The sequence below is a fragment of the Autumnicola aciditolerans genome (assembly GCF_041679265.1).
Classification (GTDB): Bacteria; Bacteroidota; Bacteroidia; order Flavobacteriales; family Flavobacteriaceae; genus Autumnicola.
The window spans coordinates 115,344-230,686 of the sequence record NZ_JBGFSM010000006.1; the positions used below are offsets into that span (position 1 = coordinate 115,344).

Annotated in this window: 111 protein-coding genes and 1 pseudogene (1 of these 112 only partly in view); 29 read left to right on the forward strand and 83 right to left on the reverse strand. The window is 40.2% G+C overall.

What is annotated here, in order from left to right:
- The 3 genes from AB8M93_RS08005 to asnB all read right to left on the reverse strand — a co-directional run.
- A protein-coding gene (locus AB8M93_RS08005; protein WP_373057053.1) for a DUF6588 family protein crosses the window boundary here: on the reverse strand, positions 1-262 show its start. The gene continues 725 nt to the left of window position 1, outside the view; only the first 262 of its 987 coding nucleotides appear in the window; its start codon is at positions 260-262; its stop codon lies off the left edge, out of view.
- A gap of 118 nt (positions 263-380) precedes the next feature.
- Positions 381-2,321, reverse strand: a complete 1,941-nt coding sequence (gene gyrB, locus AB8M93_RS08010; RefSeq protein WP_373057054.1) for a DNA topoisomerase (ATP-hydrolyzing) subunit B — start codon at positions 2,319-2,321, stop codon at positions 381-383.
- Between the two features lie 183 nt (positions 2,322-2,504).
- Complete coding sequence (gene asnB, locus AB8M93_RS08015) at positions 2,505-4,124, reverse strand: asparagine synthase B (RefSeq protein ID WP_373057055.1); 1,620 nt, start codon at positions 4,122-4,124, stop codon at positions 2,505-2,507.
- 267 nt (positions 4,125-4,391) lie between these two features.
- Here asnB and AB8M93_RS08020 point away from each other — a divergent pair, with 267 nt between their 5' ends.
- Complete coding sequence (locus tag AB8M93_RS08020; protein ID WP_373057056.1) at positions 4,392-4,955, forward strand: DUF2911 domain-containing protein; 564 nt, start codon at positions 4,392-4,394, stop codon at positions 4,953-4,955.
- A 52-nt stretch (positions 4,956-5,007) separates the two neighbouring features.
- Here AB8M93_RS08020 and AB8M93_RS08025 read toward each other — a convergent pair whose 3' ends face one another.
- From AB8M93_RS08025 to AB8M93_RS08040, 4 genes and pseudogenes are all read right to left on the reverse strand, one after another.
- Positions 5,008-5,640, reverse strand: a complete 633-nt coding sequence (locus AB8M93_RS08025) for a 7-carboxy-7-deazaguanine synthase QueE (protein ID WP_373057057.1) — start codon at positions 5,638-5,640, stop codon at positions 5,008-5,010.
- Positions 5,641-5,803: 163 nt separating this feature from the next.
- Positions 5,804-7,195: a SusD/RagB family nutrient-binding outer membrane lipoprotein gene (locus AB8M93_RS08030; RefSeq protein ID WP_373057058.1), complete on the reverse strand. Its 1,392-nt coding sequence runs from the start codon at positions 7,193-7,195 to the stop codon at positions 5,804-5,806.
- An 11-nt stretch (positions 7,196-7,206) separates the two neighbouring features.
- Entirely contained in the window at positions 7,207-9,834 is a 2,628-nt protein-coding gene (locus tag AB8M93_RS08035; RefSeq protein WP_373057059.1) for a SusC/RagA family TonB-linked outer membrane protein, read from the reverse strand.
- A gap of 292 nt (positions 9,835-10,126) precedes the next feature.
- Positions 10,127-10,387 (reverse strand): annotated as a pseudogene (locus AB8M93_RS08040) (carboxypeptidase-like regulatory domain-containing protein); the annotation flags it as partial.
- Between the two features lie 172 nt (positions 10,388-10,559).
- On the opposite strand from AB8M93_RS08040, the gene AB8M93_RS08045 reads away from it, so the two are divergent.
- The 5 genes from AB8M93_RS08045 (at position 10,560) to AB8M93_RS08065 (ending at position 15,399) form a co-directional block, all read left to right on the forward strand.
- Positions 10,560-11,915 carry a D-alanyl-D-alanine carboxypeptidase/D-alanyl-D-alanine-endopeptidase gene (locus tag AB8M93_RS08045; protein WP_373057060.1) on the forward strand — a complete coding sequence of 452 codons (1,356 nt, stop codon included), beginning with the start codon at positions 10,560-10,562 and terminating at the stop codon, positions 11,913-11,915.
- 60 nt (positions 11,916-11,975) lie between these two features.
- On the forward strand, positions 11,976-13,025 hold the full coding sequence (locus tag AB8M93_RS08050) for a S66 peptidase family protein (RefSeq protein WP_373057061.1): 1,050 nt from the start codon (positions 11,976-11,978) through the stop codon (positions 13,023-13,025).
- 11 nt (positions 13,026-13,036) lie between these two features.
- Positions 13,037-14,557 (forward strand): helicase HerA-like domain-containing protein, encoded by a 1,521-nt coding sequence (locus AB8M93_RS08055; protein WP_373057062.1) that lies wholly within the window; start codon positions 13,037-13,039, stop codon positions 14,555-14,557.
- 6 nt (positions 14,558-14,563) lie between these two features.
- Complete coding sequence (locus AB8M93_RS08060) at positions 14,564-15,121, forward strand: hypothetical protein (protein WP_373057063.1); 558 nt, start codon at positions 14,564-14,566, stop codon at positions 15,119-15,121.
- An 80-nt stretch (positions 15,122-15,201) separates the two neighbouring features.
- A complete protein-coding gene (locus AB8M93_RS08065) occupies positions 15,202-15,399 on the forward strand; it encodes a hypothetical protein (RefSeq protein WP_373057064.1) in 198 nt (65 codons plus the stop codon).
- A gap of 70 nt (positions 15,400-15,469) precedes the next feature.
- Here the strand turns inward: AB8M93_RS08065 and ftsZ are convergent, their stop codons facing one another.
- The 13 genes from ftsZ to mraZ form a co-directional block, all read right to left on the reverse strand.
- Complete coding sequence (gene ftsZ, locus AB8M93_RS08070; RefSeq protein WP_373057065.1) at positions 15,470-17,464, reverse strand: cell division protein FtsZ; 1,995 nt, start codon at positions 17,462-17,464, stop codon at positions 15,470-15,472.
- Positions 17,465-17,490: 26 nt separating this feature from the next.
- Positions 17,491-18,846: a cell division protein FtsA gene (gene ftsA / locus AB8M93_RS08075; RefSeq protein ID WP_373057066.1), complete on the reverse strand. Its 1,356-nt coding sequence runs from the start codon at positions 18,844-18,846 to the stop codon at positions 17,491-17,493.
- A gap of 3 nt (positions 18,847-18,849) precedes the next feature.
- Positions 18,850-19,566: a cell division protein FtsQ/DivIB gene (locus tag AB8M93_RS08080; protein WP_373057067.1), complete on the reverse strand. Its 717-nt coding sequence runs from the start codon at positions 19,564-19,566 to the stop codon at positions 18,850-18,852.
- Complete coding sequence (gene murC, locus AB8M93_RS08085) at positions 19,563-20,909, reverse strand: UDP-N-acetylmuramate--L-alanine ligase (RefSeq protein WP_373057068.1); 1,347 nt, start codon at positions 20,907-20,909, stop codon at positions 19,563-19,565. Before murC ends, AB8M93_RS08080 begins: the two co-directional genes overlap by 4 nt.
- 148 nt (positions 20,910-21,057) lie before the next feature.
- The gene (gene murG, locus AB8M93_RS08090) at positions 21,058-22,152 is read right to left on the reverse strand and encodes an undecaprenyldiphospho-muramoylpentapeptide beta-N-acetylglucosaminyltransferase (RefSeq protein WP_373057069.1); all 1,095 of its coding nucleotides are present in this window, start codon (positions 22,150-22,152) and stop codon (positions 21,058-21,060) included.
- Positions 22,153-23,361 (reverse strand): FtsW/RodA/SpoVE family cell cycle protein, encoded by a 1,209-nt coding sequence (locus tag AB8M93_RS08095; protein WP_373057070.1) that lies wholly within the window; start codon positions 23,359-23,361, stop codon positions 22,153-22,155.
- A gap of 123 nt (positions 23,362-23,484) precedes the next feature.
- Entirely contained in the window at positions 23,485-24,822 is a 1,338-nt protein-coding gene (gene murD / locus AB8M93_RS08100; RefSeq protein WP_373057071.1) for a UDP-N-acetylmuramoyl-L-alanine--D-glutamate ligase, read from the reverse strand.
- Positions 24,823-24,824: 2 nt separating this feature from the next.
- Positions 24,825-26,057 (reverse strand): phospho-N-acetylmuramoyl-pentapeptide-transferase, encoded by a 1,233-nt coding sequence (gene mraY, locus AB8M93_RS08105; RefSeq protein ID WP_373057072.1) that lies wholly within the window; start codon positions 26,055-26,057, stop codon positions 24,825-24,827.
- A 38-nt stretch (positions 26,058-26,095) separates the two neighbouring features.
- On the reverse strand, positions 26,096-27,562 hold the full coding sequence (locus AB8M93_RS08110; protein ID WP_373057073.1) for a UDP-N-acetylmuramoyl-L-alanyl-D-glutamate--2,6-diaminopimelate ligase: 1,467 nt from the start codon (positions 27,560-27,562) through the stop codon (positions 26,096-26,098).
- Entirely contained in the window at positions 27,559-29,556 is a 1,998-nt protein-coding gene (locus tag AB8M93_RS08115; protein ID WP_373057074.1) for a penicillin-binding protein, read from the reverse strand. Before AB8M93_RS08115 ends, AB8M93_RS08110 begins: the two co-directional genes overlap by 4 nt.
- Positions 29,557-29,561: 5 nt before the next feature.
- Positions 29,562-29,879 carry an FtsL-like putative cell division protein gene (locus AB8M93_RS08120; RefSeq protein ID WP_373057075.1) on the reverse strand — a complete coding sequence of 106 codons (318 nt, stop codon included), beginning with the start codon at positions 29,877-29,879 and terminating at the stop codon, positions 29,562-29,564.
- Between the two features lie 40 nt (positions 29,880-29,919).
- On the reverse strand, positions 29,920-30,822 hold the full coding sequence (gene rsmH / locus AB8M93_RS08125; protein ID WP_373057185.1) for a 16S rRNA (cytosine(1402)-N(4))-methyltransferase RsmH: 903 nt from the start codon (positions 30,820-30,822) through the stop codon (positions 29,920-29,922).
- Positions 30,809-31,276, reverse strand: a complete 468-nt coding sequence (gene mraZ, locus AB8M93_RS08130; RefSeq protein ID WP_373057186.1) for a division/cell wall cluster transcriptional repressor MraZ — start codon at positions 31,274-31,276, stop codon at positions 30,809-30,811. Before mraZ ends, rsmH begins: the two co-directional genes overlap by 14 nt.
- A gap of 290 nt (positions 31,277-31,566) precedes the next feature.
- Here mraZ and AB8M93_RS08135 point away from each other — a divergent pair, with 290 nt between their 5' ends.
- A complete protein-coding gene (locus AB8M93_RS08135) occupies positions 31,567-32,331 on the forward strand; it encodes an alpha/beta fold hydrolase (protein ID WP_373057076.1) in 765 nt (254 codons plus the stop codon).
- A 21-nt stretch (positions 32,332-32,352) separates the two neighbouring features.
- Entirely contained in the window at positions 32,353-32,961 is a 609-nt protein-coding gene (yihA, locus tag AB8M93_RS08140; protein WP_373057077.1) for a ribosome biogenesis GTP-binding protein YihA/YsxC, read from the forward strand.
- Positions 32,962-32,965: 4 nt separating this feature from the next.
- Here the strand turns inward: yihA and AB8M93_RS08145 are convergent, their stop codons facing one another.
- The 3 genes from AB8M93_RS08145 to gldB are packed head-to-tail and all read right to left on the reverse strand — an operon-like array spanning position 32,966 to position 34,668.
- Positions 32,966-33,325: a GTPase gene (locus tag AB8M93_RS08145; RefSeq protein ID WP_373057078.1), complete on the reverse strand. Its 360-nt coding sequence runs from the start codon at positions 33,323-33,325 to the stop codon at positions 32,966-32,968.
- 5 nt (positions 33,326-33,330) lie between these two features.
- Complete coding sequence (gene gldC / locus AB8M93_RS08150; protein WP_373057079.1) at positions 33,331-33,669, reverse strand: gliding motility protein GldC; 339 nt, start codon at positions 33,667-33,669, stop codon at positions 33,331-33,333.
- A gap of 33 nt (positions 33,670-33,702) precedes the next feature.
- Positions 33,703-34,668, reverse strand: coding sequence for a gliding motility lipoprotein GldB (gldB, locus tag AB8M93_RS08155; RefSeq protein ID WP_489671757.1), 966 nt, complete (start codon positions 34,666-34,668; stop codon positions 33,703-33,705).
- A gap of 105 nt (positions 34,669-34,773) precedes the next feature.
- Here gldB and nadE point away from each other — a divergent pair, with 105 nt between their 5' ends.
- On the forward strand, positions 34,774-35,565 hold the full coding sequence (nadE, locus tag AB8M93_RS08160) for an NAD(+) synthase (protein WP_373057081.1): 792 nt from the start codon (positions 34,774-34,776) through the stop codon (positions 35,563-35,565).
- Positions 35,566-35,683: 118 nt separating this feature from the next.
- Positions 35,684-36,322, forward strand: coding sequence for a response regulator (locus AB8M93_RS08165; RefSeq protein ID WP_373057082.1), 639 nt, complete (start codon positions 35,684-35,686; stop codon positions 36,320-36,322).
- Here AB8M93_RS08165 and dnaG read toward each other — a convergent pair.
- The 4 genes from dnaG to AB8M93_RS08185 all read right to left on the reverse strand — a co-directional run bounded on the left by dnaG (position 36,315) and on the right by AB8M93_RS08185 (position 40,834).
- On the reverse strand, positions 36,315-38,279 hold the full coding sequence (gene dnaG, locus AB8M93_RS08170) for a DNA primase (protein WP_373057083.1): 1,965 nt from the start codon (positions 38,277-38,279) through the stop codon (positions 36,315-36,317). The genes AB8M93_RS08165 and dnaG overlap by 8 nt on opposite strands.
- A 94-nt stretch (positions 38,280-38,373) precedes the next feature.
- A complete protein-coding gene (locus tag AB8M93_RS08175; protein WP_373057084.1) occupies positions 38,374-39,435 on the reverse strand; it encodes a porin family protein in 1,062 nt (353 codons plus the stop codon).
- A gap of 81 nt (positions 39,436-39,516) precedes the next feature.
- Positions 39,517-40,284: a hypothetical protein gene (locus AB8M93_RS08180; protein WP_373057085.1), complete on the reverse strand. Its 768-nt coding sequence runs from the start codon at positions 40,282-40,284 to the stop codon at positions 39,517-39,519.
- Positions 40,271-40,834 (reverse strand): RNA polymerase sigma factor, encoded by a 564-nt coding sequence (locus AB8M93_RS08185; RefSeq protein ID WP_373057086.1) that lies wholly within the window; start codon positions 40,832-40,834, stop codon positions 40,271-40,273. The genes AB8M93_RS08180 and AB8M93_RS08185 overlap by 14 nt, the downstream gene beginning before the upstream one ends.
- A 194-nt stretch (positions 40,835-41,028) precedes the next feature.
- Here AB8M93_RS08185 and rluF point away from each other — a divergent pair, with 194 nt between their 5' ends.
- The 4 genes from rluF to AB8M93_RS08205 all read left to right on the forward strand — a co-directional run bounded on the left by rluF (position 41,029) and on the right by AB8M93_RS08205 (position 43,864).
- A complete protein-coding gene (rluF, locus tag AB8M93_RS08190) occupies positions 41,029-41,859 on the forward strand; it encodes a 23S rRNA pseudouridine(2604) synthase RluF (RefSeq protein ID WP_373057087.1) in 831 nt (276 codons plus the stop codon).
- 119 nt (positions 41,860-41,978) lie between these two features.
- The gene (locus AB8M93_RS08195) at positions 41,979-42,401 is read left to right on the forward strand and encodes a VOC family protein (protein ID WP_373057088.1); all 423 of its coding nucleotides are present in this window, start codon (positions 41,979-41,981) and stop codon (positions 42,399-42,401) included.
- A 24-nt stretch (positions 42,402-42,425) separates the two neighbouring features.
- A complete protein-coding gene (locus tag AB8M93_RS08200) occupies positions 42,426-43,445 on the forward strand; it encodes an AI-2E family transporter (RefSeq protein WP_373057089.1) in 1,020 nt (339 codons plus the stop codon).
- 23 nt (positions 43,446-43,468) lie between these two features.
- The gene (locus tag AB8M93_RS08205) at positions 43,469-43,864 is read left to right on the forward strand and encodes a YkvA family protein (protein WP_373057090.1); all 396 of its coding nucleotides are present in this window, start codon (positions 43,469-43,471) and stop codon (positions 43,862-43,864) included.
- A gap of 21 nt (positions 43,865-43,885) precedes the next feature.
- Here the strand turns inward: AB8M93_RS08205 and AB8M93_RS08210 are convergent, their stop codons facing one another.
- The 5 genes from AB8M93_RS08210 to argS all read right to left on the reverse strand — a co-directional run bounded on the left by AB8M93_RS08210 (position 43,886) and on the right by argS (position 50,199).
- On the reverse strand, positions 43,886-44,782 hold the full coding sequence (locus AB8M93_RS08210; RefSeq protein ID WP_373057091.1) for a bifunctional 5,10-methylenetetrahydrofolate dehydrogenase/5,10-methenyltetrahydrofolate cyclohydrolase: 897 nt from the start codon (positions 44,780-44,782) through the stop codon (positions 43,886-43,888).
- A 33-nt stretch (positions 44,783-44,815) separates the two neighbouring features.
- A complete protein-coding gene (locus AB8M93_RS08215; RefSeq protein ID WP_373057187.1) occupies positions 44,816-45,076 on the reverse strand; it encodes a four helix bundle protein in 261 nt (86 codons plus the stop codon).
- A gap of 141 nt (positions 45,077-45,217) precedes the next feature.
- Complete coding sequence (gene ffh / locus AB8M93_RS08220; RefSeq protein ID WP_373057092.1) at positions 45,218-46,546, reverse strand: signal recognition particle protein; 1,329 nt, start codon at positions 46,544-46,546, stop codon at positions 45,218-45,220.
- A gap of 255 nt (positions 46,547-46,801) precedes the next feature.
- Positions 46,802-48,049, reverse strand: coding sequence for a DEAD/DEAH box helicase (locus tag AB8M93_RS08225; protein WP_373057093.1), 1,248 nt, complete (start codon positions 48,047-48,049; stop codon positions 46,802-46,804).
- 371 nt (positions 48,050-48,420) lie between these two features.
- Positions 48,421-50,199 carry an arginine--tRNA ligase gene (argS, locus tag AB8M93_RS08230; RefSeq protein ID WP_373057094.1) on the reverse strand — a complete coding sequence of 593 codons (1,779 nt, stop codon included), beginning with the start codon at positions 50,197-50,199 and terminating at the stop codon, positions 48,421-48,423.
- A gap of 191 nt (positions 50,200-50,390) precedes the next feature.
- Here argS and AB8M93_RS08235 point away from each other — a divergent pair, with 191 nt between their 5' ends.
- Positions 50,391-50,816, forward strand: a complete 426-nt coding sequence (locus AB8M93_RS08235; protein WP_373057095.1) for a hypothetical protein — start codon at positions 50,391-50,393, stop codon at positions 50,814-50,816.
- 191 nt (positions 50,817-51,007) lie between these two features.
- Here AB8M93_RS08235 and AB8M93_RS08240 read toward each other — a convergent pair whose 3' ends face one another.
- Positions 51,008-51,211, reverse strand: coding sequence for an LPXTG cell wall anchor domain-containing protein (locus tag AB8M93_RS08240; RefSeq protein WP_373057096.1), 204 nt, complete (start codon positions 51,209-51,211; stop codon positions 51,008-51,010).
- Positions 51,212-51,282: 71 nt separating this feature from the next.
- Here AB8M93_RS08240 and AB8M93_RS08245 point away from each other — a divergent pair, with 71 nt between their 5' ends.
- The 5 genes from AB8M93_RS08245 to AB8M93_RS08265 all read left to right on the forward strand — a co-directional run bounded on the left by AB8M93_RS08245 (position 51,283) and on the right by AB8M93_RS08265 (position 59,725).
- Entirely contained in the window at positions 51,283-52,728 is a 1,446-nt protein-coding gene (locus tag AB8M93_RS08245) for an SDR family oxidoreductase (RefSeq protein WP_373057097.1), read from the forward strand.
- Between the two features lie 3 nt (positions 52,729-52,731).
- The gene (locus AB8M93_RS08250) at positions 52,732-54,222 is read left to right on the forward strand and encodes a BCCT family transporter (RefSeq protein WP_373057098.1); all 1,491 of its coding nucleotides are present in this window, start codon (positions 52,732-52,734) and stop codon (positions 54,220-54,222) included.
- 122 nt (positions 54,223-54,344) lie between these two features.
- Positions 54,345-55,601, forward strand: coding sequence for a glycoside hydrolase family 2 TIM barrel-domain containing protein (locus tag AB8M93_RS08255; protein WP_373057099.1), 1,257 nt, complete (start codon positions 54,345-54,347; stop codon positions 55,599-55,601).
- A 43-nt stretch (positions 55,602-55,644) separates the two neighbouring features.
- Positions 55,645-55,938: a hypothetical protein gene (locus AB8M93_RS08260; protein WP_373057100.1), complete on the forward strand. Its 294-nt coding sequence runs from the start codon at positions 55,645-55,647 to the stop codon at positions 55,936-55,938.
- Positions 55,925-59,725, forward strand: coding sequence for a glycosyltransferase (locus AB8M93_RS08265; RefSeq protein WP_373057101.1), 3,801 nt, complete (start codon positions 55,925-55,927; stop codon positions 59,723-59,725). Before AB8M93_RS08260 ends, AB8M93_RS08265 begins: the two co-directional genes overlap by 14 nt.
- On the opposite strand, the gene ctlX is transcribed toward AB8M93_RS08265, so the two are convergent.
- The 39 genes from ctlX to rpsL form a co-directional block, all read right to left on the reverse strand.
- A complete protein-coding gene (gene ctlX / locus AB8M93_RS08270) occupies positions 59,712-60,641 on the reverse strand; it encodes a citrulline utilization hydrolase CtlX (protein ID WP_373057102.1) in 930 nt (309 codons plus the stop codon). The genes AB8M93_RS08265 and ctlX overlap by 14 nt on opposite strands.
- A 175-nt stretch (positions 60,642-60,816) precedes the next feature.
- Positions 60,817-61,728 carry a dimethylarginine dimethylaminohydrolase family protein gene (locus AB8M93_RS08275; RefSeq protein ID WP_373057103.1) on the reverse strand — a complete coding sequence of 304 codons (912 nt, stop codon included), beginning with the start codon at positions 61,726-61,728 and terminating at the stop codon, positions 60,817-60,819.
- 77 nt (positions 61,729-61,805) lie between these two features.
- Positions 61,806-63,089 (reverse strand): citrate synthase, encoded by a 1,284-nt coding sequence (locus AB8M93_RS08280; protein WP_373057104.1) that lies wholly within the window; start codon positions 63,087-63,089, stop codon positions 61,806-61,808.
- A 125-nt stretch (positions 63,090-63,214) separates the two neighbouring features.
- A complete protein-coding gene (locus AB8M93_RS08285; RefSeq protein ID WP_373057105.1) occupies positions 63,215-64,765 on the reverse strand; it encodes a glycogen synthase in 1,551 nt (516 codons plus the stop codon).
- Between the two features lie 126 nt (positions 64,766-64,891).
- Positions 64,892-66,181 carry a phosphopyruvate hydratase gene (eno, locus tag AB8M93_RS08290; RefSeq protein ID WP_373057106.1) on the reverse strand — a complete coding sequence of 430 codons (1,290 nt, stop codon included), beginning with the start codon at positions 66,179-66,181 and terminating at the stop codon, positions 64,892-64,894.
- Positions 66,182-66,394: 213 nt separating this feature from the next.
- The gene (locus AB8M93_RS08295) at positions 66,395-66,922 is read right to left on the reverse strand and encodes a hypothetical protein (protein ID WP_373057107.1); all 528 of its coding nucleotides are present in this window, start codon (positions 66,920-66,922) and stop codon (positions 66,395-66,397) included.
- A 137-nt stretch (positions 66,923-67,059) separates the two neighbouring features.
- Entirely contained in the window at positions 67,060-68,172 is a 1,113-nt protein-coding gene (gene carA, locus AB8M93_RS08300) for a glutamine-hydrolyzing carbamoyl-phosphate synthase small subunit (RefSeq protein WP_373057108.1), read from the reverse strand.
- A gap of 142 nt (positions 68,173-68,314) precedes the next feature.
- Complete coding sequence (rplQ, locus tag AB8M93_RS08305) at positions 68,315-68,842, reverse strand: 50S ribosomal protein L17 (protein ID WP_373057109.1); 528 nt, start codon at positions 68,840-68,842, stop codon at positions 68,315-68,317.
- Between the two features lie 39 nt (positions 68,843-68,881).
- A complete protein-coding gene (locus AB8M93_RS08310; RefSeq protein WP_311534021.1) occupies positions 68,882-69,874 on the reverse strand; it encodes a DNA-directed RNA polymerase subunit alpha in 993 nt (330 codons plus the stop codon).
- A gap of 20 nt (positions 69,875-69,894) precedes the next feature.
- The gene (gene rpsD, locus AB8M93_RS08315; protein ID WP_373057110.1) at positions 69,895-70,500 is read right to left on the reverse strand and encodes a 30S ribosomal protein S4; all 606 of its coding nucleotides are present in this window, start codon (positions 70,498-70,500) and stop codon (positions 69,895-69,897) included.
- A gap of 91 nt (positions 70,501-70,591) precedes the next feature.
- Entirely contained in the window at positions 70,592-70,987 is a 396-nt protein-coding gene (rpsK, locus tag AB8M93_RS08320; protein ID WP_311534019.1) for a 30S ribosomal protein S11, read from the reverse strand.
- 8 nt (positions 70,988-70,995) lie between these two features.
- Positions 70,996-71,370, reverse strand: a complete 375-nt coding sequence (rpsM, locus tag AB8M93_RS08325) for a 30S ribosomal protein S13 (protein WP_373057111.1) — start codon at positions 71,368-71,370, stop codon at positions 70,996-70,998.
- A gap of 2 nt (positions 71,371-71,372) precedes the next feature.
- The gene (gene ykgO, locus AB8M93_RS08330) at positions 71,373-71,489 is read right to left on the reverse strand and encodes a type B 50S ribosomal protein L36 (RefSeq protein WP_010519235.1); all 117 of its coding nucleotides are present in this window, start codon (positions 71,487-71,489) and stop codon (positions 71,373-71,375) included.
- A 124-nt stretch (positions 71,490-71,613) separates the two neighbouring features.
- Positions 71,614-71,829 carry a translation initiation factor IF-1 gene (infA, locus tag AB8M93_RS08335; RefSeq protein ID WP_014031991.1) on the reverse strand — a complete coding sequence of 72 codons (216 nt, stop codon included), beginning with the start codon at positions 71,827-71,829 and terminating at the stop codon, positions 71,614-71,616.
- A 106-nt stretch (positions 71,830-71,935) separates the two neighbouring features.
- Entirely contained in the window at positions 71,936-73,273 is a 1,338-nt protein-coding gene (gene secY, locus AB8M93_RS08340) for a preprotein translocase subunit SecY (protein WP_373057112.1), read from the reverse strand.
- Between the two features lie 11 nt (positions 73,274-73,284).
- Complete coding sequence (rplO, locus tag AB8M93_RS08345; protein ID WP_373057113.1) at positions 73,285-73,737, reverse strand: 50S ribosomal protein L15; 453 nt, start codon at positions 73,735-73,737, stop codon at positions 73,285-73,287.
- 8 nt (positions 73,738-73,745) lie between these two features.
- On the reverse strand, positions 73,746-73,928 hold the full coding sequence (gene rpmD, locus AB8M93_RS08350) for a 50S ribosomal protein L30 (RefSeq protein WP_373057114.1): 183 nt from the start codon (positions 73,926-73,928) through the stop codon (positions 73,746-73,748).
- 13 nt (positions 73,929-73,941) lie between these two features.
- Positions 73,942-74,466: a 30S ribosomal protein S5 gene (gene rpsE / locus AB8M93_RS08355; protein ID WP_373057115.1), complete on the reverse strand. Its 525-nt coding sequence runs from the start codon at positions 74,464-74,466 to the stop codon at positions 73,942-73,944.
- A 6-nt stretch (positions 74,467-74,472) separates the two neighbouring features.
- The gene (rplR, locus tag AB8M93_RS08360) at positions 74,473-74,829 is read right to left on the reverse strand and encodes a 50S ribosomal protein L18 (RefSeq protein ID WP_373057116.1); all 357 of its coding nucleotides are present in this window, start codon (positions 74,827-74,829) and stop codon (positions 74,473-74,475) included.
- 12 nt (positions 74,830-74,841) lie between these two features.
- Positions 74,842-75,384: a 50S ribosomal protein L6 gene (rplF, locus tag AB8M93_RS08365; protein WP_373057117.1), complete on the reverse strand. Its 543-nt coding sequence runs from the start codon at positions 75,382-75,384 to the stop codon at positions 74,842-74,844.
- Between the two features lie 20 nt (positions 75,385-75,404).
- Entirely contained in the window at positions 75,405-75,803 is a 399-nt protein-coding gene (rpsH, locus tag AB8M93_RS08370) for a 30S ribosomal protein S8 (protein WP_373057118.1), read from the reverse strand.
- Positions 75,804-75,862: 59 nt separating this feature from the next.
- Positions 75,863-76,132, reverse strand: a complete 270-nt coding sequence (rpsN, locus tag AB8M93_RS08375) for a 30S ribosomal protein S14 (protein ID WP_373057119.1) — start codon at positions 76,130-76,132, stop codon at positions 75,863-75,865.
- A 2-nt stretch (positions 76,133-76,134) separates the two neighbouring features.
- Positions 76,135-76,686: a 50S ribosomal protein L5 gene (rplE, locus tag AB8M93_RS08380; RefSeq protein WP_311534009.1), complete on the reverse strand. Its 552-nt coding sequence runs from the start codon at positions 76,684-76,686 to the stop codon at positions 76,135-76,137.
- Between the two features lie 2 nt (positions 76,687-76,688).
- Entirely contained in the window at positions 76,689-77,000 is a 312-nt protein-coding gene (rplX, locus tag AB8M93_RS08385; protein WP_373057120.1) for a 50S ribosomal protein L24, read from the reverse strand.
- A gap of 12 nt (positions 77,001-77,012) precedes the next feature.
- Entirely contained in the window at positions 77,013-77,381 is a 369-nt protein-coding gene (gene rplN / locus AB8M93_RS08390) for a 50S ribosomal protein L14 (protein WP_081208845.1), read from the reverse strand.
- A 3-nt stretch (positions 77,382-77,384) separates the two neighbouring features.
- Positions 77,385-77,642 (reverse strand): 30S ribosomal protein S17, encoded by a 258-nt coding sequence (gene rpsQ / locus AB8M93_RS08395; protein WP_037319236.1) that lies wholly within the window; start codon positions 77,640-77,642, stop codon positions 77,385-77,387.
- A gap of 18 nt (positions 77,643-77,660) precedes the next feature.
- On the reverse strand, positions 77,661-77,852 hold the full coding sequence (rpmC, locus tag AB8M93_RS08400) for a 50S ribosomal protein L29 (RefSeq protein WP_156283750.1): 192 nt from the start codon (positions 77,850-77,852) through the stop codon (positions 77,661-77,663).
- An 11-nt stretch (positions 77,853-77,863) separates the two neighbouring features.
- Entirely contained in the window at positions 77,864-78,283 is a 420-nt protein-coding gene (rplP, locus tag AB8M93_RS08405; RefSeq protein ID WP_373057121.1) for a 50S ribosomal protein L16, read from the reverse strand.
- Between the two features lie 19 nt (positions 78,284-78,302).
- Positions 78,303-79,022 (reverse strand): 30S ribosomal protein S3, encoded by a 720-nt coding sequence (gene rpsC, locus AB8M93_RS08410; protein ID WP_373057122.1) that lies wholly within the window; start codon positions 79,020-79,022, stop codon positions 78,303-78,305.
- Positions 79,023-79,029: 7 nt separating this feature from the next.
- Entirely contained in the window at positions 79,030-79,437 is a 408-nt protein-coding gene (gene rplV / locus AB8M93_RS08415) for a 50S ribosomal protein L22 (RefSeq protein ID WP_373057123.1), read from the reverse strand.
- A gap of 8 nt (positions 79,438-79,445) precedes the next feature.
- Complete coding sequence (gene rpsS / locus AB8M93_RS08420) at positions 79,446-79,724, reverse strand: 30S ribosomal protein S19 (RefSeq protein ID WP_373057124.1); 279 nt, start codon at positions 79,722-79,724, stop codon at positions 79,446-79,448.
- A gap of 6 nt (positions 79,725-79,730) precedes the next feature.
- Positions 79,731-80,558: a 50S ribosomal protein L2 gene (gene rplB / locus AB8M93_RS08425; RefSeq protein WP_373057125.1), complete on the reverse strand. Its 828-nt coding sequence runs from the start codon at positions 80,556-80,558 to the stop codon at positions 79,731-79,733.
- A gap of 9 nt (positions 80,559-80,567) precedes the next feature.
- Positions 80,568-80,858 carry a 50S ribosomal protein L23 gene (rplW, locus tag AB8M93_RS08430; protein WP_373057126.1) on the reverse strand — a complete coding sequence of 97 codons (291 nt, stop codon included), beginning with the start codon at positions 80,856-80,858 and terminating at the stop codon, positions 80,568-80,570.
- A 5-nt stretch (positions 80,859-80,863) separates the two neighbouring features.
- Positions 80,864-81,493 carry a 50S ribosomal protein L4 gene (rplD, locus tag AB8M93_RS08435; protein WP_373057127.1) on the reverse strand — a complete coding sequence of 210 codons (630 nt, stop codon included), beginning with the start codon at positions 81,491-81,493 and terminating at the stop codon, positions 80,864-80,866.
- Positions 81,493-82,104: a 50S ribosomal protein L3 gene (gene rplC, locus AB8M93_RS08440; RefSeq protein WP_373057128.1), complete on the reverse strand. Its 612-nt coding sequence runs from the start codon at positions 82,102-82,104 to the stop codon at positions 81,493-81,495. Before rplC ends, rplD begins: the two co-directional genes overlap by 1 nt.
- Before the next feature lie 154 nt (positions 82,105-82,258).
- The gene (rpsJ, locus tag AB8M93_RS08445; protein ID WP_007094989.1) at positions 82,259-82,564 is read right to left on the reverse strand and encodes a 30S ribosomal protein S10; all 306 of its coding nucleotides are present in this window, start codon (positions 82,562-82,564) and stop codon (positions 82,259-82,261) included.
- 10 nt (positions 82,565-82,574) lie between these two features.
- On the reverse strand, positions 82,575-84,686 hold the full coding sequence (gene fusA, locus AB8M93_RS08450; protein ID WP_373057129.1) for an elongation factor G: 2,112 nt from the start codon (positions 84,684-84,686) through the stop codon (positions 82,575-82,577).
- A gap of 9 nt (positions 84,687-84,695) precedes the next feature.
- Complete coding sequence (gene rpsG, locus AB8M93_RS08455) at positions 84,696-85,172, reverse strand: 30S ribosomal protein S7 (RefSeq protein ID WP_373057130.1); 477 nt, start codon at positions 85,170-85,172, stop codon at positions 84,696-84,698.
- A 78-nt stretch (positions 85,173-85,250) separates the two neighbouring features.
- Complete coding sequence (gene rpsL / locus AB8M93_RS08460) at positions 85,251-85,625, reverse strand: 30S ribosomal protein S12 (protein ID WP_373057131.1); 375 nt, start codon at positions 85,623-85,625, stop codon at positions 85,251-85,253.
- 428 nt (positions 85,626-86,053) lie between these two features.
- On the opposite strand from rpsL, the gene AB8M93_RS08465 reads away from it, so the two are divergent.
- From AB8M93_RS08465 to rlmB, 4 genes are all read left to right on the forward strand, one after another.
- The gene (locus AB8M93_RS08465) at positions 86,054-89,326 is read left to right on the forward strand and encodes a SusC/RagA family TonB-linked outer membrane protein (RefSeq protein WP_373057132.1); all 3,273 of its coding nucleotides are present in this window, start codon (positions 86,054-86,056) and stop codon (positions 89,324-89,326) included.
- Positions 89,327-89,335: 9 nt separating this feature from the next.
- Positions 89,336-90,760: a SusD/RagB family nutrient-binding outer membrane lipoprotein gene (locus tag AB8M93_RS08470; protein WP_373057133.1), complete on the forward strand. Its 1,425-nt coding sequence runs from the start codon at positions 89,336-89,338 to the stop codon at positions 90,758-90,760.
- Positions 90,761-90,788: 28 nt separating this feature from the next.
- On the forward strand, positions 90,789-91,946 hold the full coding sequence (locus AB8M93_RS08475; protein ID WP_373057134.1) for a hypothetical protein: 1,158 nt from the start codon (positions 90,789-90,791) through the stop codon (positions 91,944-91,946).
- Between the two features lie 93 nt (positions 91,947-92,039).
- Positions 92,040-92,789 carry a 23S rRNA (guanosine(2251)-2'-O)-methyltransferase RlmB gene (rlmB, locus tag AB8M93_RS08480; RefSeq protein ID WP_373057135.1) on the forward strand — a complete coding sequence of 250 codons (750 nt, stop codon included), beginning with the start codon at positions 92,040-92,042 and terminating at the stop codon, positions 92,787-92,789.
- 41 nt (positions 92,790-92,830) lie between these two features.
- On the opposite strand, the gene AB8M93_RS08485 is transcribed toward rlmB, so the two are convergent.
- Positions 92,831-93,625 carry a rhomboid family intramembrane serine protease gene (locus AB8M93_RS08485; RefSeq protein WP_373057136.1) on the reverse strand — a complete coding sequence of 265 codons (795 nt, stop codon included), beginning with the start codon at positions 93,623-93,625 and terminating at the stop codon, positions 92,831-92,833.
- Between the two features lie 77 nt (positions 93,626-93,702).
- On the opposite strand from AB8M93_RS08485, the gene AB8M93_RS08490 reads away from it, so the two are divergent.
- Complete coding sequence (locus tag AB8M93_RS08490; protein ID WP_373057137.1) at positions 93,703-94,977, forward strand: replication-associated recombination protein A; 1,275 nt, start codon at positions 93,703-93,705, stop codon at positions 94,975-94,977.
- A gap of 71 nt (positions 94,978-95,048) precedes the next feature.
- Here AB8M93_RS08490 and AB8M93_RS08495 read toward each other — a convergent pair whose 3' ends face one another.
- The 8 genes from AB8M93_RS08495 to AB8M93_RS08530 all read right to left on the reverse strand — a co-directional run bounded on the left by AB8M93_RS08495 (position 95,049) and on the right by AB8M93_RS08530 (position 102,986).
- Positions 95,049-95,879, reverse strand: coding sequence for a hypothetical protein (locus AB8M93_RS08495; RefSeq protein ID WP_373057138.1), 831 nt, complete (start codon positions 95,877-95,879; stop codon positions 95,049-95,051).
- 51 nt (positions 95,880-95,930) lie between these two features.
- Complete coding sequence (locus tag AB8M93_RS08500; protein WP_373057139.1) at positions 95,931-97,352, reverse strand: DUF5723 family protein; 1,422 nt, start codon at positions 97,350-97,352, stop codon at positions 95,931-95,933.
- A gap of 2 nt (positions 97,353-97,354) precedes the next feature.
- The gene (locus tag AB8M93_RS08505; protein WP_373057140.1) at positions 97,355-97,906 is read right to left on the reverse strand and encodes a hypothetical protein; all 552 of its coding nucleotides are present in this window, start codon (positions 97,904-97,906) and stop codon (positions 97,355-97,357) included.
- A gap of 55 nt (positions 97,907-97,961) precedes the next feature.
- Entirely contained in the window at positions 97,962-98,651 is a 690-nt protein-coding gene (locus AB8M93_RS08510) for a YjjG family noncanonical pyrimidine nucleotidase (RefSeq protein WP_373057141.1), read from the reverse strand.
- Positions 98,638-99,927 (reverse strand): polysaccharide deacetylase family protein, encoded by a 1,290-nt coding sequence (locus AB8M93_RS08515; RefSeq protein ID WP_373057142.1) that lies wholly within the window; start codon positions 99,925-99,927, stop codon positions 98,638-98,640. Before AB8M93_RS08515 ends, AB8M93_RS08510 begins: the two co-directional genes overlap by 14 nt.
- 9 nt (positions 99,928-99,936) lie before the next feature.
- On the reverse strand, positions 99,937-100,635 hold the full coding sequence (gene radC, locus AB8M93_RS08520; protein WP_373057143.1) for a RadC family protein: 699 nt from the start codon (positions 100,633-100,635) through the stop codon (positions 99,937-99,939).
- A gap of 62 nt (positions 100,636-100,697) precedes the next feature.
- A complete protein-coding gene (locus AB8M93_RS08525; protein WP_373057144.1) occupies positions 100,698-102,053 on the reverse strand; it encodes a UDP-N-acetylmuramate--L-alanine ligase in 1,356 nt (451 codons plus the stop codon).
- 51 nt (positions 102,054-102,104) lie between these two features.
- Complete coding sequence (locus AB8M93_RS08530) at positions 102,105-102,986, reverse strand: tetratricopeptide repeat protein (RefSeq protein ID WP_373057145.1); 882 nt, start codon at positions 102,984-102,986, stop codon at positions 102,105-102,107.
- A 209-nt stretch (positions 102,987-103,195) separates the two neighbouring features.
- Here AB8M93_RS08530 and AB8M93_RS08535 point away from each other — a divergent pair, with 209 nt between their 5' ends.
- The 3 genes from AB8M93_RS08535 to AB8M93_RS08545 are packed head-to-tail and all read left to right on the forward strand — an operon-like array spanning position 103,196 to position 110,793.
- Positions 103,196-108,193 (forward strand): T9SS type B sorting domain-containing protein, encoded by a 4,998-nt coding sequence (locus AB8M93_RS08535; RefSeq protein WP_373057146.1) that lies wholly within the window; start codon positions 103,196-103,198, stop codon positions 108,191-108,193.
- 23 nt (positions 108,194-108,216) lie between these two features.
- Positions 108,217-109,158 (forward strand): PorP/SprF family type IX secretion system membrane protein, encoded by a 942-nt coding sequence (locus AB8M93_RS08540; RefSeq protein ID WP_373057147.1) that lies wholly within the window; start codon positions 108,217-108,219, stop codon positions 109,156-109,158.
- A gap of 12 nt (positions 109,159-109,170) precedes the next feature.
- Entirely contained in the window at positions 109,171-110,793 is a 1,623-nt protein-coding gene (locus AB8M93_RS08545) for an OmpA family protein (RefSeq protein WP_373057148.1), read from the forward strand.
- 194 nt (positions 110,794-110,987) lie between these two features.
- On the opposite strand, the gene AB8M93_RS08550 is transcribed toward AB8M93_RS08545, so the two are convergent.
- Positions 110,988-111,755: an XRE family transcriptional regulator gene (locus tag AB8M93_RS08550; protein WP_373057149.1), complete on the reverse strand. Its 768-nt coding sequence runs from the start codon at positions 111,753-111,755 to the stop codon at positions 110,988-110,990.
- A 150-nt stretch (positions 111,756-111,905) separates the two neighbouring features.
- Between AB8M93_RS08550 and AB8M93_RS08555 the strand changes: the two genes are divergently transcribed.
- Positions 111,906-112,382 carry a hypothetical protein gene (locus tag AB8M93_RS08555; RefSeq protein ID WP_373057150.1) on the forward strand — a complete coding sequence of 159 codons (477 nt, stop codon included), beginning with the start codon at positions 111,906-111,908 and terminating at the stop codon, positions 112,380-112,382.
- Between the two features lie 55 nt (positions 112,383-112,437).
- On the opposite strand, the gene AB8M93_RS08560 is transcribed toward AB8M93_RS08555, so the two are convergent.
- Complete coding sequence (locus AB8M93_RS08560; RefSeq protein ID WP_373057151.1) at positions 112,438-114,894, reverse strand: zinc-dependent metalloprotease; 2,457 nt, start codon at positions 114,892-114,894, stop codon at positions 112,438-112,440.
- Positions 114,895-115,343 lie beyond the last annotated feature (449 nt).

The window sequence follows — 115,343 nt, forward strand, 5'->3', positions numbered from 1 at the left end:
TGACCTCTTTTTTACTTGAAGGAACAAAAAGAGAATTGCCATGTACAGAAATATCTACCTGCCACTTATCCAGTGCAGCAGCAGAAGTAAACCATCCCGCAGTTCCCTGGTAAGCTGCACTTTCAGAAGCCGGACTGGCAAAAGCATCAGCAAGAAATAACATGTCCTCTATAAAAAGATCAACATCATTGCTTTCCTGAGCACTTACATAGCCAGAAAATAACAACGGAATTACAAAAAGAGTTTTACTAAATGTTTTCACAGTGATTGGGTTTAATGAGATAAAAATAAGAAAATAAAGAAGCAAGAAAATGTTTTTCAAAAAAAAACCCACAACTTAACGTGTGGGCTCTTTTTTGAAAGAATAGAATTGTTATTTGCTACGCATCAATATTGGCATATTTGGCATTCTTTTCAATAAATTCCCTTCTTGGAGGAACCTCATCTCCCATGAGCATGGAGAAGATTCTGTCGGCTTCACTGCTGTTATCTATAGTTACCTGTCTTAACTTACGGCGTCCAGGATCCATAGTGGTATCCCACAATTGTTCAGCATTCATTTCCCCAAGACCTTTATATCGCTGTATCTGCACACCACCGCTATAGCTTTGAGCGATTTCATCCCGTGCTTCTTCAGACCAGGCATACTGCTTTTTACTACCCTTTTTAACAAGGTATAAAGGTGGCGTGGCAATATAAATATGCCCCCCTTCAATAAGCTCTTTCATATACCTGAAGAAGAAGGTAAGGATAAGGGTTTCTATATGACTCCCATCCACATCGGCATCACACATGATTACAATTTTGTGATAGCGTAATTTGGATAGGTTAAGTGCCTTACTATCATCTTCAGTTCCAATGGTCACCCCAAGGGCGGTATAAATGTTCTTTATCTCCTCATTATCAAACACGCGGTGGCTCATGGCTTTTTCTACATTCAGGATTTTCCCTCTTAACGGCAGAATTGCCTGAAATTTACGATCTCTTCCCTGTTTGGCTGTACCACCTGCAGAATCTCCCTCTACCAGGAACACTTCACATTGTGCAGGATCCTGCTCGGAACAATCTGATAATTTTCCAGGCAAACCACCAATACTCATGGCAGTTTTACGCTGTACCATTTCTCTTGCCTTTTTAGCCGCATTACGGGCCTGGGCAGCAAGAATTACCTTCTGGACAATAGTTTTTGCATCATTAGGGTTTTCCTCAAGGTAATTTTCAAGCATTTCTGAAACCGCCTGGGAAACTGCTGAGGTCACCTCACGGTTACCCAACTTGGTTTTTGTCTGGCCCTCAAACTGAGGTTCTGCCACTTTTACCGAAATAATCGCAGTAAGACCTTCCCGGAAATCATCTCCGGTAATCTCGAATTTAAGCTTATCGAGCATTCCTGAAGCATCGGCATATTTTTTAAGAGTAGTGGTTAAACCTCTTCGGAAACCGGAAAGATGTGTCCCTCCCTCATGAGTATTAATATTGTTTACGTAGGAATGCAGGTTCTCATTAAAAGATGTATTATAAACCATGGCTACTTCCACCGGGATATCATTCTTCTCTCCTTCCATTGCAATTACTTCTGCAATGATAGGCTCACGGTTACCGTCTAAAAACCGCACAAATTCTTTAAGTCCATCCTCAGAATGAAAGGTTTCGGAGAGAAATTCTCCTTTTTCATCTGTGGTCCTTCTATCGGTAAGGCTTATGGTAAGCCCTTTATTAAGAAATGCAAGCTCTCTCATCCTGCTTGCCAGCGTATCATAATTATACTCTGTAGTTTGTTGAAAAATAGAAGGATCGGGCTTAAAGGTCACTATAGTACCGCTTAAATCTGTTTCCCCTACAGGCTTAACAGGGTAAAGGGGCTTCCCCAATTCATATTCCTGCTCCCATATTTGCCCGTCACGATACACTGTGGCTTTTAAAGACTGAGAAAGGGCATTCACGCAACTTACCCCAACCCCGTGAAGCCCCCCTGAAACCTTATAGGAATCTTTATCAAATTTACCTCCTGCACCAATTTTGGTCATTACCACCTCCAGGGCGGAAACGCCTTCTTTTTTATGAAGATCAATGGGAATACCTCTTCCGTTGTCTTCAGTAGTAACGGACTCATCTTCGTTAATGGTAACTTTAATGGTATCACAATGACCAGCCAGGGCTTCGTCTATGGAGTTATCTACTACCTCGTACACCAAATGATGCAGACCTCTTACGCCGGTATCACCAATATACATTGAAGGACGCATACGCACGTGCTCCATACCCTCGAGGGCCTGTATACTGTCTGCCGAGTAGAGTTTTTTCTTGGCTTCTTCGCTCATGTATTATGTAAATTAAATTCGTGTAATTTTGGTAACGGACAAATATAACAAAACCCGTCTTTTTACACTGATAGCGCGAAGATTAAAGCCCTGAAGTTATTAACAATTTATGAAAAAACCCGTAGTGCATCAGATCAAAAAATCCGGACACTACGGGTTGAACAAACCACACGAAACTTTTGCCTAAACTTTGGCTAATTCTTCAAGTTGTTTTTTAGCTGTTGAAGCTACGTGGGAAGTGTTTGCCCTTCCACTCGGATCTAAATCGGCCTGCCATTTTGGAACCCATTTTTTAACGGTTCTTGCGGCGCTTTCCTGAGGGAAATGACTGTGGAAAATTTCCCGGTAGAAATAAGCTTCTTTTGTTGTAGGGGTATTGAATGGATATTTGCTTTCTGCTGTTGCCATTTGCGTATCTGTTACCTGTGCTGAAGCATGAGCGATAAGCTCATCTATCCAACTATAACCCACACCATCGCTAAATTGTTCTTTCTGTCTCCAAAGCACCTCATCCGGAAGAAATGGACGCTCTGGGGTATCAAATGCCTTTCTTAGAATATATTTTTCAACACCATCATGAGAACCGGGCATTTTTGCCACAGGCTCTGTTTCTATTGCAGCTTTAAGGAAAGCCTTATCCAGGAATGGAACCCTTGCCTCAAGCCCATGTGCCATGGTAGATTTATCTGCCCTTAAACAATCTGCAGTTGCCAGCCTTTGCACCCTTCTTATGGTTTCCTTCTGAAATTCTTCAGCCGAAGGAGCATTTTTAAAATAAAGGTAACCTCCAAAGATCTCATCTGCCCCTTCGCCGGAAAGCACTACTTTTACACCCTTTTCAGTTATAGCTTTAGAAAGGAAATACATTGGAGTGCTTGCCCTGATAGAAGTGACATCATAAGTCTCCAGATGCCATACCAGTTTTTTAAGGATCTCTATACCTTCTTCTACTGTAAAATAAATTTCACTATGCTCGGTACCTAGAAATTCAGCAACTTTTCTGGCAGCAATAAGATCAGGAGCACTTTTATCAAGACCAATGGAAAAAGAATGTAATTTCTGGCCGGTGCCCTCCATAAGCCGTGCAGCAATAGAAGAGGTTAAAGAAGAATCAAGCCCTCCGCTTAACAACACTCCTAAAGGAACATCTGCCATTAAACGCTTTTTGGTGGCTTCAATAAGCGTTTCTCTTATTTTGGTAAGATCAAGTTTTTGTGTTCCCTTTTTATAATCAAACCAATCCGGGGTGTAATATTCCACAAAACCGGTTTGCGGAGTGTAGTAATGTCCCGGAGGAAATGCTGCAAAATTTGAACATTGATCTGCCAAAGCTTTCATTTCACTCGCGAACCATATGGCACCCTCATCATCTGTTCCATAATAGAGTGGTTTTACACCAATGGGATCACGTGCTACGATAAAATCCTTTCCATCCACAATTACAAATGAAAAGACACCATCCAGTTTATCCAGAAAATCGTAACCATATTCTTCATAAAGATGAACAATTACTTCTGAATCTCCCGTAGTCCTGAATTTATGATGTTTAAGTTCATTATCCCTTAGTGACTGATGATTATATATTTCGCCATTATGAATCATCCAGGCAGTAGAAGTTCCCTGGATGGGCTGTTTTCCTGTTTCCAAATCTACGATTGAAAGTCTTTCGTGACTCAGCACATAACCTTCTTCGGTTACATGCACATCACTTTCATCTGGCCCGCGGTGAGACATTCTCTTAGACAGGCTGCTTACTTTCTCTTTACTTAACCGTTCTCCGATTACTGCTAAAATTCCACACATGATGTTTGCTTTAATAATTTGATACAAATATGCATTCATGGTTACAGTAAATAAACACTATATCCATCAATGCTTTCATTTGAAAACAAAAATTTGTATATTTAAATTCTAAGAATAGCAAAGTGCTTATATCCTGAAGGATTTTTTGAGAGATGTAAAATTTTCAAATTTTAACAGCATCTAAATACTTTTTTAACATTGTATAGCTCCTTCTAAGGGTATCTTTAAAAAAAATTAAAACTATTAATATTATAAACCTTACAAATAATGAAAAAGATAGTAATAGCAGTAATTGGTCTTGTACTAACCGCAGGAATACCATCAGTAACTGCACAGAATGAAGACACAACAAGCCCTAATTTTGCCAAACTGGATGCCAGCCCCATGGATTTGGCGCTCTACCGCAATCAGGACAACGTGCCTTTGGCGAGAGTAATATACAGCAGGCCTCAGAAAAGGGAGCGGGAGATCTTTGGAAAACTGGTTCCTTACGGAGAAGTATGGCGTACCGGTGCGAACGAAGCCACAGAACTTACTCTTTATGAAGATATGAAAGTAGCAGGAGAAACCGTACCTAAAGGAACTTACACCTTATATACTATTCCTGAAGAAAAAGAATGGACTGTAATCTTAAATAAGAAAACACATACCTGGGGTGCCTATGAATATTCAAGCGAACAGGACCTTGTAAGAATTAATGTACCTGTAAGAAAAGCACCTAACAACATAGAAGCATTATCTATGGGTTTTGAGCAGGTAGAAGATGGGGCAAATCTCCTTATTGGGTGGGATGACAGCTACATTAAAGTTCCTTTTAAAGAAACTATGTAAAAAGAAGATTCAAGAAGACATTAGAAAAGCGCCTTTTAACGAGGCGCTTTTTTTATGGAATATTAAGATATTTATGCGTTTGCAGGGAAACCTTCCACTTAGGATTCTTCATCACATAATCTACAATTAACGGCATCATTTTTTCACGGTTACTCCACTCCGGCTGTAGGTAAAGAATACAATTTTCATTCACTTTTTCTGCCTGTTCTTCGGCAAATTTGAAATCGTGTTTATTAAAGATGATCACTTTAAGCTCGTGGGCTACTTCATAAATTTCTTCCGTAGGCAGTTTTATCTTTTTTGGAGACAGGCAAATCCAGTCCCAGGTGCCTGTTAATTTATAAGCGCCAGAAGTTTCAATATGAATATTGCAGCCCTTATTTTTTAAAGCTTCAGTTATTTTGGTCATGTCCCAGGTAAGCGGCTCCCCGCCGGTGATTACCACGGTTTTACTAAAGGAACTCGCCTTTTCCACAATTTCACCAATATGAGTGGGAGGATGAAGTTCTGCATTCCAGCTTTCCTTTACATCGCACCAGTGACAACCAACATCGCAACCGCCTATTCTTATAAAATAAGCTGCCGTTCCCTTATGGAATCCTTCTCCCTGGATGGTATAAAAATCTTCCATTAACGGAAGCATGATCCCCTCATCTACTAATTCCTGCGTCTCTTTTGTAATCATAGCGTGCAAAGATACAGAATCTCTTACTTTTAATTTTCTGTTTGCGAGAGATTAATAAGAGCTGTTAATCGAGAAAAGGATTTCGAAAAAAGTAGTGGACATATAAGTGCCTTATTATAGAAAACAAAGAAGCCGGCAAATTGCCGGCTCTGTATTGCTATCGCTAGTCAACATCCCACCAAACATGGCCGTAAATACTATCATCTCCCCCAAATTGCCTTTCAATGGCTTCTTCATAATTTGTTTCATTATTAAAAGATTCATTTTCGGGATAACTCAACCTGTTGGGAATTTCCCTGCCATTTGGCATTTCAAGGTCATTGGGATAACCTGTCCTCCTCCACTCGCTCCAGGCCTCATACCCAAACATGAATAAGTGTACCCAACGCTGATTTGAGATTTGTTCAATACCCATATCTGCATCAAAAGAAATATCATCCTGAGCCAGAAATTCATCAACTCCATCTTCACTACCAGTCCATTGCATAATGGAATTACGTATCGCTTCATTATAATTCATTTCTGCATCTTCGTTAATCCAACCTCTAAGAGAGGCTTCTGCTTTGGCAAAAAGAACCTGTGCATAAGTAGCCAGGTAAACCGGGGAATCCTGCGCATAGATTGCTGAACCCAGCAAAGAAAATTCTTCAGTTCCAATATTGTCTTCTTCTCCAAATTTTAAACCAATAAAGTCTCCACTGGCCCTTGCAGGATTTCCGTACACTTCCAGGCGGGGATCATTCACAGGTTTCATTTCTTCCACCAAATCTTCAGTTAGCGCCCACCACTCCCTGTTACTATCTACTACCTGATCATACCAATAGCTTTGATTATTCTCTTCAGCTAAATGCTGAAAAACCAGATTATCATCATTAGATTCAAAAACCCCATCATTTAAAGCGGCTGTAAATTCCTGTTGGGCCATAGCGGGATCTACTTCAGAAAGCCGAAGCGCCATAAAAAGACGTATTGTATTGGCAAATTTTCGCCATTTTTCCATCTTCCCGCTATATATAATTTCATTTTGAATATCGCCTGAAACCATCATGGCATTAGCTTCTTTTAATTCTGAAAACAAATCTGTATAAATGAATTCCTGTGTATCATAAGCAGGTGTAAGATTGTCCGATCCCTGTAGCGCCTGAGAATAGGGTATATCTCCCCAGCGGTCTGTTAAATTCCAGAAGAAATAGGCTTTTAGAATTTTTGCGACTGCAATTTGATTTGGCACAGGACCTTCCAAAGAGCTTATATCATCAGAAATAAGCACTGTTTGCAAATTCATTAATGGCCCCTGGTAATAACTATAGAAGCTGGTGCTTTCTTCAGGATATAAAGACTGCCCTACGTATTGTGTTTCTGCAAGGTACTGTGCCATAAACTCTCCCTTTGGTGATGATGCAAGCCCTGGCAGGTATAACTCGGCATTTGCAATAAGCTGGGTTCCTGAAGCCTGGCTGGGCAGATTAGGGTTTACATTAATATCATCTTCAAATTCGCTGCAGGAAAAAAACAGGCAGCACAGTAATAAGCTGTATAGATGTAAGTTTTTCATAGTTCTTTTCTTTAAAATACCAAGTTTAGATTTATGCCGAAAGAGCGAACGGTGGCAAGCTGGCCAGATTCATACCAGCTTATATTCTGGGCTCCTGTTGAAATTGAAGAAGGATCAATCCCATCTGGAGCTTCCTGCCAGATCATTGCAGGATTTCTTGCGATCAAGGCGATATTTGCAGATTTAAAAGGTAAGTTTTTTAATACCTCTGCATTAAAAGTGTAACCCAGCCTAATTTCACTCAGCTTAATATAAGAAGCGTCAAATAACCATTCTTCATAAATGCGCCGGCCAACCACATTCCTGTAATAAGAACGTGCATCTACATACGCCTCTACGGGTTCTCCCGTGGAAGCTGAAATACCGGTAACCCTCACACCACCGCCTTCTTCAACGGGATCACGAACATTATTCCCTCTGTCATTAATGGCAGCTGTGATAGGATCCTGGCCTGTTCTCACTCCTAACTGTTTAGATCTACTGAAAAACTGCCCTCCACCCTGGAAATCGATAAGTGCCGCAAGTGAAAAATTCCTGTAGGAGATAGTGTTCTGAAAGCCTCCTGTAAAATCCGGGAGTACGGTACCAAAATCGTGGGTGGCATCTGTGTACAACGGCATATTATCGTCACCCAGTAAAATCTCTCCTGTGGCCTCATCGCGCTGATAAGCTTGCCCAACCAGACTACCAAAAGGTTTTCCTTCATAAGAATTCAAATAGGTAGTCACACTGGAATAAGTACTGGAATCATAAGGATAAACATCTGAATCTGGTGACAGTTCTACAACCTCGCTTCGGTTTCTGCTAAAATTGAAAAGAACATCCCACCTAAATTCTTCATTATAAACCGGGCAACCGGTGAGGCTTATTTCAAAACCTTTATTCTGGATAAGCCCGGCATTAATTGTACTGGAGCCATAACCGCTAGCGCCCGATACATTCAAACTAATAATCTGGCTTTTATTCTTCTGAACGTAATAAGTAAAATCTACCCCAATCCTGTTTCCGAAGAATTGAAGATCTGTCCCCACTTCATAAGAATGGGCAAAAGATGGGTCTATAAAAGGGTTATTCAGGTTATCTGGAACATAAGAAGTGTTAACGCCATCATAAACATTACCAACCTCAAAAACCTGGTTAATCTGGTAAGGACTCAAATCTGAACCTGCCTTGGCATAACTTGCTCTTAATTTTGCAAAAGAAAGTGTTTCAGAATCAAAGAACTCACTAAAAACCACACTTCCACTTACAGATGGATACCAGTATGAATTGTTATCTTCAGGTAGTGCAGAAGAAACATCATTTCTAATAGACGCATCTAAAAAGTAAGTATCCTGGTAACCCAGGGAGAGCATCGCAAAAAAGCTCCTTAATTCCTTTTCTAATTTATAGGAAGTAACATCCGGCCTGTCTATAGATGCTGCGATGTTATAGAATCCAGGTGCGGTAAGCCCCCCTACCGTAGCCATAGACAAATAAGTATAATCCCTGTTATAAATGTTCCCGCCCAGAGTCCCATCCAGGGAGAAATCTTCAAATTTTTTGCTGTATCTTCCAATCAGTTCATAGTTCATTTCCTTATTTTGATATTTTCCTATAAAATAGCCCGGGGTATCTTTCCCCCCAAAAGCCGTTCTGTCATCAATATTCTGGGTATACATGTCTGAACGCAATGCCCCGGTAATCTCAATTTCCGGAGTAAGCTGGTATGCAAGGCTCACATCGCCAAAGAACCTGTCGCGATTATCTGTAGAATAATTTTCGTAGGCTTCAAAATATGGATTATTCCAGTACAGGGGTTCAAAATCATCAATTTCACCTGTTTCACTATTTGGTGTTTCCAGGTTCCAATGAAGAAAGGTCCCATCATCATACTGGTAATCCTTCAATCTTTCCATATCAAGATTTCTCTGGAACCATTGATTTACATAGGCAACCCCAAACTCTGAGCCCTGTTGTGGCCTTATGGCACTATTTCTTGCATAGTTGATGTTGGTGGAAACCCTAAGGTTCTCAAGGATATCAAGGCTGGCGTTCAAACTAATGTTGTTTCGGTTCAAATGCGTGTTTGGTTCCACTCCCTCAATACGTGTATCATTCAGGCTAAGCCGGTAAGTTGTATTTTCACTCCCCCCGGAAACACTTATTGTATTATTAAAATTCCAGCCGGTTTCATAATAATTTTCAATATTGTCTGGATGAGGGACAAAAGGCGTTAACTGCCCATAGGTTGGATCCTGCGGATAAAAACTAAAGACCTGGCGAACGGGAGTTCCATCCATTCTTGGGCCCCAGCTTTCATCATAGTTTAATTGCACATAAGGATCCCCGTTATCTAAAGTGGGAAATTCAAGGCTGGAACCGGCGCCATATAAATTTTGCTTCGGAAGAAAATTTCCCGCAATTTCAGCGGTTGCTGAAGAATTCAATTCCACCCGAATATCCTTCATTCCCCTTTTTCCTTTTTTGGTGGTGATCATAATCACCCCGTATTGCCCTCTTATTCCATACAAAGCTGAAGCTGTTGGGCCTTTTAAAACATTTATGGTCAATATCTGATGGATTAATATCCTGCCCAAGGTTTCCATAATCTGCACCAGCGCTTCCCGCAAAGTTGGAATTGGAAATAGGCGTACCATCTACCACTATTAAAGGTTCCCCTCCGCCGGTAATAGAATTTACACCACGTATTTTGATTTTTTGAGTGCCTCCCATACTGGCACCCGAAGAACCGGTAACCTGCACCCCGGCAACGCGGCCGGAAAGTGCTCCAATTACATTTTGATTATTGGTGATATTAATATCTTCACCCTCTACCTCCTGGGTGGAATAACCCAGGGATTTTTTATCCCTGGAAATATTCAGGGCAGTCACCACCACCTCATCAAGACTTTCCAGGTCTTCACCCATGCTTACATTGATAACCGCCTGGCCATTAACTGCGATTTCCCGGGTTTCAAAACCCACTGAGGAAAAGACAAGAACAGCATCTTCATCTACCTCAATAGAATAATTTCCGTCAAAATCGGTTACGGTTCCCTGGTTCGTTCCCTGCACCATGACGGTTACCCCAGGCAAGGCTAAATTATTTTCTGCAGAGGTCACCTGGCCGGAAACAACTCTTTCCTGGCCATACATGCCCGTGATTTGAAACAAAATCAAACAGAGCAATAACGTAATTTTGTTTTTCATTGATTAAAATTTTTTGATTGATTAGTAAACCTATATTTGTAAAAACCAGTTTTATATATTGTTAATTTTTTACAAATAATAAAGCAATATACTTAAAAATACATTATTAATTTAACTTTATATTGATGTATTGCGCGTGTAATCCTAAAATTTATCTTAATAATAATTTAAAATGAGAAATTTGTTATTTTTTCAGTTATGCGAAGTGATTTTCAGAAAAATGTTGTTTTCATTGTTTCTATTTCCAATGCTGGTTTTTTGTATTTCCTGTTCTTCAGTAAAGCGATTTAACCGGAACATTGAAAAAACATTTACTACAGATCCTGTTTTTGAAAATGGTTTTGCAGGATTTGCTTTATACGATCCTGTAAAGGAAGAATTTCTTTATACCCATAACGCCGGGAAATATTTTACCCCGGCTTCCAACACCAAACTTTTCACATTTTACACCGGCCTGAAGATCTTAGGAGATTCTGTTCCGGCCCTTCAGTATACTTATAAAGGAGACAGCCTTGTTTTTACCGGCACCGGCGACCCTTCTTTCTTAAACCCGAAATTGCCAGAATCCAACGTGCTTTCATTTTTAAGAAATTCAGGTAAAAAACTATATTATCTGCCCCCGGTTTATACGGAAAAATATTTAGGGCCGGGTTGGGCCTGGGACGACTATGATGCATATTATTCGGCTGAGAGGACGGTGTTTCCGGTGTATGGAAACCTTGTAAATTTTAAATTTGGTACAAGGGACACTCTTCCTCAAATTTATCCGGAAGCATTCCGTGATTCGTTATTCATTTTAAAAAGAATACCAAAAGATGACAATATTGGCCGTAGTATAGAAAGTAACAAATTTACATATCAAAACTTTCCAAGACCTGAAGAAGACGAACAAAATGTCCCGCTGAAATTTTCTTCAGCCTTACTCGTAAACCTTCTTAGCGACACCCTGCACAAGGAGGTGAAGATTTTAAAGGCAAAGCCACAACAACTTCAGCTAAACAAAACACTTTACAGCATTCCCGCAGATAGTATGTATAAACGCATGCTGGAAGTGAGCGATAATTTTATTGCTGAACAAATCCTGCTTATGGCAGCCCATAAAATTTCAGACACTTTAAAAACTAGAATCGCAATTGATTATATGAAGGAGCATTATTTAAAGGATTTACCAGATGAACCTATGTGGTACGACGGTTCCGGCCTTTCCCGCTATAATCTTTTTACTCCCCGCACTATGGTAAAACTGCTTGAAAAAATTCTTGCTGAAGTGCCGCAGGAAAAACTTTTCAGCATGATGGCTACGGGTGGTAAATCTGGTACGCTCGAAAATTATTATAAAGCTGAAGAACCCTACCTTTTTGCGAAAACCGGAACCTTAAGAAACAATCACAGCCTTAGCGGTTATATAAAAACCGATAGCGGCAGGGTGCTAATTTTTAGCTTTATGAACAGTAATTATACCGTGCCTAGCTCCAGCCTAAAACGCGAAATGGAAGAAATCATCCAGATTGTAAAAGAGAAATATTAGAAATTAATTCTGCAAAAAGGCTCTAAAATGCCTATTTTCGGGATACACGAAGCTTGTAAAATGAAAAGAAGAAATTTTCTACGCAATATTGGAACAGCAGGAATGGCTATTCCGCTTAGTTCTTTCAGCAGCAATTTTAACTTTCACATTTCAGAAGAAATCATCCGTCCGCAGGCGCTTAAAGAAGGGGATACCATTGGCATTATTAGCCCGGCCAGCGCTATTTTTGAATCTGAGCCTTACGATATTGCCCGGGAATCTTTTGAAGCGATGGGGTTAAAAGTAAAATTCGGGCAATTTACCAGGAGCAGGTATGGCCACCTGGCAGGAACCGATGAACAACGTGCTGCTGAACTTAATGCTATGTTTGCCGATAAATCTATAAATGCTATTATTGCGCTTAGGGGCGGTTCCGGCTCTGCCCGCATCCTGGATAAACTGGATTATAACCTGATCAAAAAGAACCCGAAAATTTTTATTGGCTATAGCGATATTACTGCTTTACACCTGGCAATTTTTGAAATGACCAGATTGATAACCTTCCACGCTCCAGTAGCGGTTTCTACATGGAATTCTTTTAGCGCCACCCATCTTAAGGATATTCTTTTTAACAAAGACATGCCGGTATTAATGAATCCTTCAGAGAAAGGAGATGAATTGGTGCAAACTCAAAACCGAATTCGTACAATTACTCCAGGAACAGTAAAAGGCAGGCTGCTGGGAGGAAACCTTTCCGTATTAACCGGAATTATGGGAAGCGAATATTTTCCGACAGACTGGAAAGGGAAAATTCTGTATATAGAAGATGTGGGCGAAAAGATTTATGCGGTAGACCGTATGATGTCCCAGTTGCGCCTGGGCGGTGTGCTGAAGCAAGTAAGCGGATTCGTTTTTGGAAAATGCACCGACTGTGATCCCGGCGGCAGCGGCTACGGCTCCCTCACCCTGGAAGAAGTGCTGGATTCGTATATAAAACCTCTGGATATCCCTGCGTTCACGGGCGCAATGATTGGCCATATTGATGATAACATGACCATTCCCAATGGTATTCATGCTGAAATTAATGCTGAAAAAGGTTCCATTAAATTACTACAGCCAGCTGTGGTATAAAACTATATCCAATGAAAAATGAAAAGGATTTTATTGCCCATATTGCTAAAGCTTATCATCCAAAAGGAGATTACATCTATTTAGGTGCAGGAATGTACAATGGAAAAACGCTTCCAGAAGCCGCAGTAAAAATTCCTTTAAAAACAATGAACCGGCATGGGCTTATAGCAGGTGCCACGGGAACAGGAAAAACCAAAACCCTCCAGATCCTTGCAGAAAACCTTTCAGAAAAAGGTGTTCCCGTGCTGTTAATGGATGTAAAGGGCGATCTTAGTGGGATTGCAAAAGCGTCTGATGGCGAGGAGTTTTTATATGAACGCCATAAAAAAATAGGATTCCCCTATAAACCCAATGCCAGCCCTGTTGAGTTCTTAAGTATTTCTGAACAGAACGGGGTTAAACTTCGTGCTACTATAAGTGAGTTTGGCCCGGTTTTGCTTTCCAGGATTTTAGATGTAACTCCCACCCAGGCAGGGATTATGTCAATAATTTTTAAATATTGTGACGACCACCAACTCCCCCTGCTCGACCTTAAAGATTTAAAGAAAGTTTTGCAATATGTTACAGATGAAGGCCGTGAGGAAATTGAAAAAGATTACGGCCGTATCTCTTCTGCTTCCACCGGCGCAATTTTACGTAAAATCATTGGCCTGGAACAGCAGGGCGCAGCGCGCTTCTTTGGGGAACGTTCTTTTGAAGTAAAGGATCTAACACGTAAGGATGAAAATGGCGAAGGCTATATTAACATTATAAGACTTACCGATATACAGGATAAGCCTGCTTTATTTTCTACTTTTATGCTAAGCCTGCTGGCCGAAATCTATACTACCTTTCCCGAAAAAGGAGATAGTGATAAGCCGGAACTCGTCATGTTCATTGATGAAGCCCACCTCATATTTGACGAAGCTTCAGAAGCTTTACAAAACCAGATTGAGAGTATCATTAAACTTATACGCTCTAAAGGTGTGGGAATTTATTTTGTAACCCAAAATCCTACAGATGTTCCTGCGGAAGTCTTAGGACAGTTAGGACTAAAGATCCAGCATGCGCTACGGGCCTTTACCGCAAAAGATCGGAAAGCGATCAAACTCACAGCAGAAAATTATCCGGAATCAGAATATTACGATACAAAAAATGAGATTACAGCGTTAGGTATTGGAGAGGCCCTGGTAACAGCACTGGATGAAAAAGGCAGGCCTTCACCTCTTGCGGCAACTATGTTGAGAGCTCCCATGAGTAGAATGGATATTCTCAGCCCTTCAGAATTAGAGGAAATTGCCAGCAATTCTGCATTAACAGCTAAATACAATGAAAGCATTGACAGGGAGAGCGCTTATGAACTTCTGAATAAAAAAATAGCAGAGGCAACCAGGGAACAGGCCGTGGAAAAAGCAAAAAAAGAACGTAAAAAAGTAAGCAAAACAACAACCCATAGAAGCTCCGGAAAAACCGAAGGAGCCATTATAAAAGTGTTAACCAGCGCCACATTTATACGAGGTGTAATGGGCGTTTTAAACAAATTATTGAAATAATCTGCAATGAAAAAAAACCTGCTACTTCTACTATTATCCGGAGCGATGTTGTTTTCATGTAATAATGATGAGCATGATCCTTACCTTATCACCACCACCCAGGTAGGAAAATTAAAAAGAGAAACACAGCTTAACCAGCTGGATTCCATTTTTAAGGAAGATTCCATTATTACCCAAACCAGCGGAGCAGAACAACTAAGGTCTACAGACGAGATTCGCATTTACGAAAAAGGAGGACAGCCACTATTGTACCTGGAACCACTTCAGGAATTCGATTCTACAAGCACCATTGGATATATAAGGATTATGGACCCTCGCTATGAAACTAAAGAAGGGCTTAGTGTGGGCAGCACTTTTAAAGATATAGTAACCCATTACAATATTTCCAGGATCGAGAATACCATGACCTCTGCCGTGGTTTTTCTGGATGATATTAATGCTTATGTAACCATAGATAAAAAGGAGCTACCTTCCAGCCTCAGGTATGATACCGAAACTAAAATAAGAGCCTCACAAATTCCCGATGATGCCCGGTTTAAATACTTTATGGTCTATTGGAATTAGGAATTCCCAAAAAATGTTAAGCTCTTTAAATGGTTAAAGAGGATTCGCTAACTTTATACAATAACCAATAATTTAATATAATGATTAAGATTATAGGATTAATTATGACTATTGGAGGCGCAATTGCTCTGGTTTTTGGCGTATTAGGAATTTTTGGCAGTATTGCCTTAATGTTTAGCCCCTGGGCACTTACCATTCTTGGAGTAATTTTCTTTTTTGCCGGAATTTCCCTTATTAAAAGAAGAAGCGATAATGAAGCAGTGAATACACAAAGATAAAGGTGAATTTGGCCAGTATAAAAAAGGTTCCGGGCAATCCGGAACCTTTTTTTTTAAATTAATACAGGTGTTAATCTACATTATCATGTAGAAAAGAATTATTTTTTCTGAACTGTAGGTCGTCATTATCATCTTTCCCTAGGCTGGTCCTGGAAAGTTTCCCTTCCCCGGGCTTGGTCTGGTCAAGGTCCACCCCCTGACGCTTATAAGCAGGCTGCTTTTCTATCTCGTCAATTTGAGCGGCATTACTCCGGAATTTATAATTGAACTCCTTCATTTTTGCACGCCGTTCTGCTGCACGCTCAATAAGCATTTCTGAAATAGGATTATTAAAAGGATCTTCATCATCTGTATGCTCCCGCTTTTCTGGCTGTGGAGCCACTGTTTTCTTTTCAAAAGCTATGGTTTCATCTTTAGGCTCTTCTTTTTTTACAGGTTTTGAATTTTCAAGTTTCTGCTCGAACTCCATATAATCATCCAGGCTGTAACGCTTCACGCCTTTTGCTGAATTCTCTGTTACCGGGATAATTTCTACAGGCTCATTTACTTCTATATTCCTGGTCTCCCGGCTACTTCTTTGATCTTCCTTATTATTTTCTTCAGGTTTAGCCTGCCGCGAAGCAGCCGGTTTCACCTCTTTATTTTCTTCATTTACAGGGAAGTCGAAAGTAAACATAATTTGATCTTCATTTTCTGAAGCTTCATCTTCAGTCTCCTTCATCTCTGACTGATGAGCTTCTTCAGAAGTATCATTAATAACAAAATCTTCAGGATCAATTTCTTCATAAACCACTTCCATTTTTTTTGCAAATGGTGGGGTATAAAGGTTATTTTCCTTTTTTACTTCCTTTTTTACTTCCTGTTTAGGAGCAATATTGCCAACCTCATCCACTTCTTCAGCTTCATCATCCAGAGTGTGAACAATTTTATTTTCTTTAGGCTCCTCAGGAGTTTCCGGCTTATCTTCTAACGCAGGTGAATAATAACCAGTTTTTTTAGTGGTTAGCTCATGCTCTGCTTTTTGTTCATCTTCCAGCGTATGGATGATCTTTTTTGCTTCGGTATTTACAATATCATCCTGCTGTTCCACATTAAAACCCGTAGCGATAATGGTAACAGAGATGGCATCGTCAAGTTCTTCATCTTCTCCCACTCCCATAATGATATTGGCACTATGCCCGGCTTCTGCCTGTATATGGTCATTAATTTCCCCAATTTCATCAATAGTAATTTCTTCTGAACCAGAGACGATAAGCAGCAATACATTTTGAGCACCAGTAATTTTATTGTCATTAAGCAATGGGGAATCCAATGCCTTCTTAATGGCATCATTCGCCCTGTCTGCCCCAGAAGCACTTGCAGAACCCATTATGGCAGTACCACTATTGCTTAAAACAGTTTTGGCATCACGAAGGTCAATATTCTGGGTATAGTGATGGGTAATCACCTCTGCAATACCTCTGGAAGCCGTTGCCAGCACTTCATCGGCCTTAGAGAAACCAGCTTTAAAGCCAAGGTTCCCATACACTTCGCGAAGTTTGTTATTATTAATTACAATAAGAGAATCTACATGAGACCGGAGTTTCTCCACCCCCAGTTGAGCCTGTTCATTCCGCATTTTCCCTTCAAACTGAAAAGGGATTGTACAGATACCCACCGTGAGAATTCCCATTTCCTTCGCCTGTTTGGCAATTACCGGGGCTGCTCCAGTACCGGTACCTCCGCCCATTCCAGCGGTGATAAACACCATTTTGGTATTTACATCCAGCATTTGCTTAATCTCGTCAAAACTCTCCACTGCAGCCTGCTCCCCTACACTGGGATTTGCGCCTGCACCAAGTCCTTCAGTAAGACTTACCCCCAGCTGGATCTTATTGGGAACGGGGCTGTTTTCCAATGCCTGGGCATCGGTATTACAAACCACAAAATCCACTCCCTTAATTCCTAACTGGAACATATGGTTAATGGCATTGCTACCACCTCCTCCTACGCCAATAACTTTTATAACGTTTGACTGATTTTTGGGTAAATCGAATGAAATGTCTCCAAACTCTGTACTGCTCATATATTCAATTTTACTGGTTGTATATTTTATTCTGCGTTATCTAAAAAATCTTTAAATTTCTCTGCCCACTTATCAAAAATGCTTTTCCTGGGCTGTTTTTCGCGGTGCCCAATGTTTTCACGGGAAGCAATTTCATCTTCCGGCTCATCAGAAAGTTCCTCCCCAGGCTCGTGGGCATCATCTTCTTTTTTTAGCACCACTTCTTCCTGAAAACGGCTTTTGCTTTGTTCCAGGCTATTCATTACCAATCCTACCGCTGTAGCATATACGGGGCTGGTGGTCTCGGTATCATTTGTACCGGCAAGGTGCTCGTTAGGATAACCAATCCTGGTATCCATCCCGGTAATATATTCTGCCAGTTGCTTAAGGTGCTTTAATTGTGCGCCCCCACCCGTTAACACCATTCCTGCAATTAATTTTTTCTTTTGCTCTTCATGGCCGTAATTCTTGATCTCCAGGTAAACCTGCTCAATAATTTCCACTACACGTGCATGGATAATTTTGGAAAGGTTTTTAAGCGTAATTTCTTTGGGTTCCCTTCCGCGCAAACCTGGAATGGAAACAATCTCATTATCCTTGTTTTCTCCCGGCCAGGCAGAGCCAAATTTAATCTTGAGCAATTCAGCTTGTTTTTCAATTATTGAGCAACCTTCCTTAATGTCTTCGGTAATTACATTTCCCCCAAAAGGAATCACCGCGGTATGCCTGATAATACCATCTTTAAAAATTGCCAGATCTGTGGTACCGCCACCTATATCGATTAAAGCAACGCCGGCCTCTTTCTCTTCCTGGCTTAAAACGGCATTTGCCGAAGCCAGAGGTTCCAGCGTAATGGCTGATAACTCAAGGCCGGCACTTTTTACACATCTGCCAATATTCCTGATGGAAGACACCTGGCCCACCACCACGTGAAAATTGGCTTCCAACCTGCCGCCATACATTCCAATTGGCTCTTTAATTTCAGCCTGCCCATCTACTTTAAATTCCTGCGGAAGCACATGTATAATTTCTTCTCCCGGAAGCATTACCAGTTTGTGCACCTGGTTGCAAAGGGTATGGATATCATCATTATCTATTACCTCTTCAGGGTTTGGCCTGGTGATATAGTCGCTATGTTGAAGGCTTCTTATATGCTGCCCCGCAATACCAACCACCACATCTTCGATTTTAAGTCCGGAATCTGCTTCAGCTTCCTGTATAGCCTGCTGGATAGACTGGATGGTTTGCGTGATGTTATTTACCACCCCACGATGCACACCCAGGCTTTTAGACTTGCCAATACCAACAATTTCCACTTTGCCGTATTCGTTCTTACGCCCAATCATGGCCACAATCTTGGTGGTTCCTATATCTAATCCTACTGCTATCTCCTTATGTTCCATAAATTACTTTTTAGTGCAAACAACCTGGTTTCCAAATTGCAAGTTCACTTTCCTGTAGGCATCTAACTTATTATCCTTAAAGGCTTTCTTATAAAAGGCTTTAAAGTTGTTGAACTTCAGTTCTATATTTTCAGCATCTCCAAAGTACACCGTGAAATCCAGTTTTCTCATTTGCAGATTGAACCGGCCTTGTTTTACCCGGGTAATCCCTGTTATATGCTGTGTTAAAAACTCATCATTCCTAATATACTGCAGGAGCGGATAGGCCTCTTTCACATTTCCCCCGTTAAATCCAAACAAAAGCGGCACCCGTGCCGAATAATAGTTGGAAAGCGGCATAAGCTCTCCATTCCTGTCCAGGTAAAAGGAAGCATTGCCCACTACCCTTCCTATGGGTTTTCGCTGACTTACGTTTGCCTCAAGTTTACCATCCAGAGTTACGTAAACTTCAGCATTTTCAATCATTTCATGCTTGTTCAAAAGCTCTTCAAGCCTATTCAAATCTAAAGTTTCTTTGCCTATGCCCGAGGAAGGCACTTTATTTTGTATCAACAATTTATTAACCGCTTCCTCAGTGACATACAGATTTTCAGTATCTGTAAATTTCACTTCCACCGTACTGATTTTACGTGACTTCTGCCTTTTTTCAGCAAAACCAAAAAGGAATACCACCAGGGCGATAAGCAAAATTGCTTTTATATATCCTAAGCCCGCCTTCATTGCAATGCGATTTTCACCTTTTCAACTTCCTCTCCAATGTCTCCTGCTCCCATCATTACAACCACTTCTGGATGCGTAGATTTTATTTTTGCCGAAAGATTATCTTTCTGAACCAGTTCTTTTTCTGGATTGCTTATTTTATCCAGCAGCCATGTAGAAGTAATCCCTTCTACCGGAAGTTCTCTGGCAGGATATATATCCAGCAGCATTACCGCATCAAATTTGGTAAGGCTTTCAGCAAATTCATCAGCAAAATCTTTTGTCCTGCTGAATAAATGCGGCTGAAAAACTGCAAGCACCTTTTTGCCTGAATGCATTTCTCTTACTGCCTGGTAAACCGCTGAAATTTCTGCAGGATGGTGCGCGTAATCGTCTATCAACACCAGGTTTTCAGAATTTATCTTATAGGAAAACCTGCGCTTTACCCCCTTAAAACTAGATAAAGCCCTGGCCAGGTGGTTCGTGGGGGAACCGTATTCAACAGCCATTGCCAGGGCTGTTATAGCATTTAGCAAATTGTGTTTGCCGGGGAGATAAAATTTTAGATTGCTTATGGTTTGCCGGGGAGTCTTTAAATCGAAATGATAGGCCCCGTTTTCTATTTTTACATTTACTGCAGAATAATCTGCATTATCCTCAATTCCTATGGTTAGTCCGTCCAGTGGCAAGCCGTTTTTAATTAACAGTTTACCGGTTGCAGGCACCAGCGCGGCGAAGCTTCTGAAGGATGCCTCCAGTTGTTCCTTTTCGCCATAAATGTCTAGATGGTCGGCGTCCATAGAAGTAATAGCGGCAATATTGGGCGATAATTGTAAAAACGAGCGATCAAACTCATCTGCTTCAGCAACTATCACTTCATCGCCCTGCATGATGAGATTGCTTTGAATGTCTTCACTTATTCCTCCCAGGAAAGCCGTTACTTTTGCCCCGGTTTCTTTAAGAAGATGAGCAAGAATGGCAGTTGTGGTGGTTTTACCATGAGTGCCGGCCACAGCCAGAGTTAGTTTGTTCCTGGTAACCAGCCCCAGCACTACTGCTCTTTTTTTAAGTTCATAACTCTCTTTTAGGAAGTAATTGTACTGCTCGTGGCCGCCGGGAATTGCCGGGGTATACACCACAAGCGTATTTTTATCTTCTAAAATAGGCTGCGGAATCTGCGTGATTTCGTCTTTATAAACAACAACAATTCCTTCTTCCTCCAGTTTTTTACTTAGCAGAGTTGAAGTTTTATCGTAGCCGGAAACATTTTTGCCCTTCGCGTGAAAATATCTCGCCAGCGCACTCATGCCTATCCCGCCAATGCCGATAAAATAAAAGTTTTGTATGTTATCTAATTCGTTCAAATCTTCTTTCTATTAAACCTGACAGGTTTTGGCAACCTTTCAGATTTGGTGTGATTCCTTTTTCAGACCTACAAGGTTTTGAAAACCTTGCAGGATTTCGGTTTATCAGACCCCATAGTTTTCAAAAACCTGTGAGGTCTTATCATGTTCATTTCCCTGCCAGTTTTTCCACCTCGTCTACAATTTTTGCGGTGGCATCTGGCAGGGCCATTTTTTTAATATTTTGACTCAGTTCTTTTTGTTTTACTTCGGAATTCACCAAACCAAAAAACTCTTCTTCAAAATTTTGTTCCAGCTGCTCCTCGGTAAGCGTGAGTGCCGCTTCATTTTTAGTTAGCGACATGGCATTTTTGGCCTGATGGTCTTCCGCCACATTTGGTGACGGAATAAACAGCACCGGCTTGCCAACCACGCATAATTCTGAAACGCTGCCCGCACCCGCCCTGCTAATTATAATATCTGCCGCGCCATAGGCCCAGTCCATCCTGTTCAAAAATTCGTACGTCTGAACCAGATCACTATTATATTTTTTATATTCATCGTAATAAAGCCTTCCGGTTTGCCAGATTAACTGAATATCTTCTTTTTCAAATTTTGGTACCCAGTTTTCAATGAGCTCATTTATTCTTCTTGCCCCTAGACTTCCGCCAAGAACCAACAGGGTTTTTTTCCTTTTATCCAGGTGGAAAAACCGCTGCGCCTCTTCACGTTTTTCATTCACCTTCAGCAAATCCAAACGAACAGGGTTACCGGTAATGACCGTCTTTTCTTTCGGAAAAAACCGGAACACTTCTTCATAAGCCGCACAAATTTTATCTGCCTGTTTAGCCAATATGCGGTTTGTAATTCCCGGATAAGAATTTTGTTCCTGGATAAGCGTGGGGATCTTTTGGGAAACCGCCACTCTTAACAAGGGGCCACTTGCAAAACCTCCTGTACCTATCACTACATCAGGCTGAAATTTTCTTATTATTTTCCGGCTTTTGCTAAGGCTGCTCATCAGCTTAAATGGAAACATCAGGTTTTTAAGGGATATCTTTCGCTGTAACCCGCTAATCCATAAACCTTCAATATCATATCCTGCCTGCGGCACCTTTTCCATTTCCATGCGATCCCTGGCGCCCACAAACAATACTTCAGCTTTTGGCTGCCTTCGTCGGATCTCATCGGCAATAGCTATGGCCGGGTAGATATGACCACCGGTTCCTCCTCCAGATAATATTATCTTTAAATTCTCCTTCACCTAAATTGCTTCACTTAAAATATCTAACGGATTCTCTTCATCATTTCCATGTTCATGAGCTTCCGCTTCTTTAATCTCTTCTCTTTTGGCACTTACACTTAAAATTATTCCCAGTGCCATACAGGTCATCCAAATAGAAGTTCCCCCACTGCTTATAAGAGGAAGGGTTTGCCCTGTTACCGGAAATAATTCCACCGCCACAGCCATATTTACCAGAGCCTGGAAAACAATGGGCATTCCCACACCCATCACCACCAGTTTCCCAAAAACGGTATTCGCCTTTGTTGCTACAATTACAATCCTAAAAAGCAGCAGGAGATAAGCAAACATTACTCCAAAAGCCCCAATTAATCCCATCTCTTCCACAATTATCGCGTAGATAAAATCTGAGGAAGATTGTGGCAGGAAGTTTCTTTGAACAGATTTTCCTATGCCTGTACCGGCAATTCCACCACGGGCAATGGCAATTTTAGCTTTTTCTATCTGGTAATCGGCTTCGGTATCTTCATCACTTGTAAAACTGTCTATCCTGCTGGCCCAGGTATCTACCCTGCTGGGCAGAACTCCAGGAAAAGCTTTTGCAGTAAGGATAAACATCGTCAACATTAAAAAGCCGGCGGCCATAATTGCAGCCAGATATTTCACGGGATAGCCGCCTATAAACATCAACACCAGCGTCATTGCAAAAATGATGGCCGCGGTAGAGAAATTTGCAGGTAAAATGAGTGCTAAAATTAAAAATACCGGCAACCATAAAGGCAAGATGGTTTCTTTAAAGGTCACTGTTTTCTCAGTAATTTTAGATAAGTATCTTGCTACATAGACCATTAATACCACAGCTGCCAGCGTAGAGGTTTGGAAGGTCACTCCAAGTACCGGGATTTGCACCCATCTGCTGGCGTACGCTCCTCCAATAATGGTTCCCTGTGCCACCGTATATACCAGCAGCACAATAATTACCGGTAAAAGCAGAATAGAGAGCCCTCTGAAATAATTGTAAGGCACGCGATGCACCGCAAAGAGCAGACAGAATCCCAGGAGCAAGTGGAAAAAATGCACCACCAGGTAATGGAAGGTCCCTCCATCTCCATGCAGGTAAGCAAGGTTGCTACTGGCACTATACACCGGCAGGAACGAAAAAATTGCCAATAATCCCGCGGTGGCCCAGATGACCTTGTCTCCTTTAAGATTTGAAAAAATACTGCTCATTCCTTATTTATTCTTCTTTTTCTTCAGACTTCGCAGGTTTTAAGACCTGCCAGTTCATTTTTGACTTTTTCAGACCTACAAGGTTTTGAAAACCTTGTAGGTACCGTCTGTGAGACCGATATTTTATAAATTTCTCACGGCTTCTTTAAACTGCCTTCCCCTGTCTTCATAGTTTTCGAACAAATCAAAACTCGCACAGGCGGGAGAGAGCAAAACAGTTTCGTTTTTTTCAGCAATTTTATAAGCGATCTTCACCGCCTCTTCCATAGACTGGGTTTCCACCATCACATCTACACAATTCCCAAAAGCGTTTATAATCTTGCCATTATCAACCCCAAGGCAGATGATGGCCTTCACCTTCTCATTGACCAAAGGCAGCAAATCGCTGTACACGTTGCCTTTATCCACCCCGCCAACAATCCACACCGTAGCGCTTTCCATACTTTCAAGAGCGTAATAAGTGGCATTTACATTAGTTGCCTTGGAATCATTAATGTAAAGCACATTATTGATCTTAAGCACTTTTTCAAGACGATGCTCCACTCCCTGAAAATTTTCCATACTTTCACGAATTGTTTGTTTCCTGATACGTAAAAGTTGCGCCACCGTAGCGGCCGCCATCGCGTTTTTAGTATTGTGCTTGCCCTGAAGGCTAAGATCTGTTGTTGGCATATTAAACGTTGTATTATTTATTTTTATAATTATTTGGTCATTTTCCAGATATGCGCCGTTTTCAAATTTCTTTTCTAATGAAAATGGCAGTTTTTGAGCTTTAATGGGATTCTTTTCTAACCAGCCTGCAATATTTTCATCATCGGCATCGTAGATAAAGTAATCGTCTTCCGTCTGGTTCATGGTAATCCTGAATTTGGAAGCTATATAGTTCTCCAGCTTGTATGCATACCGGTCCAGATGGTCTGGGGTGATGTTGGTTAAAACAGCAATTTTCGGCCTGAAATCCACAATACCATCCAATTGAAAACTGCTTAATTCCAGCACGTACCAGTCAAATTTTTTTTCAGCAACCTGTTTGGCAAAACTATCCCCCACATTGCCCGCCATTCCTGCGGAAATATTCCCGGCCTTCAGGATGTGGTAGGCAAATTTTGTAGTGGTGGTTTTCCCGTTGCTTCCTGTAATCCCAATTATTTCTGCGGAAGTAAATTCTGAAGCGAATTCAATTTCAGAAATCACCGGAAGGTTTCTCTCCTTCAGCTTTAAAACCAAAGGAGCGTTTTCCGGAATTCCGGGGCTTTTCATCACTACATCCGCATTTAAGATTTTCTCTTCAGAATGCTGCAATTCTTCCCATTTAATCTCAAGATGTTCAAGAACTTCTTTGTATTTATCTTTAATCTTCCCTTTATCGGAAAGAAAAATTTCAAAACCTTCTCTTTTGGCCAGAATCGCGGTACCCACACCGCTTTCTCCTCCTCCCAGGATTACAATTTTCTTCGCCATAATTACCTCAACTTCAGCGTTACCACCGTTACTATGGCAAGAAAAATTCCCACAATCCAGAACCTCACTACAATTTTACTTTCATGATGCCCCTTCTTCTGATAATGATGATGCAATGGCGACATCAGGAAAATCCTCCTGCCTTCTCCATACCTGCGTTTGGTAAATTTGAACCAGGACACCTGCATGACCACAGACAGGTTTTCCATCAGAAAAATTCCGCAGAGAATAGGAATCAGCAATTCCTTTCTGGTGGCAACCGCCAAAACAGCAATTATTCCACCTATAGTCAAACTTCCCGTATCTCCCATAAAAACCTGTGCGGGATAGGTGTTGTACCATAAAAACCCGACCAGTGCTCCTGCAAAAGCGGTGATATAAATGGTCATTTCGCCCGATTTTGGGATGTACATGATGTTGAGATAATCTGAAAAAATAATGTTACCCGAAACCCAGGCGAAAATTCCCAGCGTAAGCACAATTATTGCTGAAGAACCCGCGGCAAGTCCGTCTATCCCATCGGTTAAATTGGCACCGTTGGATACTGCCGTAACGATAAAAATTACAATCGGGATAAAAATGATCCAGGCATATTTTTCATAATCCTTATTAATCCAGGTGATAAGGCTGGCATAATCAAACTCGTTGTTTTTCACAAAAGGAATGGTGGTGGTGGTGCTTTTTTCTTCCGGGCCCATTTCACGTATATCTCCCACTTCACTTAATTCCCGGGCGGGAACTGCATTATTGGCTTCTTCCTTTACGGTGATGCCGGGGTGAAAATACATGGTGGCCCCAATAATTAACCCAAGCCCAACCTGTCCAACTACTTTAAAAATCCCCTTGAGTCCTTCTTTATCCTTTTTGAAAATTTTAATGTAATCGTCTATAAAGCCTATTGTCCCCATCCAGACAGTGGTGACCATAAGCATAATCACATAGATGTTTTCCAGCCTGGCAAACAGCAGCACCGGGATAAGTGTGGCAATTATAATAATAACCCCTCCCATTGTGGGTGTTCCTGCTTTTTCGCTCTGGCCTTTCAGGCCGAGTTCCCGCACGCTTTCCCCAACTTGCTTGGTAAGCAGGTAATTGATGATTTTTTTACCGTAAATGGTGGAAATAGCCAGAGACAGGATAATGGCCATTGCCGAGCGGAAGGAGAGATACTGAAACAACTGCGCCCCCGGCAGCTGGTATTCAGATTCTAAATATTGAAATAAATAGTATAACATGCGCTACTTATAAAATTTCCGCTGAAGGAATTACTTTTTTACCTGTTCTGTTCTTTCAAAAAATCATTAACGATCTTGAAATCATCAAAATCGAAACGCTCCCCGTTCACTTCCTGATAAGTTTCATGGCCTTTCCCGGCTATAAGGATAATATCATTTTTCCTGGCCAGCTGGCAGGCGGTTTTAATTGCCTGCCTGCGATTGGTGATGGACATGGTCTTTTTAAAATTTTGGGGCTCCACTCCGGCCTCTACCTCTTCAATAATTTTCTCAGGATCCTCTGTTCTTGGATTATCACTGGTAAAGATCACTTTAGTGCTTAATGCTGAAGCAATATGCCCCATCTTAGGGCGTTTGGTGGTATCCCTGTCTCCGCCACAGCCAACCACTGTAATTAATTCCTCATTTTTGGTGCGAATGGCGTTAATGGTTTCCAGCACATTTTTAAGCGCATCTGGGGTATGGGCATAATCCACAATGGCGGTAATTTTATCCCTGGGAGAAATCACGTACTGAAACCTGCCGTTTACGGAATTCAGCTCACTTATAATCTTCAGGCTTTCCAGGGTTTCCAAACCAAGCAGTTCTGAAGCGGCATAAATTGCCAGTACATTGTAGGCGTTAAAATTGCCAATTAACTTAGACCATACTTCCTGGTCGTTCACCTTCAGCAGTAAACCTGTGAACTGATTTTCCAGGATCTGGGCCTGATAGTCTGCATAAGATTTTAAGGCGTAAGTATATTTTTTCGCTTTGGTATTCTGAAGCATTACCGGGCCATTTTTATCATCTGCATTTACCAGGGCAAAAGCGGAAGCCGGTAATTCATCAAAAAAACGTTTTTTAACATCACGATATTCCGCGAAACTTTTATGATAATCCAGGTGATCGTGAGACAAGTTGGTAAATATTCCACCCGCAAATTCCAGGGCAGTGGTCCTGTGCTGTGCAATACCATGCGAACTCACTTCCATAAAGCAGAATTCCACCCCTTCATCATTCATTTGCTTTAAGTAAGAGTTAATGGTAATAGAATCTGGCGTAGTACGGATTGCTGAAAATTGCTTTTCTGCCACCATAACTTTTACGGTGGAAAGCAGGCCAACTTTAAAACCGGCTTTGGTAAAAAGATCATAAAGCAGCGTGGCAATGGTAGTTTTACCGTTGGTACCGGTTACTCCAACAAGCCTTAACTTTCCAGAAGGATCTCCGTAATAATTGGAAGCCATATAGGCCAGTGCCATTTTTGAATCCTCCACCTGAACATAGGTAACCCCGTTAACGATATCTTTTGGCAACTCCTCACAAACCACTACAAGGGCACCTTTATTTACGGCCATTTTAATATAATTGTGACCATCAGAAAGAGTGCCTCTAATAGCAATAAACGCATCGTTTAATTCCACTTTTCTGGAATCAAAATGCAGGTTATTAATGGCTACCCCGGTGTTTCCCACTACGGCTTCCATGCCCACGCGATACAAGATGTCTCTTAATATTATCAACTTAAATTCAGTTTTACTTTTAGTTCCTGATTTAATTTTAGTTCTCTTCCTGCCGCGACAGACTGAGACCTTACCTTACCTTTACCACTTAAATCCACCCGGAAACCCAGGTTTTCCAACAAGGATACTGCGTCCATGGCCGGCATACCTGTTACATCCGGCATCAAAATTTTCTCATTCTGAACTTTGCTGTAATATTTCTGAAAATCCTTTTCTACATTTTCATTTTTAATATCCAAGCCTTCCAATTCATCCATAATGGGAGTATCAGTATATATTTTTTGAGCAATACTCTTAAATACGGGGGCCGCCACTATATTCCCATAATACCCTTTACTCCGCTTTGGCTTATGGATGACCACTATACAGGAGTATTTTGGATGATCTGCCGGAAAATATCCAGCAAAAGAAGCTATATATCTTCCGGGTTCTATCCAGTATTCGGTCTGGCAGGTTCCTGTTTTTCCTGCCATAGAAAAATTAGGAGTATATATGTTAGCCGCGGTTCCACGCAAGACTACATTCTCCATCATCTTCCTTACTTTTTTTGCGGTTTGCGGAGAACAAACCTCAGGATTTATAATTTCCTTGTCCACCTTTACAATGGTTTTATCCCATTCCTTTACCTCTTTTACAAAATGAGGTTTTACCATCACCCCGTTATTGGCAACAGCATTGTAAAAAGTAAGGATCTGCAAGGGGGTTAGGGAAACTCCATAACCAAAAGCCATCCACGGCAAACTTAATCCGCTCCAGTTTTTATCATCAGGATGCGGAATTCTGGGCTGACCTTCCCCGTTAATATCCAGGCCAATTTTTTTGTTCAGCCCCATATCGTAAAGCCGGTCTACAAATTTTGCCGGATCATTTTTATACCCTTCAGTAATAAGTTTGGTAAAAGCGGTATTCGAAGAAAGTTCGAAAGCCCGTGCGGCGGTAATTTTCCCGTAGCCGCCATGGTGGGAATCCCTCACGGCACGGCCATAGAAGCGCACCACTCCATTTTCTGTATCCACAACCTGGGAAGTATCAATCACTTTATCTTCCAGAGCGGCCACCATTGCCATTAACTTAAAGGTAGAGCCCGGCTCATGGGATTCATAAACCGCGTAGTTTCTTTTTTCGAAATAATTTCCTTCTGAAGTGCGGCCAAGATTGGCCATTGCTTTTATATCCCCAGTAGCGGTCTCCATCACTACCACCGTACCATGATCGGCTTCAAAATACTGTAGCTGCTTCAATAAAGCGTGATGGGCAATGTCCTGAATATTTACATCTATGGTAGAAATTACATCGTAGCCATCTTTAGGCTCCACTTCGTTATTATCACTGATAGGCTTCCACTGGCCCTGGGAAATTTTCTGCTTTAATCGCCGCCCGTCTGTACCCCGAAGGTAATTTCCAAAAGCGCCCTCCAGGCCAACCCGGGTAAAATAGCCTTCTTCATCTTTACGCTCATAGCCAACCGTACGCTCTCCCATTTTTCCCAGCGGATGTTCCCTTACGGTCCTTTGCTCTACAATAAGGCCGCCCTTATATGCCCCAAGCTCGAACATTGGAAAACTTTTAAATTTTAAATAATCTGAATATCCAAGATTTTGAGCAATAAGAAGATAACGCTGATGATTTGCCCTGGCCGTACGCAGTTTCTGCGAATAATAGGAAGAGGACTTACCAAAATACCTTCCCAGTTCTTCTGAAAGCGGGCCTATGTTTTTTTCGAAATTCTTATCAGAAACAGTAACCGCATCAAACCTGATATCATATTTAGGAACTGATGTGGCCAGTAAGCTGCCGTTGGCATCATAAAGATTCCCACGGTTGGCCGGAATTTTAAAATTCCGATAAGTACGTTCCTCTGCCAGCTCCTTATAGTAATCGCCATCTACAAACTGAATATCCATCAACTTAAACCCCACAGCCATCGCAAAAAGGAAAAGACATCCCGCAACAAAGTAAAGTCGGTTTAATATGTTTTTTTCAGTAGTTGCCATTAAGCTTACTCCTTTATATTTACTTTAATCTTAAAAGGCGGCGTTTCTGAAGGTGCTATCCCAGTACCGCTTAACTGATTGATAATGGTAGATTCCATTTTAATTCTCATTAGTGCCGACCTCCGGTCTACAAACTCACTCCTTAATTCGCGCACTTCATTATTGAGGCGTGCAATTTGATGCACTTTGCGCTCTGCACTATGAGAACTCGCTATCATAATAATTGCGAGGAGGGTACAAAAAACGATAAAGCGCCAGTTGTTAACGGCATCGCTGTTAATAAGAAAATTTGCTTTTAGTATGTTATAAATTCCCTGCTTCATTCTTATAACATTTTAAATCAACAGCCTATTGGGGAGAAGGCTATTGATATAATTTTTCGGCAATCCGAAGTTTCGCGCTCCTGGCGCGGTTGTTTTCTGAAATTTCCTTTTTTGTAGGAATTATTAAACCTTCCACTTTTTTAAAAGGCACAGAAATGTTTCCGTAAAAATCTTTTTCAGGCTCACCTTCAAAAAGCCCGCTCCTTATATACCTTTTTACCAGGCGGTCTTCCAGGGAGTGGTACGAAATTAAACTCAGCCTTCCGCCGGCATTCAACATGTCTTCTGTTTGCAAAAGAAATTCCTTGAGTGCCTCTATTTCCTGGTTCACTTCTATACGAATTGCCTGATAGATCTGCGCCAGAATTTTATTTTCCTTTCCTTTAAAAAGGGCTGGCTTTAATAGATCATTAAGCTGCTCACTGCTTACAATTGGCCTTTTTTCCCGCTCTTCCACGATCATTCTTGCCAGTTTGGGAGCATTTTTTAAATCGGCATACTCAAAAAATAGCGCTTTCAACTGCTCTTCCTCATAAATATTTATTACCTCATAAGCACTTAATTTGCTATCCTGGTTCATCCTCATATCAAGCCTGGCGTCGAAACGGGTGGAAAAGCCACGTTCCGCTTTATTAAACTGATGAGACGAAACACCAAAATCTCCTAAAATCCCATCTACTTTTTTTATTCCGTAAAACCTTAAAAAGCGCTTCAGGAAGCGAAAGTTTTCGTTAATGAGCGTAAAGCGGCTGTCATCAATTTTATTTTCCAGCGCATCCTTATCCTGATCAAAAGCGTAGAGCTTCCCTTCCGGGCCCAGGTGTTTCAAAATTTCCCGGGAATGGCCGCCACCTCCAAAGGTCACATCCACATACACCCCCTCTGGCTTTATATTTAGCCCGCGCACACTCTCTTCAAGTAATACAGGATTATGATATTCCATCAAAATCGTCATTTCCCATTACTTCCTCCGCCAGATCTGCGAAATCATCTGAAGCGGCTTCAATGGCATTTTCATATTTTTCCTTATCCCAAATTTCCATGATGTTGATGGCAGAAGAAAGCACAATCTCCTTCTCTATTCCTGCAAACCCCACCAGGTCTTTTGGAATTAACAACCTCCCGTTAGTATCTACTTCTACGGTTTTAACGCCTGCGGTAAACCTGCGGATAAAGTCATTATTTTTCTTTTTAAAGCGGTTTAGCTTATTAATTTTCTGCATCATTTCATTCCATTGCTCCATGGGATACAATTCCAGGCAAGGCTGAAAAACCGCACGTTTTAAAACAAAACCATCCTGCAACATTGGGGCAAGTTGTTTTTTTAAGGCTGAAGGAACCATTAAACGGCCCTTCGCATCCACCTTGCATTCATATGTTCCAATAAGATTTACCACTCCAATGTTTGTAGATTCAAATATATTGAAAAAAAATCCACTTTTTACCACTTTATACCACTTTGTTAATAAGTTTTACCACCGTATTCACTTGAAAACCTTTTAAATAGCTGTATTTCCTTAGGTTTCAGAAGGTTGGTACAGGTGGGAAATTTTGGAGTAAAAAAAGGGAAAAGGTAGCCTTATTGCGGGAGGAAAGCTTTGTCCAAAAAGCCTTTGCCTTTAGTCAAAAATGATTATACTTGTATTGAATTCGCTATATTTGCGATTGCAAACTGCAAAGGGCATCAATGAAAAATCACTTAAAGCAAGAAGGAAAGTTCACATATCTGGAAGAAGGAGAAGGCACTCCAATAGTTATTTTACACGGCTTAATGGGCGGACTAAGTAATTTTGACGGAGTAGTGGAATATTTTCCTGCAAACGGGTATAAAGTGTTAATTCCCGAACTGCCCTTATACTCTATGTCCTTACTTAAAACCAGCGTGGCTACCTTCGCAAAATACTTAAAGGAGTTTATTGAAATGAAGGGGTTTAGGGAGGTGATTTTACTTGGAAATTCCCTTGGCGGCCATATTGCCCTTGTGGCCACCAAACTTTACCCTCAATTGGTAAAAGCTCTTGTAATCACAGGAAGTTCCGGCTTATATGAAAATGCCATGGGAGAAAGCTATCCCCGCCGCGGCGATTATGAGTTTATCAAGAAAAAAGCACAAAATGTTTTTTATGACCCTGAAGTAGCTACAAAAGAAATTGTGGATGAAGTTTATGAAACCGTGGGAGACCGCAATAAACTCGTAAAAACCCTGGCTATTGCCAAAAGCGCCATTCGTCACAATATGGCTAAAGATCTTCCTAAGATGCTTACTCCCACCTGCATTATCTGGGGCAAAAACGATAATGTAACTCCTCCTGAAGTCGCAGAGGATTTTGACCGTCTCCTGCCGGATTCTGATCTTTACTGGATAGATAAATGCGGCCATGCAGCTATGATGGAGCATCCGGAGCTTTTCAATGAATTACTGCATTGCTGGCTCAGGAAAAGAGATCTTTAATCCCTGTTAAACGCAAGAATTATGGAAATTAAAATTGCTGAATTTGTGGTTAGCAACAGCAGTGTTGACCAATGTCCAAAAACCCAACTTCCTGAATACGCTTTTATAGGCAGAAGTAACGTAGGCAAATCTTCCTTAATTAATATGCTCACCGGCAGAAAATCCCTGGCCAAGACCTCTTCAACCCCGGGAAAAACACAACTAATCAATCATTTCCTTATCAACCAAAACTGGCATTTGGTAGATTTGCCGGGTTATGGTTACGCCAAGGTTTCAAAATCTACCAAAAACACCTTTCAGAAATTTATAACAGCTTATTTTGAAAAACGGGAACAAATGCTTTGCGCTTTTGTGCTTATTGATTCCCGCCATAGTCCCCAGAAGATAGATAAGGAATTTATGCAGTGGCTGGGAGAGCATCAAATCCCATTTTGCATCATTTTCACCAAAGCCGATAAGCTAAAGCCGAAAGAATTGCAACGCAATCTTGAAGTTTATGAAGGGGAAATGCTGCAAACCTGGGTGGAAATGCCACAATACTTTGTGACTTCAGCAAACTCGGGACTGGGAAAAGATGAAGTACTGGATTATATAGAAGAAACAAATAAAGCGCTTGCCAAAAAACTTTAATCCCTTACATCCTTTCCCTTACTAATGCTATTAATTCTTTTTCTGAAGAAATTTGCGTTAATTCCTTTCCTGATATAAAGATTTCAAACCCGTTAGCTCCTTCTGTGAGAACTACAGGAAATTCAAATTTATGCCCGAATTTGGAAGCGTATTGTTTCTTAAATTCATCCACATGAAGAAATTCCATTTCGGCATCAGAAGTTTTACGAAATTTCTTCCAGGCTTTTTTCTCACCTAAAACCCCATGCGTGATTTTACACAGGCTGCAGTTATAGGTTTCAGGTTTAAAAATCTTATGAAGCGAATCAAGTATTCCATTTACAGCACCAGCCCTGGCATTGTAGACAAAAATGAGCTTTTGCAACAAGATTACTCCTTCTTAAGGTTCATTTTTTCAGCAAAATAGTCACAAAAGTCCTGCATGGTGGCAGTCATTTTTTCGTCCTGCGTGGCCCGGTTGAAAGTATGGCTCATAGCCACAAGCGTTTGGTGAAAAAATTTCTTCATCTCGTCTACAGGCATGTCCTTTGTCCAGAGGTCTATCCTCAATGTTTCCTGTGCTTTGCTATCCCACACAGAAAGCATCAGGGCTTTGGCCTGTTCGTTATACACGTTCCCGTCTTCCGCAGACCATGCGATCTCTTCGGGCACATGGTTTTCATCGGTTACCACTTCTATATTAATATTGGATTTCTTGTACTCGGCCATTTCAACTTTTTTTAATTATAATTTTTAAAATTATCAGGAGCGTTTTTGAGGTTTATAGTTTGCTTCATTAAAGATTTTTTCAGCACCGGCATTCAACATTTCCTGAACGCTCACCTCGTTTTTCTCCATGTATTGTTTTATGATCTGCCAGCCAATATACTGCCCCATCCTGTCTGGCGATTCGCTGTCCAGCAATAAAAAGAATTTTGAAAAAGGAGCAGGATATAGAAACCGGCTGTACAGTTCAGAATCGGTATCAAAAATTACTTCATTTTCAACAAAAAACCGCCATGCCTGTGCTTCATTATTCCTTGCCCATTCCAGCTCATCTTCAGTATAACCTATTATTTCTGCCTTGGGTTCTTCGGGTAGCCATATCTCTTTAAGGTACAATAACTTACCATAATATAACATGTGGGATAAAAACGTACGGGAAGCAGGCCCGGGAACAAAATTCTCTGCAATTGCATTGGCGGCATCCGGAAGTATTTGCTCTTTTTTAAAATTCTTTTTTAGGAATTCCTGCAGGCTGATGTAAAAATGGTGATTTTCTCCCAGATAAGTATCCAGGGAAATAAACAATTTATCACCGGTGTAAATTACCTTGTTTTTATAATCTACTTCTGAAGTCACCGTGTAAACATCAGGAGCCTTAAAAGCGGGAAAATAGTATTTTATATGCTGAAAAAGCTGGTAAAGCGCATCTGTTTCTTCTGAAAATTGAGGAAACACTTTAGCCACCTCATTATCTATCTCCTGTTGTATGGTATCAGAAAGTTTATTTACCCAAACACTATCAGGATATTGTGAAGGAAAGAAAAAGGGATATTCTGCTTTAAGGGCGTCAAGGTTTTGAGGCGTTGCCCTGGCAAATTCCTGATCAAATCTCACCAAATTAAATTCAACTTCAATATTTTCAATTTCCTTTTCTTTGTCAGATTTTTCCTCGCATGCAAAAAACGCAAAAACACACAGAATAAGAATAAATTTCCTCACCACTCCCCTTAATTATGAAGGCTTTAACGCGGGCCCCTTTTATAAATTACGTTTATATAGTAGATTTGTGGACAAAGGTATCATTTACAAATCAAATCACCCAACAATATGCAAACGGAAAAGGTATCAAATCATATAATAGAATGGCTAAAAGACTATGCCACAAAGGCCAATATGAAAGGTTTTGTAGTAGGGATAAGCGGCGGCATAGACTCTGCGGTAACCTCTACATTATGTGCTAAAACAGGCCTGCGGACCCTTTGTGTGGAGATGCCTATACACCAGAATCCAGATCATGTGAGCCGGGCACAAAAACATATTGAAGCTTTAAAGCATAATTTTGCCAATGTTACCAGTGTAAATGCAGATCTCACCTCTGTTTTTGAACAATTCCGGGAGGTGTTGCCAGACAGCCAGAACAGCCGGTTGCTGGACCTTAGCCTTGCCAACTCCCGGGCCCGGTTAAGAATGACCACCCTCTATTATTTTGCCGGACTGCATCTGTACCTGGTGGCAGGCACAGGAAATAAGGTAGAAGATTTTGGTGTGGGCTTTTACACTAAATATGGCGATGGCGGGGTAGATTTGAGTCCAATTGCCGATCTTCTTAAAAGCGAGGTTTACGAAATGGGGAGATACCTGCAGATTTCCGAAGATATTTTAAATGCACCTCCAAGTGATGGCCTTTTTGGGGACAGTCGTAGTGATGAGGAGCAATTAGGAGCTACTTATGACGAGCTGGAGTGGGCTATGAAAATGCAGGAAGAAGGAAAAACCAATGCCGATTTCTCCGGCAGGGAAGCCAAAGTTTCCAGGCTTTATGAAATCCTGAATACCAAGAATAGCCATAAAATGAAACCTATACCGGTATGTGAAATCCCACTTCATCTAAAGAAGTAATCCTTTCATCGAAAAGATATCATAGGTTACTGATTTATAAGCATTATCTATTATTTTTAGGTTAACATGTATCCAGAACATCCCCCGGTGTGATACATATCAATTTCAGCCTAAAATTATGTATAAAGTATTAGTTGCAGACCATCATCCAGTGATCAGCCGAGGGATTGGTTGTATCCTGAAAAATAATCCTGCGCTGGAAATTATTGGAAATATCACCAGTGGGGACGAATTATTTAAATTTCTGGAAAAAGGGGTTCCGGATGTGCTCATTATTGAACTAGATTTACCGCAGATAAACGGGATCAATGCACTTAGAAAAATTAAACAGGAATACCCGGGAACAAGGATGCTCATTTTTAGCACCCATCCTGAAGAAATGTATGCTTTAAGCACTATAAAAGCAGGAGCAGCAGGTTACATTTCAAAAACCACTGATCCTGAAACATTAGAAAAAGCAATCTACCAGGTAGCAAGGGGAGGGATTTACCTCAACAAAAAAATTACGGAACGGCTTAATTCGGGGATTTCACAAGGCAAAGGTCTTGTGGCTAAGTTCAAACGCCTTTCTACCCGGGAAACAGAGGTATTAAACCTGCTTTCTTCAGGGAAACGAAATAAAGATATTGCGGAAGCTCTGGATATCAACGAAAAAACAGTAAGCACTTATAAGACGCGGTTATTGAAAAAACTGAAAGTAGACAATGTGGCTGATCTTATCACTCAGTCCAGGCTACTACAGCTAAATATTACATAACGCGGTTAAGCTTGTTGGACAGGACTTTATTGAGGCTAAGATAATCCATCACATCCTGAAGTGTAGCGGAGTTATCTTCCTGTGCTTTTTCCTTTATTTTTTGCTTGAGTTCTTCAATTTTCTGAGAAACCAGGTGACGCCGGAGGTTTAGAATGGTTTCGCTTACCATCCTGGAAATCCCTTCTTTTTTATCTTTTACAAAAATATCATTACGTTCCCAGTTATGTAGGTAATACTGCTCCTCCTCCATTAGAATATCAGTAATTTCTGAAGCTTCTTCAGGCTGCACTTCATTAATAAAACTTTCTACGGCAAATTCTTCTTCACTGTTAAGTTTCTGGATTAATAGATTATAAATTTCCCTGAAATTAGGATTGGCAAAGGCAATTTCATCTTCCTGAAGATCAAGGAAAATCTTCTCAAAAACCTTTGCCTGCTGCTTTTCGGGTTCCAGGCTTAGTTCTCCCGTCTGGGTTTGCTTAAGCACAAGGTCTTCAAATTCTTCTTCCTGCTTCCCGTAGAGAAGCAAGAGACTTATAATTTTCTTCTCCAGCTCATAAAGCTCGTCTACTTTCACTTTAGGTGCCGCCCCTGCCTCTTCCCGCACCACGTCCATAGACTTTTTTTGCCGCTTTTTGTCCGTTGCCTTTCCATCACCTTTAGATTGTAACTGGGCGAGAGTGGTAAATAAAACATCTTCAGAAATGTCCATCAGGCGGGAACATTCCTGCACATATATTTCCTGCTGAATATTGTCTGGGATCTTCGCAATACTGCCAACCATATCCCGGATAACTTCCGCTTTTTTAACTGGGTCATTTTTCGCCTCATTTACCAGTAAAGAAGCTTTATAAGTAATAAAATCCCTGGAATTTTCGGCTAAAAAAAGCTTTAGTTCCTCTTCGTTATACTTTTTTGCAAAACTATCCGGATCTTCTCCTTCGGGGAAGGTACAAATCTTTACATTCATTCCCTGTTCCAGGATAAGGTCAATTCCGCGTAAAGAAGCACGGGTGCCGGCGGCATCTCCGTCAAAAAGAACGGTAATATTACGTGTAAGCCTGTTAATTAGCCGTATTTGTTCTGAAGTTAAAGCCGTTCCCGAAGAGGAAACCACGTTTTCTATCCCGGTTTGGTTAAACTGTATCACATCGGTATATCCTTCTACCAGGTAACAATTGTCCTCTTTGGCTATGGCCTGCTTGGCGTAATAGATCCCGTAAAGCACCTTGCTTTTATGATAGATCTCACTTTCTGGAGAGTTAAGATATTTTGCCGCTTTCTTATCGCTGGTAAGAATACGCCCCCCAAAACCCAGTATGCGGCCGCTCATGGAATGGATGGGAAACATCACGCGGCCTTTAAACCTGTCAAATTGTTTTTCTCCCTTTACAATACTAAGGCCGGTTTTTTCCAGGTAATCCAGTTTATAGCCATTGCCTAAAGCTTCTTTGGTAAAAGCATCCCACTCGTCCAGGCAATAGCCCAATTCAAACTTCTTAATAGTTTCTGCCGTAAAGCCGCGCTCTTTAAAATAACTCAGGCCAATGGCATTACCGGGATCGGTTTTATGTAGTGTTTTCTGAAAATATTTATTCGCAAATTCAGATACCAGATACATGCTTTCCTTTTTATCTGCCTGCTGCTTCTGCTCATCAGTCTGCTCGGTTTCCTCAATTTCTATCCCGTACTTTTTCGCAAGGTATTTAATGGCCTCAGGATAAGTGAAATGCTCATGCTCCATTAGGAAAGCGATAACATTCCCGCCTTTTCCGCTGGAAAAATCTTTCCAGATTTGTTTAACCGGCGAGACCATAAAGCTGGGCGTGCGTTCATCAGAAAATGGACTAAGGCCTTTGAGGTTGCTACCCGATTTTTTAAGCTGAACAAAATCTCCAATCACCTCCTCTACACGGGAAGTTTCAAACACATTGTCTATGGTGGTTTTGGAAATCATATTCTGGAAATAATTTCTGAAATGTAATAAAAATAAAAGGCTTCAAAAATATAAAATATTAATGAAGCCCGGCAAGTTTAAAATCTTAATTGAATTAATCAAGGTCAAAACGCAAGCCCAGAGAAACATTATTTAATTCCGGATTGGGATCTGAAAATATCGGGTTAAGGTCATATTTGGCATAAAGGGAAGTATTCCCAATACCTATGTAAGCACTTAGCCCGTATATAAAATCATTAGTATTGTAATCGTCTTTAAGCTTTTCCTTTCTATCATCCCCATTTAACTCATATTTCAGCTTTTGACGCTCTCCAATATTGAAGCCGGCATAGCCTCCAAGGCCAAGTTTAAACATCTTATCAGTAGAGAATTTCACTCCTCTGTACGATTCATATTTTTTTGAAGGGCCAAATTCAAAATGCACAGGAACAACCAAATTATCCATTCTAAATTTAGATTTCTTGAGGTCCTGCTCAAATTCAGCCAGGTAAGTTTCATCCTCATCCTCTACATAATACCGATTATCTGTAGGTTTTAGACCATTAAATTGAAAGGAGACCCCATACTTAAACCTAAGCCAGTTGCTTTTCTCAAAAACCCTGGTTTTCCAGGCCCAGCCAATTTCAAAAAACCTGCTTCCGCCAATTTTAAAATCAGAATCTTCGATGGACTGGCCTTCCATCAGCGCGTTGTTCAGGCCGGCGGCAACCACCAGTTCAGAAACCGTCCTGCTATAGTAGTGGTCGTCATCATTCTCATTGCTGTCCTCATCTTTATCTGACCCCCAGGTGAATGTCCAGGTTTTATGATTATTATCTTCTTCAAAAGCGGTATTTTCTTCGTTACGGGTTAGCAGTGAAATCTTATTATCAATAATGGCTATCCTGTTTTCAATATTTAAGGCATGCTTTTTTGCTGCTTCCTTTTTTAATTCTTCTGCCTCGTCCCAGCTAATTTCACCACTTTCTGCCTTTGAATTAATTTTTTCAACTTCCTTTTTTAAAGCAGCTTTTTCTTCAGTAACAATTTCCTCTTTCTGCTTTTCCAGGCGTTCAATTTTTTTTGAATTTTCTCCATCCAGTCCATTTGAAGATTGAGCGTCGCAAACTGCTAAATTGAAAATGCTAAATACTAGGTAAAAAATAATTGTTCTCATGATGTTTGGTTTTAAAATGAAGCATACATGCTTCTATTGATTAATGAATGACCCTTTTCCAGGGATGTGATGATTAAATTGTTAATTATTTCTGGTTGCAACTGCTGTTCTGGCCTTTATAACCCCGTCCTTCAGCATTTCAAAAACTTTTTGCCTGAAAGATTCGTCCACCTCTGCTTCTACATCTTCCAGTAAAGCATTTGCATCTACAAGGCCTGCCGAATATTCTGCTCTAGAATTGCGGCTTATCTCTTTTGCTGCCTCGGCCAGGAGGGCGTTTACTTCAGTATCGGTAATTTCTCCTTCTTCTGTTTCTGCGGAATTCACCTTTGCAATGACCTCTTCCAGTTTGCTTCTAAAAACAGCTTCTTCAGGTTTATGCTGATTTTCAGGATTAATCGAAACGGAATCTGCTGCTACACTCTCTTCTGCGGAATTTTCCTTTTCCGTTGCTGCTATCTCGCTCTCGCGACCTTCTGCAGGCCTTTGAAAAGCGGGAGCTTTTCCTGAATTTCTCCTCTCCTTAGGCTCCTCTTCAACCTCTTCTGAAGCGATACCAGTCTCGGGTGGTGTTGCTTCTTTAACTGAAGGAACAGCAGTTTTTTCTACCGGCTGCTCTACAATTTGCGGAGTAGTAACGGGATCTTTTGCTGTAAAAACAAAACCTGCAATTACTAATGCTGCCACTACAGCTGCCGCTACCCCAATCCACCATCTGGAGTTCCCGCCACTTTTGCCTTTGGTGGCATCTAATCGTGCTTCCAGTTTATTCCAGCCGGATTCTGAAGGTTTAATTTGCCTTTTTTCGAGCTGCTCTTTTATATGTTCTTCAAATTTAATTGGTGCCATTACCTGTTTCGTTTTGTGATTTTAGCTGCTCCTGCAACATCTTTCTCGCTTTAAATAATTGTGATTTTGAAGTGCCTTCAGAAATATTCAGCATATTGGCAATTTCGCTGTGTTTATATCCTTCTACGGCATACATTACAAAAACTACTTTATAACCTTCAGGAAGCTGATCTATCATCCGCTGAATATGGGCGACTTCGAATTCAGAGTTAATATTGTTCCCACTTTCAGAGAAATTTATCATTTCCTCCTGCTGAAATTCCATTTTCTTATTTGCCCTTAAAAAAGAAATCGCCTCCCTTACCATAATTTTTCTTATCCAGCCTTCAAAACTACCTTCCCCCCTAAAGGAACCGATATTTGTAAAAACCTTAAAAAAACCATTCAGCATCACTTCTTCCGCATGGTGAAGGTCCTTTATATATTGCCGGCACACACTTAACATTTTTGCCGAGTGAAGCTCATATAAACACTGCTGTGCCTCCCGGTTGTTTTTGGCCGCCCGCTTTATTAATTGCGCTTCGTTTTTAAAAAGTTGAATTACTTTCACCTGTTTCAGTTATTAAAAGGCCTTCTATTTACATAGACGGGCAAAAGTTACAAAAGGTTGCCTGACCCGATTATTTTTTACTGAATTTTCTTATTCTATTAATTTCAACCTGCAGGGTATGGTTTAAAAGTTGGCCGCGCCGCCCTGCTCCTGCAGATTTTAAAACTTGTATCTTTGCAGAAGAATTCCTTTTTATGTCTGAACAACATCTTACGCGTATAAATAAGTTTTTAAGTGAAGTGGGCTTCTGTTCCCGCCGGGAGGCAGATAAATTAATCGACCAGGGCCGGATTACCTTAAACGGAAAAGTTCCTGAAATGGGCACCAAAATTGCCCCGGGAGATGAAGTTCGCGTTGACGGGAAGCTGGTTTCAAAACAGGAACTAAAAGAGCCAAATATTTACCTTGCCTTTAACAAACCGGTTGGGATTGTATGCACTACCGATACCCGGGTGGAAAAAGACAATATTATTGATTATATCAATTACCCAAAACGGATATTTCCCATAGGACGCCTGGATAAACCCAGTGAAGGCCTTATTTTCCTTACCAATGATGGCGATATTGTGAATAAAATCCTGCGCGCCCGTAACAATCACGAAAAGGAATATATTGTTAGCGTGAATAAACCTGTTACCCCTGAATTTATTAAAAGAATGGGCTCCGGAATTCCAATTTTAAACACGATAACCCGCAAATGCGAGGTGGAACAGCTGGGGAAATATGAATTCAGGATTGTACTTACCCAGGGCCTCAACAGGCAAATCAGGAGGATGTGTGAATTTCTGGGCTACGAGGTAACTTCTCTTAAACGCATAAGGATCATGAATGTTAGCCTGGACATTCCCGTGGGAAAATGGCGGGATTTGACTGCTGAAGAACTAAAAACCATTAACCAAATGGTTGATGATTCTTTAAAAACAGAAGAAGCCTCTATGCTTCAGGATAAAACAAAAAACAATTCCTCTAAAGCTTCTGAAAAAAAGAATTTCAGAAAAAGAAGGCCGCGCAAAGGCAAATCTTAACACATTATTAGCTGCCGGGGAAGGCCGGATGTAAAGTTATCTCACTATTTTTAAAAAAATTGAAATTATTCTTATTTTCAGGGAAAGACTAGTTTCAATTTTATAAAAACAAGCCAACCATGAAGATACAACCTTTCCATCTTGCCATTCCTGTTTCTAACCTGGAGAAATGCCGTAAATTTTATAAAGAGACCCTGGGGTGCGGCGAAGGCAGAAGCAGTGACCACTGGGTAGATTTTAATTTTTTCGGCCACCAGCTGGTTATTCATTACAAACCTGCTGAAGAAACTGCTGCCGCACATTCCAATCCTGTAGATGGCAAAGATGTACCGATACCACATTTTGGGGTGGTGCTGCAATGGGAGGTGTTCCAGGAATTTTCAAAATTGCTTAAAGCCAAAGAAATCGATTTTGTAATTGAACCTTACATCCGCTTTAAAGGTCAGGCAGGAGAACAGGCTACCATGTTTTTTAAAGACCCTTGTGGAAACGCACTGGAATTTAAAGCATTTAAAAATATAGACCAGCTTTTTGCAACCTAACCACAACTAACCAATCCTGTTTATATGAACACCTTAAAACCGGCTCTGGTACGGCAAATATTCGTACTCCTGCTAATTTTATTCTTAACGGTTTTAATATTCAGGGAAATAGTACCATATCTCTCCGGAGTGTTGGGAGCCATCACCCTATATGCGCTTTTAATAAACTGGATGAGAAAATTACTGGCCCGGGGCTGGAAACCGCCTGTGGCAGCAGCCTTGCTAATGACTGGATCTTTTGTGGGCATACTTGTGCCAATTACCCTTATAGTCTTAATGCTCTCTTCTAAAATTGGCAAAGCCGTGGCAAATTCAGAAAGAGTGATAAGCGCGGTAAAAGAGCAAACCAATCATCTGGAAGAGTACGTTGGATATGATGTGAGCAGTACTATAGATACCTCCTCGGTTACCGGCTGGGTATCTTCTAATTTACAAAGCCTTGCAGGGGGGACTTTTGATGTTTTTATAGCTATTGGGATTATGTACTTTATGTTATATTACATGTTAATTAATCGCAATGCGCTTCGGGATTCCCTGATAACTTATATTCCTTTAGGCAAAGAGAACTTAACCATTATTGGCGATGAAAGCAATCAGCTGGTAAAATCCAACGCCCTGGGAATCCCGCTGGTAGCTCTTTGCCAGGGAATTATTGCGCTTATAGGGTTTTTAATAGTGGGAGTGCCAGATCCTTTTTTCTGGTTTGTAATTACTGCGGTGGGTTCTATGATCCCTTTTATTGGAACCGCCATAGGTATTCTGCCTGTAACCATCCTTCTGTTAGCCCAGGGGCAAAACTGGCAGGCCATTGCCATTCTTATCTATGGCTTTGTAGTTGTGGGAGCTACAGATAATATCATCAGGCTATACGTCCTGGAAAGGCTGGCCAGTGTTCACCCCTTAATCACCCTTTTTGGAGTGGTGGTGGGAGTACCTTTATTTGGATTTATAGGACTTATATTCGGGCCAATTCTAATCTCCCTTTTCCTCTTAATACTGAAGATTTACCGGAAAGAATACGGGAATTCCCATGACAGATTATAATTATTAACTTAAACAATACGATTATGTTCAAGAAGAAAATGAATGAAATTGATGAAGAATATGTAAAAAGCGGTGTTGCCCAGATTAAAGACGGAGATGTGGAAGTTGCCGCCAACAGTCAGAAAGAGGTTTCTGAAAAGATCCTGAATTCTGGCATGCTCAAAAAATATTCTGAAATTGTAAAGCTTATGTTCGGGATGCTCCAGGATTATCGAAAAGGAGTTTATAGTGGGGTGCCATGGTTTACCATTGCCGCAATTTCCTTTGCCGTACTTTATATCCTGAATCCTATGGATATTGTGCCAGACTTTATTCCCGGTTTGGGATATGTAGACGATTTTGCTGTTATGACCATAGGCCTCAGGTTTATAGAATCTGACCTGCATAAGTACCTTGACTGGAAACTGGCTGAAGAATAGAAATATTTTATAAAAAAGAAATCAGGCCTGTTCCTTTTTCATTGCCCTGTGACGCTCTCTGGCAAGCAGGGTATTTTTCAATAACATAGAGACCGTCATTGGGCCAACACCTCCGGGAACAGGAGTAATATAAGATGCGCGTTTGCTAACATTCTCAAAATCCACATCCCCTTTAATTATATAGCCACGTTTGGCATTTTCATCGGGCACCCGGGTAATGCCTACATCAATAATTACGGCATCGTCTTTTATCATTTCCCCCTTAAGGAAATTTGGAATTCCTACGGCAATAATAATGATATCTGCCTGAGAAGTTATTTGGGTAATATTCTTGGTAAACTCGTGGGTTAAGGTAACTGTTGAATTGCCGGGAAAACCGCTTCTACCCATCAAAATACTCATCGGCCTGCCCACAATATAGCTGCGCCCGATTACCACAGTATGTTTTCCTTTAGTAGGAATATCGTAACGTTCAAGCAGTTCTAAAATCCCGAAAGGAGTAGCGGGGATAAAAGAGGTCATATCAAACGCCATTTTTCCAAAGTTTGTGGGATGAAATCCATCCACATCTTTATCTGGGTCTACGGCTAAAAGAACTTTCTGGGTATCAATCTGCTTCGGCAAAGGCAGCTGAACAATGAACCCATCTATATCCTCATTCTGGTTGAGTTCTTCAATTTTATCAAGTAACTCCAGTTCGCTTATGGTAGAAGACATTCTGTAAAGCGAAGATTCAAATCCCACCTCTTTGCAGGACTTTACTTTACTGTTTACATACGTCATACTGGCGCCATCATTCCCTACAATAATTGCAGCCAAATGCGGCACTTTCTCTCCGCGCTTTTTAATTTTAGAAACTTCTTCAGCAATCTCCCTCTTTATATCGTTGCTGACTTTTTTTCCGTCCAGTATTGTCATAATCAGTTAGCAGTATTCAGTCCCAGTCTGCAGTCATTCTTTACTTACTCTAAACTTGACTGGATTGTTTATGATATAGTTTAGTAGCTTTCCAACTTCTAAACTTTTTTGGTTTAGTTCTTCTTTGGTATTTTTATTAATATACTCACAAGCATAAGCCAACTCTAACCAGCTTTGTGTTTCAGGATTTTCAGCATCACTATCACTTAATTTGCCTATAAAATGATTTGGATACCGCCGCTTTCGATAAGCTTCCGCAACATTTGTCCACAGCGAACGCGAACTTCTTCTGATCTGGTCTGTTAAAGAATATTTTTCTTCCTTTTGAAATTCTTTGTCAGATTAAAAATATCCATAGCAGGGCCAAAACTAATTTTCATAGACTTTTAAAGATCTAAAATCCATTAACTACTGCCTATTGCCCCGAACTGCTCACTACTTCATCCCCTTCATCATGTTCATCATCTGCCGGCCACCGCCACCCTGCATCATTTTCATCATTTTTCCCATCTGGTTAAATTGCTTTAACAGCTGGTTTACTTCCTGTACAGAAGTACCGGAACCTTTCCCAATTCTTTTCTTTCTGCTCGAATTAATGATTTTTGGGTTGCTCCTTTCTTCAGGTGTCATGGAATAAATAATCGCTTCGATTCCTTTAAAGGCGTCGTCATCAATATCTACATCTTTCAGCATTTTTCCCGCTCCGGGAATCATTCCGAGGAGATCCTTCATAGATCCCATTTTCTTTATCTGGTGAAGCTGATTCAGAAAATCGTCAAATCCAAACTTATTTTTGGCAATCTTCTTCTGAAGTTTTCTTGCTTCCTCTTCATCATACTGCTCCTGGGCACGTTCCACAAGGGAAACCACGTCCCCCATCCCTAAAATTCTATCTGCCATACGGGAAGGATAGAACACATCTATAGCCTCCATTTTCTCCCCTGTACCAATAAATTTTATGGGTTTATTTACAACAGATTTAATTGAAATGGCCGCACCCCCACGGGTATCACCATCGAGTTTTGTAAGGATTACCCCGTCAAAATTAAGGCGTTCATTAAAGGCTTTGGCTGTATTCACCGCATCCTGCCCGGTCATGGAATCTACCACGAACAGGGTTTCATGCGGCTCTATAGCCTGATGAATATTGGCAATTTCAGTCATCATGGCTTCATCTATAGCCAAACGACCGGCGGTATCTATAATTACCACATTATGCCCGTTTTGTTTCGCATGGGCAATAGCCGCTTTGGAAATAGCCACGGGATCCTGGTTTCCTTCTTCAGAATAAACCTCAACGCCAACCTGTTCTCCAACAACGTGCAACTGGTTAATCGCCGCCGGCCTGTAAACATCACAGGCAACCAAAAGCGGCTTTTTTGTTTTTTTATTTTTAAGATAATTGGCAAGCTTACCAGAAAAAGTGGTTTTACCACTTCCCTGTAAACCGGACATCAATATTACCGAAGGATTGCCGCTAAGGTTCACCCCGGCAGCTTCTCCCCCCATCAAATCTGTAAGCTCGTCTTTAACAAGCTTCACCATCATCTGGCCAGGCTTTAAAGCAGTAAGAACATTTTGTCCCAGCGCTTTTTCTTTAACCGTGTTGGTAAACTCTTTGGCAATTTTATAGTTAACATCGGCATCTACCAAAGCACGCCTTACCTCTTTAAGAGTTTCGGCAACGTTTATTTCGGTGATCTGGCCGTGACCTTTTAAAACATGAAAGGCATTATCTAACTTATCGCTTAAATTATCGAACATAATCTTGCTACGTTTTTAAGAATTGCAAAGATAGGGATTGGTTGATTAGTTACAAAGACGGTCAGAAAGAAAGATTTAGGTAGATTTAACTAGCAGCTCAAGAATTTGGTCGTGTGGAAGTTGCAGGCCTTTATGCAATATCTATAGTTGTTGTGGGTATCGCTTGTGTTACCAGCATGAACCACCCAGTGTCATGGTAACTTACATTACAACACCTAGCTCTACACGCTTAACTTTTCACTAACCGCATTTTACTTAGTTCCTCCTTCTGTTAAATCCGCTTCTGGTTTTTGACGAAGCACTTTTGCGACCGCCACCTCTATGCTGTGCCTTATTATCGGCTTTTTTTTGAAGTACTTCCTGAAGATTTTCAGTTGGTTCAAAACCATCCAGAATTTCTTTTTCCAATGATTCTCCCAATAACTTTTCAATACCTCTTACATGCTCATTCTCATCCACGCTCACCAACGAAATAGCCTGTCCGCTTGCCCCGGCCCGGCCTGTACGGCCAATGCGGTGAACATAATCTTCTGGTACATTTGGCAATTCATAATTAATTACATGGGGCAAAAGCGGAATATCCAGTCCGCGTGCAGCAATATCTGTAGCCACCAACACCCTCAGGTTTCCCTTTTTAAAACCCGCAAGCGCTTTTGTCCTGGCACCCTGGCTTTTATTTCCATGGATTGCCGCGGAAGTAATCCCGCTTTTTTCCAGCTTCTGGCTTAGCCGGTTTGCGCCATGTTTTGTCCTGGTAAAAACCAGTACCTGTTCCCAATTGCCATCTGAAATAAGCTTGGTGATTAAAGCTGTTTTTTTAGATTTATTGGTTTTATAAACCTTCTGGTCTACTTTCTCTGCCGCGGTGTTTTGCGGTGCGGCTTCTACCATTACCGGATGTTTTAAAAAGGTGTTTGCAAACTGCTTTATATCTTTTGAAAAAGTTGCTGAAAACAGCAAGTTCTGCCGTTGTGCCGGCATTAAAGCGAGAATTTTTTTAATATCCCGCAGGAATCCCATATCCAGCATCCTGTCTGCCTCATCCAAAACAAGAATTTCAATATTGGCAAGGGAAAATGCTTTTTGCTGATGTAAATCCAGCAGTCTTCCCGGGGTGGCCACAAGAATATCCACGCCCTGCCTTAAAGCCCTTATTTGGGGGGCAGCGTTTACGCCGCCAAAAATAACGTGAGACCTTAGATCCAGAAAAGAACTATAGTCCTTTACTTCTTCCATTACCTGCGCGGCGAGTTCTCTTGTAGGGGTTAAGATCAGTGCGCGGACCGGCCGTTTTCTTAAAGTTTCTCCTCCAGATAAAACTTGCAGCATTGGCAGTGCAAAAGCGGCAGTTTTACCTGTTCCCGTCTGAGCCGATGCCAAAATATCTTTTCCTTCTAATATAAATGGAATTGCCTTTTCCTGAATAGTTGAAGGCGTAGTGTGTCCTTTTTTGCTGATTGCTTTCAGCAGGGGTTCAGACAAACCCAATGATTTAAATGACATAAAAATTGTTTAAAAAATGACAATTATGTGCTATGTCATTTTTATATAAGCGGCAAAGGTACAGTTAATTCCCGAGGTAATCTATTTTTAACTTTTTTTGACTCCCTATCTGGCTATGGGTTATTATTTGCCGTAGACTGATTGTTCTTTTACAAAAAATTCCTGGATTCTTTTGTTACAAATCAACTTCAAAATAGCAACAAACCTGTATTTCTTGTCACAAATAACAAACAATTCTTTATGCTCTCCGCACTTCGCCATTTTCTCTACTCTTTCCTCTCTCCTCTAAAAAATCAAGTCTAAAAAATGGCAGTTTTGGCACAAGAGAATTGGCCCTCCAGGCCGTGTACCTTTAATTTTTTCCTTCAAAATCACATTCGCTCCGGCACCTGGATTCCCAACAGAGCGAAGGAAGATTTGATAACATTGCCCACCGCCTGTGATAATTGCACCCTGAAAATTTTCTGCTGAATTTCATCTGTTCCCAAAATGGTGATATTCTGGTAGAAAGAATTAAATTCTTTTACAAGCTCGTAAGTGTAATTGGCAATTAACGCAGGGCTATGATTTTCAGCCGCCAGCTGAACAGTTTCGGGGTATAGCTGAAGCTGCTTTATAAGTTCTTTTTCTTTTTCATGCAGCTCGTAGCCCGTAGGGATTTCTTTACTGTAATCAAAATCGGCTTTTCTAAGGATAGACTGTATCCTGGCGTAAGTATATTGAATAAACGGCCCGGTATTTCCCTGGAAATCCACAGATTCTTTGGGATCAAACAAAATCCTCTTTTTAGGATCCACCTTCAGAATATAATATTTCAAGGCACCCAGGCCAATTATACGATAAAGCTCTTCTTTTTCCTCTTCAGAATAACCATCTAATTTCCCTAATTCTTCTGAAATGGCACGGGCGGTTTCCTTCATTTCTTCAATAAGATCATCGGCATCTACCACTGTTCCTTCCCGGCTCTTCATTTTTCCGCTGGGCAAATCCACCATTCCGTAGCTTAAGTGATAGAGATAATCTGCCCAGTCAAAGCCCAGTTTTTTCAGGATTAGAAACAGCACTTTAAAATGATAATCCTGCTCATTGCCCACGGTGTAGACCATCCCGTTAATATCAAAATCCTTGACCCGCTGTATGGCAGTACCAATATCCTGGGTCATATAAACTGCGGTCCCGTCACTTCTAAGCACGATCTTTTCATCCAGGCCTTCCCCGGTAAGATCTATCCATACGCTGCCATCTTCTTTCTTAAAAAACACCCCTTTTTCAAGCCCCTGTGCCACCACATCTTTTCCTAAAAGATAAGTATTGCTTTCATAATAGTTCTTATCGAAATCTACGCCCAGCGCATCATAGGTTTTTTCGAAGCCATTGTACACCCACTGGTTCATTTTTTCCCAAAGGGCCACCACTTCTGGATCCCCGGCTTCCCATTTTAGCAACATCTGCTTGGCTTCCACTAGAATGGGCGCTTCGGCTTTCGCAGCTTCTTCAGAAAGCCCCTGCTCCTTCATCTCTGTAACCTGCTTTTTGTATTCCAGGTCAAATTTTACATAGTAATTACCCACCAGCTTATCACCTTTTATTCCGGCAGATTCCGGCGTTTCTCCATTCCCAAAGCGTTGCCAGGCCAGCATGGATTTGCAGATATGGATTCCGCGGTCATTGATAATTTGTGTTTTATAAACTTTATTTCCGGCGGCTTTAAGAATTTCAGAAACCGAATAACCTAAAAGATTATTCCTGATATGGCCTAGATGCAGTGGTTTATTGGTGTTGGGCGAAGAATACTCCACCATAATTCCCTGTGCATTGGAAGCTGGCGGAATAATTCCAAAATCTTCGTTGCTTTTTATGCTTCCGAAGAAATTTAAATAATAAGAATTGCTTAGCACGATATTTAGAAATCCCTGCACTACATTAAAATGGGAAACTTCAGCAACATTTTCCTGCAGATACTGACCAATTTCCTGCCCAAGCTTTGCCGGATTTGTTTTTACCTGACGCAGCATGGGAAAAGTAACCAGCGTAACATCCCCTTCAAAATCTTTGCGGGTGGGCTGAAATTCTACTTGATCTATCTCAACATCATGAATCTTTTTTACAGCTTCTTTTACATGTGTAGCAAGAATACTCTGAATTGCCATTTTTCCTAATTTATCAGGTTAAAGAGCTGCAAAGATAAGAGAAATTAGAAGTTTGCCCATGCTTTAAAGGCAAATAGGTATCTTAGGGAAGGTATTGCTGAATACCGCTTAAATTATGTAAGGACATTAATATTTTATCCTCTAAATATACAGGTAGCACCAAAAACTTCAATTCTAACAAACTAAAAAATATGCTGCAAAATATTTCTTATAACCGCCCGGCCATAAAAAGAAAGATTGATGCTGAAGTAGGCAAAACCTTCACCCTGCTGGAACGGATGAAACTAAACGGCACCGGCTCCCCCAAACTCCACATTACTGCAGCCAGTATTGATATTCATAATTTGCTGATTCTGGACAAATACACAAACACCTGCAATGTAGAAATGCGGCCTAACGGAATAATTGTGATGTTCCGGAGCATACTGGAAACCTATGCGCTTATTATTCCTTATCATAAACTTACGCTCTACAAAGGAAAAGCTGAGGAATATTCTATTTACCGGGACCATTACTTTATTAAAGTTAAGGCTGACAAAGCTTCAATTCACAAGTTTTTTAGAAAAGTAATTGATTATAAAGCAGATAACGCGCCTACTCAAATTGACGATCTTTAGCGGTGATTTTTTTCAGGAAAAGATGGAAGTTAGATAGCTGAGAAAGGGGAAACTGAAATTTTAAACTATTTTAATATCTACATATGCTTCCAACCTAAGGCTTAAAGCTAATACTTTGACAAAAATTTGAGATTCAACATTAAAAATAAACCTTGTATTATTGGGCAAAGAGTATAGGTATCCCACGCTGATTATCTTCTGCGGAACGCCAGCCCTGCAATAAGTGCTAATACCCCAAAGCCAATCATGGCGTAAGATTGGGTATTATCCTCATGCGCTTCTACTTTTAACGGACCTGCATTTATGGCAAATTCTGGTGTAATCACAGCATACAGGCCATAGGCTATAAGCCCCACACCAACAAGCAGCAGCACTATTTTCAGCACGTTATTCATTTTATAAAATTTTACTAATCAAAGGTGAAAGTACTAATTTAATTCCTATTTTATCCTCTAAACCTCTCCACATGCGAATACTGCTTACAGGTGCAAACGGCTATATTGGAATGCGCCTGCTCCCGGAACTTCTGGAGCAGGGGCATGAAGTGATTTGCGCGGTAAGAAATAAGAACCGTTTTTCTTCATCTAAAGAATTACGGGAACAGGTGGAACTTGTTGAGATCGATTTTCTTGAAGATAAAGAAGCCCCGGCAAAAATTAAACATATTGATGTTGCCTATTATTTAATTCATTCCATGTCTGCTTCCACCAAAGATTTTGATGAGCATGAGATGAAGGCCGCAAAGAATTTTAACCAGATGATGGCGGAAACAAGCGTAAATCAGGTAATTTACTTAAGTGGAATAATAAATGAAGAAAAACTCTCTAAACACCTGGCTTCCCGTAAAAAGGTAGAAGAAATTTTATATGAAGGAGACTTTCACACCACGGTTTTAAGAGCAGCCATAATAATAGGTTCCGGCAGCTCTTCTTTTGAAATCCTAAGGGATTTATGCGAGAAACTTCCGGTGATGATTACCCCGCAATGGGTAAGAACAAAATGCCAGCCCCTGGCAATAAGGGACGTAATCCAGTTCCTTACGGGAGTGATTGGAAGAAAAGAGTGCTATAACGAATCTTTTGATGTTGGAGGGCCGGATGTTTTAAGTTACCAGGAAATGATGGAGCAATACGCAAAGGTACGCGGGCTAAAATTATGGATATGGAGTGTGCCGGTAATGTCGCCAAACCTCTCTTCTTACTGGCTTTATTTTATTACATCAACATCCTATAAACTTGCCCGTAACCTTGTGGACAGTATGAAAGTTGAAGTGGTTACCAGGGATACGCGCCTCCAGGAATTGTTAGACATTAAGCCCCTGCACTATACTGAAGCCATAAAACTGGCTTTTTACAAGATTGAACAAAACCAGGTGGTCTCCAGCTGGAAAGATTCCCTTAGCAGCGGCCGCTTCAAAAAAGAACTCAACAAACATATACAGGTACCTAAATATGGCTGCCTAAGGGACGTCCAGAGCGCAAAAGTTGAAAATCCGGAAGAAGTCTTAGACCGCATATGGTCTATAGGTGGATTAAACGGCTGGTATTATGGCAACTGGTTGTGGAAATTTAGGGGTTACTTAGACAAGTTATTTGGCGGGGTTGGCCTGCGCAGAGGCAGGACCCATCCTCACATGCTGGCCAGCGGGGATTCGCTCGATTTCTGGCGGGTTTTGCTGGCAGACAGAGAAGAGAAACGCCTGTTGCTGTTCGCAGAAATGAAGGTTCCCGGAGAAGCATGGCTGGAATTTAAAATTGATGAAGAAAATGTACTACATCAAACCGCCACCTTCAGGCCTAAAGGCCTCTGGGGAAGATTGTACTGGTACTCTATGTATCCATTCCATTATTTTATTTTTGAAGGAATGCTGAATAAAATCGCTAAGGGAGAACCTCAAAAAAGCATCGCCTGATCTTTGAAAAACTTCAGAAAAAATATAGCTAAAAATCCTCTTTTTTACCTATCTACACTCATCCTCATTGTTTTTTCCCTCTTTATCTTTTTATTTACAGAACTTTTCTACGAATTAATTGAAGATGGATCTGTATGGGTCCGGGAAATTTTTGGGGGATTTTATCTCTGGCTGGGGCTAATTTGCGTACTCTTTCTTTTATTTATTGCATTTTCAAAATTTGGAAAAATACGATTGGGAAATTCTCCTCCGGAATTTAACCGTCTCTCCTGGATTGCCATGCTGTACAGTGCAGGAATGGGAGCGGGAATATTATTGCGTGCAGTCCAGGAGCCGGTATTCATGTACCTTAACCCTCCTATTGTGACCTCAAATTCCAACGAGGTAATTGCTCTGGAATATACTTTTTATCAATGGGGTTTTACTGCATGGGCTTTCTACGGGATTTTTGCCATTGTTATAGGTTATTCCATATTTGTGGAAAAAGAAGGCATCCGTTTAAGTTCCGGACTGGGAAGATTTAAGAAGATCCGTTTTCTTCCTGAAGCTACAGATTTACTAACCATTTTAACAACGGTTTTTGGGCTGGTAGCCGCTATAGGCCTTGGCACCACCCAAATTGAAGGAGGGATAAGTCACTTAACCGGCTCTTTACCCGGTTCCCTTGCTCCTGTAATGATAATGGTGTTTATAATATGCCTGCTGGCATTTCTTTCAGCATACGCTGGGGTACAAAAAGGAATCAGGGTCATATCCAACTGGAATATTTATATTACGCTATTCCTTATGTTGTTTGTACTGTTCCTGGGAGACCTGCAGGGAATTATCACCAATTTCCTGGAGGCGCTTTATTACTATATCCTGGAATTTATTCCTCTAAGCCTTGCCTGGGGAAGCTACGATCCCGGAAAACATTTTTTAACGGACTGGACTTACTATTATTGGGCGTTCTGGCTGGCATGGGCCCCCTTTACCGGTATTTTTATTGCAAGGATTTCCAAAGGAAGAAGTTTAAGAGAAATGATCCTGGGGGTGCTCCTAATTCCCTCTTTAGGTAGTTTTTTTTGGTTTAGTGTTTTTGGCACCTCTGCCTTTGATATTATTACAGAAATGCCTTCATATAATGGTGAATTTGGGAATGTGTTCACCTCTATGTTTATTTTCTTTTCCAACCTTCCTTTTTCGGGAATCACCAACGTTATAGTAGTCCTTTTACTTACCAGTTTTTTGGTTACTTCAGTAGATTCGGCAATTTTTGTATTGAGTATGTTCAGCGATAAAGGCAAAGAAGAGCCTAAAAAGAAATATCGGCTCATCTGGGCCGTCCTTATTTTTATTTTTTCAGAAGCAATTATTGTACTGGGCAATATAAGGCCTGAAAGTGATGTGCTCGCTGCCATGCAAAAATTCCTGATCATTAGCTCCCTTCCTTTTGCAATTTTTACGGCTGTAATTTTGATATTGACCCTTAGCAAATTTTTAAGAAATCGCTAACGCTTCTATCTTCAATTGTTTCTATCTTAGCACTTTCCCCCAAACATTTTTAACTAAATTTCTACTCTCTGGGCAGGCTTCAAAATACACTTATAGCATGGCTTTTATTTCTTGGCCTTCTAGTGGCGTGTAAGGATGATGATGAAAATTCTGAACACCCCCCTAATGTTTATATTCAGGAAACCGCAAAGGGTTATGAACTCATCAGAAATGGCAAACCATTTTTTATTAAAGGAGGGGCGGGAGCCGGTTTTCTAGAGCAGTTAAAAGACGCAGGTGGTAATACTATTAGAGTATATGATACCATTGGCCTGAAAGCGATTTTGGATCAAGCTGAGAATCTAGATCTGGCAGTTGTGGTAGATATCCCTTTACCCACATTTGAGGAAAATAAGAAGTACTGGAATGGGGATCTAAAAAAGGTAAAACAACGTATAAAAACTACTGTTTCAAGATATAAAGACCATCCTGCTTTGCTTTACTGGAACCTGGGAAATGAAATAGGATATCCTGAAGGATATAAAAATTCCCAATTTTTCAAAAAATTTAATGGAATAATAGAGGTTGTTCATAGCTATGATCCCAATCATCCGGTAAGCACGGCAATAGTTGCAGGAAGCAGAAAAACTATTTTAAGCATTTCTTTCCGAAGCCCCGAACTGGATTTTATATCTTTAAATGCCTTTGGAAGTCTTAGCGGGCTGGAACCAATGCTGCAATCCATTTCATTGCTATGGGATGGCCCTTATGTAATATCTGAATGGGGGCTCAACGGGCCATGGGAGGCAAAAAAGACTTCCTGGGGGGCACCCGTAGAACAAACCAGCACAAAGAAGGCAGAATTATTAAAGGGCCGATACCATTCCGGCGCAATTAACAATGAGGCCTGTCTGGGAAGCTTCTATTTTTACTGGGGGATTAAACAGGAAAGGACTATAACCTGGTTTAGTTTATTTAACCAGGACAGTTCACGCTCCCAGGTATACCATTCGCTGGAAAATTTATGGACAGATAAGCACAACAAATATCCCGGCCCAGAAATAGAATATGCTTTGCTAAATGGTGAAGGAGCCTTAAAAAGCAATATCCTTATTGCTGGTGATACTGCAAAAGCAGACCTGATTTTACAACAAAACGTAGATTCTTTAAATATACATTGGGAAATACGAAAAGAAGCCTGGAATAACATTTTTGTTCAAAGACCCGTGATTAAAAATTTAATTATGAATAAATATGGAAATAAAGCCACATTTCAGGTGCCATTTGAAGAAGGACCCTATCGCCTCTTTGTATATATAAAAGACAGGTATAACAATTTTGCCACCACTAACATCCCGTTTTATGTAGTGAGGGATGAAAAAAATGAAATTCAGCCCTAATTCTACTTTAGTGGTATGCGGTTTTTCCAGTATCTTAATGAAGATGAAAAAAATTATTCAATTAAATATAATTGCAGTACTCCTGGCAGATTTTATCTTACGCTGCAGTAGATATTTACCTCATGGAATTAAGACAGAAGCATGGGTAAATATTAATGAAGATCCATTCCATCGATCTGCCGTAATACCAAGAGCATCTGCTTTAGGGCATCAATTTAAAGCACCTCAGCAAGAGGGGCTATTTCAAAAATTGGTAATCTTTATGAATAAAGAGCGCACTTCTGCCACCACCTACATTCCTTCATATGTTTTAAATGCGGTAGATGGAAAAGATTAAAGAGCCAAATAAAAAAGAAGGGTGGATAATTAAATTTATGATTCTGCTGGGAATTACAAGTATTGTGAGTTTTATCCTGTATTTCTTCCAACCACAGTACGTAGGGAATATCTATCTCTATATTCTCCTGGCCATAACCATGATCTACAGTGCTTTTAAAAAACTCTATATATGGTACAATTATTCCAATATTTCTATCCCGGAAGAAAAAGCAATAACTGCAAACTTTAAGGTAGATATTTTAACCACATATTTCCCCGGGGAACCTTATCAAATGATCATTACCACCCTGGAAGCTATACTAAAGATTTCATATCCTCATGAAACCTATCTTTGTGATGAGGCTAATGATCCATTCCTCAAGAAATTTTGTGAAGAACATGGCATTCATCATGTAACCAGAAATAACAGGATAAATGCAAAAGCAGGAAACATTAATAATGCCCTTCATACTGTTGCTAATGGTGATATTTGTGTAATACTGGATCCAGACCATATCCCGGATCATAATTTTCTGGACCCTGTGCTCCCTCATTTTGAAAATCGAAAAATAGGGTTCGTTCAAATTGTACAGTCTTATTACAACATCAGGGAATCTTTGGTAGCAAAAGGAGCAGCCGAACAAACGTTCCAATTTTACGGCCCGGTGATGATGACATTAAATTCTTACCAAACCGTTAATGCAATAGGTGCCAATTGCGTGTTTAGAAGAGAGGCACTGGATAGTATTGGAGGCCACGCTCCGGGTTTATGTGAAGATATGCATACCGCCATGCTCATGTACTCCAAAGGATGGAAATCTGTTTACGTGCCAAAAGTACTTGCAAAAGGATTGGCTCCTTCAAATCTTACCAATTTCTTTAAACAACAGCTAAAATGGTCCAGAGGTAGTTTTGATTTACTGAGAAAAGTTTATCCCCAAATTTTTGGAGATTTGACTCCCAGGCAAAAAATCCATTTTGGCCTGCTTCCTCTTCATTATCTGGGAGGCATCATTTGCCTGATCAATTTTTTGATCCCAATTTTTTCCTTAGTTTTTTCTATTACTCCCTGGAAGGGAGACATTTTAGATTTTGCAATTGTTCTTTTACCTGTAGTAGCCAGCTCATTGCTCATACGGGTTTATATTCAAAAATGGGTAATAGAGAAGAAGGAACGCGGTTTTCACCTTGTAGGCGGTCTTTTATACATTAATACCTGGTGGATCTATATAATTGGATTAGTTTATACCCTATTGGATAAAAAAGTGCCTTACCTTCCTACTCCTAAAGAAGATGAATGGAACACCAATTTTAAAATTGTTATTCCTAACGCTGTCATAGCAGTGGTTTCATTTGGTTCTATAATTTATGGCCTTCAAAAAGATCTTACTCCATTTTCCATTATTATGGCAGGTTTCGCGCTTTTTAATTCCTGTATAATGCTTTTTGGAATTTACCTTACCATTAGAATCCAGAGCTTAAGAAATAAAAAATTTACTGCCTTTAATACAATTTCAGAAGTAATTAATAATTTAAAGGAGAAAACCTATGTTGTGGCTAATTCTATTTTCTTCTTGACCAGAAAAATAGCTTTTCCCCTTCTTCTGATGATCTTGTTACTTGCTATGAGTACTAAATATCATAAGGATAGCAGAAAATGGACGAATGTGAAAGTTACTTATATTGATAAATCAGGTAATAACTACCTTGGAATCTTTCAACCTACTTCCTTTTCGGGAATTTCAAACCTGGACACCATCAAAAGAATTGAAAAGGAATCAAACATCAACTTTGACATCATCTCTTTCTATCTGGCCTGGGGCGATAAAAGTGAGAACCAGCTTCCTGAAGCCCTCATGGATTCCATCTATAGCATTAAAGCCATTCCTATGCTAACCTGGGAACCATGGTCCTCTGAATTTTCAATCACCCAGAATAACTCCTACCTTAAACAGAATCACAAGATCTTTAAAAATATTTCTGAAGGCCAATTTGATGACTACATAAAGGATTTCGGGAAAAAACTTGCCGCATATCAACAACCGGTTTTTTTAAGGTTTGCACATGAATTTGATAACCCGCAGTATCCCTGGTCATCAAAGGGAAACAATACCCCTGAAGAATTTATAGCAGCATGGAGACATGTCTACAATCTGCTGCAATCTGTTAATGCGCAACAGGTAATGATGGTATGGAATCCCTGGCGTCCACAATTCCTGCAGAAGTACTATCCGGGCGACCGTTATGTAGATTGGATAGGAATTACTGCCCTGGATTACGGGAAATTGAATCATGATAAAAATGGATATTCCTTTGATGAACTTTACAAACCATTTCACTACCGGATTAAAAAACTTACCAATAAACCCGTAATGCTTGCAGAGTTTGGTTCTTTAAAATTGAATGAGAATCAGGAGAAATGGACAGTACAGGCAATGGAGACCATTAACCAGAAATATCCTGAAATTTCTGCTGTTGTTCTTTTTAACAGTGCCTATGATACCAATATTCCTAAGAATAACTGGTACACCAAAAAAGAGCTGGACTGGACTACTTCTTCCTTTTCTACCATAAATCAAAAATTTAAGCACCGCCACCCGCTGGAGGATAAAAGTACTCGATTAAAAACTTCCTACGCTGTTAGAAATAGTGACCAGAAACATCCTTTAATTCTTTATGATATTAAAGGAGTGCGCTATAAAAAGGGCTATAACTGGAAAGATAATTATTATGCAGCTACCCGAAAAACACTTCAACATGATTTTCAAATCCTTAAAGATGCAGGATTTAATACCCTTCAATTTAGAGGCGGAAATATTTACGATCACAACCTCCTTAGTTATGCCTTTGATTTTCAACTTCAGGTAATCTATGAGTTTGATGTTAATAACAGCCTTAATTTTATTGATGATAAAAATGAGTTGTCAAATCTTAAAGAAAAGATTCTTGATAAGGTTCGGGAATTGAAAGAAGAGAATTCCATTATTGGCTACACCTTTAGGGACGATCTTAATACCTATTTTGAAAAACCCTTATTATTCTATCAAAGAAAAGCTTATCTGGAATGGCTGATTTCCCTGGCAAAAGAGATTAAACAAATTGACCCTGGAAGATCCTTAAACCTAGATTTAGTATGGAGCAATACGGATATTCCACAAATGGAAAATCTTTATCTTAATTCTCCCTTTGATTCATTTGGTATTCAAATATACGATGCAGAAAGCCTGGAAAATTTTCAAAATTATACCAAGCAAAGTGAGGTACCTTTATATATTAGCGCTATTTCTCCGGAACTGCTTCTTGAAAATCCAGAGGTGCAGACGGATTTTGATGTTGTACTGCAAAACTATCAAAATGAAAGACGTAGCAGTTATGTAACCTTGGATGGACTCATTGACTTTGACGGCAAAAGAAAAGATATTCTAAAAAAGCTTGAAGACCATTGGAAATCCAACAAAGAGGCATCTATTACAGAACAGGCAAGAATCCTGCGTCCCTCTGAACCTCTTTTTTCCGAAAGAACTTCTGTTTATCATCCCTTGCTGTATAGAAATGGCCAATGGGTAGATGCTCCAAGCAGTTCTCAAAAATATGAGTTTGTATGGTATCTTATTAAGAATGACCGCTATGGAAACCCCATCGCTGTCAAGAAAGTAGGTAATGATGCTACCCTGAGACTTGAAATTCCGGAAAATTACAAAGAATACGAACTCCTGCTAACAGTGTATAATAAAAAAGAGAATTACAGTTTTAACTCCAGATCCCAATTGCATACGCCAGCAGGTGAAACCGCTATGCTTCCTTAGGCAAAAATACTTCTGCCATCATACAACGTGCACTGCCGCCGCCACAGGTTTCAATCATATGCAAATCACTGCTTAAGATTTCACAATGTTTTTGAATTTTTTCAATTTGATCTTTATGAAGTCCCGCATGAGCCCTGGCACTCATTACCAGGTATTTCTTCCCTCCTGCGCCCTGCACCTGCAACATATTCCCGGCAAACTCGTGCATTTGCGATTCAGAAATGGCTATTATTTCTTTCCCGTCTGCCTTCAGATGTTTTAGCACATTTTTGCGCTCTTTCCCATTATCTATGGTATCAAGACAAATCACCGCAAATTCTTCAGCAACGCACATCATTACGTTGGTATGGTAAATTGGTTTTCTTTTTCCGCCTACACTCTGGTTAGCTGTAAAAATAACCGGGGTAAACTCAAAATCTTCACAAAATTCAATTAGCAATTCTTCATCAGCTCTAGGGGAAATTGCGCAATATGCTTTTTGATTTGCCCTGTCCAGAATCATACTCCCTGTGCCTTCAAGAAAAATATCGTCCTCCTCTGCAGCGGTGTAATCTACTATATTGCGAATTTTAAAACCTTCTTCTTCCAGTTTAGCAAAATATTCAAGCCTACGTTCCTTCCTTCTGTTTGGAGCAAACATGGGATAAATCGCAATATTTCCATCTTCATGAAACGAAACCCAGTTATTTGGAAAAACAGAATCTGGCGTATCCTCTTCTAATACATCATTTACCACCACGGTTTTTATGCCCGCCGCATTTAGCTTTTTTACAAAATCATCAAACTCCTTCTGCGCCTGCTTATTTACATCGGTATTTTTTATGTCTTCCTGAAAATAGTTATTTACAGCAGTTTGCTCATTCATTCTGAAGGCTACCGGCCTTACCATTAGAAGGGTATTTGTAATCTGCTTCATTTTTTTGTCCTTTGGATTGTGTGTTGTCTGTTTAAAATTACTTTTTAATCCTTATTTACTTCGCCGTACCTAGCAGGCAAAATTATCTTAGATGATAAATTTTGAACATTTAAAAACAGAACTCATAATCGACCACTTTTTTCTTCTTCATTTGCTTTCTACTCTTCCCCTAACCTCACTGTCTCACCAGGGGCAAAGTTGAACACCTCAATAATCCTTCCTGTTTTGCAATTTCAGCATAAGGAACTTCTTCAACGGTTATACCATTTTCTCTAAGCCACTGATTAAGCCTTTTAAAATTTCTTTCTGAAATAACCACGTCTTCAGAAATGGAAAATACATTGGAAAACATGTTATACATCTCATCCCGGGTGATTTCAAACACATTTTCTTTTCCGAAGAAATTCACCAGCCACTCATATTCTTGCACGTTCAAAAAGCCGCCCTTGTAAATAATCGCTTTATCCCTACCCACCGGCTGGAAACAGCAATCCAGGTGTAAAGCGTTATCGCGCGCTTCCAGGTTGGATTTTTTTAAATTAAAAGGCACTACTTTTTTCTGCGGAAAAAGCTCTCTTAACGCCTGTACGGCTTCTTTGTTGGTCCTTGCCGTTATAAAACTTTTATAATCTTCTCCGGTATAGGTGCCTACCAGGATATAATCCCCATAAGGCATAACATCCCCACCCTCTATATGGGCATTTTCCGGAAGCTCTATAACATTTTCTGAAGGTATTTGGTTAATTACATGACGAATAGCCTCAATCTCCTGCTCCCTGTCTGGCAAAATATTAGCCATTATAAATTTATCTTCAATCACAAAAGCAATGTCCCTGGTAAAAATCTGATTGTAATTTTCTATTAATTTTGGCCTATACACTTCTACATCGTACTTCTTCAATACTTTCGCCACAGACTCAATTTCCCTTATCATATCTTCTTCCTTTGGATACGTTCCTAATTTTATATGCTCAATAGATTTTGGATCGTAGGCTTTGGTGATATCGGGGATGCCTCCTACACTCTCGGCAGTTCCAAGAACCACGGCTTTAAGGCGTGCGGTTTCATTATTGATATGCAGTTTCATCACGTTGAATTTTGGCAAATATAGAAAAAGCCTCATACCATGATGAAGCTTTTTCTAAAATTATAAATAGGTTTTTTTTATCGCTGTTCGAGAGGTTTAAAGTCTCTGTGACCTTCTCCAATATAAATTTGTCTTGGGCGCCCAATTGGCTCTTTCATTAACCTCATTTCTCTCCACTGTGCAATCCAGCCCGGTAAACGTCCAAGTGCAAACATTACCGTGAACATTTCTACCGGAATGCCAAGTGCACGATAAATAATTCCGGAATAAAAATCTACGTTTGGATAAAGTTTTCTTTTTACAAAGTAATCATCTTCCAATGCTTCTTTCTCGAGGCCTTTAGCGATATCCAGCACAGGATCGTCCACTCCTAACTGACCAAGCACTTCATCTGCAGATTTCTTAATAATTTTTGCCCGCGGATCAAAATTTTTATATACCCGATGACCAAAGCCCATAAGACGGAAAGGGTCTTCCTTATCTTTGGCTTTTTCCATAAATTTATGAGTATCTCCACCGTCTTCTTTAATTTTTTCCAGCATTTCAATAACCGCCTGGTTGGCTCCTCCATGAAGAGGGCCCCATAATGCACTAATTCCTGCTGAAATTGATGCAAAAAGGCCTGCATGGGAAGATCCCACCATTCTTACCGTTGAAGTAGAACAGTTTTGCTCATGATCTGCGTGAAGAATAAGCAATTTATCCAACGCATTGATTACGGCTTTATCTACACTATATTTCTTACCTGGCTTTTGGAACATCATTTTATGCAGATTCTCTACATAGCCAAGAGAATCATCTCCATAATTTAAAGGATCGCTCTTTTTCTTTCTTAAGGTCCAGGCGGCAAGAACAGGAAATTTCCCTAAGATCTTCACAATTGCCTTGTACATATCTGCTTCTGAAGAAACATCTACAGAAGAGGGATTGAAGGCAATAAGGGCACTGGTTAAAGAAGATAGCACTCCCATAGGGTGAGCCGACTTTGGAAAACCATCAAGGATCTTTTTCATTTCCTCATCCACTTCAGACTCTTCCTGAATATCTGCGTAAAATTTATCCAGTTGCTCTTTGGTAGGCAATTCTCCAAAAATTAGCAAATAAGCCACTTCAAGAAAATCTGCCTTTTCTGCCAGGTCTTCTATAGCATAGCCGCGATATCTTAAAATCCCTTTTTCCCCGTCTAAAAATGTAATGGCACTCTCACAACTACCGGTATTTTTATAGCCGCGGTCCAGGGTGATAAGACCAGCTTCTGAACGAAGGGTTTTAATATCTACTCCTATTTCATTTTCAGTTCCTTTTACTACAGGGAATTCATATTTTTTTCCTTGAAATTCTAATGAAGCTTTATCTGACATTTGAATATTTACGTTTTAATTGAGTATGACTGCGAATTTAAGAAAAATGGGCAAGTATATCAATTGTTAAAACTCATTTATGCTATTATTAACAGCGGTTTTCAGAACATTCTTGTAATTATACACTATTTTTCTTCTACGGTTAAAGCATAGAGAACTTTGTAATATTCATCTACAGATTTTTTCCAGGTAAATTTTTGTTTTTTGGCATTGGCAGCAATTTTTTTCCACTCTTTTTTGTCATTAAAATAAAGATCCACGGTTTCAGAAAACACCTTTACAAATTCCTTGATTTTATCTTCAATTGTGTCGCCTGTAAAGCTAAACCCTGTTTTCCGGTGAATCACGGTATCTTTTAATCCGCCGGTATTATGGACTAAGCAGGGCTGCCCATTTCTCATTGCTAACATCTGGCTAATCCCGCAAGGTTCAAAAAGGCTTGGCATAAGGTAGAGATCACACTCCTGGTAAAGCATATCTATAACACTTTCTGATTGTGCATTGATGAAAATAAAATTTTTATGCTCATAACTTGCTGCTCTAAAGATGGCTTCATATTCTGGCGCGCCGGTTCCTAACAGGATAAAAATCCCATTAGTCTCGTTAAGTTTTTTCATTAGCTTTGGCAGGAGCTCTGGATCCTGCTGAAAGAAATAAAATTTTTGCTCGGTCAAACGGGCAATACTGGTACAAATAAAATCTGGTTTGTTCTCCTGAAAGCGGGTTAGTTTTTCACCTGTATGCGCCAGGTAATGCGCCTTATAATCTTTCTTTTCTTCCTGCAGCCACCTAAACAACCTCCTTATGCATTGCCTGAACAAGATACCCTTTTCAACTTTATTAATGTTGGAATAGTTGGCACCGTTCAAAATACCGAACAAGCGACCTTCTTTATCTGCCTGTTTTAAATCGTCTTCCAGTCCTTCCCCACCAATAAATTCCGGAGGCCTGCTGGTCTTTAAAATATCTTCTTTATAAGATGGTGAGACGGTATGCACTGCATCAGCGAAGCGTATGCCAATAGCCATGAGATTAATGCAGTCCTGATATCTTGGATCCTGCAAGTCCTGGTAATGAAGATCAAGATCGGGAAACCAGTTTTCAACCGAAGAGTAACTTCCGGAAAAAGGGCGAATTCCCTGGATGGCAAGGTTATGAATGGTATAAACAAACCGTATGCCTTTAAGCTTCTGGTAAGCTGGATGAAAGCGTCTTAAGAAAAGCACCAGACTGGAATGCCAGTCATGCAGGTGAACAAAATTTACGTTGCCAAAAGCCTTATTTTTTATGGCTTCAGCAACCGCTGTACAAAAAATAAAGAATTTAACGGCATCTGTAAAATATGGTTCCGTTAAATCGTTATGGTAAATATGGGCAATATCGCCAGCCTGAATTTCCGGGTGATGAATTACATAGTGACGTATATTTTCAAATTCCTTTTTTGGTTGAACTTCATAAAGCTCTGCGGTATAGGGTTCTCCCCTTAAGCGGAAGTTTAGCGCCGTAATAAAGGTGCCTTCAGTATGAAGACGGGAGTAAGAAGGAACCACCACGTGCACCGTATCTCCCCTTTCTGCAATCTGGCGAGGCACATCCCTCACCACATCTCCCATTCCGCCCGCCTTACATCTGGCAATAGCATCATTTTCTGCAGCTACAAAAAGAAAATTGTTCATATAGAACTTAAGATTGGTTAGAAATATAAGTTAATTATTCTATTGTTAACTTTTAACTAAATCTACAGAAATAATCATAAAAAAACCCCTCTGTTTTAGAGGGGTTTCAATTTTAAGGATTAAAAACTACTTAATCTTAAATGCTTTTTCTTTTGGATAGTAAGCCACATCTCCAAGTTCTTCTTCAATTCTAAGCAACTGATTGTATTTAGCCATACGATCACTACGCGAAGCAGAACCTGTTTTAATTTGGCCGGTATTTAAAGCAACAGCCAGATCTGCAATGGTGTTATCTTCAGTTTCTCCAGAACGGTGAGACATTACTGAAGTATAACCGGCATTGTGAGCCATATTCACGGCCGCAATTGTTTCGGTTAAAGTGCCAATTTGATTAACTTTAATAAGAATAGAGTTTGCAATTCCTTCCTTAATTCCTCTTGAAAGACGTTCTACGTTGGTTACATATAAATCATCCCCAACAAGTTGTACTTTATCTCCAATTTTATCTGTTAAAGCTTTCCAGCCATCCCAGTCATTTTCATCCATCCCATCTTCAATAGAAATAATTGGATATTTAGAAGAAAGTTCGGCCAGGTATTCTGCCTGCTCCTGGCTGCTTCTTACCTTTCCTTTATCTCCTTCAAATTTGGCATAGTTATACTTCCCGTCTTCGTAGAATTCAGCTGAAGCACAATCCAAAGCGATCATCACCTCGTCACCACCTTTATAACCTGCTTTTTCTATGGCTTTCAGAATAGTATCCAGGGCATCTTCAGTTCCTTCTAAAGTTGGAGCAAAGCCACCTTCATCTCCCACAGCCGTACTAAGGCCACGATCATGCAATACTTTTTTAAGGTTATGGAAAATTTCAGTTCCCATTTTTAAAGCATGGGAGAAATTTTTAGCTTTTACAGGCATAATCATAAATTCCTGAAAAGCGATTGGCGCATCACTATGAGAGCCACCATTAATAATATTCATCATAGGAACCGGAAGCGTGTTGGCACTAACTCCACCAACGTAACGGTAAAGCGGAAGCCCAAGCTCATTTGCCGCAGCCTTTGCCGCAGCAAGGGAAACCCCAAGAATGGCATTTGCCCCAAGATTGGATTTGTTTGGCGTACCATCAAGATCTATCATGGCCTGGTCTATTAGATTTTGTTCAAATACAGAATATCCAAGCAATTTTTCAGAAATGGCTTTGTTTACATTTTCAACCGCCTGGCTAACTCCTTTTCCCATAAAATCTTTACCCCCGTCGCGAAGTTCAACTGCCTCGTGCTCTCCAGTTGAAGCCCCGGATGGAACGGCTGCCCTTCCAAGAATTCCGTTTTCTGTAATTACGTCTACTTCTACCGTTGGATTTCCTCTTGAGTCAAAAATCTGACGGGCATGAATATCTATTATCACACTCATAATTTTATTTTAAATTGGTTAATTTATTTCTTTGCAAGATACAAATTGAGTGCTAAAAATGCGAGTAAATGCCGCAGTAATAAAGAATTGGCAACATCTTTTTACTTAATCGTTTTCGGAAATAGAGACTATTAATGGGAAGGCCGGAATAGAAAATATTCCGGCCATATAAAATTTTATAGCAATAAATTCAACTCAGTTTTTCTGCAAAACTTAGTCTCTACCCAACTTGAAACCAAGTTGAATATCTATTAACGGGGCAATGTAAGAATCGTATTCATCAAAAGCATACCCCAGACCAAGATTGAGGTTAAGCTTAAAATTACTGTTATACACCCTTTGCAATCCCCAGGCAGGGCCTATAAGAACAGTATAATCGCTTAAAAGTTCCAAATCCCCAAACAGCGGATCTCCTACGGAAAGCATTCCGACACCGGCAATGTAGTTCGCGCTGTTTTCAGAAGTTTTCTTTCCCTTTCGCTGTCTTTTTTTAAAATTGTAATAATATCTATACTGGCCAGTTAACTGTGGGTAAACACCAAATTGAGCTTCATCCTGAAAACTGGAATTTCGATAAGCGAATCCAAAACCCAGCATACCATCTATCGTGGCATTATCAGATACAGAGACTTCATATTCTGCTGAAGGAATTAAAAAGTTTATCGAAAATTGATCATTTGTGGTTTGCGCCTTGGCGTTAAGCCCCAGGAAAAGGATGGTGAGAAGTAGTAGTTTTTTCATTGAATGAGATTAATTTTTAAAACGGTAAAGCTAGAATATTATGCAGGAATCACAAATATCTATTTTCGCTGAAAGCGTTAAAAAGAAAGAGCCGGAATTAAGGTAAGTTCCGGCTCTTAAATTATAATTATTACTTCTTAGGCTTTCACATGCTGCAGTCGCTGCATGAATTCATCAAATAAGTAATGTGCGTCATTTGGCCCCGGGCTTGCTTCGGGATGATATTGAACCGAAAAGCAATTCTTATTTTTCATCTTTAATCCTGCCACAGTACGATCATTTAAATGGGTGTGAGTAACTTCCACTTCAGGATGCGCTTCAGTTTCTTCCTTATTCACAGAAAACCCATGATTTTGAGAGGTTATTTCGCCTTTCCCGGTTTGCAGGTTGATTATTGGATGATTGATCCCGCGATGACCCTGGTGCATTTTATAGGTACCAATTCCATTAGCCAGCGCAATAATCTGATGCCCAAGACAAATACCAAAGAGAGGCTTATCTTCAGCCATAATATCTTTTGCCACCTGTATGGCATTTTCCAGCGGCTGCGGATCGCCCGGCCCATTGGAAAGTAAATAACCATCTGGTGCCCATTCTTTCATTTCAGCATAGGTGGCATTATAAGGAAAAACCTTGCAATATACATCCCTGTTTGCGAGATGTTTAATAATGCTTCTTTTTACCCCCACATCTAAAACAGCAACTTTGTATGAAGCATCCTCCTTTCCAAAGAAATAAGGCTCTTTTGTGGAAACTTTTGAAGCGAGTTCAAGGCCATTCATATCCGGCACTTCAGCTAACTGCTTTTTAAGGCCTTCCACATTATCCACATCTGTTGAAATGATGGCATTCATGGCCCCGTTTTCCCTGATGTATGTTACCAAAGCACGGGTATCTACATCAGAAATAGCAAAGAGATCACTCTTATCCAGAAAATCTTTTAAAGGCATATCTGCAGCAGGACGGGAATGGTAATAACTAAAGTTTTTACAAACCAGGCCAGAGATTTGTGCCGTATCGGCTTCTTCTTCGTTCTCATTGGTACCGTAATTGCCAATATGGGCATTGGTGGTTACCATGATCTGGCCAAAATAAGATGGATCTGTAAAGATTTCCTGATACCCGGTCATGCCGGTATTAAAACATACTTCACCCACCGCGCTTCCTTCTTTGTCTCCCACAGCCTTTCCATGAAATATTGTTCCGTCTGCCAGTAAAATAATCGCTTTTTTTCTTGTTTGGTACTTCATCGTTGATCCTGCTTAACTGTTTTGTTGTGTTGTTGTTTATAATTGAGCTTCGTAAAAACTAAGATACTATTATATAAAAAAAAGGATAAACTCACAGAGCTTATCCTTTTCTAAAATTATCGATGATTCAAAAGATTCATTTCTACTCCTCCTTTTTATCTTCTTTATTTTCAGACTTTTTTTCTTCAGGCTTATTGTCCTGAGGCTTTGTTTCTGCCTGTGGCGTTTCTTCTGAAGAAGAGGTGGTAACTTTCTTTCTACCTGCTCTACGAGTAGATTTCTTTTTCTCCGGCTTATCAAGGTTGTAAGTTTCATTATAATCTACAAGCTCTATCATTGCCATATCTGCATTATCCCCAAGCCTATTTCCTAGTTTGATAATCCTGGTGTAGCCGCCGGGCCGATCTCCTACCTTTGGTGCTACCTCACGAAACAATTCACTTACAGATTCTTTACTGCGAAGTTTACTAAAGACCAACCTGCGGTTGTGGGTAGTATCTTCTTTGGACTTTGTAACTAGAGGTTCCACAAATACCCTAAGCGCTTTGGCCTTAGCTACAGTGGTATTAATACGTTTATGCTCAATTAGGGAGCACGCCATATTCGCCAACATAGACTTGCGATGCGCAGTTTTTCTTCCTAAATGATTTATTTTTTTTCCGTGTCTCATTACTATTCTCTTTTAGACCTAGAATTCATAAAAAATGAACTAGTCTTTATCTAATTTATATTTTGAAAGGTCCATACCAAAATTCAATCCTTTGTTATTCACAAGTTCCTCCAGCTCGGTCAAAGACTTTTTACCGAAGTTTCTGAATTTCATAAGATCATTCTTGTTATACGAAACAAGGTCTCCAAGGGTATCTACCTCTGCCGCTTTTAAACAATTTAATGCTCTTACTGAAAGGTCCATATCTACCAGTTTGGTTTTCAATAATTGTCTCATGTGAAGGGATTCCTCATCATAAGTTTCAGTTTGAGCGATTTCATCAGCTTCCAGGGTTATGCGTTCATCAGAGAACAACATAAAGTGATGAATTAAAGTCTTGGCAGCTTCAGTTAAAGCATCTTTAGGGTGAATAGAGCCATCGCTAATAATTTCAAATACCAGCTTTTCGTAGTCGGTTTTTTGCTCTACACGATAGTTTTCAATACTATATTTTACATTTTTAATAGGAGTGTAAATAGAATCTGTAAAAATAGTACCTAAAGGCGCATTAGACTTTTTATTTTCTTCAGCCGGAACATAACCCCTACCTTTTTCGATAGTGATTTCCATATTAATGTTCACTTTTTTGTCCAGGTGACAAATTACCAGATCTGGATTAAGCACCTGGAATCCTGATATAAACTTCTGGAAATGACCGGCAGTAAGTTGATCTTCACCGGAAACAGAAATGGTAACGGCTTCGTTATCTATTTCATCAATTTGCCTCTTAAACCTGACTTGCTTCAGATTTAGTATAATTTCTGTTACATCTTCCACCACTCCCGGGATGGTAGAGAATTCGTGCTCAACACCTTCAATACGAACTGAAGTGATCGCGAATCCTTCTAATGAAGATAACAGCACTCTTCTTAAAGCGTTACCAACGGTTAATCCATAACCAGGTTCCAAAGGGCGAAATTCAAATTTCCCTTCGAAATCTGTTGAATCAATCATTATAACTTTATCGGGCTTCTGAAAATTTAGTATTGCCATATTACGACTTCTGTGAATTATTATTTCGAATATAATTCGACGATGAATTGTTCATTTATATTTTCCGGAATCTGGACCCTACCTGGTACAGACACGAAAGTTCCTTCTTTGGTCTCATTATTCCAGGTAATCCATTCGTAAACACTGCTGGAGTTAGCAAGTGAATCTTGAATTGCCTGAAGCGATTTAGACTTTTCTCTTACGCTTACAACATCTCCCGCCTTCAATTGGTAAGAAGGAATATTAACTAATTCCCCATTTACGGTAATGTGCCTGTGAGACACTAATTGTCTTGCAGCCCTTCTGGAAGGCGCAACACCCATTCTAAATACCACGTTATCCAAACGTGATTCACATAATTGTAAAAGCACTTCCCCGGTAATTCCCGTAGATCTTGTTGCTTTTTCAAACATGTTTCTGAACTGGCGTTCAAGAATACCATAGGTATACTTGGCTTTTTGCTTCTCCATAAGCTGGATAGCATATTCAGATTTTTTCCCGCGACGACGGTTGTTACCGTGCTGTCCAGGAGGATAATTTCTTTTTTCAAAAGATTTGTCATCTCCGAAAATAGCTTCACCGAATTTCCGGGCTATTTTAGTCTTTGGACCAGTATATCTTGCCATTAAAATTGTAATTTATAAGAAAGGGATTATGAATTAAGGTCGCTTTCCTTCGATAATCGTAATATCCTTCCCTGTTATTTATACTAATTAATTAAACTCTACGTCTTTTAGGAGGACGACATCCATTATGTGGAAGTGGAGTAACATCTACGATCTCGGTTACTTCAATTCCGCTGTTATGAATTGAACGGATAGCAGATTCTCTGCCGTTTCCAGGTCCTTTCACATATACTTTTACTTTACGTAAACCAGCCTCGTGAGCCACTTTAGAAGCATCTTCTGCCGCTAATTGTGCTGCGTAAGGAGTATTTTTTTTAGAACCCCTGAAGCCCATTTTTCCAGCTGAAGACCAGGACACCACATCTCCTTTTTTATTTGTTAAAGAAATGATGATGTTATTGAAAGAAGCAGTAACATGAGCCTCTCCATTAGCCTCAACGTTAACTTTACGTTTCTTCTGAACAGTTTTTTTAGTTGCCTTTGCCATATTACTTACTATTTAGTTGCTTTTTTCTTATTAGCAACTGTTTTTCTTCTACCTTTTCTGGTTCTTGAGTTGTTTTTGGTTCTTTGACCTCTTAAAGGCAAACCAGATCTATGCCTGATGCCTCTGTAACATCCAATATCCATTAGACGTTTGATACTCAATTGAACCTCAGTACGTAATTCTCCTTCGATTGTATAATTACCTACAGCTTCACGAATACGGCCAATTTCATCATCGTCCCAATCGGAAACCTTTTTACTCTCATCTACTTTGGCGTCTTTCAGGATGCTTTGAGCCCTGCTTTTGCCAATTCCGAAGATATAGGTCAATGCTATAACTCCTCGCTTTTGTTTAGGTATATCAACCCCTGCAATTCTTGCCATAATTAGCCTTGTCTTTGTTTAAATCTAGGATTCTTTTTGTTAATTACGTAAAGGCGCCCTTTTCTGCGTACAATCTTGCAGTCGGCACTTCTCTTTTTTATTGATGCTCTAACTTTCATCTCTTCAGTTTTTTATGTTTACCGGACATAAAATCGAAACTCTATATCCAATATGTTCGGCTACATAATTTTTTTCAGGTTGCAAAAGTACTGAAAATTTATTAAATAGCTAAAAAATTTGAGTTTAGTATCTGTAGGTTATTCGAGCCTTAGTTAAATCATAAGGGCTCATTTCCAGTTTTACCTTATCTCCGGGCAGTAATTTAATGTAATGCATACGCATTTTCCCAGAGATATGTGCAGTCACCACGTGACCATTTTCTAATTCTACCCGGAACATCGCATTGGATAATGCTTCAATTATAGTTCCATCCTGTTCAATTGCCGGTTGTTTTGCCATATTTGGTTTCTAGTTTATAGTTGTTAGTTCGTAGTTTTAGATCTTCATTATCCGCATCACATCAAATGCACTTCTAATGACTAAATACTAACTACTACTCTCTAATTTAAGCTACTGCTTTTCTGTTTTTACCCGATTTCATCAATCCGTCATAATGCCTGTTAAGCAAATATGAGTTCACCTGTTGCATAGTATCTATTGCAACGCCAACCATAATTAAAAGCGAGGTACCTCCAAAAAACAATGCCCATCCCTGTTGCACACCCAACAGAGAAACCACAATTGCCGGGAATACGGCAATTAGTGCCAGAAATATGGATCCAGGTAATGTAATTTGAGACATCACTCTATCAAGGAATTCAGACGTTTCGGTACCTGGACGAATACCAGGAATAAAACCTCCGCTCCTTTTTAGATCATCAGCCATTTTATTGGTAGGTACTGTAATTGCCGTATAGAAATAGGTAAAAACAATAATCAATAACGCGAATACAAGATTATACCAGAACCCAAAAATATCACTAAAGGCGGTTGCTATTCCCTGGGCGGTATCCGAATCTGAAAGACCTACCACGGCCATAGGAATAAACATAATAGCCTGGGCAAAAATAATGGGCATTACCCCAGAAGCATTTAGCTTAAGGGGAATGTATTGCCGAGAACCAAATACATTTTTCTCGTATCCTCCAGAGGCACTTCTCCTTGCATATTGCACGGGAATTTGTCTTACAGCCATTACCAGCATCACTGCCGCCATAATTATCGCGAACCAAATCACAAGTTCAATAAGGATCATGATAAGCCCCCCATTAGACTCAAATACTCTGGAAGCGAATTCCTGTACAAAGGCCAAAGGCAGTCTTGCAATAATTCCCACCATAATCAATAATGAAATACCATTTCCAATACCTTTATCTGTAATTTTCTCCCCCAGCCACATCGCAAAAATGGTACCTGTGGTTAGAATAATCACAGATGAAGCCACAAACGTTATTGTATCTCCTAAAAGGAAAGCCCCCTGAGGCAGTGTAGCAAAAAGGTTATAGATATATCCAGGCCCCTGGACCAAAGTAATGGCAATGGTTAACCAGCGGGTTATTTGATTTATCTTCCTTCTACCACTTTCCCCTTCTTTTTGCAGTTTCTGAAGATAAGGAATAGCGATCCCCATCAATTGCACTACAATAGAAGCCGAAATGTAAGGCATAATCCCCAGTGCGAAAACAGAAGCGTTGGAAAAGGCTCCTCCCGTAAACGCATTAAGAAGCCCTAATAACCCACTATCTGTTTGACTTGCAAGATTAGACAACTGAGCTGCGTCTATTCCGGGAAGTACAATTTGTGCTCCAAAACGATATACAAGGAGTAAACCGAGGGTTACTAAAATCCTACTTTTTAGCTCCTCGATTTTCCAGATATTCTTTATAGTATTGATGAATTTCATTTGATTATCTATTATAAAGTAACAACTTCACCTCCGGCAGCTTCTATAGCTTCTTTTGCTGAGGCCGTAAATTTATGAACAGATATCTTCAACTTTGCCTTTAATTCACCTCTACCCAATATCTTAACAAGCTCGTTCTTTCCAGCAAGACCATTTTCCACAAGTACATCCATATCTACAGTATCCTTAATCTTACCTTCATCTACAAGAGACTGAAGAGTGTCAAGGTTAATTCCCTGGTATACTTTGCGATTTCTGTTATTAAATCCAAATTTAGGAACACGTCGCTGAAGCGGCATTTGACCACCTTCAAATCCTATTTTTTTAGAGTAACCCGAACGGGACTTGGCTCCCTTATGGCCTCTGGTAGAGGTACCACCTTTTCCAGAACCTTCTCCACGGCCTACACGCTTACTGTTACTTTTAACTGAACCTTCTGCAGGTCTTAAGTTACTTAAATCCATGTGTATTATTATTTTGTTTCTTCTACAGAAACTAAATGTTTAACTTTATTTATCATACCAAGGATGTTTGGCGTGTTCTGGTGCTCTACCGTTTGACCCATCTTCTTAAGTCCTAAAGACTCAAGAACAAGTTTTTGGTTTTTAGTACGGTTAATAGCACTTTTTACTTTTGTAACTTTAATCTTTCCCATCTCTGTCCTTGATTTATCCTTTAAAAACTTTATCTAAGGAAATTCCTCTTTGCTTGGCAACGGTCTCCGCACTACGCAGTTGCAATAAAGCATCAAATGTTGCCTTAACCACGTTATGAGGGTTGGAAGATCCCTGGTTCTTAGAAAGCACATCATGTACTCCCACAGATTCCAATACGGCACGAATTGCACCACCGGCTATAATACCGGTACCGGTAGCAGCAGGAAGCAACAACACACGAGCCCCACCATATTTTCCTTTTTGCTCATGAGGCAGAGTACCTTTATTTAAAGGGATACGTACCAAATTCTTTTTAGCATCTTCCACGGCTTTGGATATAGCATCTGCAACTTCCTTAGATTTACCCAAACCTTGTCCCACAACACCATTTTCATCTCCAACTACCACAATAGCAGAGAAACCAAATGCTCTACCACCTTTTGTTACCTTTGTAACACGTTGCACTCCAACAAGACGATCTTTAAGTTCGAGGCCTCCTGGCTTTACGTGTTCTACGTTTTTATAATCTTGATACATAATTTCTTAGAATTTTAGTCCTCCTTCACGAGCACCTTCTGCCAATGATTTAACTCTACCGTGATATAAATATCCACCTCTATCAAAAGAAATGGTTTCTATCCCGGCCTGCTTAGCTTTCTCTGCAATGGTTTTGCCTACCAAAGTAGCCTGTTCCATCTTGCTGTTAGCCGCATCTGAGATTTCCTTATCTCTGGAAGAAGCTGCTGCCAGAGTTTTACCGGCTACGTCATCTATAATTTGAGCATAAATTTCCTTATTGCTCCTAAAAACAGATAATCTGGGACGGCTTTCAGTTCCGCTGATATCCCTGCGGATACGCTTCTTTATTTTTTGTCTTCTCTTTTCTTTTGAAAATGCCATATCTAAACTTTATTAAGCTGATTTACCTGCTTTTCTTCTTAATTGCTCTCCAACAAACTTGATTCCCTTACCTTTATATGGTTCTGGACTTCTGAAGGAACGGATTTTTGCTGCTACCTGCCCAACCAATTGCTTATCATAAGAGGTTAGTTTTACCACAGGATTTTTCCCTTTCTCAGAAACTGTTTCCACTTTAATTTCAGGCGCCAAATCTAGCACAATATTATGGGAATACCCAACGGCCAAATCCAATTTCTGCCCCTGGTTAGATGCTCTGTAACCAACACCTACAAGTTCCAGTTGTTTAGTATATCCTTCAGTGACACCGGTAATCATATTGTTTACCAAAGCACGGTATAACCCGTGTTTTGCTTTCTGGTCACTCTTTTCAGAAGAACGTTCAAAATAAATGATTCCATCTTCAATCTTGAAATCGATATCATTTATTTCCTGCTTAAGTTCCCCTAATTTTCCTTTTACCGTGATTACATTTCCCTCGGCTTTTACATCAACACCTTCTGGAATTGTAATTGGGCTTTTACCTATTCTTGACATTGTTTAAGTCTTTTTAAGTATTAGTAAACGTAACACAATACTTCACCACCAACTTTTTCAGCCTGCGCCTGCTTTCCTGTCATCACTCCATGAGAAGTAGACACGATTGCAATTCCCAAACCATTAAGAATTCTTGGTAATTCGGTGGCACCGGCATACTTACGTAAACCAGGTCTACTTATTCTTTGTATATCTTTAATTACGGAGTCTTTAGTAGTTTTATCATACTTAAGCGCAATTTTGATAGTTCCCTGAGCGGTACTGTCATCAAATTTGTAACTAAGGATATATCCCTGATCAAATAATATTTTTGTAATCTCCTTCTTAAGATTAGAAGCCGGGATCTCAACCACCCTGTGGTTAGCCGCTACAGCATTTCTAATCCTTGTAAGGTAATCTGCAATTGGATCTGTATTCATTTCTATTTATTTGCGGAAGTGGTTTTCAATTTATTTGAACCTTCCTCCAGTTTATATTTTTACCAACTGGCTTTTCTAACGCCCGGGATTAATCCATTATTAGCCATTTCCCTGAACATTACGCGGGAAAGACCAAATTGTCTCATATATCCTTTAGGCCTACCAGTTAGCTTACATCTGTTATGCAAACGTACAGGTGAAGAGTTTTTTGGTAATTTTTGAAGTGCTTCCCAGTCTCCTGCTTCTTTAAGAGCAGCACGCTTTTCAGCATACTTCTTTACCAGTTTTTGTCTCTTTACCTCACGGGCTTTCATTGATTCTTTAGCCATAATTAACTCTTTTTAAATGGTAATCCTAGTTCGGTTAATAATGATTTTGCTTCTTTATCTGTAGCTGCAGTGGTAACAAAAGTGATATCCATCCCGGCAATCCTGTTTACCGCATCAATATCTATCTCAGGAAATATGATTTGTTCAGTAATCCCAAGGTTGTAATTACCTCTACCATCAAAACCGTTCGCCTTAATACCATTAAAATCACGTACACGAGGTAGTGCTGTGGTAATAAGCCTGTCCAGGAATTCATACATTTTATATCCACGTAAAGTAACTTTAGCGCCAATTGGCATTCCTTTACGTAATTTAAATGAAGCAACATCCTTTTTTGAAATGGTAGAAACAGCTTTTTGACCGCTAATTGCCGTTAATTCATCCACAGCATGGTCAATAAGTTTTTTATCTGCTACAGCTCCACCAACTCCACGGCTTATAACGATCTTCTCAAGCTTTGGCACTTCCATTACATTGGAATAGCTGAATTCTTCTGTAAGAGCAGACTTTACTCTGTCATTATACTCTTGTCTAAGTCTTGGTACGTATGCCATAACTATATTACTTCATTAGATTTTTTGGAAAATCTTACTTTTTTTCCATCCTCCATTCGGTATCCAACCCTGGTAGTCTTACCATTTTTATCGATAAGAGAAAGGTTTGAAATATGAATAGGAGCTTCTTTCTTTTTAATACCGCCTTGTGGATTGGCGGCGCTGGGTTTCTCATGCTTAGAGATCTCATTTACACCTTCCACAATAGCTTTATTTTTGTCAAGGAGTACTTTCTGTACTTTACCTTCCTGTCCTTTATGCTCTCCGGCAATAACGCGAACGGTATCTCCTGATTTAATTTTAAGCTTTGTCATTTTGTTAATGTATTAAAGCACTTCTGGTGCCAATGATACAATTTTCATGAATTGCTTATCACGAAGTTCTCTCGCTACCGGTCCAAAAACACGTGTTCCACGCATTTCTCCGGTGGGGTTTAAAAGAACACAGGCATTATCATCAAAACGGATATAAGATCCGTCAGGCCTGCGTACTTCTTTCCTGGTACGCACAACAACTGCTGTTGAAACCGCACCCTTCTTAATGTTTCCGTTAGGTGTAGCTTCTTTAACGCTGACAACTATTTTGTCTCCAACAGAAGCGTATCTTTTCTTTGTACCTCCTAATACACGAATTGCTAAAACTTCTTTAGCGCCGGTATTATCTGCTACTTTTAGTCTGGACTCTTGTTGTACCATGGTTTACTTCGCTCTTTCAATTATTTCTACTAATCTCCAACATTTAGATTTACTTAAAGGACGTGTTTCCATAATCCTTACTGTATCTCCCTCGTTGCAGTCGTTTGTCTCGTCGTGTGCTACATATTTCTTAGTTTTTAATACAAACTTTCCATACATAGGGTGTTTTACTTTCTTAACTTCAGAAACCACTATAGATTTCTGCATTTTATTACTGGTAACTACACCTATACGCTCTTTTCTTAAATTTCTTTTTTCCATCTTTCAGCAGAATAACAATTATTGTTGTTCTCTTTTAGTTAACTCTGTAGCAAGTCTCGCTATATCTCTTCGCACAGTTCTTAGCTGTATCGGGTTTTCTAATGGCGAAACTGCGTGAGCCATTTTTAAATCTGAATATGCCTTTCTAGATTTTCCAAGCTCTTCCTGTAATTCTGCCACAGACAGTTCTTTTACTTCTGATTGTTTCATAAAATTATATATTAAGCCTGATAATCTCTAGCTACAACAAATTTGGTTCTAACAGGAAGTTTTTGTGCGGCCAGGCGTAGAGCCTCTTTAGCCACATCCATTGGCACACCGCCAATTTCAAACATTATTCTTCCTGGTTTTACAACAGCTGCCCAATATTCAACGGCACCTTTACCTTTACCCATACGTACTTCCAGAGGCTTCTTAGTAATTGGTTTATCTGGAAATATTTTAATCCAGATGGACCCTTCTCTTTTCATAAAACGGGTAGCAGCAATACGTGCAGCCTCTATTTGGCGCGAGGTAATGAAACTGGAATCAAGAGACTTGATACCGAAAGTTCCATTAGAAAGTCTATGCCCTCTCCCGGCATTTCCTTTCATGCGGCCCTTTTGTTGCTTACGATATTTTGTTCTTTTAGGTTGTAACATTTTTCTTTACTTTAAAAAATTACTTTCTACGACGTGATTTATTACCACCTCGTCCGGATCCTCCTTTACCTCCTTGTTTCTTTGCAAGACCAACAAGTGGGGAAAGTTCTCTTTTTCCGTACACTTCGCCTTTCATGATCCACACTTTAACACCCAACCTACCATAAGTAGTATGAGCTTCTACTAAAGCATAATCAATATCAGCCCTAAAAGTCGACAAAGGAATTCTTCCATCCTTGTAGGATTCATTACGTGCCATCTCAGCACCATTTAAACGTCCAGAGATTTGTATTTTAATCCCTTCCGCATTCATCCTCATTGCAGCCGCAATAGCCATTTTAATTGCACGACGGTAAGAAATACGATTTTCAATTTGTCTTGCAACACTGGATGCCACTAAATGAGCATCTAGTTCTGGCCTTTTAATTTCAAAGATGTTAATTTGAACCTCTTTATCGGTAATCTTCTTAAGCTCTTCTTTCAGCTTGTCTACCTCCTGGCCGCCTTTCCCAATAATAATTCCGGGACGGGCAGTGGTGATAGTAACGGTTACAAGCTTAAGGGTACGCTCAATAATCACCCTGGATACACTCGCTTTCGAGAGGCGAGCATGGATATACTTTCTAATCTTATCGTCTTCGGCTAATTTATCGCCGTAGTCATTTCCTCCATACCAGTTGGATTCCCATCCTCTGATAATACCAAGGCGATTCCCGATTGGATTTGTTTTTTGTCCCATACTCTTCTTAGCTTTGTGTATTATTGTTTGCTCCAAGCACTAATGTAACGTGGTTGGATCTTTTTCTAATTCGGTGTGCACGACCCTGTGGAGCAGGACGAAGCCTTTTTAACATGCTTCCCCCATCTACACGAATCTCTTTCACAAATAATTCAGCTTCTTCAAGATTTGCATCCTCATTCTTCGCCTGCCAGTTAGCTATTGCTGAAAGCAACAACTTCTCTACTCTTCCTGATGCCTCTTTCTGGCTAAATTTTAATATCTGAAGCGCTTTTTCTACTTTCTCTCCACGAACAAGATCTGCAATAAGGCGCATCTTCCGTGGGGAAGTAGGGCAGTTATTTAACTTTGCAAAAGCTACCTGTTTCCTGGCTTCTTTTAATTGCTCTGCTCTTTCTCTTTTACGAACTCCCATAGCTTCAATTATCTTTTACCTTTATTTTTTGCACCCGCATGACCTCTAAAAGATCTTGTAGGTGAAAATTCTCCTAATTTATGACCTACCATGTTCTCAGTAACATAAACAGGAACAAACTGCTTCCCGTTATGAACCGCGATAGTTTGCCCAACGAAATCTGGAGTTATCATGGAAGCGCGTGACCAGGTTTTGATTACCGCTTTCTTCCCAGATTCAACGTTTTCTGTAACTTTCTTATCTAACTTATAGTGAACGTAAGGTCCCTTTTTTAATGAACGTGCCATATCTTATTATTTCTTTCTACGTTCTACAATATATTTATTACTCGCTTTAGTTTTAGAACGGGTTTTAAAACCTTTTGCAGGTAAACCTTTCCTAGAACGTGGGTGACCTCCTGAAGCTCTACCTTCACCACCACCCATTGGGTGATCCACAGGGTTCATTACCACTGGTCTTGTTCTAGGCCTTCTGCCCAACCAGCGCTTTCTACCTGCCTTACCAGAAATTTGCAACTGGTGATCACTATTGGAAACAGCTCCAATAGTTGCCATACATGTAGAAAGTATTCTTCTAATTTCTCCTGAAGGAAGTTTAATGGTCGCGTATTTACCTTCCCTTGCCAACAGTTGAGCAAAAGCTCCGGCACCACGTGCCATTACAGCTCCCTGTCCAGCTCTTAGTTCAATACAAGAAATTACAGTACCCAGCGGAATATTAGCCAAAGGCATTGCGTTTCCAATTTCAGGCGCCGCAGCATCATTACTGGAAACAATATTTTGACCTACTTCCAGACCATTTTGAGCAATAATATACCTTTTATCTCCATCCTGATAATTCAATAATGCGATAAAGGCAGTTCTGTTTGGATCGTATTCTATACTTGCAACGGTAGCAGGAATTCCATGCTTATCACGTTTAAAGTCTACAATTCTGTACCGTCTTTTATGACCACCACCTTTGTAGCGCATGGTCATTTTTCCCTGACTGTTTCTACCACCTGATTTTTTTATCGGCGCCAAAAGGCTTTTCTCCGGCTTATCAGTAGTAACGGCGTCAAACCCGTTAACTACTCTAAAACGCTGACCAGGGGTGATTGGTTTTAATTTTCTAACTGACATTTTTTAATCTTAAAGATTACTGTATAAATCAATAGTTTCACCTTCCGCCACCTGTACTAATGCTTTTTTATACGCAGAAGTTTTACCAGTGATCATACCAGATTTTGTATATCTGGTTTTGCGATCCGGGCGGACATTCATTGTGCGAACTTTAGTAACTGAAACGCCATAAGCAGACTCAACCGCGTCTTTAATTTCAATCTTATTCGCCTTATTATTTACTACAAAAGAATAGCAGTTATTCAACTCACTATCGGCCGTAGCTTTTTCTGTAATAATAGGTTTTATTAAGATACTCATATCGCTTATTTACTTAAATTCGACTCAATTCCTTCCAGAGAACCCTCTAAAAACACAATATTATTTGCATTCAGTATTTTGTAAGTGCTTAATTCCAAGACGTTTACAACTTCGGAGGTCTCCAAATTTCGTGATGACAAATATACGTTTTTATTTGATTCACCCAACACTATAAGGGATTTTTTGCTCTGAATACCAAGGGCTTTCAAAACATCCTTGAAATTTTTAGTCTTTGGAGCATCAAATTGAAAATCTTCCACAACCATTATAGCATTATCATTTGCTTTAATAGATAAAGCAGATCTTCTTGCCAAACGCTTAAGATTTTTGTTCAATTTAAATCCATAATTTCTAGGTCTCGGACCAAAAACACGCCCACCTCCTCTAAAAATAGGGGATTTAATACTCCCGGCACGTGCCGTACCAGTTCCTTTTTGTTTTTTAATTTTACGGGTGCTTCCGGAAATTTCTGCACGCTCTTTAGCCGAATGAGTTCCTTGGCGCTGATTTGCCAGGTACTGTTTAACATCAAGATAAACAGCATGGTCATTGGGCTCTATAGCAAAAACAGCGTCTGAAAGGTTAGCCTTTCTTCCTGTTTCTTTTCCTTTTATATCTAAAACTGCTACTTCCATTACTTGCTAATGATTACGTATGAGTTCTTATGGCCTGGCACACATCCTTTTATCACTAAAAGATTCTTGTCTGCCACCACCTTTAAAACTCTCAGGTTTTCAACTTTTACTTTTTCTCCACCCATTCGGCCGGCCATCTTCATTCCTTTGAAAACTCTCGCAGGATAAGATGCAGCCCCAATAGAACCAGGAGCTCTTAAACGGTTATGCTGGCCGTGTGTGGATTGACCAACACCACCAAAACCGTGTCTCTTTACAACTCCCTGAAAGCCCTTTCCTTTAGAGGTACCTGCGATATCCACAAATTCACCTTCTTTGAAATGCTCTACAGTTACAGAGTCACCTAATTTAAAATCGCCTTCAAATCCCTGGAATTCAACAACTTTGCGCATTGGAGCGACTCCTGCTTTTTTAGCATGCCCTGTAGCAGCTTTGTTTGCAGTCTTTGCGTCATCGAAACCAAGTTGAAGCGCTTCGTACCCGTCAACCTCATTGGTTCTGACTTGGGTAATTACACATGGACCTGCCTCAATCACGGTACAAGGGATATTTTTCCCGTTCTCGTCAAAAATGCTGGTCATGCCAATTTTCTTTCCTATTAACCCAGACATAATTATTATTTATTATTAATTGTTTACTTAAAAAAAAACAGGGCAGAAAAATACTACCGCCCTGATTGTATTTTTCACCGTTTTTCCCTCGCTCGCAGCTCAGGACATGTTTAGTCAATTCAAAATTCTGAATTCAAAATTTTGAATTATTTTATCACACCTTAATTTCTACTTCAACTCCGCTAGGCAGTTCCAGTTTCATCAAAGCATCAATAGTTTTTGATGAAGAACTGTAGATATCAAGAAGTCTTTTATAGGAGCTTAACTGAAACTGCTCCCGGGACTTCTTGTTTACGTGAGGAGAACGTAACACAGTAAAGATTTTTTTATGCGTGGGTAGCGGAATTGGTCCGGTAACCACAGCACCCGTAGTTTTTACGGTTTTTACGATCTTTTCAGCAGATTTGTCTACAAGATTATGATCGTAAGACTTTAATTTTATTCTGATTTTCTGACTCATTTTCCTAAAATTATTCGTTAGCTGCTCCTTTTGCTGCTTTCATTACCTCTTCTGAAATATTCGAAGGAGTTTCAGCATAGTGAGAGAATTCCATAGTTGAAGTTGCCCTACCTGAAGAAAGTGTTCTTAAAGTAGTAACGTAACCAAACATTTCTGAAAGCGGCACTTCAGCTTTAATAACTTTAGCCCCAGACCTGTCTGACATATTGTTTACCTGACCTCTTCTTCTGTTAAGGTCACCAACAATATCTCCCATATTTTCTTCAGGAGTAACCACTTCCACTTTCATTATTGGCTCAAGAATCACCGCTCCGGCTTTCTTAGCAGCCGCTCTGTATCCCATTTTAGCAGCCAATTCAAAAGAAAGCTGATCGGAATCCACAGGGTGGAAGGATCCATCCTTAAGAACAACTTTTAAGGAATCCATTGTGAATCCTGCAAGAGGACCATTTCTCATCGCCTCCTGGAATCCTTTCTGAACAGAAGGCACAAATTCCTTAGGAATACGTCCACCTTTAATTTCATCTACAAACTGAAGTCCATCTCCTTCAAAATCTTCATCTACAGGACCCAATTCAAAAATAATATCGGCAAATTTACCACGACCACCAGATTGTTTTTTGTAAACTTCTCTATGATCTGCACTTCTGGTAACAGTTTCTTTATACTCTACCTGAGGCTCACCAACATTAACTTCAACCTTAAATTCTCGCTTCATACGATCGATAATGATCTCCAGGTGAAGTTCACCCATACCACTAATAATCGTCTGACCTGAATTTTCGTCAGTTTTAACAGTAAAAGTTGGATCCTCTTCAGCAAGTTTTCCAAGAGCCATTCCCATTTTCTCTACATCGGCCTTGGTCTTAGGTTCCACTGCAATACCAATTACCGGCGCAGGGAAACTCATGGATTCAAGGACGATAGGATGATTTAAATCTGTAAGGGTATCACCGGTTTTAATATCTTTAAAACCTACTGCAGCACCAATATCTCCAGCCTCAATCTTATCTATAGGCTCTTGCTTGTTGGAGTGCATTTGATAAATCCTTGAAATACGCTCTTTTTTACCCGAGCGAACATTTAATACATAAGAACCTGCTTCAAGAGTTCCTGAGTATGCACGGAAAAAGGCAAGACGCCCAACAAAAGGATCGGTTGCAATTTTAAAGGCAAGCGCAGAAAATGGGGAATCCACATTTGGTTTACGTTTTTCTTCTTCTCCTGTTTCAGGATTTGTTCCCTGAATGGCTTCAACATCAACAGGAGATGGCAAGTAACGCATGACGGCATCAAGCATTGCCTGAACTCCTTTATTTTTAAACGCTGAACCACACATCATAGGAATAATGGACATATCTATAGTTGCAGCTCGAAGCGCAGCGATAATCTCATCTTCGGTAATGGAGTTTTCATCTTCGAAGAATTTCTCCATCAAAGCTTCATCATATTCAGCAACAGCTTCTACAAGCTCCGCACGATATTTATCAACATCTGCCTGAAGTTCTTCCGGAATATCGATAGTATCATAGGTCATCCCCATGTCTTCATCATTCCAGATAATTGCTTTTTTGGAAATAAGATCAACCACACCTTTAAAATCAGATTCATCTCCGATAGGCACCTGAAGAGGCACCGGATTACCTCCAAGCATTTCTCTTACCTGGCGGCATACATTAAAGAAATCTGCTCCCTGACGGTCCATTTTATTAACAAAACCAAGGCGCGGTACGCGATATTTATCGGCCTGTCTCCAAACGGTTTCAGACTGAGGTTCCACCCCGTCTACCGCAGAGAACAAAGCCACCACTCCATCTAGCACACGCAAAGAACGCTCCACCTCTACGGTAAAGTCTACGTGACCGGGAGTATCGATTATATTAACAATATATTCGTGATCTCTGTAAGGCCAGGTACAATGAGTAGCTGCAGAGGTAATGGTAATTCCACGCTCCTGCTCCTGCTCCATCCAGTCCATAGTAGCCGCACCATCGTGCACCTCCCCAATTTTATGACTGATCCCTGTATAATATAGGATACGCTCTGTAGTGGTGGTTTTACCAGCATCAATATGAGCCGCAATACCTATATTTCTAGTAAATTTTAAATCTCTTTGTGCCATGTTGTTTTTTTAGAATCTAAAGTGAGAGAATGCTTTATTAGCTTCCGCCATCTTATGAGTATCTACCCGTTTCTTCACCGCAGCACCTTCTTCCTTAGCCGCAGCAAGAATTTCTGAAGCTAATTTTTGAGCCATGGATTTCTCATTCCTTTTACGGGCAAAGCTTATCAACCATTTCATAGCAGTTGATACTTTACGATCTGGCCTGATTTGCATAGGGATTTGAAAGGTAGCCCCTCCAACTCTCCTACTTCTCACTTCTACGTGAGGCATCACATTAGAAAGAGCGTCTTTCCATAATTCCAAACCAGTTTTTTCTTCGTCCTGTTTCTTCTGTTCCACAACGTCTATTGCGTCATAGAAAATTTTAAAGGCAACCGATTTTTTACCATCCCACATCATCATATTAACGAAACGTGTTACCAACTGGTCGTTAAATTTTGGATCTGGCAAAAGAGGTCTTTTTTTAGCCTGTCTTTTTCTCATTTCTTCTTTTTGAGTTAATTGTTAATGTTTAATCGTTAGCAGCGCTTCTCACTGATAACTTTCAACTTTTAACCGATTTTACTTCTTAGGGCGTTTAGCACCGTATTTAGATCTACGTTGTGTCCTACCTTCAACACCAGCGGTATCGAGGGCACCACGAACAATGTGATATCTAACTCCCGGCAAATCTTTCACCCTTCCGCCTCTAACCAATACTATCGAGTGCTCTTGTAAATTGTGACCCTCTCCCGGAATGTAGGCATTCACCTCTTTTCCGTTAGTTAACCTCACCCTGGCTACTTTCCTCATAGCGGAGTTTGGTTTTTTAGGAGTAGTGGTATACACTCTTGTGCAAACACCTCTCCTTTGAGGGCACGAATCCAAAGCAGCCGATTTACTCTTCTTGGCGATTTTGGCTCTTCCTTTTCGTACTAATTGTGAAATTGTTGGCATAATTTCTCTTACCTAATTATTGATTAAATTTTACCTCCCTTTTTTAAGGGTTTGCAAAGGTAAAAATAAAACTGAATTATTCAAATCTTAAATAATTAATTTTCAAGCAGCTATTCACACTAATAATTAAAAAATAGAATCAGGACAGCAAACTATTTTATTTTTTTTCTACCACTAAGGACCTTTATGTTATTTTTCTTCAACAATTTTCTATAAATCCCTCTTTTTTGTCATCTAAAACCTTCTTTTTATTACTTTCAAAAGAATATTAACAAAATAACTTGTTGCGCTTATTTGCTATAGCCTAAGGAAATACAAGTAAAAATTAACATTTTATTAATACTAGTAAAAGAAATTGAAACCATTTGCTTGTTTAATTAACCATTTATTATCACTTTTGGCGTTGGCTAATTCAAATAAATTTAAAAATGAAAACAAAGTTTAGTAGTATTTTGACGCTATTACTGGCGTTTGTTGTGCAACTTACGTTTGCGCAAGAAAGGACTATTACCGGGACGGTCACAGACGAAGGTGGTCTTCCCCTTCCCGGAGTTAACGTCCTTATTAAAGGAACCAGCACGGGAGTGCAAACCGATTTTGATGGAAATTATTCTATCGTAGCCTCTCAAGGTGATGTTCTGGTTTTCTCCTTTGTAGGATTGGAAACAGCAGAATACGCCGTTACCAATGTGGATAATATTGATGTTACTCTCGCACAGGATGCCGCTCAACTGGATGAAGTGGTGGTAACAGCCCTGGGTATTGAGCGGGAAAAGAAATCATTAGGATATGCAACACAGGAAGTGGATGGATCTGAAGTTTCTGACGTGCCTACCCAGAACTTCGTGAACTCCCTTTCAGGAAAAGTGGCAGGGCTTAAAGTCAATGCAACTGGTACAATGGGAGGTTCTTCCAACGTAATTATCCGTGGGAATTCTTCTTTAACCGGTAACAACCAGGCACTTTTTGTAATTGATGGTACCCCGGTAAGCAACGCCAATAATAACTCCGTTGACCAACAGAGAGGTGCTGGAGGATACGATTACGGTAATGCCGCATCAGACATTAACCCTAATGACATTGCCAGTATTAACGTACTTAAAGGTGCAGCTGCTACCGCACTTTATGGCGCAAGAGCTGCCAATGGAGCGATTATTATTGAAACAAAGAAAGGCAGCAAGAAAAAAGGCATTGGAGTAGCTATAAACTCGACTCTTATGGTAACCAGTGTTAACGATCAAACTTTACCTAAATATCAGGATCAGTATGGTGCAGGTTACGGACCTTATTATCAGACCGGTTATTTTAACCTTTACGATGTAGATGGAGATGGAAATCTGGATCGGGTAACTCCTTATACTGAAGATGCGTCTTATGGAGCTGCTTTTGACGGACAGCCAATCTACCAGTGGAACTCCATATATCCACAATTAGACACCTACCAGCAGGCAACTCCGTGGGCAGCAGGACAAAACAACCCAAACAGTATATGGGAAACAGGTTATACAGCAATAAATTCTGTCGCTTTAGATGGAGGTACAGATAAAAGTTCTTTCCGAGTAAGTGCGACTAATTTTAACCAACAAGGGAACTTACCTAACAGTGAAATTAAAAGAAATACGATTAAATTTAGTGGAACACACGATTTCACAGACAGATTTAGTGCCCAGACTAACGTCACCTTTACTAAAACAGATGGAAAAGGGCGTTATGGTACAGGATACAGCTCCTTGAATATTATGCAACAATTCAGGCAGTGGTTTCAAACTAATGTGGATTTGAGAGAGCAGCGAGATGCTTATTTCTCTACAGGCGAAAATATTACGTGGAACCCGAACAGTCCTGAAAATCTTTCTCCTATATATTCTGATAACCCATACTGGACCTTATATGAAAATTATCAGACAGATACCCGAAACAGGTACTTTGGTAATATCAACCTGAACTATGAAATTAGTGATGTCTTCAGTTTATTAGGAAGATTTACTTTTGACACATATGATGAACTACAGGAAGAAAGAATTAATGTTGGAAGCGCAGATGTATCTGAATACAGCCGTTACAATAACAGGGCTGCGGAATACAATTATGACCTTATTCTAAATTTCAATAAAGATATTACGGAGGATCTTAATCTGGACGGAAACCTTGGTATGAATTTACGCAGAAACGAGAGAAGTTATATTGATGCCGCTACAAACGGAGGATTAAATGCTCCTGGCTTTTATGCGTTAACAAACTCCGTTAGCCCATTAAATCCACCTACCGAGTATGAAATGGTAAGAATGCTTGATGGTGTATATGCCCGGGCTGGAGTTGGCTATCTGGGTACTTACTACCTTGAAGGAACTATTAGGAGAGACCGGTCTTCTACCCTTCCTGCCGAAAACAATACTTTCTGGTATCCATCTATTTCAACAAGTGTACTTCTTTCAAACATGATAGAAGCTGACTGGCTTGATTTTGCAAAATTAAGAGCTAATTACGCGGAAGTAGGTAACGATACAGATCCTTATAATGTCTTCAACACTTATCTTCTGGCAAGCCAGGCTGCAGGATCTGAGTTTTCAGCTTTCGGAAATGCGGGTTGGGCGACAAATAGTTCATCTTTAAACAACCTGGAGTTGAAACCGGAACGTATGAAGTCTTATGAATTTGGTCTTGAAGCAAATTTCTTCAACCGTTTGATTGGATTTGACGTTTCTTACTACAATTCCCAAACGGAAGATCAGATTACACCTGTTAGAACATCAACAGCAACCGGTTTCAGCTCTAAACTATTAAATGCCGGAACCATAGAAAATAAAGGTGTTGAAGCCTCTTTAACTCTAAACCCAATAAGAACTGAAGACTTCAGATGGACCATGAATATAAACTGGGCTAAAAATAAAAGTGAAGTTCTTGAACTGGCAGAAGGAATTGATAACCTGCAATTAGATAATGGTCTTCAAGGAGGTGTTTCCATAAACGCTGCCCCTGGAGAACCTTATGGTGCAATTAAAGGAACCTCATATGTGTATGACCAGGATGGAAATAGAGTGATTAACCCAAGTGGATATTACGAAGTTACTCCAAACTCCAACTACATTATTGGAAATGTTCAGCCAGATTGGACAGGAGGTGTATCAAACACATTCGAATACAAAAACCTGCTTTTAAGTTTTCTTGTGGATGTTCAAAAGGGCGGGGATATTTTTACTCTAGATACCTGGTATGGAACTGCCACCGGCCTTTATGAAGCTAGTGTAGGTACAAACGATCTCGAAAACCCATTACGAAACACCATCTCAAATGGTGGAGGTGTAGTGCTAGAAGGAGTACAGGGAGATGTTGAATATAATAACAATGGAGAGTATACCGTTACTAACACTTCTCCAAATGCAACACGTGCAAGAACAGATTATTATGGTAACCCGTTTGGATATGCAAGAGCTGCAAACGAAGAGCACGTGTATGACGCTTCTTTTGTAAAACTAAGAGAAGTAAATTTAACTTATAACTTTGGCGATAAAGTTCTTGATGCCATTCCTTTTACCAGGGCTTCTATTTCTGTAATAGGAAGAAACCTATGGATAATCCATAAAAACCTTCCATTTTCTGACCCTGAAGCCGGATTAAGTTCAGGAAATGTTCAGGGATATCAGTCAGGTGCTTACCCTTCTGTTAGAGAAATAGGAGCAAGCCTTAAGTTTAACTTTTAATAAAAAACTATGAAAAAATATATTGTAGCTATAACAGCACTCTTAGCCTTATGGTCCTGCCAGACCGATGAGGAATATGAGGATCTAAACAGGGATCCAAAGAACCCCACCGAAGTAGCTTCAGACTTTTTATTTACTGCAGCTACTGTAAGTTTATCAGACAATATGGCTAGCCCTAACGTAAATGATGGCCTATACAGGTTCCTTGCTCAATATTGGACCACCACCACATATCTTGATGAACCCAATTACAATTTATCTTCAAGACAAAATCCAGACATTGTTTGGTCTGAGATTTATCGAGATGTACTTTATGACCTTAAAGATGCACGTAGCATCGTAATGGAAAATGAAGAATTGAGCCAGGAGGAAAAAGACGCTAGATTAGGACAAATTGAAGTTATTCAGGTTTATGCATGGCAGGTGTTAGTAGACACTTTTGGAGATATTCCTTATTCAGAAGCTTTGCAACCAGATAATTCCTTACCCGTATATGATGATGACCAGGCCATTTACGAAGACCTTATAAGCAGATTGGAATCAGTAGATGAACTTCTTTCAGCTGGACAGGGGTATGTTACAGCCGACGTTGTTTATGGAGGTGATATGGATAAATGGGTGAAATTTGCTAATTCCTTAAGTTTGAGATTAGGTATGAGGATATCACAATCTAACCCTGAACTTTCAAAATCTACCGTAGAAAGTGCAGTCTCAGATGGAGTCTTTACTTCAAATGCTGATAACGCCACTGTAGAATATCTTGGAACCTTCCCAAATACTAATCCATTATGGGAAGACCTTGTACAGAGTGGCCGTTCAGATTTTCTTGCATCTGCAACCATTGTAGATTATATGAATGAACTTAACGACCCAAGACGTATGCCTTATTTTGACGAAAATATTGATGGCAGGTACTTAGGTGGTGTTTATGGGGGCAGTAATAACTATTCATCCTACACACATATTGGTGATCCATTTCTAGATCCCACCAGAGAAGGCATATTTATTGACTATGCTGAAGTTGAATTTAATCTTTCAAGAGCGGCTGAAATTGGTTATTCAGCAGGAGGTGATGCAGAAACACATTATGAAAATGCCATCACTGCATCCATTATGTATTGGGGTGGAACTGAAGCCGAAGTTACGGCATACCTTGCACAACCTGCAGTATCTTATGACGGATCTGTGGAGCAATTTGCTTTACAATACTGGATTGCCATGTTTGACAATCCTTTTCAGGGATGGTCCGTATGGAGAAAGTATGATGCACCGGAATTAGTATTACCAGAAGAATTTGGTACTCCGGTACCTTTAAGATTCACCTACCCTGTAGATGAACAAAATTTGAATAACGACAATTATGTAGATGCTTCTGACGCAATTGGTGGAGATGATCAGCAAACACCGGTTTTCTGGGATGTGGATACTGAATAATTGCCTTAAATAATATAAAATGCAAAAGATGAAAAATTTAAAATTCTGGGGCCTATGCTTATTTATTGCCATAGGCCTGGCTTCATGCGAAAATGAAGACGATTATCTAGAAGACCATTATAAATATATTGGTGGTTATGCTAAATTAACAGATCGCAGTCTTAGCCGATTTGATACAGACGAAGACCTCAATATCGATTTTATCACTGCGGAAGGTGTTACAGCTGAATCTGTAGAAATTCTTCAGGATGGAGAGGTTATAGGTACTGCAACAGTATCCGGAGAAAGTGCTACTTTTAATTCTTCTATCTTAGGAAACTACGAGTTTCCTGATGATGACGGTGTAGATGAAGAAGAAGGTGAGTACGACATCAGAATAAGGACTACCTATTCTAATGGAAATTTCTCAGAAGATCCATTTACGGTATCTGTAGGCAAAGTTGTTTCTCTTGGAAACGCAGGAGATGAATATAGCAATCCTACTGAAACAACAATGGACAGCCTTTCTTCTGTGGAGTTGGCTTATGAAGTTTATACTCTTTCAGCTCCTGTAGATGAGGTAACCCTAATGTTTAAAAAGAATGCAGATGGCACCTACACTAATAGTGGGGTAGATCTTTCTGCTGAAGGTGGATATATCAAGTTATCGGAAACCGATTATGAGGATCTCAATTTAATGGTTAACGATACTTTATATTATAAAGTTACTGCCACCAGTGGAAGTATGACAGACGTAGTTGAATCTATGGTAGCCATTACTCCTAAAGCATTCAGTACAACAAATTCTGTTACTCTTACTGACGATCCGCTTCTTAATCAGTTGAACCTTTCTACAGGAGAGATTTCCGCAGAGAGCAATGAAGAGGGAGAAATAAGATATATGGATCCTGTTGGATTTGAAGTGGTGAATGATGCTGATATTTCTTTTGTGGAAGTAGAGAGTGATTTCTTTGACGATGCCGATGTGTTGAGCGCAAGAGCAGCTTTTGAAGCCGGCACTCCTGTTACCTCTGTTACAAACCTTGAAAGCGGCGATGTATATGTTTACAAAACCACAAGGGATGTTGAAGACGAAGATGAAAATGTAGAAACTTATAACTTCTACGGTGTTTTAAGAATAAGCAATGTGACCTCTGTTGACGGTGAAGTAGTAAGCTACGACATTGAATACGGGGAAGGTTACTAAAAACAACCTTTTCATGCCAATAAAAACCACCCAACCCGGGTGGTTTTTTTATTACCTGCTTTTGAAAATCAATTTTAATCCTAACTTTGCCGCATGAACGATTCAACAAGAATATTTGGAATAAGAGCGGTTATAGAAGCTATAGATAGCGGAAAAACCATTGATAAAATATATCTGCAGAAAGATCTTTCCGGCAGCCTTATAAAAGAACTGGAGCAAAAAATAAAAAAAGAGGAATATAATATTTCCTATGTTCCTGTTGAAAAACTCAATAAGTTAAGTAAAGGCAATCACCAGGGAGTAGTTGCCACCATTTCCCCCATCGCATTTAAAACACTGGAAGAAGTAGTTGAAAATGCCTTCAGCCTCACATCCACTCCATTATTCCTACTCCTGGACCAGCTTACCGATGTTCGCAATTTTGGCGCCATTATAAGAACTGCAGAATGTTGCGGAGTGAATGGCATCGTTATTCCCGAGAAAGGAGGCGCACCGCTTAATGCAGATGCTGTAAAAACATCTGCCGGAGCTGCCTTTAGTATTCCCATTTGTAAAGTGAGTCATATCAAGGATGCTCTATTTTATCTTCAGGCTTCCCAGGTTCAGCTTATTGCCGCAACTGAAAAAACCAATACCAGCATTTATGAATTAGATCTAAAAGTACCAACTGGCATAGTTATGGGAAATGAAGCAAAGGGAGTTAGTAACTCTATCCTCAAAACGGTAGATTATAAAGCAAAACTCCCGCTAATGGGTAAAATTGAATCCCTTAATGTTTCTGTGGCTTGTGGTGCCATTTTGTATGAAGCGGTACGACAAAGAATTGCACATACCTCCGCTTAAAATCTAAATTTGTTTTAGAAGGGCATTTAAAAATGAGGTTCTTAACCTTCTTCATCTTCGGACTTTTTATATAAGTATTTGTAGGTAATCCCGGAATCACCCTCCTGAATCTCCCCAGCATAAAAATCTTCCTCATCTTCCGTCGAAAATTCTTCTTCAGGTAATTTTTCTATAAAATTGCCGTTTTCATCAAAATGGCGCATAAATTCATCTTCTTCTTCCCGGTAACCCGGTTGTTCCCACTGGTATTTTGGAACTTTAGCAATTTTCCTTTTATATACAAGTGCCAGACAAACCCCGGTAATTAAACCCGAAAGATGACCTTCCCAGGAAATATCGGGATCTATGGGGGTTACATACCAAAGCATTCCGCCGTATAAAAACACTACAATAAGAGATAAGGCAACCAGACGGTAATGTCTGGAAAAAATTCCCTTAAAGAATAAAAAAGAAGCAAGGACATATATTAATCCGCTGGCTCCAATATGATAAGCAGACCTTCCTATAAGCCAAGTGATTAAACCTGAAAAAACAAAGCCATAAAAAAGTATTTGCCAGCTAATCTTCCGGTAGAAATAAAAAAGGCTCATGGATAGTACAAATAAGGGAATAGTATTATTAAAAAGGTGCTTTATCCCACTATGTATAAAGGGTGAAAATAAAATCCCTCTTAAGCCTTCTATTGTTCTGGGGCGCACACCATAAGCTGTAAAATCAAAACCAAACCTTATTTCAAACCAGAAGACAATCCATATCGCCAGAACAAATACAACGGGATATCCCACAACTCCCGGAGAGAACACAAAAGGATTAGTAAGATTAGGTTGATGTTTCATTCTAAACCAATATTACAAAAAACCATCCAAAACCAAACGGGATGATAATTTGTCATCATAATTACTAATTTAGCATTATGAATGAACCATTAGCAGAACGTCTACGCCCTAAAAAATTAGAGGACTATCTTAGCCAGCAACATCTTATAGGTCCAGAAGGAGCCTTGCGGCTGCAGATAAAGCGGGGACTTATTCCCTCCATGATCTTTTGGGGTCCTCCGGGAGTAGGAAAAACTACCCTGGCTAACATAATTGCTGCAGAATCTGAGAGGCCTTTTTTCACCCTTAGCGCTATTAGCAGTGGAGTAAAAGATGTGCGTGAAATTATTGAAAAAGCAAAGAAAAGTGATGGACTATTCACTACCAAAAGCCCTATTCTGTTTATTGATGAAATTCATCGCTTTAGCAAATCGCAGCAGGATTCTTTGCTTGGTGCGGTGGAAAAAGGCTGGGTTACGTTAATTGGAGCAACTACCGAAAACCCAAGTTTTGAGGTAATTTCTGCCCTTTTATCCCGTTGCCAGGTGTATGTCCTAAAGCCATTCACCAAAGAAGATCTTATAGCTCTGCTGGAAAGGGCAATGATAGAGGATAGTATCATCGCTTCAAAAAAGGTTGACCTGAAAGAAACAGAGGCTTTATTAAGATTAAGCGGAGGAGATGCCCGTAAACTTTTGAATATTTTCGAACTGCTGGTAACTTCTTCTGAAGAAGGCGTGCAAATCACCAATGAGATGGTTTTTAAAAAAGTGCAGCAAAACACTGTTCTTTATGACAAAACCGGAGAACAACATTATGATATCATTTCGGCATTTATAAAATCCATACGTGGTAGCGACCCCAATGGGGCGGTTTACTGGCTGGCAAGGATGATAGAAGGAGGTGAAGATGTAAAATTTATTGCCCGCAGGTTACTTATCCTGGCCAGTGAAGACATTGGAAATGCAAATCCCACAGCCCTGGTGATCGCCAACAATACTTTCCAGGCGGTTACCACCATTGGTTATCCTGAAGCACGCATTATTTTAAGCCAGTGTGCCACCTACCTGGCAACATCTCCAAAAAGTAATGCATCTTATATGGCCATTAACAATGCGGTAAGCCTGGTTAAAAAAACCGGCAATCTCCCTGTGCCCCTTGCAATCCGGAATGCGCCCACAAAATTAATGAAAGACCTCGGCTATGGGAATAACTATAAATATGCCCATAATTATGAAGGCAATTTTGCCCAGGAAGAGTTTTTACCTGAGGAGATAAAAAACACTATTCTTTATAATCCTGGCCAAAACCAACGCGAAAATGCACAACGGGAATTTTTAAAAAACCGCTGGAAGAATAAATATCCCTATTGATTTTCATGAAATAGCAGCTTTCAAATTTCAAATAATAGTCTCAAGGAAATAATTTTTTCTTCTGAAGAAAATTAATCCTGAAGCGTATATATAGTTTTAACTGTTTTGTTCTGATTTCGATCAAAAACCTCTACTACTAAATTTCCATTTTCATCAAAATAGGCCAGGCCCTGTTTATTTATTGAAGAATAAATAAAAGAATTTTCTTTTTCAGATTTCAGGAGTGCTGCAAAAGGTTCGGCCATTCCTTTTTGATAAAATGCATATCCTTCCCCTGTAGGCTTTAGATAATATTCAGCATTATTAAGAATAAAGAGATCCTTGGAAGAATTTGAAGTAGATGGCTCCTCCAATTTCTCCACAACTTCTACCGCTTCATCTTCCTGGCCTTTTGGTAATTCTTTTTGCTCTTTTGCAGTAGTTTCTGCAGCCACTTCTCCATTTACGGCCACCGGATTTGCCGGTATAACCTCACTGCTATATTTATACCCTTGTTCTTCCAGAGAATTAAAGGCGTCCCGAAGTGCCTCCTGATAGGCGGTTTTAAAATCTTTTTCGCGGCTGGTACCTTGAGCAGACTGGAATACTACTTTGTCATAACAATCCCTTAGAACCAGCGTTAACTTGGTTACAAACCACCCGGAGTCATTAAGAACATCAGCATATAAAGCATTACAGGGATTTCCTTTTATGGCAGCAGGCTTTTCTGCAGATTTCATTACGGCTTCAAATCCATATTTTTCAAGCAGAAATTTTGTTAAGGCATTAAGCTGGTATTCATTCCTGCCATCAGAAAACTCAAAGGATTCCGGTACAATTACATATTTATAATCATTCAGGCTTTGCGCATTCCCTGCGGTAAAACAAAGCACTATTAATAGGGTAAATAAGAGGTTTTTCATTTTTTGCAATTTAGCAGGCAGCAAGTAAAGCAGCCGCCGGGTGTATATAAATTAATAATGGCCTTTTCGCTTATCAAATATAAGCTGCAATCCAAATTGGATGGAGGTGCTGTTGGCCTTCGCTAAATTAACAAAAGACAGCAAATTATTCGCGGCGAGGTAAACATTAAAATTTCCAAAGGTACGGTGCAGCATCAGGCCAAGGTTGGTAAGAGAATATTCATCTACACTGTACATGGCCCTGAAGCCAAATTTTTCCTTAATAAGCTTATCGTAATATGCAGAAAAGGCGAGGGTAATGCCTCGTGGACGATTTACGCCCGAAAACAGTATCCCAACAGAATTCATATACCTTACTTCTTCGCGAATACGGTAATTACAAGGCACAAAAGCGCGGCCAAAACCAAATTCCATAGAAGTATTAAACTTTACAGGCCTCCAGGTGGTGTAAGGTTCATAGAGGGTTTCTTCCTGCAGGTTCTCATCTACTTCATCTTCAAAAAGATCCCAGTAAGGAATGGCTTCTTCATTGTTTTCCAGCTCAGGAAACAAAGGCTCAAGTCCCTGGGTTTGGTAATCTCCGTAATAATGGTAATTTTCCACATCACTTCGCTGGAACATCACTCCTATATCCCTCACCGCTGCGGTTACCTGGAACTGTTCAGTAAAATTATAAGTGGCGCCAAGGTCCAGTCCCAGGCCAATATTCCCGCCTAGGAGAGAACGCTTCAGCAAATCTGCAGCAGCGTTTTCTACCGTATTATTTTCTTCATTATTTAAGGAAGCAAAGCCCGAAGTTTTCACCATAACATCTATTAGGGACGCATTTTGCGTGTAAATACCACTTCCATTTTGGTTAAGTGTGGTTATAAAAATCCCCTGGTTATCTGTACTTTCCACATTGAAAATACCAGAGTATAACTTTGCTCTTGCGCCAACGGTTAGTTTATCGTTTATCTGCCGGTTGTAACCCACGTGATAAACCGCAAGCATTTCAGCAGTAAAAGAGGCCTGGGAAAAATCAAAGGGCTGGTTGATATATTTACTATTCCCTTCATTTACCAAAATTGCGAGATCTTTGGGGAAATAAATAAACGCATCGGATTCCTGGTAAAGCCCCACCGATAAATAATCGCTTCTATTCAGCTTCCAGCCCAGGGAGAGAATTTCCCACTGTTCATTAACCGAAAAATAATCCTGTGGAGTAAGGTTACGTATCGCATTCCTCACCCTTAGGTTCACATTTGGATTGGAATCATCAAAAATATCGAATAAAGTCACTCCTGTGGAACCCGCAGAAACATGAATTTGTGAAAAAAAAGGAATTCCAATATGGCCCCGAAAATTTATTTCGGCCCCGGGATTGCTCATTAGCGTTTGCGGAAGAGCATCTACATTATATAACAGAGGTTTGTTCTGAGAAAAGGATAAAGTGGAGAAAAATAAAAAAAAAACAACAAGAAGTCGCCGCATATCTAAAACTCAAACTTGAAAAGTCCTTTTGAAGCAAATTCAAGATCGCCTTTAAAATCTTCTTGATTTGGCTGGACTTCAAGTTCTACAACCATAAAAATTGAATTCTTCACCTGCGCAATTCGCTCCTCTCCCATTACTTCAACTCTTTCTGTGGTTACCGGATTATCTTCACTTCCTGGTGAAACGAGATAATTAATACTAAACTGTTTCCTGCCCGAGGCTGATAAAAAATATACTTTATTTGAAAAGACCTGCGGGAAGGTATTAATATTTCTGAAATAAAACTCAGCAGATTCTAAATCATTTTGAACATAATCATCATCCAGAAATTCGAGCCGCACCGTATCACGAATTACCGTGCGCATTTGATTGGTCTCCGGGTCTACAAAATCTGATTTATCTACCTGGTACAATACCAGGTTTGTCTGCAAATCTGGACTAAGCACAATATCCTGGGCCTGGGAAAGATCTACATCCTTTACACATCCCGAACACAGGGCTACTATAAGCACCAGCAGAAGATTCTTAAAGATTGTTAAACGCTTGTTCATAGAGATCTGACTTAGAGATTACTACTTGGCGGGCGAAGTTAACAAAACTTTATACTTATAAAAACTTAACTAGTTCTTTTAACGTTTTAATCTGCCTCATGGCGGAGGGATGAAGGCTTTGATAATAATCAAAATAGATTGACTGAAGACCAGCCTTCTCGGCTCCTATGATATCAGCTTCGTAATTATCTCCAATCATTACTGAATTTTCTGCAATAGCAGAACTTTTTGCAAGCGCTTTTTCGAATATTCCTGAATGCGGCTTTTTTACCCCGGCTTCTTCCGAAGTGGTGATGGTATCGAAATAATTAAAAATACCAGATGTAGTCATTTTCTTACGCTGAACTTCTTCAAAGCCATTGGTGATAATATGCATCCTGTAATTCGGCTTTAAATATTCCAGCATTTCTATGGTCCCCTGCAACAGGTGGTTATTTTTTGGCAAATGTTCTATGTAATCTTCTGCCAGGTTGTTCACCAGCTCATCGGTGGCTTCAAACTTTAGCAAATCAAAGCTGTCTTTAAGCCTTCCGTAGCGCAGGGCTTCTTTAGACACTTCATTATTGCGATATCGTTCCCAGTATTTTACATTGATACTGCTGTACACCTTTAAAAAATCTTGCACTCCAAGTCTCAGGCCCCATTTTTTAAAGATATCTCCAAAGGCAAGTTCAGAGTTTTTGTCAAAGTCCCATAACGTATGGTCTAAATCAAAAAAAACGTGTTTTATGTTATTCAACTTCATAAATCTGCTTCAAGACATTGTAATAAAGAGCAGGCCTGGAATATTCTGAAAAATCCTGGTTTTTAAAAATAGCCCTGAAGGTCCCTCCTACTTCCTTTACCTGGTTTAAAGCCTTATTCACTTCTTCATATACCTGCTCCTCGCGCACTTCCTTATAAATATGAGAATTAAAAATATAAGGATGCAGCATTAAAGGCGTGGTTACTTCCATATTAATATCATAAAAAAGAAAAGGAGTACAGGTCCCGGCCCTGAAACCTAAAGCATCGGGATACCCCATAGAAAAATCATTATGTACCTCCAGTTCCACCAGGTTATTGTAATTTTCAGGAAGTCCAAGGTCATGTCGGGAATTTAATACATGATCCAGCGAGCTGTGCACAATATTTTCCATTCGTAATTTTTCTGTTTTCAGGCTTTTCATATCCCGCACAGCATAATACCCCTGCAATAATCCTACTTTGGCATAATCTCCAACATATTTAATTACAGACCTGCCGGGGATGCGATTATAATTGATGTTACGGTCATGGATACTGAAATTGCTTAGCTGAAACATGAAAAACATCTTGAGCTTATGGGCTTTAATAAAAGCTATGAGCTCTTCAAAAATATTAAAGGGGTCTTTTTTTGCTCTGAAGGAAACTTTTATACGATCAAAGACCTTATGGAAATTAAACTGAAGAAGATCCCGGTTTAGCCCGGCGATGCTTCTAAGAACCCCTTTATTTCTATAGGCGAAAATATTTTCCACAGCCATTACCGCGCTGGCCTCAAAAACCCGGGGCTGAAATTCTATATCCGGAAATCGCTCTTCCAGCACCTTCCTGAATTTTAAAGCCCATTTATCTACCACGGGGGAAGAGAGAAAACCTTTTTGGTAAGCCAGGCTTTCGGAAACCGGGAAGCGTTCGGCTTCATCTTTTACGTGAGGCGCATATTCTTCATACCTGCTTAACAAATAAAAAGAAGCCGCAAAAATATCAAATGGAAGGGCACTTGCTTCAGGAACAGCAAAAAAACAGACACTATCTTCCCATGGCAGCACCTTTATTTCTACTTCAGAAAACCCCTGTTCTGTTAACAGATCTACCTTTTGTATAAAAAGTTCTTTTCCCAAAGCTTGTTTTCCGTAAGAAAGCTTCATGCCGTCATGAGCTATAAATTCTTCAATTTTAGTGGTGAATTTTATAGATATACCCAATATCGCCGTACACAAATGTTTAAAAATGTATATAATCCTGGGCGTAATTTTTTGAGTATAAATAAGTAACATCAGGAAAAATTAAAGAATACCTTCGTCTGCAAAGCTAAAATAAGATTTTTCAGTAACAATAATATGATCGAGCACCTTTATATCCAGGCTTTCACAAGCGGTTTTTAACTTCGCGGTAAGCTGCTTATCTGCTTCGCTTGGTTTTAGGTTTCCCGAAGGATGGTTATGGGTAAGGATGATAGCAGTGGCACCTAATTCCAGAGCCTTTTTTAGAGTAATCCTCACATCCACCAAAGTGCCTGTAATACCCCCTTTGCTTAATTGCAGCTGTTCCAGCACTTTATTGGAGTTGTTGAGATAGATTATCCAGAATTCCTCATGAGGCAGCTCTCCAATTACAGGCTGCATAAGCTCAAAAACAGAATGGCTGGAAGTAATTTTCTTTTTCTCCAGGGCCTCCTCCAGCCTCCTCCTGCGGCCAAGCTCTAATGCAGCTACAATACTCACCGCCTTAGCCTCCCCTATTCCTTTAAAATTACACAGTTGATTTACCGAAAGCCGGGACAATTCGCTCAGGTTATTCTGGGTAGAAGCCAGGATCCTTTTGCTCAATTCCACCGCACTTTCTTCCCGGTTACCAGAACCTATAAGAATAGCTATAAGTTCTGAATCACTTAGGCTAGTCCTGCCTTTTTGAAGTAACTTCTCCCTTGGGCGGTCATCCTCTGCCCAATTTTTTATGCTGAATGCTGCGCGCTCCTTCTCCATTGTGTGCTAAAGATATAAAACCTTTCATACCAAAAGCATCCCCGCACTTGAAAATGAAGCAATTATTTTAACCAGGTTTTTACTTCTTCAAAATCCAGGCCGCCGTAATTGCCGCTACTCATAAACAGTAACGCACTATGTTCCAGTTCAAGGTTCCGCAGGCTCTCATGCAATTGCTCCGGCTGGGTATATACTTTGAGATTTTCCTTTTTAAAGGCTGAAAAGATCTGGGCTTCAGAAATATTTTCAAGCTTTTTTAGCTTTACCGCTTCAGGAGAGTAAAAAACGAAAGCTTCATCAGCTTTATCCAAAGTACCTTCATATTGTTCTAAAAATTCGGCATTCAGGCTGCTGTACGTATGTAGTTCAAGGCAGGCAATCAATTTCCTGTTTTGAAACTGTTCTTTTACCGCTGCCGTGGTTGCCTTTACTTTGGAAGGGCTGTGCGCAAAATCTTTAAATATTACCGCTGAAGATGATTCGGCTACTTTTTCCAGGCGTTTGGAGGCTCCTTTAAAAGTGGCAATTGCTTCATAAAAATCATCTTCGTCTATTCCCATATGCTGGCAGATCCATTTTGCGCCGGCAAGATTGCTCAGGTTATGATGCCCAAATATTTCCAGAGGCAATTCTCCTTCAGGTGTATCCAGCAGCGTATGCTCGCCTTCCACATGATATTCCGGCGTATGGTAAGGATGTTTTCTTATGGGATTGGTGGTGGCTTCTGCTATGTTTTTAATTTCAGCATCTTCCTCATTATACACCAGAATGCCGCCGTTTACGATAGCATCCACAAAAATCCTGAATTGCTCCACATAAATTTCATAGCTAGTAAAAACGTTTATATGGTCCCAGGCAATTCCGCTTAAAAGAGCAATATTTGGCTGATATATATGAAATTTTGGCCTGCGGTCTATTGCAGAAGATAAATATTCATCTCCCTCAATTACTATAAAATCATTTTCTTCAGTTAAACGCACTGAATTGGAATAGTTTTCCAAGGCTGCTCCAACCATATAATCTACCTGTTTTTCATGATATTTCATCACGTGAAGAATCATGGAGGTAATAGTGGTTTTGCCATGTGAGCCACCAATTACCACACGGGTTTTATTTTTAGATTGCTCATAAAGAAATTCGGGGTAGGAAAAAACCGCCAATCCCAGGTGCTGCGCTTTTAAAAGTTCAGGGTTATCTGCTTTTGCATGCATCCCAAGGATCACGGCATCCAAATCTTCCGTAATTTTCTCCGGGAACCACCCCCACTCAGCAGGTAACATGTTATATTTCCTTAGTTTAGAAAGGGAAGGTTCAAAAATGGCATCATCGCTCCCGGTAATTTGATATCCTTTTTCTTTTAGGGCAATAGCAAGGGCGTGCATTGCGCTGCCGCCAATTGCTATAAAATGAAGTTTCATAAAAGCTAAATTTCAGCAAATATAATTATTTAAGACTGAAGCAAAGGAGTATTAAATCATATCCTTAAGCCGTTTTTTAAGCGCTATGGCTTCTTCAAAATCCGGCTCCATAACCAGCGCGCGGTTTACATTTTCAAGTGCTTTTTCCTGGTTTTTTTGATACAGCTGTACTTCTGCCATTTTAAGATACGCCCATTCCGGAGCCTTTAAGTCTTTATAACCGTAATTTTGGAGGTATTCCTTGAGCAGCTTTAGGGTAAATTGTGGTTTAAGTTTATATTTAACCGCTGCTTCCGCCAGTTCATAGTTCATGGTGTTGCGCACCAGCAGTTCAGGATGATGGGAAGCAAGTGCTAAAGCTTCGGCAATACTGGCACGTGCATTTTGCAGGTCTTCTTTTTCAGCAAAAATAAAAGCCTGAGCCAGGTATCCATCCAAGGCATTTATTTTCACCAGCTCTTTCTGGTATTTTCCTGCCAAGGCCTCATCGCCCCCCAAAAAGGATGGCAGCTGCATATAAAGCTCTACAAGCGCCCTCCTGGACTGTGCGTGACCAGGATCCAGCGAGGCAGCCCGGGAAAGGTATTTTTTAATATCATCCAGTAAAAACGCAGCAGTAAATTTGGAACCGTAAAAGGCTTTTAAACCCATGGCTCCTCCCAGTTTAAAATTATAACCAGCGTTCTCAGGATGATTTTTAACCAGGACTTTATATCCTGCAATTGCGTCATCCCAATCTCTCCTAAAACTGGAAATATCAGCCAGATATTCCAGGGCTTTTTCTTTGTCTTTATTCCTTTTGAATATTGCTTCAGCCTTTTCAATTTCTCCTTTTTGGAGATATTTCTCCCCCTGGATAAAATCTCCCTGGGCAGCGATATTACCGTTAAAAACAAGTAGAAACCAGATAAAAGTCAGAAAGTGCGCCTTCATTTTCTAATATTTTGTTAATTTTATTAATCCACCTGACATTTTTAATCAATAGTTATCAACAAATGTGCAGATGCCCGCAATTATTTCCCGAATAATGTTAAAGCCGTTTGCTTTTCGACCTTCCATGTTAAAAATTATTTTAATATTTGCGATACTTTTTAATAATGAGTTCAAACCTAAACTTTAAAGTTGAATTTAACACCTAGCCTATGCAAAATTTTACTTTAGGTAAAAAAGGAAAGTTTTTTTCCTTCTTTGCCTTTATTTTATTAATTGGAATTTTCCCCTCTTTTGGACAGACGGGAAATTGTCCTACAGTAGGTGACGAGGATACCACCACAGATGGTAATCAACAGTCATTTTGCTATTTATCCACGGTTGCCGATCTTGATGGAACAGCGGCAAGTGGAACTACCCTTAGATGGTACCGCTCTGCGACCGGCACCACTCCTATTCCCGCAACAGAACTTCTACAGGATGGCATATACTATGCCGGAAATACTGAAGGTACCTGCAACAGCAGACCTTCAGTAAATGTTGATGTAGATGATTATGGTGCACCTTCACCAAGTTTTGGAGTAGTATTTTCGCCATGTATGTACAGCACTACAGGCGCAAATACTGTTGCAGAACTTATTGACCTTGTGGAAGGAAATGAGGTGGAAGTATATACTCAGGAATTCAGTGGTTCCCCACTTAATCCCGGAACAACCTTAACTCCAGAAACAAGCTACTATGTAGGCCAGAGAAATCCTGTTACCAATTGCCCTACCAGCAGGGTAGCGGTAAGATACGATCCTATAGCCGTTCAGCCACCATCCGGTGAGACCGAACAAGTTTTTTGTGACGGAGCAACCGTTGCCGATTTACAGGCTACAGGAACTAACAGATGGTACAGCACCGAAGATTCCTTCCCTGCTTTAGATCCTGCCACTCCATTAATTGACGGAGAGACTTATTACGCAACTCAGATTATAAACAGGGTCAATTCTCCGGAACCTCCCTGTGAAAGTATTGCCCGCTTCCAGGTAAACGTAACTGTACTGGATGCAGGGGAAGATAATACAGATAATACCTTATGTATTTCTGAAGCTGATTCCCAGCTGAATACTGTTGCCAATGCCCGCACCTATTTTGAAAGTCTTTTGGAAGATGGTGTTCCTACCGGAGGCAGCTTTTCTCCTTCCTTGGAAAGCATTGTGAGCAGCTATAACAGTGATCCTGCGGGAACTTACCAAACCACCTACACCGCTACTTTTAGTATTGGCTGTACAGATACCGTACTTTTAGGTGTGAATGTTCAGGAAGATCCAAACGCGGGTGAAGACAGGGATGTAACTGTTTGTGAAAGCGACCTGGCACCTTTTCTTCCATTGAACACCCTTCTAATTCCGTTAGCTCAGTCGTATATTGAAGATTTTATAAATGATTCCGGCTTGGATCCAACCGGGGAGTTTTCGCCATCTATTGAGAATTTATTCGACCAGATAAACGAAGATGCGCTGAATAATGCGTTCCCTTCCACCTATACCGTCACTTATACCGTAGATAACGGTGGATGTGTGGCCTCTTCAACTTTAAATCTTACTATTGAAGATGTTGCCGATGCAGGAACAACTGTTACAGATCCTGTAGTATTTTGCGAAACAGATGTGGCAGAGGAAGGCATTTTTGCCAGCGAAGATGCATTGGAAGCTTATTACCTGGAATTGCTTGGAGCTGAAGATACAGACGGTACTTTCTCTCCCACAATTAGCAGCCTTATTGCCAATTTTAACGACGGGGATGCCGCCGGAGATTACAGTGTTACCTATACTGTAGAAAGAACCAGTTGTGGAAACGCTTCTGCCAGCGCAACCATTACCATAAACGCTGCTGTACCTGCAGAGGCAGGAACTATTACCAACAGAAGTTACTGTAGCACCAGTCCTGAAATTGGACTTGTGAGCCTGCTCGATGGTACTTCCATGCCAGGTGGAACCTTTAGCAGTACAGATATTGATGTGACTTCACAAAATTTCAATCCGGCAACTGCGGGAGAAGGATCATACGTGATTACCTATACGGTGAGCGAAGATGATGAAGCTTCTTGTTTAACCGGAACAGATTCTGAAGATTTCACTATTACAGTGGAACAAGCTCCTGATGCAGGTACCTCTGCCTCTGAAGAAATTTGTATTAATAATCTGGAAGAGGATGTTTTTGCAAGCGAAGCCAGTCTTAGAGCCTATTATATAGCATTACTTGGAGCTGAAGATACAGAGGGAACTTTCTCTCCTGCATTGAATACTCTTATTGCCAGTTACAATGATGGAATTGATGGCGCTGCTGAAGATTTTAGCACCACCTATACCGTGGCAGGTTCTGTTTGTGAAGATGCAACCGCCACCGCCAGTTTAACAATTACCGCTGCGGAAACTGCAGAGGCAGGAACAATTACCTCACCTGAACCATATTGTTCTAATGAAGGAATAATAACTCTTGCAGATTTACTGGACACCTCATCTATGGCAGGAGGAACTTTCTCCAGCGAGGATGCCGATGTTGCAGATGGTACTTTTAATCCTTCTACTGAAGGAGCCGGAGAACATTTGATTATTTACACAGTAAGTGAAGAAAATCCCGGGCTTTGCGTAGCAGGGACAGACACGGCACAATTTACCATTACAGTTAATGATACGCCTAACTCAGGACCTGGCGGAAACGTGAATTTGTGTGTTTCCCAATTGGAGGAAATTCTTTCCAGCCCGGCGGCGCAGCAGGCTTTATTAGATGAATTTGGAGGCTCTTTTGATGCCGGAGGAGAATTTACTCCAAGCCTTGCTACCCTGGCCGCGCAATTTGCAGCCACCACCACCTTCCCTGCAAGTTTTACTGTAGAATATACCGTAACCAATGCAACTTGTGACGATTCAGCCACATATGAGATTGTTGTTTCAGAGACAAGGGAAGCCAATGCAGGCAATGATGTAGAAGATATTACCTTTTGTACCACAGATGCTGAAGTTGATCTTTTCTCTCTTCTCTCTGATGATGCCGATGCCACAGGTTCTTTTGAAGGATATGAAGACGGAATTTTTGACCCATCAGTAGTTGGCGCAGGAACTTTCTCTATAGCTTATACGGTAAGCGGAGATGGAGAGTGCATTACAGGCTCTGATTCGGCAGAAATTACTATTGAAGTCTTTGAATCTCCTGATGCCGGTGCATCTGTGATTGATGTGGTTTGTATTGCAGATGTTGAAGGTATTAGCACTACCCAAGAGGCCATGGCTTTCTTTAGCGCTTATATAGACGGTAACGCAGAAATGGATGGAACCTTTGAACCATCTCTGGAAACATTAGCTGCTCAACTCCTTGCATCTCCAATAGGAACTTTTGAAACCACCTACACTGTTGCTAATGATAACTGCTCAACGAGTTCAACATTAAGCATTACTGTAAGGGACCAAATTGAAGCTAACCTGACTGAAGTAGACGATCCACCGGCTCCAATTTGCCAGAATGCCGGAATTCAGGATCTAACCAATTTTATTGGAGACAATCCTGACTTTGGAACTTTTGAAGGCTATGAAGATGGAACATTAGATCCGGGAGTATTAGCTGCAGGTGAATACGAGATCATCTACTCGCTAGACGAAGGTACAACCGAATGTGTAACAGGCTCTGATTCTATCTCCTTTACCATTACCATTGTAAACTCTGCTCTTGCAGGATTTGATGAGGACGTTGCTCTTTGTACAAATGATGAGGTTACAGATCTTTATACCTATATAGCTGATTTTGCTGATATGGATGGTGCTTTTACCTATAACGGAGAAGAACTGGAAAATGGAATGTTTGATCCTTCCATGTTCACACCCGGCACCTATGAAGTATTATATACCGTAGCGTCTGAAAATGATTGTGGAGAGGATACCGCTACTTATATCATAACAGTTTCAGAAGCTCCCGATGCGGGAATGGATGATACCCTGGAAGTTTGCCAGAATGCAGAAATGCAGGATTTATTCATATTATTAGCCGATGATATTGCCGCCACAGGAGAATTTTCTCTTGATGGTGAGCTAATTGAAGACGGCATGATGGATCCTTCAGCTTTCGAGCCAGGGACTTATAATGTGATATACACAGTATCTAACGAAAACTGTTCAGATACCGCAACATTTGCTGTTACCGTACTTGACGCTGCAAACGCAGGAGCAGATATGGAAGTAACTTATTGTATGAATGACGGCACACAGCTATTGTTTGATGAAATTTCTGCCGATGCCGATGCTAACGGAACCTTCACCCTTGATGGTGAAACACTGGCAGACGGAATGTTTGACCCTGCAGCTTATGAGGCCGGAGAATATGAAATCACCTACACCGTAGAATCTACTACAGATTGTGAGGACAGCAGCGCTACAATTACTGTTACCGTAGCCGAAACTCCTGCCGCGCCAACAGTGACAGATATGAGCTTCTGTGCTACTGAAGACGCTACAGTTGCAGATCTTATGGCAGAAGGAACTAACCTGGTATATTATGCTGATGTAGAATTAAGCCAGCCTTTAGCTATGGATGAGCCGCTTGTTAATAACACTCCGTACTACGTGACCCAGGTTGCAGATGAAGGCGGATGCGTTTCTGAAGCTGCCGTTATTATGGTTGCTATTAATGATGCGCCTACTCCTACCATTAACACTAATGATCTGGAACTATGTGTTTATGATGACAACACCCTTGAAAATTTAAGCGCTGCCATTAACGAAACAGGAACAATTACCTGGTACTCTTCAGCAGAAGGAGACAATGCATTAAGTGAAAATACAGAGCTGGAAGACGGCGTAACTTATTATGCAACTCTTTTAGATGAGGTAACAGGATGTGAAAGTTCTCAAAGACTTTCTTACACCGTAACACTTGAAGATTGTGACCTTGTGTTCCCTGAAGGAATTTCACCTAATGATGATGGCAGGAATGACACATTTGATGTTAGGAATATAGAAGAAAAATATCCTAACTATACGCTGGTGATATTTAACAGATGGGGGAATACCATTTATAAAGGGAATGCCTCTACTCCAGACTGGGACGGAACTTCCAATCAATCTGGAAGCCTTGGAGACGGCGTGTTACCGGTAGGAGTTTACTTCTATGTGATTGATTTCAATGATGGAGTAACGCCTCCTAAACAAGGTAAAATTTACCTAAGCCTATAGTCTAAAGGATAAACTAGAAAGAAATGAAAAAAACAATAACAAAATATTTACTATTTGCAGGCATTATCCTTTTTTCTCTAAAAGGAATGTCGCAACAAGACCCTTTATTCACTCAGTACATGTATAATATGAGTGTAATAAATCCTGGTTACGCCACAGACGATCCGGGAATGTTAAACCTGGGTGGAATTTATAGATCCCAGTGGCAGAATGTTGACGGTGCTCCAACCACCGCCAACTTCTTTGCCCATACTCCTATTAATGAAAGAGTAGAGCTGGGATTAACCGTTGTTCATGATGAAATAGGCGGATGGATCAAGGAAAACAACATCACTGCAGATTTCGCATATGTGCTTCCCGTTAGCAACAACAGCAAGCTTTCCTTTGGAGCCAAGGCGGGACTTACCACCTTTGATTCCAATACTTCTGGTATTATCTTAAACGAGGGAGATGATCCTGCGTTCGAGAATTTTAATGAAGTATTTCCCGTATTTGGGGTGGGTGCCTTCTGGTTTGGCGATAATTACTACCTAGGAGTATCTGCACCAAACCTATTCACCACAAAGCACCTGGACAATTTTGATGGTATACAGGCTGTGGGCGAAGAAAACATCCACTACTATTTTACCGGAGGTTATGTTTTTGACATCAGCCAGAATGTACGTTTAAAGCCTGCCTTTATGGTACGTGGGGTACAGGATGCGCCCCTTACAGTAGATGCTACGGCTAATGTACTTTTGTATGATAAATTAGAAGCCGGGATTGGCTATAGATTTAATGAAACTCTTACCGGACTGGTAAATTTCAAGATCACCCCGCAACTGCGCGTGGGCTATGCCTATGATCATTATACTTCAGATTATGCCGGATTTGATGTTGGCGGCACCCATGAGATCATGGTGTTGTTTGACATTGACCTGTTCGGCCTTACTAAAGGATATGACAAATCACCTCGATTCTTCTAAAAACTGCATAATATGAAAAATATATATAAAATACTTTTATTAACACTTGTAAGCGTTTCTGCTTTTGGACAAAGTTCCGAAATCAAAAAGGCCAATAAACTTTTTGTTCAAAGAGCTTACGTTGACGCGGCAGATGCTTACGAAGACGTGGCAGATAAGGATCAGCAGGTGCTTCAAAACCTTGGAGATTCTTACTTCTACACAAATCAGATGGAAAATGCAGCTGAAGTGTACAGGCTGCTTTTCCTTAGGCATGAGGGAAACATTGCTCCGGAATATCATTTTAGATATGCCCACGCTCTTATGGGAACAGACCAGTATGAGGAGGCAAACCAGTACTTGAGCAACGCGATGGGAAAAGATATAGATTTCTCTGAATTTGAGAAACAACTGGATACCGCGGTTCCTCACACCTACACCACAAACCAGATCATGAACAACAGTGCTTCAGCTGACTTTGGGATTTCGTTCTATGGAGACCGCATAGCGTTCGCTTCCACCAGAAACCAGGAGCGTCCAATTTATCCATGGAACAAAAAGCCTACTTTAGACCTTTACAGCGCATCTATTGATGATGAAGGGGAACTTAATGATATTGTTCTTTTTTCAGATAACATTAATACTGATGAACACGAAAGTTCAGCAACTTTTACCCAGGACGGGATGACGATGTATTTTGACCGTACCAATGAAAAAAGGGTAAAAGATACCAGCGGGCTAAGAGTTGGCCATATCAGCATCTATAAAGCGGAAATGGTAGATGGCGAATGGACCAATATCGAAAAACTCCCTTTTAGCAGCGATGATTACTCTGTAGAACATCCAAGCCTTAGCCAGGACGGGAGCAAACTTTATTTCTCCAGTGACATGCCCGGGTCTACCGGCGGTTCTTTTGACATTTATGTAGTTGATGTAAATGAAGACGGAACTTTTGGCAGCCCTGAAAATCTTGGTAGTGGCGTTAACACCGCATATCGCGAGCAGTTCCCGTTTATTAGTGATGAAGACGTGCTTTATTTCGCTTCAGACGGGCACATGGGCTTTGGTAACCTTGACATCTTTAGAAGTGAAGGGGATTTTTCTGAAGTTCAGAATTTGGGCTCTTCTATTAACAGCAACAGGGACGATTTTGCTTTTGTTATCAAAGAAGGACAGGATGAAGGCTTCTTCGCTTCCAACCGAAGAGGATCTGACAATCTTTACACCTTTGTAAGGGAAGATTATGTACCGCCTGTGGTTGATTTTGAAGACAGGGAAACCAATATTGAAACCGGCAGGCAGCAGCTACGTGATGTTGGCAATATTTACTTTGATTTTGATAAGGCTACCATTAAAGCTGAATCTGAGCCTACGCTTAATAAAGTAGTGGATATTATGAACAAATATCCAACTCTTGAAATAGAAATAGGATCCCACGCCGATGCCAGGGGAAGTGACCAATACAACATGGCTCTTTCTGAAAGACGTGCAGCTTCAACTCTGGAATATCTTGTTGAACATGGAATTTCCAGAGACAGGCTAACCTCTAAAGGTTATGGTGAAAGCATGCCATTAAACGATTGTACAAAACCTAATATGTGTACTGAAGCGCAATATGCTAAAAACCGTAGAAGTGAATTCACCATTATGAATTAATTGCAGATTGCCAGCTTACCAATCAAAATGAGAAGCCCCCGGAAATTCCGGGGGCTTTTCTATTTTTATCCTTTCAGAGAATTGCCGACTATTGCAGCACCATTTCATAACATATCATTAATGGCGAATGGCCATTTACAAATACCCTAGAATAAGAATACTAGGGTAGCTATTGTTTTTAGAAGCGGAATCTTTTATTGTTTAAAAGACCTTAGTTCTTTTTTCAATTCTTCCATAGACTGCTTTAATTGCTGAAAAAGGCCATTTTCTGAAGGATTATCCAGGTTAAAAGTCAACTTGCTGTTTACCTGCCACAACTCCTGTATCTGGTTTACTTTTACTTCTATGGGCAGGTATTCTTCATTTAAGGAGATAAGCAGCATTTTAGAAGGATCTGGTAACTTCTGTACCTTTTTTACAAGCACAGAGTCGTAAAGCACCACTACATAAACTTTATTGTTGTTCAGCTCATCTATCCCACCAATCGCTTTTCCCATCACCCATTCCCCTGGCCGGTAATTTGGCAACATGCTATCCCCTTCTATCTGGAATCCCCTGTAGGTGGCATTTCTAAACTCCGGCAGTGGGATATCAAAAGCAGGTAACTGGTTGTACCACTCCACATCCTGCACATTGTGTGGGTAACCGGCAGCTGCCTTTTGATTAACCATTACAATATTCTCATTATCTGCACTGTTCACGGTCACCACTTTAGGGCTTACATCCCCTTTGGTAATTTGCAGGTATTTCTGGCCGCTGTCCCCAAAAAGCCATAGGGGATTTATGCCAAATTGCCGCAGCAGTTCCGCCACTACTTTTCCGGAAAGTTTGGTGCGACCTCTTTCTATATCGGCCGTAGAATTTTTAACTCCAAGAACTTCCGCAAATTCGGTTTGCGTAAAGTTATTTTCTTCCCGTACTTCTTTAAAGTGTTTTATTTCTATAGATAAAGCTGTTCCCATAAGGTGCTAATTTAGGTAATATTCCAACATTAAAAAGCTTGAATGGATATATTCCTATAATATTTCACTGCAAACTTTGGGATTCAATAGATTTTTAATTAAATTTTTATATCACAAATTTTACTTTTACCGTTCTTAAAGAAAATAGTTATGAAAAAAATAAATGCCCTACTGCTAGTACTTTCCACAATCTTACTCACTTCTTGTGTAAAAGATCAGGATGATATAGACAATAATTATATCCTTCTGGAAATGCAGGCGGGAGATCAATTGCCGGCATTCCAGAATCCCAGTTTCGAGATAAGCCTTTATGGCTATAATGAAACTATTGCCGATGATGAAGCAACTTTAATAGTAAGCCAGGATTTTGGCGCCGATGATTTTCCTTTCACTTTAAGAATGGATATTCCGGCAGATCCTTATGCTGGAATTGAAAACCTCCAGGATAATACCAATGCCGCTTTTTACATAAGCATCCAATGGGATTCTGACGGGAATGGCCAAAATTGCACAGGAGATATAGACCTGGACCACAGTATACAGAATGTAGGTTTAATTAATATTAACAGAAGGGACCCGCAAACCATCTATCTTAGCACTATTCCTGAAACTACTCCCTGCAATTAATACACATAAAAAAACCCGCTTAAAATCGGGCTTTTCTGTAATATGGTTTTCTGTTCTATGCTTCCGGATCTAATCCTGCTTCTATCCTGGCGATAAGGTCCTGCCAGTGATAACGGGTAAGCGTATTTCCCGTACGGTTTTTACGCTTATTAAGGTCCGACTTCAATTTCTGAAGTTCTCCCCGCATAAGTGCCACCACATCTGTAGCCGCTATTTCTTTCTCCCCTTCAGCCTGCACCTGCTCTACATAATTTACCGCGGCATCTACATAAGCCCTTTGCAGGTTTCGGCGGTAAGCATCTACTTCTTTTGATTGGTATAACTCACTAAAAATTCCCTGGCGCAAATCCTTCATCATATTCACAGCAGAATAGGTTTCCCCGGAACTGCGCTGTTCATTTTCAAACATTCTCTTCAGCCGGTCTTCATCTAAAAGATAATCAAGCGCCCGCGTTTGCAAATTTTGCACCCTTTCAATTGCCCCGTTAGATTCAATGCGGTCAAGAATTTCATCATTCAGCAGCCATTGAGGAGTAGTAAAAGCATTTTTATTAAGGAAGGATATTGCCGCTTCCTGCTTTTCCCGGGGAACGGCTTTGTAAATCACGCCTTCCTGGTCTGCGGTTTTACGCGTTTCATAAACCCCGCCCACATTGGTGATTACATGATAAATATAGCCGCGCCACATGCCTGTAAGTTCTGAATACACCTCATCGAGTTCCTCATAACCGCTGCCCTCCTCTGAAGTCCATTCCACGAGATGAGGAACCACTTTTTTTAAATTGGCAAGGCCGTATTCACTTGCCTTCACCTGGTCTGCTCCAAGGCTTTCCCTTTGTGCCTGCGGGTCTACCCCGCCATAACCGCTTCCAAACTCATACGCGGGGTCTCCTGCTTTTTCAAAAATCCAGGCATCTAAAGTGGTTTTTTCATCTTCAGGTTTTTTAGCTTCAGGCAAATACCGGTAACCCCAGTTAATGGCATATAAATCATAAGGCCCCATCATTCTTATAAAACGTACTCCTTCATCTCCCGGTTGGGCCACATAGTTTACCCTGGCATAATCCATTATGGAAGGCGTAAGGCCATATTTTTGAGTGAAGCTGGCAGATCGCAAAGAATCGGTTGGATAGGCCGCACTGGCTTTCATGTTATGGGGCAGTCCCAGGGCATGCCCAACTTCATGGGCGATTACCATTCGCATCATTTCCCCAATTTCAGCTTCGGGGGTATTTAAAGTTCTTGCCGCGGGATTTTGTGCTCCCGCTTCTATCATAAACCTGTTTCGGTAAGAGCGTAAATGATTATGGTACCAGATAATATCACTTTCTATTATTTCCCCAGTACGCGGATCTATAACCGAAGGCCCAATGGCATTACGGGTAGTACTGGCAACATACCTCACTACAGAATATCTTACATCTTCAGGGCTAAATTCCGGGTCTTCTTCAGGAGAAGGCGGGTCTTTGGCGATAATTGCATTTTTGAAGCCTGCTTTTTCAAAAGCCACATTCCAGTCTTCAATTCCCTGTTTAAAATATGGCCTCCATTTTTTAGGTGTGGCAGGATCCAGATAATAAACGATAGGTTTTACCGGCTCCACCAGCTCACCTCTTTTATAAGCTTCCATATCTTTGGGAACAAGGCGCCACTTTCTTATAATTTCATATTCGTCAGACTTTAATTCGTCTGAATTATAATCGTATTTTTCCACTGTAAACCACCCTACGCGGTCATCAGCAAGCCTTGGCTGCATGCGGTCTTCCGGCAACAGCACCATAGACTGGTTCATAAGCATTGAAATAGTTCCTGCCTGGCCTCTTTCCGGCGGTTCTTCAGCTTCATAGGTCATCACATGCTTTATTTCAACATTCTCAGGATAAGCATTTGCCGACTCAATATAGGACCTGCTCTGGTCCAGTTTTTTTACCTTGTAACGCTTCCGCAGAGAAGAAGAAAGCCCGTCTATGGCTTCTACTTCGCTTTCAAAAAGACTGCTCACATCTACAACTACAGCAGTAGAATCTGGATTATATGCTTTAATTTTAGAACTGTAAAGAATTGGTGAAAAATTATTGGCAAGCACAGAGGTGTAAATTGGCGATTCTTCGTCGCTCTCATTTTTAAAACTTACTACTTTAACATCTATAAAATCGCCTCTTTTGGTCCACCTTACCACCTGCTCGTTCACCTTGGAACCGGCGTTCACATAACCTCCCCCAAAACCAGAAGGAACTTTTGCAATCCTGCTTACCAGGAGCATATCCTTTTCAAGCAGTTCTAAAGGAATTTCAAAATAGAGCTTATCCTCTACAAAATGCGTGGTAAACATTCCTTTATCGCTTTTAGCTTGGGGGGTAATAAGTTTATTGTACGAGGTTTTCCCGCCCTCTTCCTTTGCTGAAGCAGTCTCCGCTTTTTTTTCACCCTTTTTACCAAAAAGTTTTCCCTGGCTCTGGCACCCGGTTAACAGCATAGCCATGAGCCCTAAGGCAGTTAATTTTCTTATCATAAATATTCATATTTTTTAATGCGGCAGGTAACAAACATACTAAAATTTGGGCGGAATCCCCGGCTCATCCCGGCAACAGGAAGCCTTTTGCTAAAAATATGAGAAAGCAGGCTTAAAAAATGAAATCGGTAATTCAAAAAAGGATTTTCTGCATTTTCAAAAAAAAACAGCGCAACTAATAAGTGGTAATTATCAGCCATTTTTAAACAGCAAATAGCATGAACCTCTTTGATGGGCAGCTTCCAACCGCAAAAAGAAATTGATCAGAAAATAAATATATACTGCCATTCAATAAAAGCCGGGTACAACAACAGGAAATATTTTAGAATTTGAAGTTTCGCGTTGAATAACGGAAACTAACCATTAAATTTTTATCTCATGAAAAAGATTATTTATACCAGGATGCTTACGGCAATTTGCTGTTTAGCTTTGTTCGCCTGTTCAAAAAA

Excerpts from the sequence above, each read along its gene's own strand:
- gyrB (WP_373057054.1), bottom strand. The coding sequence starts at position 2,321 with ATGAGCGAAGAAGCCAAGAAAAAACTCTACTCGGCAGACAGTATACAG.
- asnB (WP_373057055.1), bottom strand. The coding sequence starts at position 4,124 with ATGTGTGGAATTTTAGCAGTAATCGGAGAACGGTTAAGTAAAGAGAAA.
- AB8M93_RS08020 (WP_373057056.1), top strand. The coding sequence starts at position 4,392 with ATGAAAAAGATAGTAATAGCAGTAATTGGTCTTGTACTAACCGCAGGA.
- AB8M93_RS08025 (WP_373057057.1), bottom strand. The coding sequence starts at position 5,640 with ATGATTACAAAAGAGACGCAGGAATTAGTAGATGAGGGGATCATGCTT.
- AB8M93_RS08030 (WP_373057058.1), bottom strand. The coding sequence starts at position 7,195 with ATGAAAAACTTACATCTATACAGCTTATTACTGTGCTGCCTGTTTTTT.
- AB8M93_RS08035 (WP_373057059.1), bottom strand. The coding sequence starts at position 9,834 with ATGGTACGCCTATTTCCAATTCCAACTTTGCGGGAAGCGCTGGTGCAG.
- AB8M93_RS08045 (WP_373057060.1), top strand. The coding sequence starts at position 10,560 with ATGAGAAATTTGTTATTTTTTCAGTTATGCGAAGTGATTTTCAGAAAA.
- AB8M93_RS08050 (WP_373057061.1), top strand. The coding sequence starts at position 11,976 with ATGAAAAGAAGAAATTTTCTACGCAATATTGGAACAGCAGGAATGGCT.
- AB8M93_RS08055 (WP_373057062.1), top strand. The coding sequence starts at position 13,037 with ATGAAAAATGAAAAGGATTTTATTGCCCATATTGCTAAAGCTTATCAT.
- AB8M93_RS08060 (WP_373057063.1), top strand. The coding sequence starts at position 14,564 with ATGAAAAAAAACCTGCTACTTCTACTATTATCCGGAGCGATGTTGTTT.
- AB8M93_RS08065 (WP_373057064.1), top strand. The coding sequence starts at position 15,202 with ATGATTAAGATTATAGGATTAATTATGACTATTGGAGGCGCAATTGCT.
- ftsZ (WP_373057065.1), bottom strand. The coding sequence starts at position 17,464 with ATGAGCAGTACAGAGTTTGGAGACATTTCATTCGATTTACCCAAAAAT.
- ftsA (WP_373057066.1), bottom strand. The coding sequence starts at position 18,846 with ATGGAACATAAGGAGATAGCAGTAGGATTAGATATAGGAACCACCAAG.
- AB8M93_RS08080 (WP_373057067.1), bottom strand. The coding sequence starts at position 19,566 with ATGAAGGCGGGCTTAGGATATATAAAAGCAATTTTGCTTATCGCCCTG.
- AB8M93_RS08095 (WP_373057070.1), bottom strand. The coding sequence starts at position 23,361 with ATGAGCAGTATTTTTTCAAATCTTAAAGGAGACAAGGTCATCTGGGCC.
- murD (WP_373057071.1), bottom strand. The coding sequence starts at position 24,822 with ATGGCGAAGAAAATTGTAATCCTGGGAGGAGGAGAAAGCGGTGTGGGT.
- mraY (WP_373057072.1), bottom strand. The coding sequence starts at position 26,057 with ATGTTATACTATTTATTTCAATATTTAGAATCTGAATACCAGCTGCCG.
- AB8M93_RS08115 (WP_373057074.1), bottom strand. The coding sequence starts at position 29,556 with ATGGCAACTACTGAAAAAAACATATTAAACCGACTTTACTTTGTTGCG.
- AB8M93_RS08120 (WP_373057075.1), bottom strand. The coding sequence starts at position 29,879 with ATGAAGCAGGGAATTTATAACATACTAAAAGCAAATTTTCTTATTAAC.
- rsmH (WP_373057185.1), bottom strand. The coding sequence starts at position 30,822 with ATGGAATATCATAATCCTGTATTACTTGAAGAGAGTGTGCGCGGGCTA.
- AB8M93_RS08135 (WP_373057076.1), top strand. The coding sequence starts at position 31,567 with ATGAAAAATCACTTAAAGCAAGAAGGAAAGTTCACATATCTGGAAGAA.
- yihA (WP_373057077.1), top strand. The coding sequence starts at position 32,353 with ATGGAAATTAAAATTGCTGAATTTGTGGTTAGCAACAGCAGTGTTGAC.
- gldC (WP_373057079.1), bottom strand. The coding sequence starts at position 33,669 with ATGGCCGAGTACAAGAAATCCAATATTAATATAGAAGTGGTAACCGAT.
- nadE (WP_373057081.1), top strand. The coding sequence starts at position 34,774 with ATGCAAACGGAAAAGGTATCAAATCATATAATAGAATGGCTAAAAGAC.
- AB8M93_RS08165 (WP_373057082.1), top strand. The coding sequence starts at position 35,684 with ATGTATAAAGTATTAGTTGCAGACCATCATCCAGTGATCAGCCGAGGG.
- dnaG (WP_373057083.1), bottom strand. The coding sequence starts at position 38,279 with ATGATTTCCAAAACCACCATAGACAATGTGTTTGAAACTTCCCGTGTA.
- AB8M93_RS08175 (WP_373057084.1), bottom strand. The coding sequence starts at position 39,435 with ATGAGAACAATTATTTTTTACCTAGTATTTAGCATTTTCAATTTAGCA.
- AB8M93_RS08180 (WP_373057085.1), bottom strand. The coding sequence starts at position 40,284 with ATGGCACCAATTAAATTTGAAGAACATATAAAAGAGCAGCTCGAAAAA.
- rluF (WP_373057087.1), top strand. The coding sequence starts at position 41,029 with ATGTCTGAACAACATCTTACGCGTATAAATAAGTTTTTAAGTGAAGTG.
- AB8M93_RS08195 (WP_373057088.1), top strand. The coding sequence starts at position 41,979 with ATGAAGATACAACCTTTCCATCTTGCCATTCCTGTTTCTAACCTGGAG.
- AB8M93_RS08200 (WP_373057089.1), top strand. The coding sequence starts at position 42,426 with ATGAACACCTTAAAACCGGCTCTGGTACGGCAAATATTCGTACTCCTG.
- AB8M93_RS08205 (WP_373057090.1), top strand. The coding sequence starts at position 43,469 with ATGTTCAAGAAGAAAATGAATGAAATTGATGAAGAATATGTAAAAAGC.
- AB8M93_RS08210 (WP_373057091.1), bottom strand. The coding sequence starts at position 44,782 with ATGACAATACTGGACGGAAAAAAAGTCAGCAACGATATAAAGAGGGAG.
- ffh (WP_373057092.1), bottom strand. The coding sequence starts at position 46,546 with ATGTTCGATAATTTAAGCGATAAGTTAGATAATGCCTTTCATGTTTTA.
- AB8M93_RS08225 (WP_373057093.1), bottom strand. The coding sequence starts at position 48,049 with ATGTCATTTAAATCATTGGGTTTGTCTGAACCCCTGCTGAAAGCAATC.
- argS (WP_373057094.1), bottom strand. The coding sequence starts at position 50,199 with ATGGCAATTCAGAGTATTCTTGCTACACATGTAAAAGAAGCTGTAAAA.
- AB8M93_RS08235 (WP_373057095.1), top strand. The coding sequence starts at position 50,391 with ATGCTGCAAAATATTTCTTATAACCGCCCGGCCATAAAAAGAAAGATT.
- AB8M93_RS08240 (WP_373057096.1), bottom strand. The coding sequence starts at position 51,211 with ATGAATAACGTGCTGAAAATAGTGCTGCTGCTTGTTGGTGTGGGGCTT.
- AB8M93_RS08245 (WP_373057097.1), top strand. The coding sequence starts at position 51,283 with ATGCGAATACTGCTTACAGGTGCAAACGGCTATATTGGAATGCGCCTG.
- AB8M93_RS08260 (WP_373057100.1), top strand. The coding sequence starts at position 55,645 with ATGAAAAAAATTATTCAATTAAATATAATTGCAGTACTCCTGGCAGAT.
- AB8M93_RS08265 (WP_373057101.1), top strand. The coding sequence starts at position 55,925 with ATGGAAAAGATTAAAGAGCCAAATAAAAAAGAAGGGTGGATAATTAAA.
- ctlX (WP_373057102.1), bottom strand. The coding sequence starts at position 60,641 with ATGAAGCAGATTACAAATACCCTTCTAATGGTAAGGCCGGTAGCCTTC.
- AB8M93_RS08275 (WP_373057103.1), bottom strand. The coding sequence starts at position 61,728 with ATGAAACTGCATATCAATAATGAAACCGCACGCCTTAAAGCCGTGGTT.
- AB8M93_RS08280 (WP_373057104.1), bottom strand. The coding sequence starts at position 63,089 with ATGTCAGATAAAGCTTCATTAGAATTTCAAGGAAAAAAATATGAATTC.
- AB8M93_RS08285 (WP_373057105.1), bottom strand. The coding sequence starts at position 64,765 with ATGAACAATTTTCTTTTTGTAGCTGCAGAAAATGATGCTATTGCCAGA.
- eno (WP_373057106.1), bottom strand. The coding sequence starts at position 66,181 with ATGAGTGTGATAATAGATATTCATGCCCGTCAGATTTTTGACTCAAGA.
- AB8M93_RS08295 (WP_373057107.1), bottom strand. The coding sequence starts at position 66,922 with ATGAAAAAACTACTACTTCTCACCATCCTTTTCCTGGGGCTTAACGCC.
- carA (WP_373057108.1), bottom strand. The coding sequence starts at position 68,172 with ATGAAGTACCAAACAAGAAAAAAAGCGATTATTTTACTGGCAGACGGA.
- rplQ (WP_373057109.1), bottom strand. The coding sequence starts at position 68,842 with ATGAGACACGGAAAAAAAATAAATCATTTAGGAAGAAAAACTGCGCAT.
- AB8M93_RS08310 (WP_311534021.1), bottom strand. The coding sequence starts at position 69,874 with ATGGCAATACTAAATTTTCAGAAGCCCGATAAAGTTATAATGATTGAT.
- rpsD (WP_373057110.1), bottom strand. The coding sequence starts at position 70,500 with ATGGCAAGATATACTGGTCCAAAGACTAAAATAGCCCGGAAATTCGGT.
- rpsK (WP_311534019.1), bottom strand. The coding sequence starts at position 70,987 with ATGGCAAAGGCAACTAAAAAAACTGTTCAGAAGAAACGTAAAGTTAAC.
- rpsM (WP_373057111.1), bottom strand. The coding sequence starts at position 71,370 with ATGGCAAGAATTGCAGGGGTTGATATACCTAAACAAAAGCGAGGAGTT.
- ykgO (WP_010519235.1), bottom strand. The coding sequence starts at position 71,489 with ATGAAAGTTAGAGCATCAATAAAAAAGAGAAGTGCCGACTGCAAGATT.
- infA (WP_014031991.1), bottom strand. The coding sequence starts at position 71,829 with ATGGCAAAACAACCGGCAATTGAACAGGATGGAACTATAATTGAAGCA.
- secY (WP_373057112.1), bottom strand. The coding sequence starts at position 73,273 with ATGAAATTCATCAATACTATAAAGAATATCTGGAAAATCGAGGAGCTA.
- rplO (WP_373057113.1), bottom strand. The coding sequence starts at position 73,737 with ATGGATTTAAGTAACTTAAGACCTGCAGAAGGTTCAGTTAAAAGTAAC.
- rpmD (WP_373057114.1), bottom strand. The coding sequence starts at position 73,928 with ATGGGAAAGATTAAAGTTACAAAAGTAAAAAGTGCTATTAACCGTACT.
- rpsE (WP_373057115.1), bottom strand. The coding sequence starts at position 74,466 with ATGTATCAAGATTATAAAAACGTAGAACACGTAAAGCCAGGAGGCCTC.
- rplR (WP_373057116.1), bottom strand. The coding sequence starts at position 74,829 with ATGGCATTTTCAAAAGAAAAGAGAAGACAAAAAATAAAGAAGCGTATC.
- rplF (WP_373057117.1), bottom strand. The coding sequence starts at position 75,384 with ATGTCAAGAATAGGTAAAAGCCCAATTACAATTCCAGAAGGTGTTGAT.
- rpsH (WP_373057118.1), bottom strand. The coding sequence starts at position 75,803 with ATGAATACAGATCCAATTGCAGATTACCTTACAAGGATTAGAAATGCT.
- rpsN (WP_373057119.1), bottom strand. The coding sequence starts at position 76,132 with ATGGCTAAAGAATCAATGAAAGCCCGTGAGGTAAAGAGACAAAAACTG.
- rplE (WP_311534009.1), bottom strand. The coding sequence starts at position 76,686 with ATGGCATACGTACCAAGACTTAGACAAGAGTATAATGACAGAGTAAAG.
- rplX (WP_373057120.1), bottom strand. The coding sequence starts at position 77,000 with ATGACAAAGCTTAAAATTAAATCAGGAGATACCGTTCGCGTTATTGCC.
- rplN (WP_081208845.1), bottom strand. The coding sequence starts at position 77,381 with ATGGTACAACAAGAGTCCAGACTAAAAGTAGCAGATAATACCGGCGCT.
- rpsQ (WP_037319236.1), bottom strand. The coding sequence starts at position 77,642 with ATGGAAAAAAGAAATTTAAGAAAAGAGCGTATAGGTGTAGTTACCAGT.
- rpmC (WP_156283750.1), bottom strand. The coding sequence starts at position 77,852 with ATGAAACAATCAGAAGTAAAAGAACTGTCTGTGGCAGAATTACAGGAA.
- rplP (WP_373057121.1), bottom strand. The coding sequence starts at position 78,283 with ATGTTACAACCTAAAAGAACAAAATATCGTAAGCAACAAAAGGGCCGC.
- rpsC (WP_373057122.1), bottom strand. The coding sequence starts at position 79,022 with ATGGGACAAAAAACAAATCCAATCGGGAATCGCCTTGGTATTATCAGA.
- rplV (WP_373057123.1), bottom strand. The coding sequence starts at position 79,437 with ATGGGAGTTCGTAAAAGAGAAAGAGCAGAGCAATTAAAAGAAGCCAGG.
- rpsS (WP_373057124.1), bottom strand. The coding sequence starts at position 79,724 with ATGGCACGTTCATTAAAAAAGGGACCTTACGTTCACTATAAGTTAGAT.
- rplB (WP_373057125.1), bottom strand. The coding sequence starts at position 80,558 with ATGTCAGTTAGAAAATTAAAACCAATCACCCCTGGTCAGCGTTTTAGA.
- rplW (WP_373057126.1), bottom strand. The coding sequence starts at position 80,858 with ATGAGTATCTTAATAAAACCTATTATTACAGAAAAAGCTACGGCCGAT.
- rplD (WP_373057127.1), bottom strand. The coding sequence starts at position 81,493 with ATGGAAGTAGCAGTTTTAGATATAAAAGGAAAAGAAACAGGAAGAAAG.
- rplC (WP_373057128.1), bottom strand. The coding sequence starts at position 82,104 with ATGTCTGGGTTAATAGGAAAGAAAATTGGCATGACCAGCATTTTTGAC.
- rpsJ (WP_007094989.1), bottom strand. The coding sequence starts at position 82,564 with ATGAGTCAGAAAATCAGAATAAAATTAAAGTCTTACGATCATAATCTT.
- fusA (WP_373057129.1), bottom strand. The coding sequence starts at position 84,686 with ATGGCACAAAGAGATTTAAAATTTACTAGAAATATAGGTATTGCGGCT.
- rpsG (WP_373057130.1), bottom strand. The coding sequence starts at position 85,172 with ATGAGAAAAAGACAGGCTAAAAAAAGACCTCTTTTGCCAGATCCAAAA.
- rpsL (WP_373057131.1), bottom strand. The coding sequence starts at position 85,625 with ATGCCAACAATTTCACAATTAGTACGAAAAGGAAGAGCCAAAATCGCC.
- AB8M93_RS08465 (WP_373057132.1), top strand. The coding sequence starts at position 86,054 with ATGAAAACAAAGTTTAGTAGTATTTTGACGCTATTACTGGCGTTTGTT.
- AB8M93_RS08470 (WP_373057133.1), top strand. The coding sequence starts at position 89,336 with ATGAAAAAATATATTGTAGCTATAACAGCACTCTTAGCCTTATGGTCC.
- AB8M93_RS08475 (WP_373057134.1), top strand. The coding sequence starts at position 90,789 with ATGAAAAATTTAAAATTCTGGGGCCTATGCTTATTTATTGCCATAGGC.
- rlmB (WP_373057135.1), top strand. The coding sequence starts at position 92,040 with ATGAACGATTCAACAAGAATATTTGGAATAAGAGCGGTTATAGAAGCT.
- AB8M93_RS08485 (WP_373057136.1), bottom strand. The coding sequence starts at position 93,625 with ATGAAACATCAACCTAATCTTACTAATCCTTTTGTGTTCTCTCCGGGA.
- AB8M93_RS08490 (WP_373057137.1), top strand. The coding sequence starts at position 93,703 with ATGAATGAACCATTAGCAGAACGTCTACGCCCTAAAAAATTAGAGGAC.
- AB8M93_RS08495 (WP_373057138.1), bottom strand. The coding sequence starts at position 95,879 with ATGAAAAACCTCTTATTTACCCTATTAATAGTGCTTTGTTTTACCGCA.
- AB8M93_RS08500 (WP_373057139.1), bottom strand. The coding sequence starts at position 97,352 with ATGCGGCGACTTCTTGTTGTTTTTTTTTTATTTTTCTCCACTTTATCC.
- AB8M93_RS08505 (WP_373057140.1), bottom strand. The coding sequence starts at position 97,906 with ATGAACAAGCGTTTAACAATCTTTAAGAATCTTCTGCTGGTGCTTATA.
- AB8M93_RS08510 (WP_373057141.1), bottom strand. The coding sequence starts at position 98,651 with ATGAAGTTGAATAACATAAAACACGTTTTTTTTGATTTAGACCATACG.
- AB8M93_RS08515 (WP_373057142.1), bottom strand. The coding sequence starts at position 99,927 with ATGTTACTTATTTATACTCAAAAAATTACGCCCAGGATTATATACATT.
- radC (WP_373057143.1), bottom strand. The coding sequence starts at position 100,635 with ATGGAGAAGGAGCGCGCAGCATTCAGCATAAAAAATTGGGCAGAGGAT.
- AB8M93_RS08525 (WP_373057144.1), bottom strand. The coding sequence starts at position 102,053 with ATGAAACTTCATTTTATAGCAATTGGCGGCAGCGCAATGCACGCCCTT.
- AB8M93_RS08530 (WP_373057145.1), bottom strand. The coding sequence starts at position 102,986 with ATGAAGGCGCACTTTCTGACTTTTATCTGGTTTCTACTTGTTTTTAAC.
- AB8M93_RS08535 (WP_373057146.1), top strand. The coding sequence starts at position 103,196 with ATGCAAAATTTTACTTTAGGTAAAAAAGGAAAGTTTTTTTCCTTCTTT.
- AB8M93_RS08540 (WP_373057147.1), top strand. The coding sequence starts at position 108,217 with ATGAAAAAAACAATAACAAAATATTTACTATTTGCAGGCATTATCCTT.
- AB8M93_RS08545 (WP_373057148.1), top strand. The coding sequence starts at position 109,171 with ATGAAAAATATATATAAAATACTTTTATTAACACTTGTAAGCGTTTCT.
- AB8M93_RS08550 (WP_373057149.1), bottom strand. The coding sequence starts at position 111,755 with ATGGGAACAGCTTTATCTATAGAAATAAAACACTTTAAAGAAGTACGG.
- AB8M93_RS08555 (WP_373057150.1), top strand. The coding sequence starts at position 111,906 with ATGAAAAAAATAAATGCCCTACTGCTAGTACTTTCCACAATCTTACTC.
- AB8M93_RS08560 (WP_373057151.1), bottom strand. The coding sequence starts at position 114,894 with ATGATAAGAAAATTAACTGCCTTAGGGCTCATGGCTATGCTGTTAACC.